At 71.4% G+C, this 111,776-nt stretch carries 104 protein-coding genes, 5 tRNA genes, 1 other RNA gene, 1 pseudogene and 1 riboswitch (1 of these 112 running past the window's edge); of the genes and pseudogenes, 76 read left to right on the top strand and 35 right to left on the bottom strand.

Annotated features, from left to right (window positions below; genetic code table 11):
• The 3 genes from ACGWYL_RS00555 to ACGWYL_RS00545 all read left to right on the top strand — a co-directional run.
• Positions 1–1,273, top strand: the 3' portion of a protein-coding gene (locus ACGWYL_RS00555) for a class I adenylate-forming enzyme family protein (RefSeq protein WP_395486143.1). Its footprint begins 335 nt before the window's first position; only the last 1,273 of its 1,608 coding nucleotides appear in the window; the start codon falls outside the window, past its left edge; the stop codon is at positions 1,271–1,273.
• A 113-nt stretch (positions 1,274–1,386) separates the two neighbouring features.
• Positions 1,387–1,458: transfer RNA gene (locus ACGWYL_RS00550), tRNA-Gln, on the top strand.
• 42 nt (positions 1,459–1,500) lie between these two features.
• Positions 1,501–1,576 (top strand) — tRNA-Glu (locus ACGWYL_RS00545).
• A 133-nt stretch (positions 1,577–1,709) separates the two neighbouring features.
• On the opposite strand, the gene ACGWYL_RS00540 is transcribed toward ACGWYL_RS00545, so the two are convergent.
• Positions 1,710–2,231 carry a MarR family winged helix-turn-helix transcriptional regulator gene (locus ACGWYL_RS00540; RefSeq protein WP_269302922.1) on the bottom strand — a complete coding sequence of 174 codons (522 nt, stop codon included), beginning with the start codon at positions 2,229–2,231 and terminating at the stop codon, positions 1,710–1,712.
• An 84-nt stretch (positions 2,232–2,315) separates the two neighbouring features.
• On the opposite strand from ACGWYL_RS00540, the gene ACGWYL_RS00535 reads away from it, so the two are divergent.
• Entirely contained in the window at positions 2,316–2,954 is a 639-nt protein-coding gene (locus ACGWYL_RS00535; RefSeq protein ID WP_395486142.1) for an FMN-dependent NADH-azoreductase, read from the top strand.
• Positions 2,955–3,016: 62 nt separating this feature from the next.
• Here the strand turns inward: ACGWYL_RS00535 and ACGWYL_RS00530 are convergent, their stop codons facing one another.
• The 3 genes from ACGWYL_RS00530 to ACGWYL_RS00520 form a co-directional block, all read right to left on the bottom strand.
• Complete coding sequence (locus ACGWYL_RS00530; protein WP_395486141.1) at positions 3,017–5,722, bottom strand: Ig-like domain-containing protein; 2,706 nt, start codon at positions 5,720–5,722, stop codon at positions 3,017–3,019.
• A gap of 125 nt (positions 5,723–5,847) precedes the next feature.
• Entirely contained in the window at positions 5,848–7,068 is a 1,221-nt protein-coding gene (locus ACGWYL_RS00525; protein WP_269302919.1) for a fibronectin type III domain-containing protein, read from the bottom strand.
• A gap of 30 nt (positions 7,069–7,098) precedes the next feature.
• Positions 7,099–8,556 (bottom strand): dicarboxylate/amino acid:cation symporter, encoded by a 1,458-nt coding sequence (locus ACGWYL_RS00520; protein WP_395486140.1) that lies wholly within the window; start codon positions 8,554–8,556, stop codon positions 7,099–7,101.
• A gap of 159 nt (positions 8,557–8,715) precedes the next feature.
• Positions 8,716–8,840: riboswitch (SAM riboswitch) on the top strand.
• A 16-nt stretch (positions 8,841–8,856) separates the two neighbouring features.
• On the opposite strand from ACGWYL_RS00520, the gene ACGWYL_RS00515 reads away from it, so the two are divergent.
• On the top strand, positions 8,857–10,206 hold the full coding sequence (locus tag ACGWYL_RS00515) for an aminotransferase class V-fold PLP-dependent enzyme (RefSeq protein ID WP_395486139.1): 1,350 nt from the start codon (positions 8,857–8,859) through the stop codon (positions 10,204–10,206).
• A gap of 21 nt (positions 10,207–10,227) precedes the next feature.
• On the opposite strand, the gene ACGWYL_RS00510 is transcribed toward ACGWYL_RS00515, so the two are convergent.
• From ACGWYL_RS00510 to ACGWYL_RS00500, 3 genes are all read right to left on the bottom strand, one after another.
• Positions 10,228–10,935 (bottom strand): HNH endonuclease family protein, encoded by a 708-nt coding sequence (locus ACGWYL_RS00510; protein WP_179423834.1) that lies wholly within the window; start codon positions 10,933–10,935, stop codon positions 10,228–10,230.
• Between the two features lie 120 nt (positions 10,936–11,055).
• Positions 11,056–11,544, bottom strand: a complete 489-nt coding sequence (locus ACGWYL_RS00505; protein WP_395486138.1) for a GNAT family N-acetyltransferase — start codon at positions 11,542–11,544, stop codon at positions 11,056–11,058.
• 42 nt (positions 11,545–11,586) lie between these two features.
• Positions 11,587–12,495 (bottom strand): LysR family transcriptional regulator, encoded by a 909-nt coding sequence (locus ACGWYL_RS00500; protein ID WP_179423837.1) that lies wholly within the window; start codon positions 12,493–12,495, stop codon positions 11,587–11,589.
• Positions 12,496–12,641: 146 nt separating this feature from the next.
• Here ACGWYL_RS00500 and ACGWYL_RS00495 point away from each other — a divergent pair, with 146 nt between their 5' ends.
• The 6 genes from ACGWYL_RS00495 (at position 12,642) to ACGWYL_RS00470 (ending at position 17,814) form a co-directional block, all read left to right on the top strand.
• Positions 12,642–13,673, top strand: a complete 1,032-nt coding sequence (locus ACGWYL_RS00495; protein ID WP_395486137.1) for an ABC transporter substrate-binding protein — start codon at positions 12,642–12,644, stop codon at positions 13,671–13,673.
• Positions 13,674–13,683: 10 nt separating this feature from the next.
• Complete coding sequence (locus ACGWYL_RS00490) at positions 13,684–14,496, top strand: ABC transporter ATP-binding protein (RefSeq protein WP_395486136.1); 813 nt, start codon at positions 13,684–13,686, stop codon at positions 14,494–14,496.
• On the top strand, positions 14,489–15,331 hold the full coding sequence (locus ACGWYL_RS00485; protein WP_395486135.1) for an ABC transporter permease: 843 nt from the start codon (positions 14,489–14,491) through the stop codon (positions 15,329–15,331). Before ACGWYL_RS00490 ends, ACGWYL_RS00485 begins: the two co-directional genes overlap by 8 nt.
• A 26-nt stretch (positions 15,332–15,357) precedes the next feature.
• The gene (locus ACGWYL_RS00480) at positions 15,358–16,710 is read left to right on the top strand and encodes an LLM class flavin-dependent oxidoreductase (protein WP_395486134.1); all 1,353 of its coding nucleotides are present in this window, start codon (positions 15,358–15,360) and stop codon (positions 16,708–16,710) included.
• Positions 16,711–16,774: 64 nt separating this feature from the next.
• Positions 16,775–17,311 (top strand): NADPH-dependent FMN reductase, encoded by a 537-nt coding sequence (locus tag ACGWYL_RS00475; protein ID WP_395486133.1) that lies wholly within the window; start codon positions 16,775–16,777, stop codon positions 17,309–17,311.
• Positions 17,308–17,814 (top strand): flavin reductase family protein, encoded by a 507-nt coding sequence (locus ACGWYL_RS00470; RefSeq protein ID WP_179423849.1) that lies wholly within the window; start codon positions 17,308–17,310, stop codon positions 17,812–17,814. Before ACGWYL_RS00475 ends, ACGWYL_RS00470 begins: the two co-directional genes overlap by 4 nt.
• 1 nt (position 17,815) lies before the next feature.
• Here ACGWYL_RS00470 and ACGWYL_RS00465 read toward each other — a convergent pair whose 3' ends face one another.
• From ACGWYL_RS00465 to ACGWYL_RS00455, 3 genes are all read right to left on the bottom strand, one after another.
• On the bottom strand, positions 17,816–18,733 hold the full coding sequence (locus ACGWYL_RS00465; protein WP_395486132.1) for a DMT family transporter: 918 nt from the start codon (positions 18,731–18,733) through the stop codon (positions 17,816–17,818).
• Between the two features lie 166 nt (positions 18,734–18,899).
• Positions 18,900–19,505, bottom strand: a complete 606-nt coding sequence (locus ACGWYL_RS00460) for an MBL fold metallo-hydrolase (RefSeq protein WP_179423853.1) — start codon at positions 19,503–19,505, stop codon at positions 18,900–18,902.
• Positions 19,505–20,605, bottom strand: a complete 1,101-nt coding sequence (locus ACGWYL_RS00455; protein ID WP_395486131.1) for an S-(hydroxymethyl)mycothiol dehydrogenase — start codon at positions 20,603–20,605, stop codon at positions 19,505–19,507. Before ACGWYL_RS00455 ends, ACGWYL_RS00460 begins: the two co-directional genes overlap by 1 nt.
• 160 nt (positions 20,606–20,765) lie before the next feature.
• On the opposite strand from ACGWYL_RS00455, the gene ACGWYL_RS00450 reads away from it, so the two are divergent.
• From ACGWYL_RS00450 to ACGWYL_RS00440, 3 genes are all read left to right on the top strand, one after another.
• Positions 20,766–21,923 (top strand): HNH endonuclease, encoded by a 1,158-nt coding sequence (locus tag ACGWYL_RS00450; RefSeq protein WP_395486130.1) that lies wholly within the window; start codon positions 20,766–20,768, stop codon positions 21,921–21,923.
• A gap of 62 nt (positions 21,924–21,985) precedes the next feature.
• Entirely contained in the window at positions 21,986–23,410 is a 1,425-nt protein-coding gene (locus tag ACGWYL_RS00445) for an AlkA N-terminal domain-containing protein (protein ID WP_179423859.1), read from the top strand.
• Positions 23,407–23,868: a methylated-DNA--[protein]-cysteine S-methyltransferase gene (locus tag ACGWYL_RS00440; protein WP_395486129.1), complete on the top strand. Its 462-nt coding sequence runs from the start codon at positions 23,407–23,409 to the stop codon at positions 23,866–23,868. The genes ACGWYL_RS00445 and ACGWYL_RS00440 overlap by 4 nt, the downstream gene beginning before the upstream one ends.
• 23 nt (positions 23,869–23,891) lie before the next feature.
• On the opposite strand, the gene ACGWYL_RS00435 is transcribed toward ACGWYL_RS00440, so the two are convergent.
• The gene (locus ACGWYL_RS00435) at positions 23,892–24,602 is read right to left on the bottom strand and encodes an IclR family transcriptional regulator (RefSeq protein ID WP_078698542.1); all 711 of its coding nucleotides are present in this window, start codon (positions 24,600–24,602) and stop codon (positions 23,892–23,894) included.
• 56 nt (positions 24,603–24,658) lie between these two features.
• Between ACGWYL_RS00435 and leuC the strand changes: the two genes are divergently transcribed.
• Genes leuC through ACGWYL_RS00415 form a run of 4 tightly spaced genes read left to right on the top strand, consistent with a single transcriptional unit; the run spans position 24,659 to position 28,445 of the window.
• A complete protein-coding gene (gene leuC, locus ACGWYL_RS00430; protein WP_179423863.1) occupies positions 24,659–26,056 on the top strand; it encodes a 3-isopropylmalate dehydratase large subunit in 1,398 nt (465 codons plus the stop codon).
• An 11-nt stretch (positions 26,057–26,067) separates the two neighbouring features.
• Entirely contained in the window at positions 26,068–26,667 is a 600-nt protein-coding gene (leuD, locus tag ACGWYL_RS00425; protein ID WP_179423865.1) for a 3-isopropylmalate dehydratase small subunit, read from the top strand.
• Positions 26,668–26,709: 42 nt separating this feature from the next.
• The gene (locus ACGWYL_RS00420; RefSeq protein WP_395486128.1) at positions 26,710–27,444 is read left to right on the top strand and encodes a lysophospholipid acyltransferase family protein; all 735 of its coding nucleotides are present in this window, start codon (positions 26,710–26,712) and stop codon (positions 27,442–27,444) included.
• The gene (locus ACGWYL_RS00415; protein WP_179423869.1) at positions 27,444–28,445 is read left to right on the top strand and encodes an NAD(P)H-dependent glycerol-3-phosphate dehydrogenase; all 1,002 of its coding nucleotides are present in this window, start codon (positions 27,444–27,446) and stop codon (positions 28,443–28,445) included. Before ACGWYL_RS00420 ends, ACGWYL_RS00415 begins: the two co-directional genes overlap by 1 nt.
• 6 nt (positions 28,446–28,451) lie before the next feature.
• Here ACGWYL_RS00415 and ACGWYL_RS00410 read toward each other — a convergent pair whose 3' ends face one another.
• A complete protein-coding gene (locus ACGWYL_RS00410) occupies positions 28,452–29,480 on the bottom strand; it encodes a PLP-dependent aspartate aminotransferase family protein (protein ID WP_179423871.1) in 1,029 nt (342 codons plus the stop codon).
• 34 nt (positions 29,481–29,514) lie between these two features.
• On the opposite strand from ACGWYL_RS00410, the gene ACGWYL_RS00405 reads away from it, so the two are divergent.
• Positions 29,515–30,567 carry a D-alanine--D-alanine ligase family protein gene (locus tag ACGWYL_RS00405; RefSeq protein WP_179423872.1) on the top strand — a complete coding sequence of 351 codons (1,053 nt, stop codon included), beginning with the start codon at positions 29,515–29,517 and terminating at the stop codon, positions 30,565–30,567.
• A 52-nt stretch (positions 30,568–30,619) separates the two neighbouring features.
• On the opposite strand, the gene ACGWYL_RS00400 is transcribed toward ACGWYL_RS00405, so the two are convergent.
• Both ACGWYL_RS00400 and ACGWYL_RS00395 read right to left on the bottom strand, forming a co-directional pair.
• Positions 30,620–31,501 (bottom strand): DUF559 domain-containing protein, encoded by an 882-nt coding sequence (locus tag ACGWYL_RS00400; protein WP_395486127.1) that lies wholly within the window; start codon positions 31,499–31,501, stop codon positions 30,620–30,622.
• Between the two features lie 140 nt (positions 31,502–31,641).
• Positions 31,642–31,878: an Lrp/AsnC ligand binding domain-containing protein gene (locus ACGWYL_RS00395; protein ID WP_179423876.1), complete on the bottom strand. Its 237-nt coding sequence runs from the start codon at positions 31,876–31,878 to the stop codon at positions 31,642–31,644.
• An 80-nt stretch (positions 31,879–31,958) separates the two neighbouring features.
• Here ACGWYL_RS00395 and ACGWYL_RS00390 point away from each other — a divergent pair, with 80 nt between their 5' ends.
• Positions 31,959–32,903: a thiamine-phosphate kinase gene (locus tag ACGWYL_RS00390; RefSeq protein WP_179423877.1), complete on the top strand. Its 945-nt coding sequence runs from the start codon at positions 31,959–31,961 to the stop codon at positions 32,901–32,903.
• 87 nt (positions 32,904–32,990) lie between these two features.
• On the opposite strand, the gene ACGWYL_RS00385 is transcribed toward ACGWYL_RS00390, so the two are convergent.
• Both ACGWYL_RS00385 and rpmB read right to left on the bottom strand, forming a co-directional pair.
• Positions 32,991–34,400, bottom strand: coding sequence for an amidase (locus ACGWYL_RS00385; protein WP_395486126.1), 1,410 nt, complete (start codon positions 34,398–34,400; stop codon positions 32,991–32,993).
• Between the two features lie 61 nt (positions 34,401–34,461).
• Positions 34,462–34,647, bottom strand: a complete 186-nt coding sequence (rpmB, locus tag ACGWYL_RS00380) for a 50S ribosomal protein L28 (RefSeq protein WP_078701430.1) — start codon at positions 34,645–34,647, stop codon at positions 34,462–34,464.
• A gap of 109 nt (positions 34,648–34,756) precedes the next feature.
• Here rpmB and ACGWYL_RS00375 point away from each other — a divergent pair, with 109 nt between their 5' ends.
• Genes ACGWYL_RS00375 through coaD form a run of 4 tightly spaced genes read left to right on the top strand, consistent with a single transcriptional unit; the run spans position 34,757 to position 39,620 of the window.
• A complete protein-coding gene (locus tag ACGWYL_RS00375; protein WP_395486125.1) occupies positions 34,757–36,352 on the top strand; it encodes a DAK2 domain-containing protein in 1,596 nt (531 codons plus the stop codon).
• Positions 36,349–38,526: an ATP-dependent DNA helicase RecG gene (locus tag ACGWYL_RS00370; RefSeq protein ID WP_395486124.1), complete on the top strand. Its 2,178-nt coding sequence runs from the start codon at positions 36,349–36,351 to the stop codon at positions 38,524–38,526. Before ACGWYL_RS00375 ends, ACGWYL_RS00370 begins: the two co-directional genes overlap by 4 nt.
• Positions 38,447–39,142 carry a 16S rRNA (guanine(966)-N(2))-methyltransferase RsmD gene (rsmD, locus tag ACGWYL_RS00365; RefSeq protein ID WP_317628208.1) on the top strand — a complete coding sequence of 232 codons (696 nt, stop codon included), beginning with the start codon at positions 38,447–38,449 and terminating at the stop codon, positions 39,140–39,142. Before ACGWYL_RS00370 ends, rsmD begins: the two co-directional genes overlap by 80 nt.
• Before the next feature lies 1 nt (position 39,143).
• Positions 39,144–39,620 (top strand): pantetheine-phosphate adenylyltransferase, encoded by a 477-nt coding sequence (coaD, locus tag ACGWYL_RS00360; protein WP_179423886.1) that lies wholly within the window; start codon positions 39,144–39,146, stop codon positions 39,618–39,620.
• 4 nt (positions 39,621–39,624) lie between these two features.
• Here the strand turns inward: coaD and dinB are convergent, their stop codons facing one another.
• A complete protein-coding gene (dinB, locus tag ACGWYL_RS00355; protein WP_395486123.1) occupies positions 39,625–40,806 on the bottom strand; it encodes a DNA polymerase IV in 1,182 nt (393 codons plus the stop codon).
• A 315-nt stretch (positions 40,807–41,121) separates the two neighbouring features.
• On the opposite strand from dinB, the gene ACGWYL_RS00350 reads away from it, so the two are divergent.
• The 5 genes from ACGWYL_RS00350 to ACGWYL_RS00330 are packed head-to-tail and all read left to right on the top strand — an operon-like array spanning position 41,122 to position 44,475.
• Positions 41,122–41,475, top strand: a complete 354-nt coding sequence (locus ACGWYL_RS00350) for a YceD family protein (RefSeq protein ID WP_395486122.1) — start codon at positions 41,122–41,124, stop codon at positions 41,473–41,475.
• A 2-nt stretch (positions 41,476–41,477) separates the two neighbouring features.
• A complete protein-coding gene (gene rpmF / locus ACGWYL_RS00345; RefSeq protein WP_179423890.1) occupies positions 41,478–41,663 on the top strand; it encodes a 50S ribosomal protein L32 in 186 nt (61 codons plus the stop codon).
• Between the two features lie 10 nt (positions 41,664–41,673).
• The gene (rnc, locus tag ACGWYL_RS00340; protein ID WP_269302871.1) at positions 41,674–42,402 is read left to right on the top strand and encodes a ribonuclease III; all 729 of its coding nucleotides are present in this window, start codon (positions 41,674–41,676) and stop codon (positions 42,400–42,402) included.
• A complete protein-coding gene (gene mutM / locus ACGWYL_RS00335) occupies positions 42,386–43,231 on the top strand; it encodes a bifunctional DNA-formamidopyrimidine glycosylase/DNA-(apurinic or apyrimidinic site) lyase (protein WP_395486121.1) in 846 nt (281 codons plus the stop codon). The genes rnc and mutM overlap by 17 nt, the downstream gene beginning before the upstream one ends.
• A gap of 35 nt (positions 43,232–43,266) precedes the next feature.
• Positions 43,267–44,475, top strand: a complete 1,209-nt coding sequence (locus ACGWYL_RS00330; protein ID WP_395486120.1) for a deoxyguanosinetriphosphate triphosphohydrolase — start codon at positions 43,267–43,269, stop codon at positions 44,473–44,475.
• On the opposite strand, the gene ACGWYL_RS00325 is transcribed toward ACGWYL_RS00330, so the two are convergent.
• A complete protein-coding gene (locus tag ACGWYL_RS00325; RefSeq protein ID WP_395486119.1) occupies positions 44,472–45,470 on the bottom strand; it encodes an IS481 family transposase in 999 nt (332 codons plus the stop codon). The genes ACGWYL_RS00330 and ACGWYL_RS00325 overlap by 4 nt on opposite strands.
• A 147-nt stretch (positions 45,471–45,617) precedes the next feature.
• Between ACGWYL_RS00325 and dnaG the strand changes: the two genes are divergently transcribed.
• From dnaG to ACGWYL_RS00305, 4 genes are all read left to right on the top strand, one after another.
• On the top strand, positions 45,618–47,495 hold the full coding sequence (gene dnaG, locus ACGWYL_RS00320) for a DNA primase (RefSeq protein ID WP_179423896.1): 1,878 nt from the start codon (positions 45,618–45,620) through the stop codon (positions 47,493–47,495).
• Positions 47,496–47,591: 96 nt separating this feature from the next.
• Positions 47,592–48,194, top strand: a complete 603-nt coding sequence (locus tag ACGWYL_RS00315) for a sigma factor-like helix-turn-helix DNA-binding protein (protein ID WP_395487227.1) — start codon at positions 47,592–47,594, stop codon at positions 48,192–48,194.
• Positions 48,157–48,229 (top strand) — tRNA-Asn (locus ACGWYL_RS00310). The genes ACGWYL_RS00315 and ACGWYL_RS00310 overlap by 38 nt, the downstream gene beginning before the upstream one ends.
• Positions 48,230–48,319: 90 nt before the next feature.
• A tRNA-Met gene (locus ACGWYL_RS00305) sits at positions 48,320–48,396 on the top strand.
• 20 nt (positions 48,397–48,416) lie between these two features.
• On the opposite strand, the gene ACGWYL_RS00300 is transcribed toward ACGWYL_RS00305, so the two are convergent.
• Positions 48,417–50,825: a LuxR C-terminal-related transcriptional regulator gene (locus ACGWYL_RS00300; RefSeq protein ID WP_395486118.1), complete on the bottom strand. Its 2,409-nt coding sequence runs from the start codon at positions 50,823–50,825 to the stop codon at positions 48,417–48,419.
• A 314-nt stretch (positions 50,826–51,139) separates the two neighbouring features.
• Here ACGWYL_RS00300 and ACGWYL_RS00295 point away from each other — a divergent pair, with 314 nt between their 5' ends.
• The 5 genes from ACGWYL_RS00295 (at position 51,140) to ACGWYL_RS00275 (ending at position 56,428) form a co-directional block, all read left to right on the top strand.
• A complete protein-coding gene (locus ACGWYL_RS00295; protein WP_395486117.1) occupies positions 51,140–53,488 on the top strand; it encodes a choice-of-anchor G family protein in 2,349 nt (782 codons plus the stop codon).
• A gap of 89 nt (positions 53,489–53,577) precedes the next feature.
• On the top strand, positions 53,578–54,348 hold the full coding sequence (locus tag ACGWYL_RS00290) for a DUF5819 family protein (protein WP_179423902.1): 771 nt from the start codon (positions 53,578–53,580) through the stop codon (positions 54,346–54,348).
• Positions 54,345–55,328 (top strand): HTTM domain-containing protein, encoded by a 984-nt coding sequence (locus ACGWYL_RS00285; protein ID WP_395486116.1) that lies wholly within the window; start codon positions 54,345–54,347, stop codon positions 55,326–55,328. Before ACGWYL_RS00290 ends, ACGWYL_RS00285 begins: the two co-directional genes overlap by 4 nt.
• 22 nt (positions 55,329–55,350) lie before the next feature.
• Positions 55,351–55,797, top strand: coding sequence for an HAD family acid phosphatase (locus ACGWYL_RS00280; RefSeq protein ID WP_395486115.1), 447 nt, complete (start codon positions 55,351–55,353; stop codon positions 55,795–55,797).
• Between the two features lie 139 nt (positions 55,798–55,936).
• Positions 55,937–56,428 (top strand): DUF3145 domain-containing protein, encoded by a 492-nt coding sequence (locus tag ACGWYL_RS00275; protein ID WP_395487226.1) that lies wholly within the window; start codon positions 55,937–55,939, stop codon positions 56,426–56,428.
• A 19-nt stretch (positions 56,429–56,447) separates the two neighbouring features.
• Here the strand turns inward: ACGWYL_RS00275 and ACGWYL_RS00270 are convergent, their stop codons facing one another.
• Positions 56,448–56,960, bottom strand: a complete 513-nt coding sequence (locus ACGWYL_RS00270; protein WP_395486114.1) for a hypothetical protein — start codon at positions 56,958–56,960, stop codon at positions 56,448–56,450.
• A gap of 60 nt (positions 56,961–57,020) precedes the next feature.
• Between ACGWYL_RS00270 and ACGWYL_RS00265 the strand changes: the two genes are divergently transcribed.
• On the top strand, positions 57,021–57,995 hold the full coding sequence (locus ACGWYL_RS00265; protein ID WP_179423910.1) for an alpha/beta fold hydrolase: 975 nt from the start codon (positions 57,021–57,023) through the stop codon (positions 57,993–57,995).
• Here the strand turns inward: ACGWYL_RS00265 and ACGWYL_RS00260 are convergent.
• Positions 57,929–59,017, bottom strand: a complete 1,089-nt coding sequence (locus tag ACGWYL_RS00260) for a phosphatase PAP2 family protein (RefSeq protein WP_223302965.1) — start codon at positions 59,015–59,017, stop codon at positions 57,929–57,931. The two genes, ACGWYL_RS00265 and ACGWYL_RS00260, sit on opposite strands and share 67 nt — an antisense overlap.
• A gap of 57 nt (positions 59,018–59,074) precedes the next feature.
• A complete protein-coding gene (gene aceE, locus ACGWYL_RS00255; protein WP_179423912.1) occupies positions 59,075–61,834 on the bottom strand; it encodes a pyruvate dehydrogenase (acetyl-transferring), homodimeric type in 2,760 nt (919 codons plus the stop codon).
• Between the two features lie 117 nt (positions 61,835–61,951).
• Between aceE and ACGWYL_RS00250 the strand changes: the two genes are divergently transcribed.
• The 6 genes from ACGWYL_RS00250 (at position 61,952) to ACGWYL_RS00225 (ending at position 64,809) form a co-directional block, all read left to right on the top strand.
• Complete coding sequence (locus ACGWYL_RS00250) at positions 61,952–62,338, top strand: DUF3052 domain-containing protein (protein ID WP_179423914.1); 387 nt, start codon at positions 61,952–61,954, stop codon at positions 62,336–62,338.
• A gap of 2 nt (positions 62,339–62,340) precedes the next feature.
• Positions 62,341–62,799, top strand: a complete 459-nt coding sequence (locus ACGWYL_RS00245) for a peroxiredoxin (protein ID WP_269302850.1) — start codon at positions 62,341–62,343, stop codon at positions 62,797–62,799.
• Between the two features lie 179 nt (positions 62,800–62,978).
• Positions 62,979–63,052, top strand: a tRNA-Val gene (locus tag ACGWYL_RS00240).
• 64 nt (positions 63,053–63,116) lie between these two features.
• Entirely contained in the window at positions 63,117–63,542 is a 426-nt protein-coding gene (locus ACGWYL_RS00235; RefSeq protein ID WP_269302848.1) for a DUF6153 family protein, read from the top strand.
• A 95-nt stretch (positions 63,543–63,637) separates the two neighbouring features.
• Entirely contained in the window at positions 63,638–64,234 is a 597-nt protein-coding gene (locus tag ACGWYL_RS00230; RefSeq protein ID WP_179423919.1) for a DUF305 domain-containing protein, read from the top strand.
• Complete coding sequence (locus ACGWYL_RS00225; RefSeq protein WP_395486113.1) at positions 64,231–64,809, top strand: CueP family metal-binding protein; 579 nt, start codon at positions 64,231–64,233, stop codon at positions 64,807–64,809. The genes ACGWYL_RS00230 and ACGWYL_RS00225 overlap by 4 nt, the downstream gene beginning before the upstream one ends.
• Before the next feature lie 48 nt (positions 64,810–64,857).
• Here the strand turns inward: ACGWYL_RS00225 and ACGWYL_RS00220 are convergent, their stop codons facing one another.
• Entirely contained in the window at positions 64,858–65,535 is a 678-nt protein-coding gene (locus ACGWYL_RS00220; protein WP_395487225.1) for a HEAT repeat domain-containing protein, read from the bottom strand.
• Positions 65,536–65,613: 78 nt separating this feature from the next.
• Here ACGWYL_RS00220 and ACGWYL_RS00215 point away from each other — a divergent pair, with 78 nt between their 5' ends.
• From ACGWYL_RS00215 to ACGWYL_RS00190, 6 genes are read left to right on the top strand one after another with little or no spacing between them, the layout of a single operon-like run.
• On the top strand, positions 65,614–65,943 hold the full coding sequence (locus ACGWYL_RS00215) for a TfoX/Sxy family protein (protein ID WP_395486112.1): 330 nt from the start codon (positions 65,614–65,616) through the stop codon (positions 65,941–65,943).
• 47 nt (positions 65,944–65,990) lie between these two features.
• Positions 65,991–68,096, top strand: coding sequence for a DEAD/DEAH box helicase (locus ACGWYL_RS00210; RefSeq protein ID WP_395486111.1), 2,106 nt, complete (start codon positions 65,991–65,993; stop codon positions 68,094–68,096).
• Between the two features lies 1 nt (position 68,097).
• On the top strand, positions 68,098–68,952 hold the full coding sequence (locus tag ACGWYL_RS00205; protein WP_395486110.1) for a M23 family metallopeptidase: 855 nt from the start codon (positions 68,098–68,100) through the stop codon (positions 68,950–68,952).
• 25 nt (positions 68,953–68,977) lie between these two features.
• The gene (locus ACGWYL_RS00200) at positions 68,978–70,102 is read left to right on the top strand and encodes a Nif3-like dinuclear metal center hexameric protein (protein ID WP_395486109.1); all 1,125 of its coding nucleotides are present in this window, start codon (positions 68,978–68,980) and stop codon (positions 70,100–70,102) included.
• 10 nt (positions 70,103–70,112) lie between these two features.
• Positions 70,113–70,856, top strand: coding sequence for a zinc ribbon domain-containing protein (locus ACGWYL_RS00195; RefSeq protein ID WP_179423933.1), 744 nt, complete (start codon positions 70,113–70,115; stop codon positions 70,854–70,856).
• On the top strand, positions 70,856–72,031 hold the full coding sequence (locus ACGWYL_RS00190) for a bifunctional RNase H/acid phosphatase (protein ID WP_395486108.1): 1,176 nt from the start codon (positions 70,856–70,858) through the stop codon (positions 72,029–72,031). Before ACGWYL_RS00195 ends, ACGWYL_RS00190 begins: the two co-directional genes overlap by 1 nt.
• A gap of 24 nt (positions 72,032–72,055) precedes the next feature.
• Here ACGWYL_RS00190 and ACGWYL_RS00185 read toward each other — a convergent pair whose 3' ends face one another.
• Both ACGWYL_RS00185 and ACGWYL_RS00180 read right to left on the bottom strand, forming a co-directional pair.
• Positions 72,056–72,799, bottom strand: a complete 744-nt coding sequence (locus ACGWYL_RS00185) for a YaaA family protein (protein WP_395486107.1) — start codon at positions 72,797–72,799, stop codon at positions 72,056–72,058.
• 18 nt (positions 72,800–72,817) lie between these two features.
• Entirely contained in the window at positions 72,818–73,399 is a 582-nt protein-coding gene (locus tag ACGWYL_RS00180; RefSeq protein WP_395486106.1) for a TMEM165/GDT1 family protein, read from the bottom strand.
• Positions 73,400–73,634: 235 nt separating this feature from the next.
• Between ACGWYL_RS00180 and rnpB the strand changes: the two genes are divergently transcribed.
• From rnpB to ACGWYL_RS00155, 5 genes are all read left to right on the top strand, one after another.
• Positions 73,635–74,019, top strand: an RNA gene (gene rnpB, locus ACGWYL_RS00175) — RNase P RNA component class A.
• A gap of 99 nt (positions 74,020–74,118) precedes the next feature.
• Entirely contained in the window at positions 74,119–74,790 is a 672-nt protein-coding gene (locus ACGWYL_RS00170; RefSeq protein WP_179423940.1) for a CDP-alcohol phosphatidyltransferase family protein, read from the top strand.
• 117 nt (positions 74,791–74,907) lie between these two features.
• Complete coding sequence (locus ACGWYL_RS00165; RefSeq protein ID WP_179423942.1) at positions 74,908–75,102, top strand: hypothetical protein; 195 nt, start codon at positions 74,908–74,910, stop codon at positions 75,100–75,102.
• Positions 75,099–76,598: a hypothetical protein gene (locus tag ACGWYL_RS00160; protein WP_395486105.1), complete on the top strand. Its 1,500-nt coding sequence runs from the start codon at positions 75,099–75,101 to the stop codon at positions 76,596–76,598. Before ACGWYL_RS00165 ends, ACGWYL_RS00160 begins: the two co-directional genes overlap by 4 nt.
• Before the next feature lie 55 nt (positions 76,599–76,653).
• Positions 76,654–77,493 carry an aldo/keto reductase gene (locus tag ACGWYL_RS00155; RefSeq protein WP_395486104.1) on the top strand — a complete coding sequence of 280 codons (840 nt, stop codon included), beginning with the start codon at positions 76,654–76,656 and terminating at the stop codon, positions 77,491–77,493.
• Between the two features lie 103 nt (positions 77,494–77,596).
• Here ACGWYL_RS00155 and panB read toward each other — a convergent pair whose 3' ends face one another.
• Positions 77,597–78,448, bottom strand: a complete 852-nt coding sequence (gene panB, locus ACGWYL_RS00150) for a 3-methyl-2-oxobutanoate hydroxymethyltransferase (RefSeq protein WP_179423947.1) — start codon at positions 78,446–78,448, stop codon at positions 77,597–77,599.
• Between the two features lie 82 nt (positions 78,449–78,530).
• Here panB and ACGWYL_RS00145 point away from each other — a divergent pair, with 82 nt between their 5' ends.
• A complete protein-coding gene (locus ACGWYL_RS00145) occupies positions 78,531–80,222 on the top strand; it encodes a hypothetical protein (protein WP_395486103.1) in 1,692 nt (563 codons plus the stop codon).
• Between the two features lie 4 nt (positions 80,223–80,226).
• On the opposite strand, the gene ACGWYL_RS00140 is transcribed toward ACGWYL_RS00145, so the two are convergent.
• A complete protein-coding gene (locus ACGWYL_RS00140; RefSeq protein WP_179423951.1) occupies positions 80,227–81,978 on the bottom strand; it encodes an NAD+ synthase in 1,752 nt (583 codons plus the stop codon).
• Positions 81,979–82,066: 88 nt separating this feature from the next.
• Between ACGWYL_RS00140 and ACGWYL_RS00135 the strand changes: the two genes are divergently transcribed.
• Genes ACGWYL_RS00135 through ACGWYL_RS00125 form a run of 3 tightly spaced genes read left to right on the top strand, consistent with a single transcriptional unit; the run spans position 82,067 to position 87,251 of the window.
• Complete coding sequence (locus ACGWYL_RS00135) at positions 82,067–83,404, top strand: glutamine synthetase family protein (RefSeq protein ID WP_179423953.1); 1,338 nt, start codon at positions 82,067–82,069, stop codon at positions 83,402–83,404.
• A 4-nt stretch (positions 83,405–83,408) separates the two neighbouring features.
• Positions 83,409–86,300: a bifunctional [glutamine synthetase] adenylyltransferase/[glutamine synthetase]-adenylyl-L-tyrosine phosphorylase gene (locus ACGWYL_RS00130; protein ID WP_395486102.1), complete on the top strand. Its 2,892-nt coding sequence runs from the start codon at positions 83,409–83,411 to the stop codon at positions 86,298–86,300.
• 54 nt (positions 86,301–86,354) lie between these two features.
• The gene (locus ACGWYL_RS00125; protein ID WP_395486101.1) at positions 86,355–87,251 is read left to right on the top strand and encodes a DUF3152 domain-containing protein; all 897 of its coding nucleotides are present in this window, start codon (positions 86,355–86,357) and stop codon (positions 87,249–87,251) included.
• 32 nt (positions 87,252–87,283) lie between these two features.
• On the opposite strand, the gene ACGWYL_RS00120 is transcribed toward ACGWYL_RS00125, so the two are convergent.
• A complete protein-coding gene (locus ACGWYL_RS00120) occupies positions 87,284–87,832 on the bottom strand; it encodes a hypothetical protein (protein WP_395486100.1) in 549 nt (182 codons plus the stop codon).
• Positions 87,833–87,835: 3 nt separating this feature from the next.
• On the opposite strand from ACGWYL_RS00120, the gene ACGWYL_RS00115 reads away from it, so the two are divergent.
• Positions 87,836–88,831 (top strand): glycine zipper domain-containing protein, encoded by a 996-nt coding sequence (locus ACGWYL_RS00115; RefSeq protein WP_395487224.1) that lies wholly within the window; start codon positions 87,836–87,838, stop codon positions 88,829–88,831.
• Here the strand turns inward: ACGWYL_RS00115 and ACGWYL_RS00110 are convergent.
• The 3 genes and pseudogenes from ACGWYL_RS00110 to ACGWYL_RS00100 all read right to left on the bottom strand — a co-directional run.
• Positions 88,774–89,367, bottom strand: a pseudogene (locus tag ACGWYL_RS00110) (DUF6801 domain-containing protein); the annotation flags it as partial. The gene ACGWYL_RS00115 and the pseudogene ACGWYL_RS00110 overlap by 58 nt on opposite strands.
• A gap of 274 nt (positions 89,368–89,641) precedes the next feature.
• Positions 89,642–90,919, bottom strand: coding sequence for an acyl-CoA desaturase (locus tag ACGWYL_RS00105; protein WP_179423963.1), 1,278 nt, complete (start codon positions 90,917–90,919; stop codon positions 89,642–89,644).
• An 11-nt stretch (positions 90,920–90,930) separates the two neighbouring features.
• A complete protein-coding gene (locus ACGWYL_RS00100) occupies positions 90,931–92,022 on the bottom strand; it encodes a ferredoxin reductase (RefSeq protein ID WP_395486099.1) in 1,092 nt (363 codons plus the stop codon).
• Positions 92,023–92,237: 215 nt separating this feature from the next.
• Between ACGWYL_RS00100 and ACGWYL_RS00095 the strand changes: the two genes are divergently transcribed.
• From ACGWYL_RS00095 to ACGWYL_RS00085, 3 genes are read left to right on the top strand one after another with little or no spacing between them, the layout of a single operon-like run.
• The gene (locus ACGWYL_RS00095) at positions 92,238–92,864 is read left to right on the top strand and encodes a TetR family transcriptional regulator (protein ID WP_179423965.1); all 627 of its coding nucleotides are present in this window, start codon (positions 92,238–92,240) and stop codon (positions 92,862–92,864) included.
• Positions 92,865–92,904: 40 nt separating this feature from the next.
• Positions 92,905–93,636: a GTP pyrophosphokinase family protein gene (locus ACGWYL_RS00090; RefSeq protein ID WP_395486098.1), complete on the top strand. Its 732-nt coding sequence runs from the start codon at positions 92,905–92,907 to the stop codon at positions 93,634–93,636.
• 50 nt (positions 93,637–93,686) lie between these two features.
• The gene (locus ACGWYL_RS00085; RefSeq protein ID WP_395486097.1) at positions 93,687–95,480 is read left to right on the top strand and encodes an acyl-CoA dehydrogenase; all 1,794 of its coding nucleotides are present in this window, start codon (positions 93,687–93,689) and stop codon (positions 95,478–95,480) included.
• A 44-nt stretch (positions 95,481–95,524) separates the two neighbouring features.
• Here the strand turns inward: ACGWYL_RS00085 and ACGWYL_RS00080 are convergent, their stop codons facing one another.
• From ACGWYL_RS00080 to ACGWYL_RS00070, 3 genes are read right to left on the bottom strand one after another with little or no spacing between them, the layout of a single operon-like run.
• Positions 95,525–95,935: a carboxymuconolactone decarboxylase family protein gene (locus tag ACGWYL_RS00080; protein ID WP_395486096.1), complete on the bottom strand. Its 411-nt coding sequence runs from the start codon at positions 95,933–95,935 to the stop codon at positions 95,525–95,527.
• Positions 95,932–96,918 carry an Ldh family oxidoreductase gene (locus tag ACGWYL_RS00075; RefSeq protein WP_269302811.1) on the bottom strand — a complete coding sequence of 329 codons (987 nt, stop codon included), beginning with the start codon at positions 96,916–96,918 and terminating at the stop codon, positions 95,932–95,934. The genes ACGWYL_RS00080 and ACGWYL_RS00075 overlap by 4 nt, the downstream gene beginning before the upstream one ends.
• Complete coding sequence (locus ACGWYL_RS00070) at positions 96,915–98,684, bottom strand: FAD-dependent oxidoreductase (protein ID WP_395486095.1); 1,770 nt, start codon at positions 98,682–98,684, stop codon at positions 96,915–96,917. The genes ACGWYL_RS00075 and ACGWYL_RS00070 overlap by 4 nt, the downstream gene beginning before the upstream one ends.
• Before the next feature lie 167 nt (positions 98,685–98,851).
• On the opposite strand from ACGWYL_RS00070, the gene ACGWYL_RS00065 reads away from it, so the two are divergent.
• Positions 98,852–99,469: a TetR/AcrR family transcriptional regulator gene (locus tag ACGWYL_RS00065; RefSeq protein ID WP_179423977.1), complete on the top strand. Its 618-nt coding sequence runs from the start codon at positions 98,852–98,854 to the stop codon at positions 99,467–99,469.
• A gap of 2 nt (positions 99,470–99,471) precedes the next feature.
• Here ACGWYL_RS00065 and ACGWYL_RS00060 read toward each other — a convergent pair whose 3' ends face one another.
• On the bottom strand, positions 99,472–100,434 hold the full coding sequence (locus ACGWYL_RS00060; RefSeq protein ID WP_395486094.1) for a phosphotriesterase: 963 nt from the start codon (positions 100,432–100,434) through the stop codon (positions 99,472–99,474).
• A gap of 119 nt (positions 100,435–100,553) precedes the next feature.
• Between ACGWYL_RS00060 and ACGWYL_RS00055 the strand changes: the two genes are divergently transcribed.
• From ACGWYL_RS00055 to ACGWYL_RS00005, 11 genes are all read left to right on the top strand, one after another.
• On the top strand, positions 100,554–102,707 hold the full coding sequence (locus ACGWYL_RS00055; protein WP_395486093.1) for an acetate--CoA ligase family protein: 2,154 nt from the start codon (positions 100,554–100,556) through the stop codon (positions 102,705–102,707).
• A complete protein-coding gene (locus ACGWYL_RS00050) occupies positions 102,704–103,465 on the top strand; it encodes an enoyl-CoA hydratase/isomerase family protein (RefSeq protein ID WP_179423983.1) in 762 nt (253 codons plus the stop codon). The genes ACGWYL_RS00055 and ACGWYL_RS00050 overlap by 4 nt, the downstream gene beginning before the upstream one ends.
• Positions 103,465–104,616 (top strand): acyl-CoA dehydrogenase family protein, encoded by a 1,152-nt coding sequence (locus ACGWYL_RS00045; protein WP_395486092.1) that lies wholly within the window; start codon positions 103,465–103,467, stop codon positions 104,614–104,616. The genes ACGWYL_RS00050 and ACGWYL_RS00045 overlap by 1 nt, the downstream gene beginning before the upstream one ends.
• Positions 104,613–105,692: an acyl-CoA dehydrogenase family protein gene (locus tag ACGWYL_RS00040; protein WP_179423985.1), complete on the top strand. Its 1,080-nt coding sequence runs from the start codon at positions 104,613–104,615 to the stop codon at positions 105,690–105,692. The genes ACGWYL_RS00045 and ACGWYL_RS00040 overlap by 4 nt, the downstream gene beginning before the upstream one ends.
• Positions 105,686–106,474, top strand: coding sequence for an enoyl-CoA hydratase/isomerase family protein (locus tag ACGWYL_RS00035; protein ID WP_269302802.1), 789 nt, complete (start codon positions 105,686–105,688; stop codon positions 106,472–106,474). Before ACGWYL_RS00040 ends, ACGWYL_RS00035 begins: the two co-directional genes overlap by 7 nt.
• Before the next feature lie 62 nt (positions 106,475–106,536).
• The gene (locus ACGWYL_RS00030) at positions 106,537–107,832 is read left to right on the top strand and encodes an ABC transporter substrate-binding protein (protein ID WP_179423987.1); all 1,296 of its coding nucleotides are present in this window, start codon (positions 106,537–106,539) and stop codon (positions 107,830–107,832) included.
• A gap of 24 nt (positions 107,833–107,856) precedes the next feature.
• A complete protein-coding gene (locus ACGWYL_RS00025) occupies positions 107,857–108,600 on the top strand; it encodes an ABC transporter ATP-binding protein (RefSeq protein ID WP_179423989.1) in 744 nt (247 codons plus the stop codon).
• Complete coding sequence (locus ACGWYL_RS00020; protein ID WP_179423991.1) at positions 108,600–109,475, top strand: branched-chain amino acid ABC transporter permease; 876 nt, start codon at positions 108,600–108,602, stop codon at positions 109,473–109,475. Before ACGWYL_RS00025 ends, ACGWYL_RS00020 begins: the two co-directional genes overlap by 1 nt.
• Complete coding sequence (locus tag ACGWYL_RS00015; RefSeq protein ID WP_395486091.1) at positions 109,472–110,557, top strand: branched-chain amino acid ABC transporter permease; 1,086 nt, start codon at positions 109,472–109,474, stop codon at positions 110,555–110,557. The genes ACGWYL_RS00020 and ACGWYL_RS00015 overlap by 4 nt, the downstream gene beginning before the upstream one ends.
• Positions 110,550–111,266 (top strand): ABC transporter ATP-binding protein, encoded by a 717-nt coding sequence (locus tag ACGWYL_RS00010; protein ID WP_395486090.1) that lies wholly within the window; start codon positions 110,550–110,552, stop codon positions 111,264–111,266. Before ACGWYL_RS00015 ends, ACGWYL_RS00010 begins: the two co-directional genes overlap by 8 nt.
• Before the next feature lie 270 nt (positions 111,267–111,536).
• Positions 111,537–111,776: hypothetical protein (locus ACGWYL_RS00005; protein WP_395486089.1), on the top strand; the 240-nt coding region annotated here is incomplete at its 3' end.

The following is a 111,776-nucleotide window of genomic DNA, read 5'->3' as shown; positions in this document are numbered from 1 at the left end:
CGAGCTCAGTCACCTGCTGGACGAGTGCGACGCCGACGCCGTCGTGATCCTCGACGAGCTGCTCCAGGTGCACGGCTCGCGCGTGTCCCGCCTGCGCGACCGACCGGTCGTCGTCACGGCCCGGACCGACTTCGACGGCTCCCCGGCTCAGGTCGGTGGCGACGCCACCTCGCTGGCGCGGATCGTGGCGACCCCCGTCGACCCGGTCGCGACCGAGCTCGACCCGGCGTGGCCGGCGGTGTTCGTGCCGACCTCGGGAACCACCGGGATGTCGAAGTTCACGGTGAACACGCACGCCAACGTGGAGTTCGACGCCTCGGTCTACCGGCAGTGGGCCCGGCTGCGCGACGGCGCGGTCGTGCTGGGGCTGAGCCCGATCTTCCACGTGACGGGCCTCATCGGGCATGTCGCGGTGACCCTGCGCATCGGTGCCACGCTCGTGCTGACGCACCGGGTGCGCCCCGACGTGGTGCTCGACGCGATCCGCCGTCACCGTCCCGAGTTCACGATCGCCGTCATCACCGCCTACATCGGGCTGGCGGAGCTGCCCGACGTGACGCCCGACGACTTCGCGAGCTTCCGTGAGCTCTGGTCCGGCGGCGCGCCGGTGGAGCCCGACGTGGCCGCGCGCCTGGGGGAGCGCTTCGGCCGGCCGATCCACAATGTCTACGGCCTCACCGAGGCGACCTCGGCGGTGGCAGCGGTCCCGCGAGGTCTGCGCACGCCCGTGGACGAGGACACCCGGACTTTGTCGATCGGCGTCCCGGTCTTCGGGACCACGGTCCGCATCGTCGGCGAGGACGGTGCCGACCTGGCGCCCGGCGAGGTCGGCGAGATCGTCGTCTCCGGGCCGCAGGTGGCGGCGGGCTACCTGAACAAGCCGATGTCGACCGCCGAGGTCTTCGGCGGGGGTCGGCTGCGCACCGGCGACGTCGGCTTCATGGACGCCGACGGCTGGTTCTACGTGATCGACCGCAGCAAGGACATGATCAGCGCGAGCGGCTTCAAGGTCTGGCCGCGCGAGATCGAGGCCGCGCTCATGACGCACCCGCACGTCCGCGAGGCGGCCGTGGTCGCCATCCCCGACCAGTACCGCGGCCAGTCGCCGAAGGCGTACGTCGTCCTCGAGCCCGACGCGTCGGTGTCGGAGTACGAGCTGATCGAGTTCAGCCGCTCGATCCTCGCGCCCACGAAGTACCCCCGCGAGGTGGAGTTCGTGGCCGAGCTCCCGCGCACCGCCACGGGCAAGATCCGGCGCTCCGCGCTGGGGTGAAGCGCGCATCACACGACACGCGAGCATCCCCGGTTTGGGCGCACGCGAGGGTGTCCGGTAAAGTCATCTCTTGGTTCGGAGCGCTGCCGCGAGGCAGGGATCCGATACCCCCATGGGGTATGGTGTAATTGGCAACACAGCGGTTTCTGGTACCGCCATTCTAGGTTCGAGTCCTAGTACCCCAGCGAGGACCTACTGGAGAGCATCTGGTAGCGTTTCTCACTGCTGGCCCCGTTGTGTAGCGGCCTAGCACGTCGCCCTCTCAAGGCGGTAGCGCGGGTTCGAATCCCGTCGGGGCTACCAGCAGAAAGGCCCCCGATCCTCGGATCGGGGGCCTTCTCCATTTCTGGGTGGAATGCGCCGCAGGTGGGACGGATCCTCCGACCTTCGGGTCGTCCCAGGGGCGCCTTGGTACCAAGATGCGTGTGCCGGAGGCTCAGCAGGCCGGGCCCTCGGTGCAGGTCTCGGCGCCCTCGCCCGCGACGGCCGCGATCGCGCGGGCGGCGTCGCCCAGGGCCGCGAGCTGCTCGTCGGTCAGCACGTCGATGACGAGCCGGCGCACCTCGCGCACGTGACCGGGTGCGATCGCCTCGATCTTGGCCAGGCCGGTCTCGGTGAGCCGTGCCTGCATCCGGCGGCCGCCGGGCTCGGCGGCGGGGCACCGCTCGACCCAGCCGGCCTTCTCCAGGCGCGTGAGGGCGTGGGAGAGCCGCGACAGCGAGCCGCGCGCCTCCTCGGCCAGGACGGAGAGTCCGATGGTGTGCCCGGGGGACTGCGACAGCGCCGCGAGCACCTGGTACTCGTACGCGTTCACGCCCGCGTCGCGCTTGAGCTGGGCGTCGATGGCACTCGGCAGCGTCGACAGGAGGCCGAAGAGGGCGCGCCACTGCTCCTGCTGCTCGGTCGTCAGCCAGCGCACGGATGCCGTCGTGTCGGAGGGGGCAGTGTCGGAGGTCACGCAGAACAGGATACCCCCTGGGCTTGAACGTTCAAGCAGGTTGGACGTAGGGTCGACTTGAACATTCAACTCAAGGAGACCCGCATGACCCTGCTTCGTGTCGACGCCAGCATCCAGGGCCCGGTGTCCGCCAGCAGCGCGCTGGCCGATCTCGTCCTCGACGAGTTCACCGCCGCCCGGCCCGAGGTCCCGGTCGTGCGCCGTCACCTCGGCCAGCATCCTCTCGGAGCCGAGGTGTGGAGCGGTGCCATCGCCGGCAGCTACACGCCCGAGGAGGACCGCAACGCCGCCCAGCGCGAGGCGATCGCCCTCGCCGAGCAGGTCGCCGACGAGCTGCAGCAGGCCTCGCTCGCCGTCCTCGCGATGCCGCTCTACAACTTCGGCATCTCCCAGCACGCCAAGACGTGGATCGACGTCGCCCTGGCCGGCGCCCCGCAGGGCACGCGCCTGCTCGAGGGCACCCCGACCGTCCTGGTGACCACCCGCGGTGGCGCCTACGGCCCCGGCACCCCGCGCGAGGGCTGGGACCACAACACCGACTTCCTGCGCCGGATCCTGGTGGACATCTGGGGTGCCGACCTGACCGTCGTGGAGCGAGAGTTCACCCTCGTCGGCGTGAACCCGGCCCTCGACGAGTTCACCGAGATGGCCTCGATCATGCGCAAGACGGCCGAGGAGGCCGCCACGTCCGCGGGCGCCGACCTCGCGGCCCGCGCCGCCTGAGTCCCCCAGACGCGAAGGGGCCCCGACCGTCACCGGTCGGGGCCCTCGCTCGTGTGGGACGGTCAGCCCTTCACCTTGATCTTCGTGCTGGCGGTCTTGCCGGCGTAGGCCGTGTTGCCCAGGTACGACACCTTGGCGCTCCACGTGCCCTTCGTCAGCCTCGGGAGCTTGACCGTGGCCTTGCCCGAGCGGACGGTGCCGACGACGGTCTTCGTGCTCGAGCCGCGCTTGAGCACGATCCGGACCTTGCCCGACGCCTTGGCCAGGCCGCTCGGCGTCGTGACGGTCACCGTGGCGACGGTGGCCTTCTTGGCGCGAACAGTCTTGCGGGGCTTCAGCGAGACGCCTCGCACGGCCGCCTTGGCCACCGTCACGCGCGCCGTGGTGCTGGCCGCCCGGACGTTGGCGTTGCCGCCGTAGACGATCGTCAGCGCGTAGGCCTTCGGCGTCAGGGTGCGCGGCAGCGAGACGTCGGCGCGACCCGCGGCGTCGAGGCGACCGACGTACGACGTCCCGCCGGTGGTCACCGTGACGGTGCCGGTGGGCGTGACGCCCGCGGGACCGGTGACGGTGGTCCGGACGACCGCAGCCGTGCCGTACCGGGTCGCGGCGACCGTGGCCTTCAGCGTGGCGTTCGCCTTCGCCACGACCAGTTCGGTCGCCTCCGAGTCGGACGCGCCGTACTTGTCGTCACCGGTGTACCGCGCGACGAGCGAGTGGCGACCCGCCGGCGTGGTGGCCGGCACCGTGAAGGTGGCCGTGCCGTCCTCGATCGCGGCCGTGAGCGGCTCGCCGGGCAGGCCGGTGAGTCGCACCGAGCCGGTGGCGCCCTCGGTGACCGTGGCGGTCACCGAGCCGCCGGCGCCGTGGGTCACCGACGCCGGAACGCTGAGCGTCGTGGTGGACGGATCGCCCGCGACCGCGAACGAGACGGACGCCTGCGAGGGCTCGATCACGTCGCCTCGACCGAGGTAGCGGACCGTCAGGTCGGTCTCGCCGGCCGGCTGGGCCGGGAGCACGATCGAGGCGGTGCCGTTGCGCTTCAGACGCGCCTGGCCGACCTTCTGGCCACCGTCGAAGACAGCGACGAAGCCGGACGGCTTGCCGGTGTCGGAGACGAGCGGCGTGTTGGCGTTGGCCGAGTTCAGCGAGATGAACGGCGCGTAGCCGGCCGCGGCGACCGAGACGTCGAGCGTGGGCGTGCCGCCGACGGAGACCGGGCCGACCTCGGCCACGGTGGTGGTGCTGGCGTGCGCCTGCTTCGCGAACCCGCGGAAGACCGTGTGGATCTCGTCGATGGCCTCCTTGGCGAACGCGCGCTGGCTCTGCAGGGAGTTCGCGCCCGTCTCGCTGGTGGGGTTCAGCGCGCCCCGGAGGGTCGGGTCGCCCTTCTCCAGATCACGGCCGGCGACGTACCACCACTCGGTCATGTGCTCGGTGTGTCCGCCGTCGTCGTTGCGACGGATCGCCTGGTCGACGACCGGAGCCGGGTTGCCGAGCGCGTCGACGTGGTCCTTGTTGTACGTCAGCACGTGACCGACCTGGATCTTGCGCGCCTGGCGCAGCTCCTTGGTCGTGTCGCCGCCGGGGTAGTACGAGACGGCGTTGACGCTGCCGCCGCCGAGGTCGGCGACGTCCTGCGCCGTGCGGTACTGCGTGGACGCGTTCGGCAGGTACGTGTTCACGAGGTCGCCGTACAGGTGCGACGGACGCGACGCCTTCAGGGTGCCGTCCTCGGTCGTCGCGGCCGCGTTGTCGCGGATGTGGCCGAGGTCGGAGCCGCCGTTGCCGGTGGAGAACAGCGAGAAGTCGAAGTTGTAGACCGTCTTCACGCCGTACTGCTGGGCGTCCGCGTTCACGTCCTTGATGATCGCGCGCGTGTTGTGGCACCACGTGCCGCCGAACAGCAGCGGGATGTCGCCGGGCTTGCCGAGCAGGTGGATGAGCTCGGGGTAGGTGAGCGTCTGGATCCGGAAGCCGTCCGTGCCGTCGGCGTCGGTCAGGATCTGGCCGCCGTGCGTCTCCGCTGCGGGGTACGACGCGCTGTGGCGGCGGTTGACCTCGTCCTTCTGGAACTGGAAGTTCGTGTTGGTGGCGTAGCTGGAGACGCTGCCGAGCACGTCCTCGACCTGGTCCTCGTACGCCGCGACCTCGGTCGGGGTGTCGAGGTCGGCTGCGGTCTTGGCGCCGCCCAGCGCGGCGACGATGCGGTCCTCGACACCGCCGTCGACGCGGTCCTTGTTGTAGACGAACAGGTACGGGTCGATGGCCGCGTTCTTCGTGAACGAGGTCTGCGCGTCCTTGTTCAGGTAGTCGGTGATCAGCCGGTTGCCCACGTTGCCGTAGAACGTGCGGCCGGCCTCGTTGAGGCCGGAGCGGCTGAGGTCCCAGACGTTCAGGGTGTCGCCATCGAGCTTGGGCGTGAAGTTGTAGACCTTCGAGATGCCCTGGGCCTTCGCCACGCGGTTGACGTGCGCGATCGTGGCCTGGCTCGACGGGTCGGACGGGTCGCCGATGAAGAAGGCGATATTGCCGGTCTGGTTCTTCAGCAGGTACTCGAAGCGCTCGATCGTCACGGTCTCGAAGACGCTGTTCGCGCCGAGGTCGTCGTACACGTCGTCGAAGTAGTCCACGGTGACGCCGAGGGAGGGGACGGGCGCCGCGGCGTGCGCGGTGGTCGTCGCCAGGCCCAGCAGCGAGGCCGTCAGGGCCCCGACCGCGGCGGCCGCGAGTCCGCGCCGCACGGGGCGCCGGAGGGAGGTGGTCATGGTGGTGTCGCTTTCTCCTGCCACACTGGGCAGGCCGGTTCAGGGGAGTGTTCTCGTGGGTCGGTGGGCTGGATCGCCGGGCGTGTGCATGTCGGGCGATCCAGCCGTCCTGCACATCGCCGTGGTCAGGCGATCACCTCCGCCAGTCGCGTGCGCGCCGCACGACGGCGGCCGGTCAGCACGTGCCACGTGAGCGACGCGACGCCGGCCAGCGCGAGGACGACCAGGATGGCCAGGCCCGTGTGCGGCGGGACGGTCTCGGCGACCTCGGTCACCGCGGCGGCCGCGGCCACCTCGGCACCGCCGACCTCGACCGGCGTGCTGGAGATCTCGGTGCCGTCGAAGAGGACGACCAGCGAGTGCTCGCCGGCCTCGACCGTCTCGGGGATCGTGACCGCGGTCGTGAACCCGCCGTTGGCGTCGGTGGCGACCGTGCCCAGGACCACCGGGGTGGAGTGCAGCTCGAGGGTGAGCTCGGGGACGTCGGCGGCGAAGCCGGTGCCGGTCACGGTGACCGCGGCGCCGGGCTCGAGGTCACCGGTGACGGCGACCGTGCCGACGACCTCGGTGACCGGCTTGCCGACCGTGGCGATCTCCGACGGCGGGGAGGACGGCGACTCGCCGGCCTCGTTCACGGCGCGCACCGCGGCGCGGTAGGTGCCGTCGGGCAGGTCGGAGAACGTGTGGGTCGTGGTCGCGGCGTCGAGCTGCACCGGGTCGGCGCCGCTGAAGCGCAGGACGTAGCCCGTGACGCTCTCGAGCTCGGCGTCGGGGCCGGCCTGCCACGTGACCGTGACGTCCTTGCCGTCGACCGTCAGGACCGGCGCGGCGGGCGCGGACGGCGCGCCCTCGGCGACGACCTCGTTCTCGTCGACACCCAGGCTGTCGGTGGTCGTGGTCGGCGCACCCGTGTCGACCGACTTCTTCGTCGTCGGCTTGGTCGTCGGCTTCGCGGTGGGCTTGGCGACGGGCTTGGCGGTCGGCTTCGTCGTGGGCTTGGCGGTCGGCTTCGGAGTCGGCTCGGCCTTGATCTCGTCGGCGTACTTCACGTCGTTCGGGTTGCCCTGCCAGATGCCCGTCTTCCGGCTGGGCAGGACGTACTTGCCGTCGTCGTCCTGGTAGCAGCCGCTGATCGGCGTGCACCACTGGTCGGCGGGCAGGGCATCGAGGGCGCGACCCATGTCGTCGTTGAGGCACGGCTGGTCGTCACCGCCGTCGACCCAGGTGATGCTCGCGGCCTTCGCGGGCACGAGCAGGCCCTGTCCGGAGAGCAGGATGGTCGTCGCGAGCGCGAACGCCAGGAGCAGGTGCAGCGGCCGGGGCAGGCGCAGGGACTTCGAGGTCACGAGGACTCCTTCGGTGGGGGGGGTGCGGGGTCAGCGGGTGGAGCCGAGCGGACGGCGCTCGGTGGGACGGTCGTCGATCGAGCAGGCGCCGACGGGGACGCCACGGGCCACGGGGATCTCGCCGACCGCGGCCTCGAGGCGCTCCTTGGCCGAGGCCTCGTGCGGGACGACGGCCTCCTTGCGGCCGGCGAACACGTCGTCGTCGAGACGTCCGACGCGGCGAGCCACCACGGTGGCCGCGACCGCGGCGGCGGTGACGTTGGTCATCGTGCGCGCCATGTCGACGATCGCGCTGATCGGCAGCGTGAGGATGACGACCTCGAGCGGCAGGCCGGCCGCGGTGAGCACGGTGGTGGCCACGATCGTGGCGGTGCCGGGGACGCCGGCGGTGCCGATCGACACCAGGAGGCACAGCACGACGAGCAGCGCGTAGTCCGCCAGCCCGTAGGACAGTCCGAGGCCGTTGATGGCGTAGACCGCGAGCATGATCGGCCAGATGCCGGCGCAGCCCGGCATGCCGATCGTGGTGCCGAGCGGCGCGGTGAAGCCGGCGACGTCGGACGGGACGCCCACGCGCTGGGTCAGCACCGTGGTGGTGACGGGCAGGGTGCCGGCGCTGCTCTGCGTCGTGAACGCGGTGCTCTGTGCCGGAAAGATCTTGCGGAAGAACGCGAGCGGGCTCACGTGGGCGGCGCTGCGCAGGATCACCGCGTTCACGACGAACGTGTGCACGAAGCAGGCGACGTAGCCGACCACCAGCAGGCCCAGCAGCGAGAGCAGCTGGTCGCGGCGGCCGACCGCGGAGGAGGCAGCGCCCGCCGTCAGCACCAGGACCGCGTAGGGGGTCAGGGCGATGACGTAGCCGACGGCCTTGTAGATGATGAGGCGGCCGGCCTCGACGAGGTTCAGGAACGGCGCGACCGTCTTCGGCGACCGCTCCGCGACGACCGCGGTGGCCACCGCGACGAGCAGCGTGAAGACGATGATCGGGATGATGTTGTTCTCCGAGACGTCCTTGACGATGTTCGTCGGGAAGAACCCGATGAAGACCTCGGCGAACGGCTTCTGGATCTCGTCGAGCGAGCGGGTGTCGACGCCGGCGGTCTCGAGGTCGGCGTTCTTGCCGATCCCCAGCTCGAGGGTGAGCCCGAGCGTCAGCAGGATGGCGATGAGGTTCATGCCGAGCAGCCACGCCGTGGACGAGAGGCCGATCGTGCGGAGCTTCGCGGTGGAGCCGAGCGACGTCACGCTGGACAGGATGGACACGATCACCAGCGGCGCGACGATCGCCAGCAGCAGGTTGATGTAGATCCGCCCGAGCGGTGCGAGGTAGTCGACGTGGTCGCGGAAGACGACGCCGACGGCGGCGCCGACGACCAGCGCCCCGATCGTCAGCACGGCGAAGTTCGCGCCGATGCGGCCCAGGACCCACACGCCCGCGAACAGGCCGAAGGTCACGGCCAGGGCCACCAGGTTCCACGTGTCCACGCGGCTCCTCCTCGAGATCGGCGCGGGTCGGATCCCGGGCGCTGATGGTGATCCTGTCGGTCGGTGAGCGCGTCGAATGACGATCTCAATTATTGGGACGACGTCCGCATGATGAGATTTGTCGTGGTAGTCCGAGCCGACTGGCAGGCTCTCGCCCACGGTCACGAGTGCCAGCCGCGTCCTCGACGCACAGCCCCGGCTTGCTGGTCGGCAACCCTCCGTCGCGGCGGGGTGCTCCGGGTGAGGACCGGGCCTCGGCCGACCGGCCGGGGCAAGCGCGAGTCACCCCGGAGGTCCTCCATGTCGTCTGTCCTGTCCCACGCCGACTGCCCGCTGCTGCCCCTCGTGGGCGCCGACGTCACCGTGCCCCTCGTCGACGGCCGGTCGGTGCGTCACGTCAATCTCGACGGCGCGGCCAGCGCGCCCGCGCTGGCCTCCGTCGCCGAGCGCGTGAACGCCGTGCTGCCCTGGTACGCCAGCGTCCACCGCGGCGCCGGCTACGCCTCGCAGGTGTCGACCGCGCTGTACGAGCAGGCGCGCGAGGCCGTCGGCTCGTTCGTCGGCGCGCGGTCCGCCGACGTCACGATCTTCACGCGCAACACCACCGATGCCACCAACCTGCTGGCGGGCGCGGTGCCCGGGCGGGTGCTGGTGCTCGACGTGGAGCACCACGCGAACCTGCTGCCGTGGCGGCGCACCCTCGGCGGCTGCGAGGTGCTCGGGGTCCAGGCCACCGTCGGTGCCACCCTGAAGGCGCTCGCCTCGGTGCTGTCGCGTCGCCAGATCAGCCTGCTGTCGGTCACGGGCGCCTCGAACGTCACGGGGGAGTCACTGCCGATCGACGCGGTCGTCGACCTCGCCCACCGGTACGGCGCGCGGGTCTTCGTCGACGGCGCGCAGCTGCTGGCCCACCGGTCGCTCTCGCTGGCCGAGTCGGGTGTCGACTACGTCGCCTTCTCCGGCCACAAGGTGCATGCCCCGTTCGGCGCGGGTGCGCTCGTGGGTCGTCGCGACTGGCTCGAGGGCATCGAGCCGTACCTCGCCGGTGGCGGCGCCGTGCGGCGGATCACCGACGAGGACGTCGAGTGGACCGACGGCCCCGCGCGCCACGAGGCGGGCACGCCGAACCTCGTCGGCGCGGTCGCGCTGGCCGCGGCCGCGGAGGCGCTGTCGTCGCTCGAGTCCGACGCGGTGGCCGCGCACGAGGCCGCGCTGCGGTCGCGGCTGGTCGACGGACTGCGGGAGCTGCCCGGCGTGGACGTCGCGCGCATCTGGTCGGACTCGGCCGAGCCGATCGGCGTGGTCACGTTCCGCCTCGAGGGAGTCGATCCGGGTCTGCTGGCGGCGTTCCTGGCGGCCGAGCACGGTGTGTCGGTGCGCGACGGTCGCTTCTGCGCGCACCCGCTGCTCGACCGCCTCGGCTGGGGCGACGGCGCGGTCCGGGCGAGCATCGGGGTGGGCAGCCGCGCCGAGGACGTCGAGCGCCTCCTGTCCGGCGTGCGCGCCTGGGTGGCGGGGGAGCGCGCGGCCGAGTACCGCCGCGAAGCCGGGGTGTGGGTCGTCGTGGACGACCCCCGCCCGACTCCGGCGTCCCTCGACATCGACCGCCTCGTCGCCACCGCGGCGGCCTGCGCGCCGGTCACCGTCTGACCGCCGCGCCGGCGGAGGGCGTCAGGCGGGCGACGGCGTGGGGCAGGTGTCCAGCATTGAGGCCAGGGCGCGGGCCTCGCTCGTGTCGACGGCGAGGTCCCAGCGCTGCTTCACGTCGATCCAGCGGGTGGCGTAGGCGCACTGGAAGGCGGCCTTCGGTCGCCAACCGGCGGGGTCCTGCGAGCCCTTCGAGGCGTTCGTCGGGCCGTCCGCCGCCACGAGCGACGGCAGGTCGTTCGCGAACCGTGAGCGTCGCTCGGCACTCCACGCGTGCGCGCCCGAGACCCAGGCCTCGGCGAGCGGGACGACGTGGTCGATCTGGATCGCCTGGGCCTGACGCTGGTCCTTGAGGTCGTCGAACTCCAGGCGCGTGCCGTGGTACGGGTCCGTCCACGTCCCCGCGATCACGTCGTGCGGGCACGAGCGCTGCACCTGGACGACGACGGTGCCCGGCACCGCGTCGCGCAGCAGCACGTCGTCGCGCTGGTTGCAGCCGTTACGGTCGACGTCCCGCCACGCCGGACCGAAGGCCTCGCGGTCGTAGGCAGGCACGCGCGGGCGGCGGTCGACGGTGCGCAGGGCGTCGAGCGCCGAGCGCGCCTCGGCCGGCTCGAGGGTGGGCGCCGGCGCGACCGCGGCGTCGTCGCCCGCGGACTCGACGAGGTCGAGCAGCTCGCACCCCGCGAGCGGGACGAGGAGCAGCGAGAGCAGCACGGACCGGAGACGCACGGGGCCACTGTGGCACGTGGGTCCGACAGCGAAGCCGTCCGGCGCGCGCGTCCGGTGGGGACTGATCTTTCGACGTTGCGGTCGCCCCGACGACGTCTCGGTACCGAGATCCGTCCCCCGTCAGGGCGCGTCGAACTCCAAGGGCCGCTTGAACCCCTCGTGGCTCGCCGTGTAGCCGAGGGACTCGTAGAAGCGGTGGGCGTCGGTGCGCCGCTTGTCCGAGGTCAGCTGCGCGAGGGTGGCTCCGCGGGCCTCGCCCCACGCGTGGGCCCAGCCGATCAGGGCGCGTCCGAGTCCCGAGCCGCGGGTCGACGACGCCACGCGGACCGCCTCGATCAGCAGCCGCTTCGCCCCGCCGCGCGACAGTCCGGGGAGCAGGGTCAGCTGCATCGTCGCGACGAGCGCGCCGTCGTCGTCGCGGACCACCACCAGGAGGTGGGCGTCGTCGCGATCGACCTCGCGGAACGCCTCGACGTAGGGCGCGAGATCCACCGACTCGCGGCCCGCGCCGATCTCGTCGTCGGTCAGCAGCGCGACGATGCCGGGCACGTCCGGCTCGGCGGCGCGCTCGAGCGCGAAGGTGCGGCCGTCCAGCGTGAGGGTGTCCATGCCGCCAGTCTCACAGCCCGCGGACGACGGGAGCGCTCGGCGTCAGGCCGGCTCGCTGACGTACCGCGTCGCGTGGTGCACGAGGAGGTCGTGGAGGTCCTGCGCCGCCTTCGTCGGCCGGGCGCCGCGGCGGCGCAGCAGGGCCATCCGGATCACGGTGCCCTCGTCCTCGATGGGGCGGAACGCGAGCCGCGTGCTCGCCTCGCGCAGGTCGAAGGACGTGAAGTCGGGCATGAGCGAGACGCCGATCCCCGAGGAGACCATCTGCTGGCACACATCGGCGCTGTCGGCGGTGTGCCACTTCAACGGCGGCGAGTCGCCGAAGACGCGGTGCGCCACGCGGTGCATCAGGTAGCCGGGGCGGGCGCCGACGAAGACCTCCTGGCGCAGGTCGTCGACGGTGACGGTGGCGCGCTCCGCGAGCGGGTGGTCGGCGGGCAGCACCGCCACCGGCCGGCCGTGGAACAGCTCGGTCGCGACGAGGTCGGGGTGCACGTCGTCGCCGGGCAGCAGCGTCACGAGGCCGAGATCGAGCGAGCCGTCGCGCAGGCCGTCGCGGACCTCGCCGTGACGCAGCTGGCGCAGGTCGACCGAGGTGTGCTCGTGGTCGAGCTCGTGCCCTCGCAGCGCCGGCAGGACGAGCGCGGTGACGCCGAAGTAGACACTGCCGACGCGCGTGGGCCGGTGGAACTGCGACTCGCCGCGAGCGGCCGCGCGCAGCCGGTCGACGGCGTCGAGGACCTCGAGGATCCGCGGCAGCAGCTCCCGTCCCGTGCCGTTGATGCGGGTGCCCGAGCGGTGCCGGTCGACGAGCGTCACGCCGAGCTCGCGCTCGAGCTTGGTGACCGCCTCGCTGAGCGCCGGCAGCGACACGTGCAGGTGCTCCCCGGCGCGACGCAGCGAGCCCTGCTCGCTCACCGCCCTGACGTATTCGAGCTGCTCCAGTCGCATGCTCACCTCCCCGTTGACGGGCGACGCTACGTGATCGGCGACGCCTGTCGGGTGATCTCCCGCGTCGTGAGATGGGGCCGGACCCGGTGCCGGCGTTCGTAGCGTCGTCGACACGCAACAGCGCCCCTCACGAGAAGAAGGCACTCATGACTCACGTCCGTTCCCACCGGTTCCTCCGCACCCTGGTCGTCGCCGCGGCCGCCGCGCTCGCCGCGACGAGCCTGACCGCCTGTGGCAGCGCCGGCGCGGACTCGGGGAAGGAGGAGACCACGATCCGCTACCAGAGCTACGCGGGTGCGGTCGACGCGTTCCTGCTCGCCGACGCGCTCGGCGAGTTCGAGGGCCTGACGCTCAAGCGGGTCGGCGACGTCACGGGCGGCCCGCAGGCCCTCCAGGCGCTCGTCTCGAACCAGACCGACATCGGCGGCTCCGCCTTCTACGGCGCGATCGCCCAGCTCGTGGCCACGGGCGCGCCGATCAAGGCGGTCATCCCGTTCTACGGCTCGAACGAGACCACGAACTCGCAGCTCGTCGTCCTCGACGAGTCGCCGATCCAGGACGCGAAGGACCTCGTCGGCAAGAAGATCGCCGTCAACACGCTCGGCGCGAACGCCGAGGCCGTGCTGGACACGTGGTTCGACCAGGAGGGCCTCAGCCAAGCCGAGCAGGACAAGGTCACGCTCGTCCCGCTGCCGCCGCTCAACATCCCCGAGGCCCTCGGCAGCGGCAAGATCGACGCCGCCGTCGTCAGCTTCCTGGGCAAGCGCCAGACCGAGGCGCAGTACGAGATCCGCACGCTGCACCGCGACATCGACGTCGTCGGTGCCCCGTACGCCGGCGGCGGGCTGACGCTGCGCAACGAGTTCATCGAGAAGAACCCGAACACCTCACGCCAGCTCGTCGAGGGCGTCGCCGCGGCGATCGAGTTCATCGAGACCCACGACAAGCAGGAGGTCTTCGACGTCTACTTCCCGTACCTGGAGAAGGAGGGCTACGGCGACTACATCGAGCCGATCAAGACCAACTTCCCCGGCACGCTCGGCATCGACGCCAAGCCCGTCATCCACGACGAGGACATCTCCCGCTGGGTCGACTGGCTCGACAGCCGCGGCGACATCGACGCCAAGAAGCTGAAGATCTCCGACGTCTACACCAACGAGCTCAACCCGAACGCCTGAGGAGGCAGCCATGAGTTCACGCATCGAGCTGAGGAACGTCGGCCAGACCTTCTGGGTCCGCGGCGACGAGGACAGGAAACCGCGCGAGTTCGTCGCGCTCGACGGGCTCGACCTGGACATCCGGGCGGGGGAGTTCCTGACCCTCGTCGGCCCCTCGGGCTGCGGCAAGTCCACCGTGCTCGACCTGATCTCGGGACTCGCGACACCGACGTCCGGCACCGTCACGGTCGACGGCACGCCGATCACGGGCCCCGGCCTCGACCGCAGCGTCGTCTTCCAGCAGTACACCCTGCTGCCGTGGCGCTCGGCCGCGGCGAACATCGAGTTCGCCCTCGAGGCCAAGGGCGGACTGTCGAAGGCCGAGCGGGCCGCGACCGCCCGCGAGTACCTCGACCTGGTCGGCCTGGGCGAGTTCGCGAACCGCTACCCGCACGAGCTCTCGGGCGGTATGAAGCAGCGCGTGGCCATCGCGCGCAGCCTCTCGTACCAGCCGCAGGTCCTGCTGATGGACGAGCCGTTCGGCGCGCTCGACGCCCAGACCCGCGAGCGCCTCCAGGAGGAGCTCGTCCGGATCTGGGAGCACACCGGCACGACGGTCGTGTTCATCACGCACGACATCGAGGAGGCCGTGTTCCTGGGCCAGCGCGTCGCCGTCATGAGCGGTCGCCCCGGGCGGATCAAGGAGATCGTCACGATCGACCTCGACCGGTCGGGCGCCCACGACGAGGACGTCCGCGCGACGCCCGCGTTCACCGAGCACCGGCACCACATCTGGTCGCTGTTGCGCGAGAAGACCGCCGCGAAGGAGCTGGCCCATGTCTGACCTGCTGACCGAGCGGACCGCCGCGCGGCCCAACCCCCGCCAGGAGGAGGCCGCCAAGGCCCGTGCCGCCTCGCCCGGCCGCGACCGTGCGGTGGCCGTCGCTCGGGGCGCCGCCGGCCTCGTCGCCCTCGCCCTGGTGTGGGAGCTCGCTCCGCGCATCGGGCTGGTGGACGCGTACTCGATCCCGCCGCTGCACGTCGTGCTGCAGGAGTGGTGGTCGATGGTGCTCGACGGCGAGCTGTGGCGCCACGTCTCGGCGAGCCTGCAGCGCTCGGTGATCGGCTTCGCCCTGGCGATCGTCATCGCGATCCCGCTGGGGGCCGCGATCGCCTGGTACCGCCCCGTGCGCGAGTTCTTCACCCCGTCGCTCGAGCTGTTCCGCAACACCGCGGCGCTGGCGATCCTGCCCGTGTTCATCCTGCTGCTCGGGCTGGGGGAGACCTCGAAGATCGCGATCGTCCTCTACGCCTGCTTCTTCCCGATCCTGCTGTCGACGATCGCGGGCGTGTCCAGCGTGGACCCGCAGCTGCTCCGGTCGGCGCGGGTGCTCGGGCTCTCGCCCGTCGCCACGTTCCGCAAGGTGGCCTTCCCGGCGGCCGTGCTCACGATCTTCACCGGCATCCGCATCTCGGGCGCCGCCGCGATCCTGGTGCTCATCGCCGCCGAGATGATCGGCGCGGACGCCGGCCTGGGCTTCCTCATCAACTACGCGCAGTTCAACTTCCTCATCCCGAAGATGTACGCCGCGATCCTCACCACCTCCCTCATCGGCGTGGCCGTGAACTACGGACTCGTCGCCCTCGAGCGCCGCTTCTCGCGGTGGCGCGCCCTCTGACCCCTCCTCCCGGAAGAGAGATCCCCATGACTCGTCAGCTCAGCCTCAACGCCTTCCTGCACGACACCGGCCACCACGAGGCCTCGTGGCGGCACCCCGACTCGGCCGTCGACCGCATCCACGACATCGACTTCGACACCACCAACGCGCAGATCGCGGAGGAGGCGAAGTTCGACGCGATCTTCTTCGCCGACGCCCCGGGCCTGTGGGCGGCCACCCCGTTCCGGCCCGCCGGGCACCTCGAGCCGATCACGCGGCTCGCGGCGATCGCGGCGCGGACCGAGCGGATCGGCCTGATCGCCACCGCGTCGACCACGTTCTACGACCCGTACAACCTCGCGCGGCTGTTCTCCTCGCTCGACACGATCTCGCGCGGCCGCGCCGGCTGGAACATCGTGACCACCCAGTCCGAGGCGGTCGCGCGGAACTTCAGCCTGTCCGCGCTGCCCAGCGCGTCCGAGCGCTACATCCGGGCGCAGGAGTTCATCGACGTCGTCACGAAGCTCTGGGACAGCTGGGAGGACGACGCCGTCCTGGCCGACCGCGAGTCGGGACGCTTCTTCGACCCCGAGAAGGTCCACTCGATCCACCATGTCGGCAACCACTTCCAGGTGGAGGGGCCCCTGTCCCAGCCGCGCTCGCCGCAGGGTCGTCCGGTCTACGTGCAGGCCGGATCGTCGAACGACGGTCGCGCCTTCGCCGGCCGCAACGCCGAGGCGATCTTCACCGCCCACCAGACGCTCGGCGACGCGCAGGCGTTCTACGCCGACATCAAGTCGCGCGCGGCGGCGTTCGGCCGCTCGCCCGACGACGTGAAGATCCTGCCCGGCCTCAGCCCCTTCGTGGCCGACACGCAGGCCGAGGCCGAGGAGCTCCAGCGGTACGTGAACTCGCTGACCGTGCCCGCCTACGGCATCGCGCAGCTGGAGGGACTGGCCGGCGTCTCGCTGGCACACCTCGAGCTCGACGAGCCCGTGCCGCTCGACGTCTTCGGCCAGGCCGGCGACGTCCTCGACAACAACCGCAGCCGCCTGCAGGTGATCGCCAACATCGTCGAGCGCGACCGCCTGACGCTGCGCGAGCTGCTGCACCGGCTGGCCGGCGCGCGCGGCCACCACGTCGTCGCCGGCACGCCCACCCAGGTGGCGGACATCATCACCGAGTGGTTCCAGAACGGCGCCGCCGACGGCTTCAACGTCATGCCGCCGCTGTACCCGCAGCTGCTGCAGGAGTTCACGCAGAAGGTCGTCCCGATCCTCCAGGATCGCGGCCTCTTCCGCACCGAGTACACCGGATCCACGCTGCGCGACCACTTCGGGCTGTCCCGTCCGAACTCGCTGTACGGCGCGGAGGCGCAGCAGGAGGCTCACGTTGTCTGAGAACGACAGAGTGTCTGAGAACGACAGAGTGTCTGAGGACAGCAGAGTGTCTGAGGACAGCAGAGTGTCTGAGAACAGCAGAGCGTCTGAGTACGGAGACGCCGTCCGCACGGCCGTGGTCGTGGGCAACCCGAAGGCTGCCTCGCGCACGCTCTCGGCCGCCACGCACGTGGCGCGCGAGCTCACGGGCGGCGAGCCCGACCTCGTGGTCGACCTCGCCACCCTCGGCCCGGCCGTCCTCGACGGGGGCTCCGCCGAGGTGACCGAGCTCGTCGCGCAGGTCGGTGGGGCCGACCTCGTGGTCGTGGCCTCGCCGACCTACAAGGGGACCTACACGGGACTGCTCAAGGTGTTCCTCGACCGGTTCGCCGGCGGCACGGGACTGCGCGGGCTGGCGGTGCCGCTGCTGCTCGGCGCCGGCCCGGGCCACGCGCTCGCGCCCGAGCTCACGCTGCGGCCGGTCCTCACCGAGCTCGGCGCCACGGTCCCGGGCCGGGGCCTGTTCGTCCTGGACTCCCAGTACGGCGACCCCGGCGCGTACGAGCCGTGGCTCGAGGCCACCCGGCCCGTCGTGCGGGGCCTCCTGCAGGCGGTCGCATGACCGCGTTCTTCCCCACGAACCAGGACCTCGACGCGGGGCGCCTGCGGTCGGCGTTCGGGAACTTCCCCACGGGCGTGGTGGCGGTGGCCGCCGAGGTCGACGGCGAGCCCGTCGGCCTCGCGGCCAGCAGCTTCACCAGCGTGAGCCTCGACCCGCCACTCGTCTCCATCAACCTGGCCGCCACGTCGAAGACCTGGCCCGACCTGCGCCGGGCCGAGCGGCTCGGCGTCACGGTGCTGGCCAGCCATCACGGACCCCTGTGCCGGCAGCTCGCGGGCCCGGTGGAGCAGCGCTTCGAGGGGATCGAGTACAGCGTCAGCCCCGAGGGGGCGATCTTCGTCGACGACGGCATGGCCACGTTCGACACGACGATCCACCGGGAGGTGGAGGCCGGTGACCACGTCCTCGTGCTGCTCGAGCTGCACGCGGTCGACCACCGCGTCGACGGGGGACCGCTGCTGTTCCACCGCAGCGCCTTCGGCCGGCTGGCCGTCGCGGAGTAGGTCAGGCCGCGACCGGCTGGTCCTCCTCGGGGCGCAGCGCGACCACGGCGCACAGGATGAGCACCGCCCCGACGAGGCCGGCCGGTCCGAGCCGCTCTCCCAGCACCACCGCGGCGAGCGCGGCGGCCGAGATCGGCTCGACGAGGGTGGCCACCGTGGCGGCCGAGCCCGACGTGGTGCGCAGGCCCGCGTAGAGCAGGCCGTAGGACAGCGCCATCGTGGCGATGCCGAGGTAGGCCAGCAGCGCCAGCGACCCGGGGGAGGTGCCGGCCACCGGCTCGCCCGAGGCGACGGCCAGCACGAGGAACGGTGCCAGCAGCACCGCACCCGCACCGGTGGCGCACGTGGTGAGGGCGACGGGCTCGAGACGCGGCGCCAGCACGTGGCCCAGCACCGTGGTGGCGGCGTAGGTGGCGCCCGCGGCGACGGCGAGCACGAGCCCCAGCACGGGACGGTCGGCGGGGGCGGCGGTCCCGTGCCCGGCGGTCGCGCTGATCAGCACGAGACCGGTCAGCGCGGCCGCGAGGACCGCGACGTCGCGCACGCCGGGTCGGGTCCTCGCGCGCAGGTGCTCCCACGTCGCGGCGAGGACGGGAGCCAGTCCGAGGGAGACCACGGTCGCCACGCTGACGCCGACCATGAGCACCGAGACGAAGTAGAGGCCTTGGTAGATCGCGGTGCCGCAGCCGATGACGATCGCGGTCACGGGGTGCTCACGCAGGACGGTGCGCACCGACCCGAGGCGCCTCGTCAGCACCACGAACGCGACCAGCGCGACCGCCGCGATGAGCATGCGCCACGCGCTGACGGTCATCGCACCGACGCCGTCGCGCTCGTGCAGGACGGTGACGACGAGGCCGCCCGTGCCCCACAGCACGCCCGCCGCGCAGACCTGCAGCAGTCCGAGGCGCGCGTTCACGCGCCCAGACTAGGGTCCGCCCCCTCTGGGTCACGCTGGTGGGCGGTGAGAGGTCAACCCTTCCGCGCACCCTCCGGTCAGCCGTCAACCGAAAGAGGGCCTCGTTCGGTTGACGGCTGACCGCGGCCGGGCGGGAAGGGTTGAGGGCTCACCGCCCTCTCGAGACCTACGTCCGGTCGCGCTCCGCGCCGATGGTGGTGTCCTGGCCGTGGCCGGTGTGCACGACGGTCTCGGGCGGCAGCGTGAACAGCCTCTCGGTGATCGAGGCGCGGATGACGTCGACGTCGCTGTACGAGCGACCCGTCGCGCCCGGCCCACCGTGGAACAGGGTGTCGCCGGTGAAGACGCAGCCCAGCTCCTCCGCCAGCAGGCACGTCGCGCCCGGCGCGTGGCCCGGCGTGTGGATCGCGCGCAGCGTGGTGCCGGCGACCGTGATCTCCGTGCCGTCGACGAGGTCCTCGTCCCAGGTGGCGTCGGGGTGCGTGAGCTCCCACAGCGGGCGGTCCTCCGGGTTCAACCAGATCGGCGCACCGGTGCGCTCGCGCAGCTCGGGCGCGATGCGGCAGTGGTCGTCGTGCGCGTGCGTCAGCACGATCGCCGTGAGGGTGCGACGGCCGATCAGGTGCAGGATCGCGTCGACGTCGTGCGGCGCGTCGATCAGGACGCACTCGCTGTCGTCGCCCACGATCCACACGTTGTTGTCGACGTCGAACGTCTCGCCGTCCAGGCTGAAGGTGCCCGAGACGACGCCGTAGTCGAGGCGCGCGCCCATCAGAGCACCACCACCGAGCGCAGGACGTCGCCGTGGTGCATCTTCTCGAACGCGGCCTCCACGTCCTCGATGCCGATCTCCTCGGTGACGAACGCGTCGAGGTCGAGGCGACCCTGGCGGTACAGGTCGATGAGCATCGGGAAGTCGCGGCTGGGCAGGCAGTCGCCGTACCAGCTGGACTTGAGTGCGCCGCCGCGTCCGAAGACGTCGATCAGGGGCAGCTCGGGAACGGTCATGTCGGGCGTCGGGACGCCGACGAGGACCACGGTGCCGGCGAGGTCACGGGCGTAGAAGGCCTGCTTCCAGGTCTCGGGGCGACCGACGGCCTCGATCACGACGTCCGCGCCCTCGGCGCCTTCGTAGGTCTCGGCGCAGATGCGCTTGATCTCCTCGACCGGGTCCACCCTCGACGAGTCGACGGTGTGGGTGGCGCCCATCTTGGTGGCCGCCTCGAGCTTCGCCGGGTCGATGTCCACGGCGATGATCGGGCTGGCTCCGGCCAGGGCCGCACCCGCGACCGCGGCGACGCCGACGCCGCCACAGCCGATGACGGCGGCGGAGCGTCCGCGGGTGAGGGCGCCGGTGTTGATGGCCGCCCCGATGCCGGCCATGACGCCGCAGCCCAGCAGGCCGGCCGCGGCGGGCCGGGCCTCGGGGTCGACCTTGGTGCACTGACCGGCGGCGACGAGGGTCTTCTCGATGAACGCGCCGATGCCCAGGGCGGGGGAGAGCTCGGTGCCGTCCTCGAGCGTCATCCTCTGCTTGGCGTTGTGCGTGGCGAAGCAGTACTGGAGGTCGCCGCGCTTGCACGCGCGACACTGGCCGCAGACCGCGCGCCAGTTGAGGACCACGAAGTCTCCGGGCGCGACCTCGGTGACGCCCTCGCCGACCGACTCCACGACGCCGGCTGCTTCGTGGCCCAGCAGGAACGGGAACTCGTCGTTGATGCCGCCCTGACGGTAGTGCAGGTCGGTGTGGCAGACGCCGCACGCCTGGATCGTCACCACGGCCTCGCCCGGGCCCGGATCGGGGACGTTGATGGTGACCAGTTCGACCGGCGCGTCCTTCGCGCGGGCGATGACGCCCTTGACCTGCTGCACGGCTGTCTCCTTGCTTCGGGGGTTCACCAGCGAGCCTGCCAGAGTGGCTCGTGAGGCGCGAACGGCCGGTGTGCGCTCAGCGCAGGCGGGCGATGTCCGCGTATTGAGACGGCAGGAGAAAGAACGCACGAATCGAACATATGAGCGATAGGATCGACGCATGCAGTCGGGGGACGCGGAGCTGGTCGAGGTCATGCGCCGCTGCGCGTCCGCGCTCCAGTCGGTGACGTGCTCCGTGTCCGACGAGGCTCGCGCGCTGGCGGCCCTGCGTGACGCCGCCGAGGCGGCCCTCGCCGAGCGGCTCGAGGAGATCGACCGGACGAAGGCCTTCGTCGCCGAGGACGCCTCCAGCACCACCACCTGGGCGCGCCGCGAGCTGCGCCAGGACGCCCGCCGCACGCGCCAGCTGATCCGCGCCGGCGTCACGATGCGCGAGCTGCCGGCGGTGGGCGAGGCCGCCCGCGCCGGGCGGGTCTCGTCCGAGCACGTCGCGCGGTTCTCCTTCGCGCTGGCCCACGTCGACGAGGCCGAGGTCCGCCGTGTCGAGGCGCACCTCGTCGCCGTGGCCGAGCTCCACCCGCCGTCGCGAGTGAAGTCGCTCGTCGACCGACTGCGCTCGGTCGTGCACCCCGAGGAGCTGGACGAGGCCTGGATCGCCGGCGCCGACAAGGCGCACCTCAGCCTGAACCCGCTGCCCGACGGCTGGCACGTCACGGGGTTCCTGCCCATCGAGGTCGGCGCGAAGCTGCAGGCCGTGCTCGACGCCGTCGCGGTGCCGCGCGAGGCCGGCGACCGGCGCACGGCGTCGCAGCGGCGCATCGACGGACTCGATCTGGTGCTCACCCGGGTGCTGGCCGAGGGTCTGCCCACCGACGGCACCGTCCGTCCGCAGGTGCACGTCGTGGTCGACGCCGGCACGCTCCAGCGTGCCCTCGCGCCGGACACCGCCAGCGCGTTCGAGCCGGTCGAGCCCGCGGTCCTGCAGGGCTTCGGCCGTGTGGGCCCGAACCTGCTGGCCCACCTCACGTGCGGGGCGGATCTGGTGCCGGTCCTCGTCGACCGGATCGAGGCCAACCGCACGGTCCTCGACGTCGGTCGCCGTCATCGCGACGCCACGCCGAAGCAGCGCCACGCGGTCTGGTTCCAGCAGGCCGGTCGCTGCGCCACCGAGCACTGCCGGAACACCGTCGACCACGTCCACCACCGACGGCGATGGTCCGACGGTGGCCCGACCGACCTCGCGAACCTCGTCGGACTCTGCAGTGCCTGCCACCGTCATGAGCACCGGCACGACGTCGCTCTCGCCCGCGCGGGCTGAGGGCCGACGGTCGTGTCCGATTCCCGCGAGAACTGTCATGCCGGGTGGGTCAGGATGGAGCCATGGAACCGAGCGACTGCTACCGCGCCGTGAGCGCGCGCGACGCCCGGTTCGACGGCGTCTTCTTCACGGCCGTGCGCACCACGGGCATCTACTGCCGACCCTCGTGCCCGGCCGTCACGCCCCGGCAGGCGAACGTCACGTTCTACCCGTCGGCGGCGGCCGCCGAGCGCTCGGGCTACCGCGCCTGCCGTCGCTGCCGGCCCGACAGCACGCCCGGCTCGCCCGAGTGGAACGTCCGGGCCGACGTCGTGGCGCGGGCCGTCCGGATGATCGGCGACGGCGTCGTCGAGCGCGAGGGCGTCAGCGGCCTGGCCGACCGGCTCGGCTACAGCGAGCGCCAGGTCAACCGGCTCGTCACCACCGAGCTCGGCGCCGGACCTCAGGCGATCGCCCGCAGCAACCGGGCACGCACGGCGCGGATCCTGCTCGAGACCACGACGATGCGCGCCGCCGACGTGGCGTTCGCGGCGGGCTACGGCTCGGTGCGGCAGTTCAACGACTCCATCCGCGAGTCGTTCGACCTCACCCCGCGCGAGCTGCGCGCGCGGTCGCGCCGCTCCAGCCATCCCGGCGCGGGCCGGATCCAGCTGGAGCTGGCGTTGCGGCCGCCGTTCCAGGGAGCCGCGCTCCTCGACTGGTTCGCGCCCCGCGCCATCGAGGGCGTCGAGCGGGTCGACGGTCGTACGTACGCCCGCGTCCTGAACCTCCCGCACGGCGTCGGCGCGGTCGAGCTCACCCTGCACGACGAACGCGTCTCGGCCGAGCTCGAGCTGACCGACCTGCGCGACCTCGCCCCGGCGGTGCAGCGGTGCCGTCGGCTGCTCGACCTCGACGCCGATCCCGCCGCGATCGACGAGGCCCTGTCGGCCGACCCGCTGCTCGCGCGTCTCGTGCAGGAGGCGCCCGGCATGAGACTGCCCGGCCAGGTCGACGGCTTCGAGATGGTGATGCGCGCGATCGTCGGCCAGCAGGTCTCGGTGGCGGGCGCGCGCACGATCCTGGGTCGGGTCGCGCGCTCGCGCGGGACCGAGGTCGACCTCGAGCTCGCCCACCGCCACGGCCTCACCCACGCGTTCGCCACGGCCGAGTCCGTCGCCGAGGCGGCGCCCGAGGAGTTCGCGATGCCGCGTGGCCGTGCCGCCGCGATCCTCGCCGTCGCCCACGCGGTGGCCTCGGGCGACCTCGACCTGCACCCCGGAGCCGACCGCGCGGCCGCGCGCGAGCGGCTGCTCGCGGTCCGGGGGATCGGCCCGTGGACCGCCGACTACGTCAGGATGAGGGCGCTCGGGGACCCCGACGTCCTGCTCGACACCGACCTCGTGCTGCGCCGCGTCCTCGCCCGCGAGGGACTGGACCGGACGCGCACCGAACGGTGGCGACCCTGGCGGTCGTACGCCTCACTGCACCTGTGGAGGGTCGCATGAAGACACGCTGGATGGACTCGCCCATCGGGGGCCTGCGGCTGCACGTCGACGCCGGGCTGCTCACCGCGATCGACTTCGGGGCCGAGCCGCGCGGCGAGCGCGTCGACGACGCCCTGCTCGACGCCGCCGAGCACCAGCTGGAGGAGTACTTCGCCGGCGACCGCCGCGAGTTCGACCTCCCGGTGGCTGCGGACGGCACCGAGTTCCAGAAGAAGGTCTGGGCCTACCTGCGCACGATCCCGTACGGCGAGACCGTCACGTACGGACAGGTCGCGACCGACCTGGGCTACCAGCCCGGCATCTCCCGCGCGGTGGGCGCGGCGAACGGGGCCAACCCGATCCCGATCGTCGTGCCGTGCCACCGCGTCATCGGGGCGAACGGCAAGCTCACCGGCTACGCCGGCGGGCTCGACCGCAAGACCACGTTGCTCGAGCTGGAGCGACCTGGCCTCTTCTGAAGGAGTGGAGCGGCGCCGAGACGTCAGCGGCGCAGGTTCTGCGACAGCCGCTCGGCGGCCGCCACCACGGCGGGCGCGTGCATGCGGCCGGGCTGGCGGGTGAGCCGCTCCAGCGGACCGGAGACCGACACGGCCGCGACGACCTTGCCGCTGGGGGACCGGACCGGCGCCGAGACCGAGCCCACGCCGGGCTCGCGCTCGCCCACGCTCTGCGCCCAGCCGCGCTTGCGCACGGCCGACAGCTCGGCGGCGGAGAACGTGGCCTTCATGAGGCCCTTGTTCATGCGCTCGGGGTCCTCCCACGCGAGCAGCACCTGGGCGGCCGAGCCGCCGGACATCGTCAGCTGGCTGCCGACGGGGATCGAGTCGCGCAGGCCGGTGGGCCGGTCGGCCGCGGAGACGCACACGCGGTGGTCGCCCTGGCGGCGGAACAGCTGGGCCGACTCGCCCGTGATGTCGCGCAGGCGGGCCAGCACGGGGCCGGCGGCGGCGAGCAGGCGGTCCTCGCCGGCAGCGGCGGCCAGCTCGGACAGGCGCGGGCCTAGGATGAACCGACCCTGCATGTCGCGCGCGACGAGCCGGTGGTGCTCCAGGGCGACCGCGAGGCGGTGAGCCGTGGGCCGCGCCAGTCCGGTGGCCGTGACCAGCCCGGCCAGCGTCGCGGGCCCCGGCTCCAGGGCGGCCAGCACGAGGGCGGCTTTGTCGAGAACGCCGACTCCGCTAGAGTTGTCCATGTCTTGATACTGCCGTATCGCATTGTGAGACGCAACCCCCGAAGTGAGAGTGAATCATGGGCAAGACGCTCGCCGAGAAGATCTGGGACGACCACGTCGTCCGTTCCGCGCCGGGTGAACCGGACCTGCTGTTCATCGACCTGCACCTCCTCCACGAGGTCACGAGCCCGCAGGCGTTCGACGGACTCCGCCTCTCCGGACGCGCCGTGCGTCGCCCCGACCTCACCCTCGCCACCGAGGACCACAACATTCCGACGACCGACCTCGACAAGCCGATCGCCGACCCCGTGTCGCGCACGCAGGTCGAGACGCTGCGCCGCAACGCGCAGGAGTTCGGCGTGCGCCTGCACCCGATGGGCGACATCGAGCAGGGCATCGTCCACGTCGTCGGCCCGCAGCTCGGCCTGACGCAGCCCGGCATGACGATCGTGTGCGGCGACTCGCACACCTCCACGCACGGCGCGTTCGGCTCGATCGCCTTCGGCATCGGCACCAGCGAGGTCGAGCACGTGCTCGCCACCCAGTCGCTGTCGCAGGCCAAGCCCAAGATGATGGCCGTCGAGGTCGTCGGCGACCTGCCCGCCGGCTCCACCGCCAAGGACCTGATCCTCGCGCTCATCACGCAGGAGACCACCGGCGGCGGCCAGGGCTACATCGTCGAGTACCGCGGCGAGGCGATCCGTGCGCTCTCGATGGAGGAGCGCATGACGATCTGCAACATGAGCATCGAGTGGGGCGCGAAGGCCGGCCTCATCGCGCCCGACCAGACCACCTTCGACTACATCGAGGGCCGCCCGCACGCGCCGCAGGGCGCCGACTGGGACGCCGCCGTCGACTACTGGAAGAGCCTGGTCACCGACGAGGACGCCACGTTCGACAAGGTCGTCACGATCGACGCCTCGAAGGTCACCCCGTGGGTCACGTGGGGCACCAACCCGGGCCAGGGCGTGGCGCTGTCCGGCGTCGTCCCGACCCCCGCCGACTTCGCCGACGCCGACGAGCGCGAGGCCGCTCAGAACGCCCTGCGCTACATGGGCCTCGAGGCCGGCACGCCGATGCGCGACATCGCGGTCGACACCGTCTTCGTCGGCTCCTGCACGAACGGCCGCATCAGCGACCTGCGTCGCGCCGCCGACCTCATCAAGGGCAGGAAGGTCGCCGAGGGCACCCGCATGCTCGTCGTCCCCGGCTCGGTGCGCGTGCGCCTGCAGGCCGAGGAGGAGGGCCTCGACGTCGTCTTCAAGGAGGCCGGCGCCGAGTGGCGCGGCGCGGGCTGCTCGATGTGCCTGGGCATGAACCCCGACCAGCTCACGCCGGGCGAGCGCAGCGCCTCGACCTCCAACCGCAACTTCGAGGGCCGTCAGGGCAAGGGTGGCCGCACGCACCTGGTCTCGCCCGACGTCGCCGTCGCCACCGCCGTCACCGGCCACCTGGCCTCGCCGGCCGACCTCTGAGGACGATCACCATGGACAAGTTCATCTCCCACACCGGCGTCGGCGCCCCGCTGCGCCGCAGCAACGTCGACACCGACCAGATCATCCCGGCGGTCTACCTCAAGCGCGTCACCCGCACGGGCTTCGAGGACGGCCTCTTCGCCGCCTGGCGCAACGACCCGGAGTTCGTCCTGAACCAGCCGGCGTACACGAACGCCACGGTGCTCGTGGCGGGCCCCGACTTCGGCACCGGCTCGTCGCGCGAGCACGCCGTCTGGGCGCTGCAGAACTACGGCTTCAAGGTCATCATCAGCCCCCGCTTCGGCGACATCTTCCGCGGCAACTCCGGCAAGGCCGGCCTCCTCGCGGCGCAGGTCGACGACAAGGTCGTCACGGCGCTGTGGGAGTACCTCGAGGCCAACCCGGGCGCGCAGATCAGCGTCGACCTCGAGTCGCGCACGGTCTCGGCCGGCGAGGGCGTCGACCGCATCGAGGACTCGTTCACGATCGACGACTACACCCGCTGGCGCCTGCTGGAGGGCCTCGACGACATCGGCATCACGCTCGGCCACGCCGACGACATCGCCGCGTACGAGTCCCGTCGTCCGAGCTTCAAGCCCGCGACGCTCTGACGGTTCACTGGCACGGCCTCCGGGTCGTACTAGGGTCATCCCATGTCCCGCACCCGTCCGCTGCCCACCGTGCTGCGGATCGTGGTCGTGGTGCTGCGGCCGATCTTCATGGCGGTCACCAAGCGTGACTGGAAGGGTGCGGAGCACCTGCCGCGCTCCGGCGGTTTCGTCGTCGCCGTGAACCATCTGTCGTACACCGATCCGTTCCTGTTCGGGCACTGGCTCGTCGACCACGACATCCCGCCGCGGTTCCTCGTGAAGGACCCGCTGTTCGCGGTGCCGGTGATCGGGTGGCTGCTGCGGAAGGCGGGGCAGATCCCGGTCTACCGCGGCACGGGCGCGGCCGCGGAGTCGCTGCGCGCGGCCATCCAGACGGTCGAGTCCGGATCCGTCGTGGCGATCTACCCCGAGGGCACGATGACCCGCGACCCCGGCGGCTGGCCGATGTCCGGCCGCGACGGCGCCGTCCGCACGGCGCACGCGGGCGGCGTCCCGCTCGTCCCGGTGGCCCAGTGGGGACCGCAGGAGATCATGTGGCCCTACCGCCGCGAGCTCCGCCTCTTCCCGCGCAAGACCGTCCACGTGCGGGTCGGCGCGCCGATCGACCTCTCGGGGCTCGGCGAGCACCCCACGCAGGAGCAGATCCACGCCGCCACCGAGCGGCTCATGGACGAGATCACCGCGCTGCAGGCGCAGATCAGGGGCGAGTCGCCCACGTCCCCGCGGATCGACGTCCGCTCGCTGAAGAAGCCCAAGACCCGATACGAGGAGAGCTGATGGTCACTGCAGCAGTCATGGGAGCCGGGTCCTGGGGCACCGCCTTCTCGATCGTGCTCGCCGACGCGGGCCACGACGTCCACCTGTGGGGGCGGCGCGAGGAGACGTGCGAGAACATCAACGAGCGGCACGAGAACACCGAGTACCTGCCGGGCCAGGAGCTGCCGGGCACGATCCGCGCCACCACCGACCCCGCCGAGGCGCTCGCCGACGCCGCGATCGTCGTGCTGGCCGTGCCGTCCCAGACGCTGCGCCCCAACCTCGAGTCGTGGGGACACCTCATCGAGCCGTCCGCCGTGATGGTGAGCCTCATGAAGGGCGTCGAGCTCGGCTCCCACATGCGCATGAGCGAGGTCATCGCCGAGGTCACGGGCGCCGGTCCCGAGCGGATCGCCGTCATCACGGGACCCAACCTCGCGAAGGAGATCGCCCGGCGCGAGCCCGCCGCCGCGGTGGTGGCGTGCGCCGACGAGTCGGTGGCCCTCCAGCTGCAGAAGTACCTGCACACCACGGCCTTCCGGCCCTACACGAACACCGACGTCGTCGGCTGCGAGCTCGGCGGCACGGTGAAGAACATCATCGGCCTCGCCGTCGGCGTGTGCGACGGCCTCGGCTTCGGCGACAACACCAAGGCGTCGGTCATCACCCGCGGCCTGGCCGAGACGGCCCGCCTCGGCATGGCGATGGGCGCCGACCCGATGACGTTCATGGGCCTGGCCGGCCTCGGCGACCTCGTGGCCACGTGCTCCTCGCCGCTCTCGCGCAACCGCACGTTCGGCGAGAAGCTGGGCCGCGGCATGACGGTCGACGAGATCACCTCGCAGACCCGCCAGGTCGCCGAGGGCGTGAAGTCCTGCGTGTCCGTCGCCGAGCTGTCGGAGATGCACGGCGTCGAGATGCCGATCGTCGAGCACGTCCGCGCGCTCGTCGACGGTCACATGACGCCCACCGAGCTCGTCAACGCGCTGATCAGCCGCTCGGCCAAGCCCGAGACCCGCTGACGGGCGTCAGCCCAGGGCGGCCTCGATGTCGGCCCACAGGTCCTCGACGGCCTCGATGCCGACGCTGAGCCGGATCAGTCCCGCGGGGATCGTCTCGGGCTCGGCGGGGAAGCGGCGACGGCGCTCCCACGTCGACTCCACGCCGCCGAGGCTGGTCGCGTGCGTGATGACGCGGCTGGACTCCGTCGCCCGCTGCGCGTGGTCGGCGTCGTCGACGACGAAGCAGACCATCGAGCCGAACCCGGGGTAGCGGACCTCGGCCACGGCCGGGTGCGCCTTCAGCCGGTCCGCGAGCACGGCGGCGCTGGCCTCGGCGCGGTCGAGTCGCACGGCCAGCGTGCGCACGCCGCGCACGGCCAGGAAGCACTCGAGCGCGCCCGGGATCGCGCCGTGCAGCGACCGGTGGTCGTGAAGGCGCTCGTACAGCGTGTCGTCGCCGGTCGCAAGGACGCCGAGGACGAGGTCGCTGTGGCCGCCGAGCAGCTTCGAGGCGGAGTGGGTCACGATGTCGGCGCCGTAGGACAGTGGACGGTCGCGCAGCGGCGTGCGGAAGGTGTTGTCCACCGCGACGAGCGCGCCCGCCTCCTTCGCAGCCGCCACCAGGGCGGGCAGGTCGCCGACCTCCATCGCGGGATTGGTGGGCGACTCCAGCCAGACCAGGTCCGCTCCGGTGAACGCGTCGATGCTGCCGGCGGTGTCGGACGGGTCGATGAGGCGCACCTCGTACGGCCCGCTCTGCACGAGGCTCGTCGTGCCGTTGTAGCCGTGGCGGGGGAGCACCACGACCGCGCCGGGCTCCAGCAGGCCGAGCGTGGCCGCCGCGGTCGCGATGCCGGAGGCGAAGGCCAGCGCGCGGCCACCCTCGAGCTCGCCGACGACGCTCTCGAACGACTCGTACGCCGGGTTGGCGTGCCGCCCGTACTCGAACGCGCCGCCCGCGTGGAACGAGCTCGCGAGGGTGATGGGGGCGTTGAGCGGCGCGCCGGGCTCGTGAGCCGGGCGACCTGCGATGACGGTCACGGTGTCGGGCTGCATGGTTCCAGTGTCACAGGCGGGTAGAGTCGAGCCGATGCGCACCACGATCGCCGTCGTCTTCGGAGGCCAGTCCAGTGAGCACGGCGTCTCGTGCCTGACCGCGCGCGAGGTCCTCGCCGTGATCGATCGCGACCGCTACGACGTCGTCCCCGTCGGCATCACGCCCGACGGCCGGTGGGTCGAGGAGACCGCCGTGTGGGACGACCTCGAGCCCGGGGCGCTGCCGTCGGTCCGCGACGGTTTCCCGCCGTTCTCGTGGGACCGCATCCGCGACCTCGACGTCGTCTTCCCGCTGCTCCACGGCCCGTGGGGCGAGGACGGCACGGTCCAGGGCCTGTTCGAGCTCGCCGGCGTCCGCTACGTCGGCGCGGGCGTGCTGGCCAGCTCGGTCGGCATGGACAAGCCGTTCACCAAGACCGTCTTCTCGGCCGCCGGACTGCCGCAGCTGCCCTACGTGACGATCCAGCCGTGGGAGTGGGACGCCAAGCGCGACCGCGCCGAGGCGCGCATCCACGCGCTCGGGCTGCCGGTCTTCGTCAAGCCCGCGCGCGCCGGCTCCAGCTCGGGCGTCACGCCCGTCCACGACTGGGACCAGCTCGAGGACGCCGTGCTCACCGCGCGGAAGTTCGACCCCAAGGTCATCGTCGAGTCCGCCGCGCACGGCAAGCGCGAGGTCGAGTGCGCGGTCATCCAGGACGAGCGCGGCATGCCGATCGCCAGCGAGGTCGGCGAGATCGTCGTGGCCGAGGACACCGACCACGAGTACTACGACTTCGAGGCCAAGTACCTCGACGGCACGAGCACCAACGTGGTGCCGGCCGACCTGTCCGAGACGATGCGCCAGCGCATCCGCGAGTACGCCCTCCAGGCGTTCGACGCGATCGGCTGCGAAGGCCTCGCCCGCGTGGACTTCTTCCTCACCGACAGCGTCGGCGGGGGACTCGTCATCAACGAGATCAACACGATGCCGGGGTTCACCCCGTTCTCGATGTTCCCCAAGCTCTGGGCCGCCTCCGGCGTGGACTACCCCGAGCTGGTCGAGCGCCTCATCCAGCTGGCGCTCCAGCGCCCCACCGGCCTCCGTTGATCCCGAGATCCGCTCCATTTTCCACTTCTGAACCCGGCTGAGACGTAGAAGATCAAGCACATCTCGCCCGTTGGAGGGCGTCGACGACTCGACGGAAGACCATCGTCGGGTTCGCGAGGTCGGCGACGGTGACCACGACGACCCGCCAGCCCTCGGCTTCCAGCAGCTCACGCCGACGCAGGTCGTGCTGACGCTGCCGCGCGTCGCGCTCGTGCTGCCAGCCGTCGTACCCGACGACGACCCGCTCCCGGCGGTAGACGAGATCGCCATAGGCGAGGAATCCGCCGTGGGCGTCGGCGATGAGGCCGTTGAGCTCCGGCTCCGGGAGACCTCCGAGGACCAGGAGGAGCCTCACGCGCGTCTCCTGTGGTGAGGCCGAACCTTCGCGGACCCACTCCATCGCCCGTCGCGCCCGCTGCACGCCGTCGAAGTGCACGGCATGGACGAAGCCGAGGAGGTCGAGGCGCTCGACGATCCCCTTCGCGATCATCCAGTCGCCGACGACGACCAGCTCCTGCCAGGACAGCACCGTCCCACAGTCGACGGAGGTGCGAGCAGCGCCGACCAGGCGGAGTCCGTCGACCTCCTCGAGGAACAGCGAGCCCTGGAAGCGGTGGACACGGTAGCCGTCGGCGGTCCGATCGATCCGGCGCCGGGTGGCCAGGTGCACGGGGGAGGCGGACCGTAGGTCGAGGCCGCCCCACGCGAGGTTGCTCGTGTGACTCAGACCCGCACCGTCACCGAGCCAGGCCAAGCCCGCCCGCGCCTCCAGCTCGAAGGAGGACTCCGTGGTGGCGTAGCGGTACCAGCCGGGGGCAACGCTGACGCAGCGTGGGCCGGCGAGGACGCGGTCGGTCAGTCCGGCAGCGAGCGCCTCGCGTCGACTGAAGACGGTCTGGTGGAACTGCTCGGGAAGAGGGGAGAGCCGTGGCATGCCCGACAGGCTGCCGGGAGCGGCGGGCCTCGGCGCAGCTCATCCACAGCACCCCGCACGCGCACAAGATTTGCTCCTTTTTCGACGTTTCAGACCCTCTGAAACGTCGAAAAAGGAGCAAATCTCGGGAGGGGCGGAGGTCAGATCCGGACGACGGGGCAGGTCAGCGTGCGGGTGATGCCGGGGACGCGCTGGATCTGCGAGACGACGAGGGATCCGAGCTCGTCGACCGAGGGACCCTCGGCGCGGACGATGACGTCGTAGGGACCCGTGACGTCCTCGGACAGCTCGACCCCCTGGATCTGGGCGATCGCGGCGGCGACGTCGGCAGCCTTGCCGACCTCGGTCTGGACGAGGATGTAGGCGTGAACGGCCATCGGGGACGTCCTTTCTTCCGGGCCATGACACGCTACCGCAGTCCCCGGGGTCGGGCGCATGCGGCTGAGACAATGACGTCGTGAGCGAGCAGACGATTGCGGAACTGGGCGAGTTCGCCCTGATCGACCTCGTCCGGGGCCGCCTGGGCACGAGCGACTACGTGCTGGTCGGGCCAGGCGACGACGCGGCCCACATCGCCACCGCCGACGGCACCTACGTGACCGCGACCGACATCCTCGTCGAGGGACGTCACTTCCGACGCGACTGGTCCACCGCGGCCGACATCGGTCGCAAGGCGGTCGCCGCGAACCTCTCCGACATCAACGCCATGGGCGGGGTGGCCACGGCGCTCGTCGTCGCGTTCGCCGCGCCTGGCGACACCCCGGTCAAGTGGGTCGCCGACCTCATCGGCGGCATGGTCGAGGAGTGCGACAAGGTCGGCGCCAAGATCGTCGGCGGCGACATGTCCGCGGCCGACCAGATCGTCATCTCGATCACCGCGCTGGGCGACGCCGAGCGTCCGGTCACCCGCTCGGGCGCGCAGGTGGGCGACCAGGTCGCGTACGCGGGCACCCTGGGCCTCGCGTCGGCGGGCTACGGCGCCCTGAGCCGCGGGTTCCGCTCGCCCAAGGCCGCCGTCGACGAGCACCGTGCCCCGCACCCGCCGTACGCCGCCGGACCGGCCGCCGCGGCGGGTGGAGCCACGTCGATGATCGACATCAGCGACGGCCTGCTGGCCGACCTCGGCCACGTCGCCCGCGCGAGCAAGGTCGCCATCGATCTCGACCCCGCGTCGTTCCCCATCCTCGACGCCGTGCAGACGGTCGCCGGCGCGCTCGGCGGCGTCGACCCGCTGCGGTTCGTGCTGGCCGGCGGCGACGACTACGCGCTGGCCGCCACGTTCCCCACGAGCGCGAGCCTGCCCGAGGGCTGGACCCGCATCGGCGTCGTCAAGGCGGGGGAGGGCGTCACCGTGGCCGGCGCGCCCTACGAGGGCGGCACCGGCCACAAGCACTGGAACTGACGGCTTCGCCGTCGGGGCACTGGAACTGACGGCCTCGCCGTCGGGGCACTGGAACTGACGGCGTCGCCGTCGGGGCCCTGGAGCCGATCAGTCCTGGATCCGCGCGAAGGGCGCGGCGGCCTCGAGCTCGAAGGCCAGCTCCAGCAGCGTGCGCTCGTCGCCGTGGTCGGCCGAGAAGTGCAGGCCGAGCGGCAGGTCGGTCGAGGTGCGTCCCAGCGGCAGGCTGATCGCCGGACCGCCCGAGGCGTTGTTGAGCGGCGTGTAGGCCACGTACGTGCGCAGCCGCTCGAACGCCACGTCGAACTCGACCCCCGGATCCAGCCAGCCCAGCTCGGGCGTCGTGTGCCCCAGGACGGGACTCAGCACGACATCCCGGTCGGCGAAGATCTCCCCGTACGTGCGCGCGGACCGCTTGAGGGCGACGATCGCGCCGGGAGTGCGCCAGAAGGTGCGCAGGAACGCCCGGGCCAGGCCGTGGGTGAACGGGTCGACCCGGCTGCGGTCGAAGTCGCGGGACAGGACGAAGCGGCCGGCGTAGTCGAGCGAGAACGCCAGGGTGCGCCAGTACTGCACGAAGTGGCGCTCGAACGCGGCGTCGACCGGGATCGGCATCTCGACGACCTCGTGGCCCAGTGACGCGACGAGGTCGGCCACGCGCCGCAGCTCCCGCAGGCTGTCCGCGTCCAGCGGCGCCCCGCCGAGCGTCTCGGTGACGAGCCCGACGCGAAGGCGGCGCGCCGCGGGTCCCTCCACGAGACCCACCTTGGGCAGCCGGGGGACCGGGCGGTGGCGCTCGGCGGCGGCGAGGAACACGGCGGTGTCGCGCACGCTGCGGGTCAGCACGCCGTTGGCGACGATGTCGAGCGGCGCGTCGGCCATCTCCTTGGCCGGGGCGAGCCGGTGGCGCGTGGTCTTCAGTCCGACCAGGCCGCAGGCCGCCGCGGGAATCCGGATCGAGCCGCCTCCGTCGTTGCCGTGCGCGATCGGCACGACGCCGGCGGCGACCAGCGCGGCCGAGCCGCCCGAGGAGGCCCCGGAGGAGTAGGCGGGGTTCCACGGGTTGCGCGTGGGCTCGCGGTCGACGAACTCCGTGGAGGCGGTGAGGCCGAAGGCCGGCAGGGTGGTCGCCCCGAGGACGTTGACGCCGGTGGAGAGGAACTGCTCGGTGAAGGGCTCGTGCCGCTCGGCGGGCTCGGGCGGGACGGCCGCGGAGCCCTGCTGCGTGGGCAGGCCCTTGACGTCGGTGTTGTTCTTGATCAGCGAGGGGACGCCGGCGAACGGCGCGCCGTCCGGCGAGGTCTCTTCGGCGCGGACGATCGCACGGGCCCGGTCGTCGTGGCTGATCCCCTGGAGCGTCGGGTTGACGCGGTCGAGGCGAGCCAGGGCGGCCTCGAGCACCTCGGAGCGGCTGGCCTCCCCGGAGGCGATCAGCGCGGCGACGCCCACCGCGTCGTGATCGGCCAGGACGTCATCGGTGAAGGCGTGGATGCGGGTCACCCCGCGAGAATAGACAACGGCGGCCCGAGGGCCGCCGTTGTCTATGAAAGATCTGAACGTCTCAGCGCGAGACCTTGCCGGCCTTCAGGCAACCGGTGCAGACGTTGAGCCGCTTCGGGGTGCCCTCGACGACGGCGCGGACGCGCTGGATGTTCGGATCGAAACGACGCTTGGTGCGTCGGTGCGAGTGGGACACGTTGTGGCCGAAGCCCGGTCCCTTGCCGCACACATCGCAGACGGCTGCCACGGCGACCACTCCTGAACTCGTTCGGGGGAAAAATACAACCTCTCGAGCATACCTGACGCGACACGGCCAGCGCGAATCGAGTCCGACCACGGCCCGATAGTCTCGACCCATGGCCCTGCGGATCAGCACCGAGCGCTTCGACGCGTGGGCCCGTCTGTGCACCCGGCTGCTGGCGGAGTCGCGCGACGAGATCGACGCGCTGAACGTCTTCCCGGTGCCCGACAGCGACACCGGCACGAACGCCTACTTCACCTTCGTGGCGGGCGTCGAGGCGATCGACGCGCTCCCGGCCGACACCTCGCCCCTCGACCTCATGCGCACGTTCGCCGAGGGCCTGCTGATGGGCGCCCGGGGCAACTGCGGCACGATCCTGGCCGAGCTCGTGCGCGGCTCGCTGCGCGTCCTGCGAGGCTGCGTCGACGGGCTCAGCGCCGACGACGTCGCCGGAGCGCTGGAGGCCGCGTCCGCCGCCGCCTACGCCGCCGTCGGCCGGCCGCAGGAAGGCACGATCCTCACCGTCGCGGCTGCCGCGGCGAGGGCCGCCCGCGAGGCCGCCACCGACGACGACGACCCGAAGCGCGTCTTCGACGTGGCGTCCGGCGCCGCCCGCGAGGCGCTCGCGCTGACGCCCACGCAGTTCGAGCGGCTGGCGCGGGCCGGGGTGGTCGACGCCGGCGGCCGCGCGCTCGTGGTCGTCCTCGACTCCGTCGCCTTCGCGCTCACCGGCCGCACGCCCACCCCGCGACCCGCCACCGTGCCCGTCCCGATCGTCGAGCCCGGCGCCGACCTGGGGGAGGACGGTCCGTCGTACGAGGTCATGTACCTGCTGCGCACCGCCGACGACCGCATCCCCGAGCTGCGCACCGCGCTCGAGCCGCTGGGCGACTCGCTCGTCGTCGTGGGCGGCGAGGGGCTGTGGAACGTGCACGTCCACGTCGACGACGTCGGCGCGGCGATCGAGGCCGGCATCGCGGCCGGGTCCCCGTTCCGGATCTCGGTCACGCACTTCGCCGAGCAGATCGCGCGTCCGGCCCGGCCCGCCGGCGGCCGCCTCATCCTCAGCGCCGTCACGGGTCCCGGCCTCGCCGAGCTCACCCACCGCGCGGGCGGCACGGCGCTGCACTTCGCGCCCGACCGGTCGCTCACGGTGGCCGAGGTCGCCGCCGCGATCGACGGCAGCGGCGCCGACGAGGTAATCCTGCTGCCCAACCGCGCCGGCCACATCGCGATGTTCGAGGCCGCCGCCGCGAAGGCCCGCGACGCCGGTGCCCGCGTGGCGGTGCTGCCCACCACGGTGCAGGTCCAGGCCCTCACCGCGCTCGCGGTGCACGACCCCGGACGGCCGTTCGACGTCGTGGTCGTCGCGATGTCCAACGCGGCAGGCGCCACGCGGCACGGCGCGGTCACGATCGCGGCCGAGGACGGTATCACGATGGCCGGGCCCTGCAGCGCCGGCGACGTGCTCGGCGTCGTGAACGGCGACTTCGCGATCGTCGGCTCCTCGCAGGTCGACGTCGCCTTCGACGTGCTCCAGCGGCTCGACCTCGCCACCGCGGAGATGGTCACGCTCGTCACGGGCCGCGACTGCGACGCCGCCACGAGCGAGAAGATCGCGGCGCGCGTGCAGCAGGAGGCGCCGCACGTCGACGTCGAGACGATCGAGGGCGACCAGGACACCTACCCGCTCTTCCTGGCGGTGGAATGACCGCGATCGACTTCGACACCCGCCTGTCCAAGGTCGTGGGGGACTCGGCCAAGAAGCTCGAGAAGGCGTTCGGGCACCGCACCGTCGGCGACCTGCTGCGGCACTTCCCGCGCCGCTACATCGACCTCGAGCACCCCGACTCGTTCGAGGACCTCGAGGAGGGCCACGTCGTGGCGTTCGTCGCCACGGTCCTCGACGTCAAGAAGCTCCCCTTCCGCAACAACCCGCGCAAGTTCCGCGTGGTCGTGACGCTGTCGGACGGTCGCGCCACGATGGAGGCCGTCTTCTTCAACCAGTACGCCGTCTCCAAGACGCCCGTCGGCAGCCAGCAGCTGCTGTCGGGCGAGGTCTCGGTCTACCAGGGGCGCCTCCAGCTGGCCTCGCCCCACATGCGCGAGCTGCCCGAGGGCAAGACGCTCGCCGACCTCGGTCGTGGCGGCGGTGCGATGCCGATCTATCCGGCGGGCGGGGGCCTCACCACGTGGGACGTCGAGCGCGCCGTCACGGTGGCGCTCGACGTCGTCGACGTGTTCCCCGAGCCCATCCCGGCCGCGGTCCGGTCCGAGCGCGGCCTGCTCGACGCGCCCACGGCCTACGAGTACATCCACCGTCCGCGGAAGCGCTCGGACTGGGTGTTCGCCCAGACCCGGCTGCGCTTCGAGGAGGCGTTCGAGGTGCAGGCGGTCTTCGCCAGGCGCCGCTCCGACTCCGCGCAGCGGCGCTCGCTCGCGCGGCCGGGGCGCGGCGACGGCATTCGCGTGGCGTTCGAGCAGCGGCTCCCGTTCCAGCTCACCGCGGGTCAGGCGCAGGTGGCCGCCGAGATCGACCAGGACCTCGCCGCCACCCATCCCATGCACCGGCTGCTGCAGGGCGAGGTCGGCTCGGGCAAGACCATCGTCGCGCTGCTGGCGATGCTGCAGGTCGTCGACTCCGGCGGCCAGGCGGCACTGTTGGCACCCACTGAGGTGCTCGCGACCCAGCACCACCGCAGCATGGAGCGGATGCTCGGCGACCTGGCGAAGGGCGGGATGCTCGGCGGCGCCGACGAGGCCACCCGGATCCGGCTGCTCACCGGCTCGATGGGCGCGAAGGCCCGCCAGCAGGCGCTGCTCGACATCGTCTCGGGCGAGGCCGGCATCGTGGTCGGCACGCACGCGCTGCTGGAGCAGACCGTGCAGTTCGCCGACCTCGGCCTCGTCGTCATCGACGAGCAGCACCGGTTCGGCGTCGAGCAGCGGTCGGCCCTGTCCGACCGCGCGGCGGCCGCGGACGGCGTCAGCCCGCACGTGCTCGTCATGACCGCCACCCCGATCCCGCGCACCATCGCGATGACCGTCTTCGGCGACCTCGAGGTCTCCACGCTCCGCGAGCTGCCCGCCGGGCGCCAGCCCATCCAGTCCAACGTCGTGCCCGTCGCCGAGCAGCCGGGGTGGCTCGAGCGGGCGTGGCAGCGCGTGCACGAGGAGGTCGGGCGCGGCCGTCAGGCCTACGTGGTCGTCTCGCGCATCGGCGAGGCCACGGCCGACGACGACGTCGAGCCGCCGCCCGACGACGACGCCGAGGAGAAGCGCCCCACGGTCGGTCTCGTCGAGCTGGCCGAGGCGTTGGAGCAGGGGCCCCTGGCGGGCCTGCGGCTCGGGAGGCTCCACGGCCGCATGCCGCCCGACGAGAAGGACGCCGTGATGTCCGCCTTCGCGGCCGGCGACGTCGACGTGCTGGTCGCGACGACCGTGGTCGAGGTGGGCGTCGACGTCCCCAACGCCACGATGATGATCGTCATGGACGCCGACCGCTTCGGCGTCTCGCAGCTGCACCAGCTGCGCGGGCGCGTGGGCCGTGGGTCCGAGCCCGGCCTGTGCCTGCTCGTCACGGGGTCGCCGGCCGGCACGTCGGCCCGCGAGCGCCTCGCCGCCGTGGCCGCCAGCACCGACGGCTTCGAGCTGTCGCGACTCGACGTCGAGCTGCGCCGCGAGGGTGACGTCCTGGGCGCGCGCCAGTCGGGCGTCCGCTCCAGCCTCAAGCTGCTGTCGGTCGTGCGCGACGAGCAGATCATCGCCGACGCGCGCGACGCCGCCGTGGCCGCGCTGGACTCGGGTGACGTCCCGCCCGACCTCGAGGCGTCGATCCGCCGCCTCGAGGAGTCCGAGCGCGCTGAGTACCTGGAGCGTGCATGAGCGAGCGCCAGCGAGCGAGCATGCGGCTGTCGATGCCGTCGCCGTCGTACCGTGCGTCCTTCACGGCGGTGACGGCATGACGAGGATCATCGCCGGCCGCTGGGGCGGCAGGCGGCTGGCGACGCCGCCCGGCGACGGCACCCGTCCCACCTCCGACCGGGTGCGCGAGTCGATGTTCGCCTCGCTCAACTCGCTGCTCGGCGGCTTCGACGGGGTGCGGGTCCTCGACCTCTTCGCCGGCTCGGGCGCCCTGGGGCTCGAGGCCGTGTCGCGCGGCGCCCAGCACGCCGACCTCGTCGAGTCGAACGACCGCGCGGCCCGCACGATCCAGCGCAACGTCGCCGACCTGAAGGCGCCCGCCCGCGTGCACAAGGTCACCGCCCAGCGGTTCGTGGCCGCGCCGGGAGGTCCGTGGCACCTCGTGTTCCTCGATCCTCCCTACGCCGTCACGACCGACGAGGTGGCCTCGATCGTCGCCGCGCTGCGGCCGTCCCTGGCCGAGGACGCCGTCGTCGTGGTCGAGCGTTCCAGCCGCGATCCGTTCGCCTGGCCCGAGGGGTTCGACGCGCTGCGGGACAAGGCGTACGGCGAGACGCGGCTTTGGTACGGTCACTGACATGACGCGCGTGGTGTGCCCCGGTTCCTTCGATCCCGTCACGAACGGCCACCTCGACATCATCGAGCGCGCCTCGTTCCTGTTCGACGAGGTCGTCGTCGTGGTCCTGGTCAACGAGAGCAAGGCCGGGCTGTTCCCGATCGAGCGCCGCATCGAGCTGATCGCCGAGGCGACCGCCGAGATGGAGAACGTCACCCTCGACTCGTACGCGGGCCTGCTGGTCGACTACTGCGCCCAGAACGACGTCCAGGCGATCGTCAAGGGCCTGCGCGCGGTGTCGGACTTCGACTACGAGCTGCAGATGGCCCAGATGAACGGCAACCTCACGGGCATCGACACGGTCTTCATCCCCACGTCGCCCGACTACACGTTCATCGCCTCGAGCCTGGTCAAGGAGGTCGCGCGCCACGGCGGCGACGTCAACGGCCTCGTGCCCAAGCACGTGATGAACGCGCTCGACGAGGCCTTCGGTCACTGACCCGTCACTGCACGGGCGAGCGCGGCTCCCAGCGCCGTCCGAGGTGACTCCCGCGGCGGACCGCCTGGTTCCCGAAGCGCGCCGCGACCCGGTCGAGCGTCTGGTCGAGCGCCGGGTCGGCCTCGCCGTCGAGCGGCAGCACCAGCTGCGCGCCGTGGTCGTCGAGCCCCGACAGGGCGACGCCCACCAGCGTGATGCCGTCGCGGTCGATCTCGTCGCGGCGCGACGCGAGCAGGGCGCGGGCGACCTCGGAGATCACCGAGGTGCTCTCGGTGGGGCGGGGGAGCGTGCGCGAGGAGGTCGAGCGGCGGAAGTCGCCGAACCGCAGCCGCACCGTGACGGTCGCGGCCGTGCGCCCGGCCCGGCGCATCCGTCGGCCCACCTTGTCGCACAGCGCGAGCAGCGCGAGGTCGGCGGCCTCGAAGCGGGCCCGCCCCAGCGCGTGCTGCGCGCCGATGGACCGGCGCGACGGCGCGGACTCGACCTTGCGCGCGTCGCGACCGTGGGCGAGGGCGTGCAGGTGGTGGCCGGCCGCGCGCCCCACGATCGCCGAGAGCTCTGCGGGGGAGAGCCGCGCGACGTCGGCCACGGTGCGCAGGCGGGCGGCGCGCAGCTTCTCGGCCGTGACGTCGCCCACGCCCCACAGCCGCTCGACGGGCAGCGCGTGGAGGAACTGGAGCTCGCCGTCGAGGGGGACCACGAGCAGGCCGTCGGGCTTGGCGAGCGTGCTGGCGACCTTGGCGAGGTACGGCGTGCGGGCGAGGCCGACCGAGATCGGCAGGCCGGTCTCGGCCTGCACGCGGCGCCGCAGCTCGCGCGCGATCGGCAGGGCCGGACCGCGCAGGCGCCGCAGGCCCGACACGTCGAGGAACGCCTCGTCGATCGACAGCGCCCGGACCAGGGGAGTGGTGTCGCGGAAGATCTCGAAGACGGCCTTGCTGGCCGCGACGTAGGCCTCGAAGCGCGGCGGCACGACGATCGCGTCGGGGCACAGGCGCAGCGCCTGGCGCCCACCCATCGCGGTGCGGACGCCACGGGCGCGGGCCTCGTAGGAGCCCGACAGGACCACCCCGCCACCGACGATGACCGGCCGCCCCCGCAGCGCGGGGTCGTCGCGCTGCTCGACCGAGGCGTAGAACGCATCGAGGTCGGCGTGCAGGATGGACCCGAACGGGTCCGGTTCCACCGTCTCCACCCTCCGACCTTCGCACCGAGGGCTGACGGAAACCGACGCCCCCACCGACCGCGATTCGCGTCCGCGAGGCGCGGCGGGGTAGGATCGACGCTGGCCCGTTTGCGGGCCGTGATCTTCTGGTGCACTCGATGAGGGGCTGTTGTGACTTCGGGACCGTTCGTGTTCGACACCTTGGTGTTGGGACGTCGACCCGGGACCGAGAAGTCGTACGACCTCGTCCTCGATGCACCTGCTGATCTCGGCCTGGACGTCTTCGGTGTTCCTGAGGGATCGCCCATCGAGCTCGAGCTTCGGCTCGAGGCTGTGATGGACGGTGTCCTCGCCACCGGGACGGCCTCGGCCCATGCTGTCGGAGAGTGTGTGCGCTGCCTGATCGGCGTCGAGAGCGATCTCGAGGTCGACTTCCAGGAGCTCTACCTCTACGACGACGCGGGCGAGGACGAGCTGGAGCTCGAGGACGACCTGCTCGACCTCGAGCCCGTCCTGCGGGACGCGGTGGTGCTCGCACTGCCGCACAACCCGTTGTGTGATCCGGAGTGTCCGGGACTGTGCCCCGAGTGCGGGGTGCGACTCGCGGACGATCCCGATCACACACACGGTGAGGCGATCGACCCGAGATGGTCGGCGCTGACCCAACTGACCGAACGACCTGAGGAGTAACCGTGGCCGTCCCGAAGCGGAAGATGTCGCGCAGCAACACCCGGCACCGCCGTTCTGCCTGGAAGACGACGGCTGTCGCCACCGTCGACTGCGCCAACCCCGCCTGCAACGCGAAGGTGATGTCGCACCGCGCCTGCGCCGAGTGCGGCCAGTACGGCGCGCGCGGCGAGCGTCGTCAGGTCCTCTGACCTGCACGACGTGCCCGAGCTCGCGGCACTGAGTGAGACGCTCGGGGTCCCTGATCTGGACCCCGAGCTCCTCACGCATGCCCTGACGCACCGGTCGTTCTCCTACGAGAACGGCCAGATCCCGAACAACGAGCGCCTGGAGTTCCTGGGCGACTCGGTGCTCGGGCTCGTGGTCACCGAGACGCTGTTCCGGGGCCACCCCGACCTCCCCGAGGGTCAGCTGGCGAAGCTGCGTGCAGCGGTCGTCAGCGCCAAGGCGCTCGCGGAGGTCGCTCGCACGCTCGGACTCGGCGACCACCTCCGACTCGGGCGCGGCGAGGAGGCCTCCGGCGGTCGGAACAAGCCCTCGATCCTGTCCGATGCCATGGAGGCCGTGCTCGGCGCGATCTTCGTCGAGTTCGGCATCGAGCGCGCAGCCGACGTCATCCACTCGATCTTCGACCCGGTCATCGCCGACGCCGCCCAGATGGGCGCAGGCCTGGACTGGAAGACGTCGCTGCAGGAGATCTCCGCCCTGCACGGACTCGGCGTCCCCGTCTACGTCCTCGAGGGCACCGGCCCCGACCACGACAAGACCTTCACCGCCTCGGTCGTGCTGAACGACCAGCGCTTCGACGGCGGCACCGGCCGCTCCAAGAAGGATGCCGAGCAGATGGTCGCCGAGATCGCCTGGCGCTCCATCAGCGCACGCGCGGCGGCCGCCGACGGCGCGAACGCCCACGGTGCCCGAACTTCCTGAGGTCGAGGTCGTCCGGCTCGGCCTGGACGACCACGTCGTCGGTCGCACCCTCACCGCGGTGGAGGTGCTCGACGCCCGCTCCGTCCGCCGCCACGGCCCCGGACCCTCCGACTTCGTCGCCCGCCTGACCGGTCGCCACGTCACGGCCGCCCACCGCCGCGGCAAGTACCTCTGGATGTCGCTCGACGACGGCTCCAGCGTCCTAATCCATCTCGGCATGAGCGGCCAAGCCTTGATCTGCGACCCCGACGCCCCGCCACCGCGTCACCTGCGGATCACGTTCGACCTCGACGACAGCCGCCAGCTGCGGTTCGCCGACCAGCGGATCTTCGGCGGCATGGCGGTCAGCGAGACCGACCCGCCCACCGAGATCGCGCACATCGCGCTCGACCCGCTCGACCCCGACTTCGACGACGCCGCGTTCGTGGCGCGCCTGCGCCGCCGCCAGACCGGCGTCAAGCGCGCGCTCCTCGACCAGGGTCTCGTCTCGGGCGTGGGGAACATCTACGCCGACGAGGCGCTGTGGCGCAGCCGCCTGCACTACGCCCGCAACACGAAGGGCCTGCGCATCGCGGAGGTCACCGACCTGATCGGGCACGTCCGCGACGTCATGGCCGAGGCCCTCGAGCAGGGCGGCACCTCGTTCGACGCGCTCTACGTCAACGTCAACGGGCAGAGCGGCTACTTCGACCGGTCGCTGCACGCGTACGGGCAGGAAGGCCGCCCGTGCGACCGCTGTGGGTCGATCATCGTGCGCGAGCCGTTCATGAACCGGTCGTCCTACCGGTGCCCCACCTGTCAGCCTCGCCCGCGCAACGGTCGCTGGTGAGCGCGGCGGGCCGCTCGCCTCGCTAGGGTGACGGCGTGGACCGGTACGGGAGCGAGGCGCGCGAGCGCTACGTCGCCGAGCCGCCCAAGCGCTCGGGACGCACGTCCTTCGAGCGCGACCGTGCCCGGATCCTGCACTCGTCGGCGCTGCGCCGGCTGGCCGGCAAGACCCAGGTCATGGGCGCCGGCACCGACGACTTCGTCCGTAACCGGCTGACGCACTCGCTCGAGGTCGCCCAGGTCGCCCGCGAGCTCGGGAAGAGCCTGGGCTGCGACCCCGAGATCGTCGACTCCGCCGCCCTCTCGCACGACCTCGGTCACCCTCCGTTCGGCCACAACGGCGAGATGGCGCTGAACGAGGTCGCCGGGTCGATCGGCGGGTTCGAGGGCAACGCCCAGACGCTGCGGATCCTTTCGCGGCTCGAGGCCAAGACGGTCGACGCGCACGGCCGCAGCGTGGGCCTCAACCTGACGCGCGCGACCCTGGCCTCCTGCGTGAAGTACCCGTGGCGTCGCGGCGAGCGCGACACCCCCAAGTTCGGCGTCTACGAGGACGACCTGCCGGTGTTCGAGTGGCTCGACACGCAGGGCCGGCTCACGATCGAGGCGCAGGTCATGGACCTCTCCGACGACATCGCGTACAGCGTGCACGACGTCGAGGACGGCGTGTTCGGCGGCTGGTTCAGCCTCGTCGGCGACCTCGACACGCCGGGCTCGTGGCAGGTGGCGCGCGACTGGTACGACGCCTCGGCCACCGACGACCGCCTCGACGCGGCGCTCACGCGGCTGCAGGACCTGCCCGAGTGGCCCACCGCCCCGTTCGCCGCCGACCGTCCGGCCCGCGCCGTGCTCAAGAGCCTCACCAGCGCCCTCATCGGCCGGTTCGCGGGGGCGTCCTACGCGGCCACCGTGGAGCGCTGGGGGACCGACCCGCTCGTCCGCTACGGGGGCGACGTCGAGGTCCCGCGGGACACGCTCGACGAGATCAACGTGCTCAAGTCCCTCGCCGCCCACCACGTGATGCGCGCCGATCCGCGCGTCCGCGATCTCGCCCAGCAGCGCGACCTCCTCCACGGGATCGTGGCCCACCTGCGGCTGAAGGGCGAGGGCGAGCTGGAGCCCGAGTTCGCCGCCGACTTCCGCGCGGCGAGCGACGACGCGCAGCGGCTGCGCGTCATCGTCGACCAGGTCGCGAGCCTCACCGACGCCTCGGCGGTCGCGTGGGGCCGTCGCCTCCTCGGCTAGCTGTGATGTCCAGGCAGGTTGTTCTCGATCCTGCTGATGGGCGGTAGCGCTCCGAGTGCGGAGTGGGGCCTGTGGTGATTGTAGAAGTGCAGCCAGCCAGGTAGGGCGGCTCGGCGTTCTGCCTCTGATCTGTAGAACCGTGCGTAGGCCCAGCCATCGGCGAGGGTGCGGTGGAATCGTTCGATCTTCCCGTTGGTCTGCGGTCGGTAGGGGCGGCTGCGTTTGTGGGTGATCTCGAGGGCTTGGCAGGCGTCGCGCCAGGCGTGTGACCGGTAGCAGCTGCCGTTGTCGGACAGGACGCGTTCGACGGTGACGCCGCGGTCGGCGAACCATTTCACGGCTCGCTGCAGGACGCCGATGGCGCTGGCTGCGGTCTCATCGGGACAGAACTCGGCGTAGGCGACGCGGGAGTGATCATCGATCACCGTGTGCAGGAATGCCGTGCCGATGTTCGGGTGGCCCTTCGGTGTCCGGCCGGTCCGCAGCGCCGTTTGAGCCTTGTTGCGATAGCCGTGCTGCTTTCCGACGTAGCGCCAGCCGCCGCCGTCGGGGATGTTGCCGAACTTCGTGACGTCGACGTGGATCAACGAACCCGGCCGCGGATGCTCGTAACGCCTGATCGGCTCCCCGGTGACCCGATCGATGTGACCGAGCCGATTCAACCGGCAGCGCACCAGCACCGCGTGGACAGTCGATGGGGCGAGCCCAAGCCGCCCACCGATCTGCACCGGCCCCAACCGATGACGCCACCGCAGGGTCACGATCCGACGTGTCACGGCCGCTGACGTGCGGTGCGGACATGACCTCGGACGGCTCGACCGGTCGACCATCCCGGCCGGCCCCTCAGCACGGAGCCGGCCCGCCCATTTGCGGGCGGTCACGGTCGAGACCATGAACATCCTGGCCGCCTCCGACGGCTTCCAGCCGTCCTCGACGATCAGACGAGCCAGACGAAGACGTGCTCGTGGCGTGAGCGCAGCGTTAGCGTGGACCATGAAGGCCTCCTCGGTGCGAAACGGAACCTAGACAGCTCCACTCTCACCCGGAGGCCTTCACCTATCCAGAGAAACAACGTCCCTGGACATCACAGCTAGCCGCGACGACCCACCACGAGGGGTGGCGTCGCCGCGTAGGATCACGCCATGGCGCGGATCAAGGACGAGGACATCCAACTCGTCCGCGAGCGCATCCGGATCGACGAGGTCGTCGAGCAGTACGTCACCCTCAAGAACGCCGGCGGCGGCGCCCGCAAGGGACTGTGCCCGTTCCACGACGAGAAGTCGCCCTCCTTCAACGTGCGCCCCGCGCAGGGGTTCTACCACTGCTTCGGCTGCGGAGCGGGTGGCGACGCGATCAAGTTCCTCATGGAGATCGAGGGGCTCGCGTTCGCCGAGGCCGTCGAGCGGCTCGCCGACAAGTACGGCATCCAGCTGCGCTACGAGGAGACCGGCGCGCCCACGGGCCCGCGCCGCGACCCCGGCCAGCGCCAGCGTCTCCTGCTCGCCCACAAGGCCGCCGCCTCGTTCTACGCCGAGCAGCTGATGTCGTCGCCCGAGGCCGTGCCGGGCCGTCGCCTGGTCACCGACCGCGGCTTCGACCAGGCCGCGGCCGAGCTCTTCGGCATGGGGTGGGCGCCCAAGTCGGGCGAGGCCCTCGTGGCGCACCTGCGCGGTAAGGGCTTCACCGAGGAGGAGCTCATCGTCGGCGGCCTGGCCCGCCGGTCCGCACGCGGCCTGTTCGACGCGTTCCAGGGCCGCCTGCTGTGGCCGATCAAGGAGATCTCGGGCGAGGTCATCGGCTTCGGCGGGCGCCGGATGTTCGACGACGACTTCATGAAGGGCAAGTACGTCAACACGTCCGAGACGCCGATCTACAAGAAGGCCCAGGTCCTCTACGGCATCGACCTCGCGCGCGACCCGATCCGCAAGCAGAGCCAGGCGGTGGTCGTCGAGGGCTACACCGACGTCATGGCGTGCCACCAGGCCGGCGTGCTGACGGCGGTGGCCACGTGCGGCACCGCCTTCGGCGAGGGGCACGCGCGCGTCATGCGGCGCCTCATGCTCGACCACGACGCCTTCCGCGGCGAGGTCATCTTCACCTTCGACGGCGACGAGGCAGGCCAGAAGGCTGCGGTGAAGGCGTTCGAGGGCGATGACGAATTCAGTGGACAGACCTACGTCGCGGTCGAGAAGAGAGGCATGGACCCGTGCGACCTGCGCCTGAACGATGGCGACGAGGCCGTCCGCGAGCTGATTTCGTCCCGCGTCCCCCTCTATCGGTTCATCCTGGACAACACGCTTGAGAAGTATGACCTCGATCGCGCTGATCAGCGCATTGATGCCGTCCGTGAAGCTCTTGGTCTCACGGCCGCCGTTCGGGACGATTCGAAGGTGGCGTCGTTCCTGAGAGAGATCGCGGCTCGCGTCGGCATCGACCCGACCGTGGTGTACGCCGAGCGGAAGAAGCTGAGCCAGCAGCCGACGCCAGCCCGGCGGGTGTCCCGGCCGACTCAATCCGACCAGCAGCGCCCCGAGCCCACGGTGTTCGCCAGCTTCGGCGCGCCCCAGTTCGCCGACGAGCGCGAGGCCCTCAAGGCGCTCGCGCAGTACCCGCACGTGGCCCGGCCCGTCGCGGCCGACCTGACCGACGACGACTTCGTGCACCCCGTGGCGCGCGAGATCTGGCGGCACATGGTGGCGCGCGGCCTGCCTGAGCAGTCGGACGCGGGCTGGCTGCCCGCCGTCGCCGACTCGCTGCCCGGGGACGACCTGCGTCGCGTGCTCGGTGTCGCCGCGGTCGAGCCGCTGCACGCGTCCGAGCAGGGTGCCGTCGCGGTCGTGCCGGCCGTGCTCGTGCGGCTCCAGGAGCTGTCGCTGGCGCGTCAGATCACCGACGTGAAGTCGCGTCTGCAGCGCACGGAGCCCACGGCTCCGGAGTACCAGGAGGTCTTCGGTCGCCTCGTGGAGCTGGAGCAGCGTCGCCGCGGCCTGCGCGAGCGCGCGCTCGGCGCGGCTCTCTGAGTCCCGGGCCGGGGGAGTGCTGTGCACGACCGCTGGGTGCCGTCCACAGCCTGACGCGAGTCCCTGTCGCGGCCTCGGCCCGCACGCGAGGTTGGGGTGGTGTCGCCCTTCGTCATCCACGCCCTCGCCCAGGTCCCGATCCCCGCGGACGCCGAACGGATCCTCGCGCGCGCCGCGGTCGCCGGCGACCGTGAGGCACGCGAGGAGCTCATCTGCGCCGGACTGCGCAACGTCGCCCTGCACGCGCTGCGGCTCGGTCACCGCGGCGAGCGCCTCGACGAGGCCGTCGCGGCCGGGGCCGAGGGCCTGATCCTCGCCGTCGACCGGTTCGATCCCGAGCGGGGGACCCGCCTGTCGACGTTCGCCTGGCAGTGGATCGCCCGAGCGATGACCCCGCCCCGAGAGGCCCCCGTCGTCGAGCTCGCCGAGGCGCCCGTGTCCGGCGACGACCTCCTCGTCGGTCTGCCTGAGCACCTCGCCGCGGTGGTCGGACTGCGGTACGGCCTGCTGTGCGAGGACGGCGTCGGGATGACGATCGACGAGGTCGCCGAGCACCTCGGGCTCACCCGCTGGCAGGTGCGCGATCGGGAGGGGAGGGCCCTTTCGCATCTTCGGAGTCGACTTGCTAGAGTTGGTCGCCGTGCTCCTCTTGAGGAGCCGATCCCCCGTAGCTCAATTGGCAGAGCATTCGACTGTTAATCGAAGGGTTATTGGTTCGAGTCCAATCGGGGGAGCGGGACAGGCCCGGTTCTCACTGCGATCGCAGTGAGGACCGGGCCTTCTTCATGCTCCGACGAGCCGGACTTGTAGGGTCGTGCGCGACGGGGGAGGTAGCTCAGCCGGTCAGAGCAGAGGACTCATAATCCTTGGGTCGTGGGTTCGAGCCCCACCCTCCCCACCAGGTGGCGTCGCCGCTGCGGGTCAGTCGTCCTCGTCGGGCGGCAGCAGGCGCGCGAGGTCCTCGCGACTGCCCGCGCCGAGCTTGGCGCGAGCCTGTGCAAGGTGCGACTCCACGGTGCGCACACCGCACTCGAGCACCTCGGCGATGTCGCGGTTGCGCAGGCCGCGGGCGGCCAGCCGGGCGGCCTCGAGCTCGCGTGGGGTCAGCGTCTCCGGCAGGTCCGAGACGGCGGAGTCCGCCGAGAGCCACGGCGCGTTCCGGTGGATCTCGTCGCGGACGGACGCGAGCTCGGCGTCGCAGGCCTGCGCCTTGCCCACGGCGCGCCGACCCACGTAGATCCGACGAGCGTCGCCGAACGCGTAGGCGCTCGGAAGCCACATGTCGTACTCCCGGAAGATCCCCGCGATCCGCGTGAGCTGGGCGGGGTTGCGCTCGTGCGTGGCGTCGAGGTGGGCGCGCGCCAGGCGGATGAGCGGCAGTGCGCCGGCCTTCGGTTCCAGTCCCGTGCGCAGTGCCTGGAGGGGACCGTGCAGGCCGGCGAAGTACAGCAGGATCCGGTACGGGTACTCCGAGGACAGCCGCTCGAGGTCGTCGGGCTCGCGCGTGGGGTCCGACACCGCGTCCAGCGCCGCGCCGACCCGCTCGACGTAGTGACGCAGGCGCGCGGGGACGAGCCGCGGGACCGAGCCCGCGAACAGCTGCCACTCGCGCAGTCCCCGGCCCATCTCGCCGAACGTCGCGGCCGTGCTGGACGCGACGACGTGGCGCAGCCACCGCTCGTGGTGGTCTCGGTCGGGGAGCCGGGCGGCCAGCTCCAGGAGTGGCTCTCGGCGCGCCGAGGCCTCGCCGATCAGCAGCAGCACGAGTGCCTGGGCGACGAGGATCGTGCCCGTGACGTCGCTCAGGACCGGCGAGGTCGGCATCGTCGCCGCGGGCAGCGGATTCGGCGCGTGCAGCGTCGAGGTGTGAGGCGGCACGAGCCCCGCCCAGACGGCATCGAGGTCCACCAGGAGGGCGGCCAGCGCGGCGACACCCGGGTCGGGATGCTGGGCCGCGACGGCCCGCACGAGGGGCGTGGCGTCGCCCAGCGGCTCGGTCCGACTCCACCACTGCAGGACGAGCTCGGTCGCGGCATCCTGGTCGCGGACGTCGTCCGTGCCACCGGGCATCGGTGCCTCGGCGGTCTCGGCGAGCAGGACGCTGCGGGCGAAACGGGTGGCGAGACGGACGTCCGGGTCGTCGTCCGTGATGGCGTCGACCACACGGACGGCCTCGTTCGCGTTGCCGAGCGCGGCGAGGGCGCGCGCTCTCGCCAGCGGCGGCAGCTCGAGCCGGTGCGCCGCCAGCCTCAGCACGGCCGCGCGCACCTGGGCTGCCTCGCCGAAGGTGGTCAGCCGGGTGACGGCACGGACGACGAGTCGACGAAGAGCCTCGGAGAGGTCCGCGTCGAGTACCTCGTCCGGCGCAAGCGCGCGGACGCAGTAGAGGGTGTCGCGCTCGGACAGGGGGACGCCGACGAGCTCCTGCCCCAGCAGGCCCGTCGCGATCTCGCGCCGGCACCGCTCCACCTGGTCGAACGAGGACCGCTGGCGCAGTGCGATGGCGACGAAGGCGGGGACCTCCAGCTGCTGGGACCCTCCGGTCGGCACGAGGACCCCGGCGACGGTGAGGGTCTCGACGATCGCCGGGTCGACGAGCGCGCCGAGGCCGAGCTCGTCGAGCGGCTCGATGCCCGACAGCGCCACGGCGGCGGCGGCGCACTCGGGGGAGACCGTCGCGAGCGAGGCGCGCAGGCTCTGCAGGGCCGGGAGCGGGGCGTCACCGGGAGCGAGCAGCGGGTTGATGGAGGGAAAGGGGTCGGCCTGGATCTGCTCCGCCCGCGCGAGGCTCAGCAGGTCCATCGCCCAGGCCCGACGGCCGAGGGCGAGGGTGGTGATGGCGCGCAGCGTGTGCGAGTCGAGCGGCTCCTCGCCGGCGTGGGCGTGCAGGAAGCGCGCCATGGTCTCGTCGTCGAGGGGAGTCAGGTGCGTGCGGTGGACCGTGGTGGCGTCGTGACCCAGCGGGTGCGATCCGTACACGGTGCGCAGGGCGCGGGTGGAGTACGCGCGGGGATGCCGTCCGGTCTCGAACATCGCGACGACGCGGCCGCCGTGCTCGGTGTGGGCCGACAGTCGGCTCAGCAGGTCCTCCGGTGCGCTCTCGAGGTCGTCGACGAGCAGGACGGCCGTGGCGTCGTCCGCCTCGTCGTGGTCGGGCGCCCAGGCATCCGCCCGCAGCGCGTGGGCCGCGACGCCCGCGGCGTCGAGCCGGTCCTGCACGGTCCGCAGCAGGCTGGACTTGCCGGTGCCGCTGGGTCCCGTGACGAGGGCGCTGGAGCCTGCACGCACACCGTCGACGATCGAGAGAGCGAGGTCCCGCAGGTCCTCCACACCGTCCGTTTTCGCTGTCATCACGCCGTTTCCGCTGTCCCCGAGAGAGTCCGAGAGGCCTCGGACCCCGATGCCGAATCCTAGATTCGCGGCGCGGATCGCCCGTGCTACGGAGCTCGACCACGCCACGTCTCTGCGTACGTACCCATCAAACCTCAGTAGTAACGCACGTCACACCCGGTACTACGCAGCTGCGTGGCTCCCCACCGGAACTGGTCCTAACGTCCAAGAAATCGGGGGAGGTGGAAGGCGCCTCCACGCATCACCGGCCCGCACGGAGCCTCCGTGCGGCGACGCAGCGAATCGAGGGAACCTTGAACGAACACAGCCGAAGGTCTCGCGGCCTTCTGACCCGTGCCCGCGCCGTCGCGATCGGCACGGCGGCCGCCGTGGTCATCGCGCCCACGGCACTCCTCAGCTCGGCCCTGGCCGACGACGTCGTCGTGGCCGGCGACGCGGCAGCCCATGGCCACGGCCTCTTCGTGGAGGGTCTCGGCCTCGACGTCGCTGGGGCTGCGCGCTCGATCGCGAGCAGCGCCACCGCCCCGGGGCCCACCACCGACGACCTCGACGCCACGGTGCTCGAGGGCCTCGTCGACGTGAACCTCGGCACCGTGAGCCTGCCGCTCATCACGCCGACCGAGGGCGGGGACGGCCTGCTCTACCTCGGCGACCTCGGCACGATCTCGAGCCGGTCGGCGGCACCCAGCCCGACCGAGGCCGTCGCCTCCTCGGGCCTCATCAACGAGGACGGCTCGCTGAACGTGGACACCGCGGCCGGCGGCGACTTCGAGCCGGCCCAGCTGGACGTCACGCGACTGCTGGGCCAGGTCATCGGGGCGGAAGCCGTCGAGGAGCTCGTCAGCGGCGCCTCCCTCGAGATCGGCGCCCTCGGCGCCCGCGCCGCGAAGGACGGCCCGACCGTGACGAGCGAGTACGCCGTCTCGGACCTCGAGCTCAACGTGGACAGCCCGCTCGTCGCGGCGCTGACCACCGACGTGGACACCGCGGTGGGCGCGACGCTGCAGCCGCTCGTGGACCTGCTCGGCACCGGAGGAGCGGTCGAGACTGCCGTCGGCGACGTCGTGGAGACCATCGACGCCCTGCCGCTCGTCTCCGCCGAGCTCGACGCGGTCTCGATCGACACGCAGTCCGTGGTCGACTCCGTGCGCACCGAGCTGCTGAGCGAGCCGCTGTCCAACGCGGAGGGCTCCGTCTCGGTCAACCTGGCCGACGGCACCATCACGGTGGACCTCGCGCAGCTCGTCCTCGACGCCGCCGGCGTCGAGGACCTCAACGAGCTGCCCGCGAACACCGAGGTCCTCAGCGGTCCGGTCGTGAACGCGGTGCTCGACGGTGTCACCGACGCCCTCGTGGGCCCCGGTGCGGACTCGCTCGTCTCCAAGGTCGTCGACGTGGTGACGGACGGCGTCTACGACGCCGAGCTCGACGTCGCCATCGATGTCACGGCGCCGCTGGGCGTCACCGCGCCCGTCTCGATCAACGGCACCCTCGGTGGGTTCCTCGGTGAGGCCGGCGCCGCCGAGCCGACGGTCGACGTCAGCGGCCTCGAGCTCTTGGGCATCGACCTCGGTGGGATCCTGACGCCGGTCACCACCGCGCTGACCGGACTGGTCGGCGACCTCGGTGCCCCGCTGGAGCCGGCCGTCGACGAGGTCCTCGCCGACGTCCAGCCGACCGTGACCACGGCGCTCGAGCCGCTCGTCACCGAGCTGCTCGACGACGCGCTCGAGCCGCTGCTGGAGCAGGTCGTCGACGCGCGGATCAATGCGCAGCCGACGGCCGCGCCGTTCAGCGGCACCGGCGACCTCGGTGCCGGCAGCTTCACGGTCCGCGCCCTGTCGATCAGCGTGCTCCCGGAGATCGCCGACGTGGACATCGAGCTCGGCTCGGCCTCCGTGCGGGCGCTCGACGAGGTCGACGCCGATGCCGATGCGGACGCGGTCGATGCCGTGGACGCGGACGCGGTGGACGCGGACGCGGTGGATGCGGACGCGACGGACGCCACCGACGCGACGGATGCGACCGACGCGACGGATGCCACGGACGCGACGGATGCCACGGACGCGACCGACGCGGTCGATGCGGACGCGACGGATGCCACGGACGCCACCGATGCGACGGATGCGACGGATGCGACCGACGCCACTGACGCGACCGACGCGACCGACGCGACCGACGCGACGGATGCGACCGATGCGACGGATGCGACCGACGCCACTGACGCGACCGACGCGACCGACGCGACCGACGCGACGGATGCGACCGATGCGACGGATGCAACTGACGCCGGGGCGACGGACGCGACCGACGCCGGCGCGACGGACGCGACCGACGCCGGCGCGACGGACGCGACCGATGCCGGGGCCGACGCCGACGTGAGCGCCGACGCGGATGCCACGGACGCCGACGCGACGGACGCCGGAGCAGACGCGGACGACGCCCTGGGCGCCGACGCGCTCGAGAACGACGTCGACAGCACCGACGCGCTCGACGGCGCAGGCGGCAACGGCGTCGACGGCACGGGCACCCTGGCGGCCACGGGCAGTACTTCCTCGCTGCTCTCCGTGGCAGGCGCGATCATCCTCGTCGCGCTGGGTGTCACCGCGATGGTGCTGTCGCGCCGACGCGGAAAGGCCTGATCGGCCACCCGTGGTGACGGGTCGGGAGCGTTTCCCAGGCGCTCCCGGCCCGTCCACTCACCCCGCACACCCCGCCTCCAGGAGCCCTCGTGAAGTCAGCCAAGGCAGCCGACCCGGTCCGGCGGACCGGGATCGTGGCGCTGATCATCGCTGCGGTGGTCATGCTGACGACCGCCCTGGTCGTGGCACCCGAGGGCACGCCCCTGCGCGAGCAGGTGCGGTCCCTCGTCCTGCCGTACTTCGGCCAGAACTGGCGCGTGTTCGCGCCGGACATCCTCAAGACCAACCGCACCCTCGAGATCCGCGCCCAGTGGCGCGACGACTCCGGGGACCTCGTGCGCTCGGACTGGGTGTCCGTCACCGACATCGAGCTGCGGGCCGTAAGGGGCCACGTGGTGCCGTCGCGCATCGCGAAGAGCAGCTGGAACGCCTCCAGCACGTATCTGCAGCGCTACCAGGCCCTGGACGAGGTCCAGCGCGAGACCGCCCGGGACTCCTTCGTCGAGGGCGACGGGGCCGGGTCCCGCGCCGTGCCCGACGCTGAGCTCATCGATCGGCTCGGGGCAGGCGACCCGGACGTCATCCGCTTCCTGCGGATGGACTACATGATGATGCGGAACGCCACGATGTACGCCACGGCGGGATTCGGGCGGCCCATCGAGCACGTCCAGTGGCGCGTGGTGCGACAGCGTCCGAACGACTTCGCCAACCGGTTCGTGGAGCGGCAGCAGTTCCGCACCGCGACCACCACGTTCGGCTGGCGCCGGGCGAACGTGAGCGTCGAGCCCCGCGTCGTCGAGGCGTACCGCGACCTGATTCGGCGGCACGGTGCCGGCTGGGTCTTCCAGGAGGCCGCATGACGACCCTGCAGTCCCGCGTCGACGGCCTGCTGACCTGGCTGACCTCGGCCCAGCACCACCTGCGGAGCTTCGCGCTCCTGCGGATCCTGCTCGGCGTCGCGATCCTGCTGACTCTCGTGCCCAGCGCCCGGGATCGCGAGCTGCTGTGGGGCGACGCCTCCTTCTGGGTGGACCCCGAGGCCAGACGGCGGGGCTTCGCCACGTTCGACGTCCTGGTGCCGAAGGACTCGCCGTTGCTGTTCGAGGTCGCCTTCTTCGGCCTCGTCGTCCTGGCGGTGCTCTTCACGATCGGCCTGCGGACGCGGATCGTCCTCCCGGTCATGCTGGTGCTGCTGGTGTCGCTGCAGGCGAACAACCCCTACGTGCTCAACGGCGGGGACACGCTCATCCGGCTCGCCCTGCTGTTCATGCTGTTCGCGAATCTCGACGCCCACCTCTCGGTCGACGCGCTGCTGCGGCGTGGCCGCGCGCGGCGACGCCGGGTGCCGGCCCACGTCGCGAACGCCGCCCACAACGTCGGCCTCGTGCTCTGCTGGTTCCAGATTCTCGTCGTGTACGTCGTGTCGGGCTTCTGGAAGCTGTCGGGAGGGGAGTGGCTCGACGGGACGGCCCTCTTCTACGCCCTGCGCCTGGACGCCTTCGCCGTGCAGCCGATCGCGAACGAGCTGCTGTGGCAGTCGTCCCTGGCGATCGGGCTGGCCACGTTCGTGGCACTGTGGGCGCAGACGCTGTTCCCGCTCGCCGTCCTGTGGCGGCCGACCCGCATCGTCGTGCTCGTCACGCTGGTCCTGATGCACCTCGGCGTCGCCACGCTGATGGGGCTGTGGCCCTTCTCGTTGGCGATGATCGGGCTGGACCTGCTCTTCGTCCGCGATTCGACCTGGGTCGACCTCCGCGCCCGTGCCCGCCGCCTGCGGCAGGGCGACCGGCGACCGACGGAGAATCCGGGGCGACCCCGTGCGGCGGCTCCGGTGCGCTGACCGCCGCTGACAGGATGGCCCCATGACCCGTGAGGCCGCTCTGTTCGATCTCGACGGCACGCTGTGCGACACCTCGCAGATCGAGCACCTCGTGACCGGGCCCGACGCCGACTACCGCGCCTTCCACGCGGCGTCGGCCGACGCGCCCACCCGCGCCGACGTGCACGCCGCGCTGGACGAGGCGCGGGGCAGAGGTCTGGCGATCGTCCTGTGGACGGGCCGGGAGTTCCTGTGGCGTGACCTGACGCTCGACTGGCTCGACCGGCACGGCATCGCCCAGGACGGCCTCTACATGCGCCTGGCCGCCGACTACCGGCCCGCCGCCGTGGTCAAGACCGAGCTGCTACGAGACATCTCCTCGGACGGGCTGACCGTGGTGGAGGCGTGGGAGGACGACCGTGAGATCGTCGACCTGCTGCGCTCCGCGGGAGTCCCCGACGTCCGACAGGTCGCGGGTGGGGCGTCGTGAGGCGCTCGTCGGGGCAACGCTTGTCGGAAGTGCTCGGGATGGGTCACAATGGGGACAGGTATCACCCGAGATCGCTGGGGAAGGCGCACCTAGGGAGGTACCGATGAACACGGTGAATACGGTCCGGACCGGCACCCCGATGACGCGGGGTGTCCTTTTCGTGCACTCTTCACCCTCGGCTCTGTGCGCCCACATCGAGTGGGCAGCGGCCGGCGTGCTGGGCGGCAAGGTCGACCTCGCATGGACCCCGCAGCCCGCCGAGCCGGGCACCTACCGCGCCGAGCTGTCGTGGCAGGCCCCGTCGGGCACCGCCGCGGCGCTCACGTCCGTGCTGCGCGGCTGGGACCTGCTCCGCTTCGAGATCACCGAGGAGCCCACCGCCACCAGCGAGGGCGCCCGCTACTCCTTCACGCCCAGCCTGGGCATCTTCCACGCCATGACCGGCCTGCACGGCGACGTGCTCATCCCCGAGGACCGCATCAAGGCGTTCCGCGTCAAGGCCGCCCAGGGCGACATCACGATGGACGAGGCCCTCGACGGCCTGCTGGGCGTCAAGTGGGACGCCGAGCTCGAGCCCTTCCGTCAGGCGGGCGAGGGCGCTCCCGTGCGCTGGCTGCACCAGGTGATCTGACCCGGTGATCTGACCCGGCTCAGCCGATCGTGACGGTGATGTCGGGCGTGGAGTCGCCCGACGCCTTGTCGGTGACGCGGAACTTCCGCTCGCCGGTGCGCGACGTGTAGATCTTCGTCTCGAAGCGACCGCCGTCGGTGGCCGCGACGGTGACGGGGAAGTCGTCCCACGGCCCGTCGCCGTCCTTGACCTGGATCTGCAGCTGCGCGCCCTTGTCGGCCGACGGCAGCACGCCGACGATGTCGAAGCGCTCGCCGGGGGCGGCGCGGTTGCCCGGGACGGGCGTCAGCTTGGGCTGGGGGCCCTTGTCCTCGGGCTCGGGCTCGGGCGTCGGGGTGGGGGTCGGCGTCGGCGCCGTGGTGGGCGCGGTCGTGGGAGCCGCGAGCGGCGGCAGGTCGGCCGAGGTGACGCCCGTGGCGGTCAGCGCGCCGGCGGAGAACAGTCCGATCCCGACGCCCAGCGCCACGCCGATGAGCGCGAGCCAGCCGAAGGCGCGCGCGGCCGGATGGCGCAGGTCAGGTCGAGACGTCACAGCCGGAAGTCTACGGGGCTTCTCCGAGAATCCCGCGACGACCTGACCTACGATGAGCGAATGGTGCGGCCCCCCGAGCGCGGAGCGGTGGACGACGTCGACTACGTCGTGGTCCACGGCTACCGCCGCGCGTATCGGATGCGCGGATCGGGCCCGCCGCTGCTGCTCCTGCACGGGATGGCCTGCGACTCCAGCACCTGGTTCCCGGTGATGGACCTGCTCGCCGAGCACTTCACCGTCATCGCGCCCGACCTCCTCGGCCACGGCGAGTCCGACAAGCCCAACGCCGACTACTCGCTCGGCGGCTTCGCCAACGGCATGCGCGACCTGCTGACGATCCTGGGCATCGACAAGGTCACGGTCGCCGGTCACAGCTTCGGCGGCGGCGTCGCGATGCAGTTCGCCTACCAGTTCCCCGAACGCACCGAACGGGTCGTCCTGGTCTCCAGCGGGGGACTGGGCCCCGAGGTCACGCCGCTGATCCGCGCCCTCACGCTGCCGGGCGTCGGGCTGGGCATGCGCCTGGCCACGCTCAAGCCGTGGCGCGGGGTCGCCAGCGGCGCCCTGCGAGCGCTCTCACGCGTCCCGGCGGCGCGCGACCTCGACGAGGTGGCCGCGATCTACGAGCGGCTCGCCGACCCCGCCACGACCCTGGCGATCCGCCGTCTCACCCGCACCGTGCTCGACATGAACGGCCAGTTCGTCACGATGGCCGACCGCGCCTACCTGACCCGGCTGATGCCGCTGCTGGTGGTCTGGGGACGCGACGACCGCGTCATCCCCGTGGCCCACGCCCAGCGGCTGCCGCTGCTGGAGAACTCCCACGTGCACGTCTTCGAGGACTCCGGGCACTTCCCGCACAAGGACCACCCCGAGGAGTTCGCCCGGCTCGTGGTCGACTTTTGCCGGATCCAGGCGCCGGCGCAGTACCACCGGGGAAAGTGGCGCGCGCTGCTGCGCCGCGGCGATCAGGCCGGGTTGGCCAGCGTGTCGCTGTCGGACGCCGGGTCGGAGTCGCCCTCCGCCGTCAGCTGAAGCTTGTGGTGCCTCTGGTGCCAGAACCCGTTGCCGGTGGCCCAGCCGCCCAGCGCCACCGCGAGCCAGCCGATGAAGGCGCCGGCGATGTCGTCGGCGATGAAGTGCCAGCCGAAGTAGATCGTCGCGATGACGGTGAGGACGAAGTAGACCCAGGCGGTGATCTGCAGGTAGCGCGGCTGGTCGGTGCGCTGGAAGAACAGGACCGCGGTGAAGGTCACCGAGACGTGCAGCGAGGCGAACGCGGCGATGCCCCAGATCGGCGCGCCGGTGGGGTCTTCGTAGTTCTGTGCCGCATTGATGAACAGCGACTCCTGCAGCTGGGTGACGCCCGTGGTGGGCAGGTCGTCGAACAGGGTCGCGTTCGAGTACGTCGGGCCCAGCGAGGGGAAGATGTAGTAGCTGGCGGTGCCGAGCACCCAGTTCAGCGAGAGCGCCGTGGCGTACCAGGCACCGAGCGTGTAGTCGCGGTTCAGCACGAGGAACGCGGCCAGCGTGATCGGGATCAGCATGAGGTAGCTGACGTAGACCGTGGCCAGCACCTGTGCCGAGATGCCCGTGCCCAGCAGGCTGTGCATGACGTCGGCGGGGTGGTTGCCGAACATCAGCCAGTAGTCCCAGCGCGACAGCATCGTGTCGAAGTTGACGCCCTCGCGCAGGACGGGCAGGAAGCCCTTGATGTTCCGGTAGGCGACGTAGCAGATGTAGAACGTCAGCAGGCCGGTCGCGATGTGCGCGACGCGGCCCCAGGTCCACTCGTCGCGCACGATCTCGCGGGCGCCACGGAAGGCGTGACGCCACCCGGCGCGACGGATCGCGGCCGGCACGACGCCCAGGGCGAAGAACGCCAGGCCCATGACGGGCAGGCGGACGTACGCCGGACCGAGGAAGCCCTCGGGATCCTTCAGCGCGATGCCCAGCTGGGCCGACAGCACGAGCGCGGTGATGCCGATTCCGGCCGCGAGAGCGACCCCGAAGGTGTACGGCCACGCGCGCAGCACGTCCCACCATCGTCTGAGCATGCGCACCAGTCTACGGCGCCCTCACTGAGAGCACCCTGAGGCGTCCTGCCGAACGGGTCAGGCGTCGGCGCCCTCCTGCTTCACGCCTGCAACGGCGGTGGGATCGTCGATCCGCAGCGAGTCGAACGCCTCCTGCGCGACCTTCGCGTCGATCCGACCCTCGCGTCCGAGCGACGCCAGCACCGCCACCACGATCGACTCGGCGTCGATCTGGAAGTAGCGGCGGGCACCCGCGCGGGTGTCGGCGAAGCCGAAGCCGTCGGCGCCCAGCGAGGTCCACGTGCCGGGCACCCAGCGCGAGATCTGGTCGGGAACGGCGCGCATGTAGTCGCTGACGGCGATCGTGGGGCCGCCCTCGCCGAGCTTCGTCGTGATCCACGGCGTCCGGGGCTCCTCGGCGAGGTGGTTGAAGTTCCACCGCTCCGCGGCCTCGGCCTCGCGGGCCAGCTCGTTCCAGGACGTGACCGACCAGACCTCGGCGGCGACGCCGTACTCCTCGGCCAGCGTGGCCTGGGCCTGCAGCGCCCACGGCACCGAGACGCCCGAGGCGAGGATGCGCGCGGGGGCGTCGCCCTCGATCGGCGACGCGGCGTAGCGGTGGGCGCCCTTGAGGATGCCCTCCACGTCGACGCCCTCGGGCTCGGCCGGCTGGTTGATCGGCTCGTTGTAGACCGTCAGGTAGTAGATGACGTCCTCGCCGAAGCTGCTGCCGCCGTGGTCGGAGTCGCCGTACATCCGGCGCAGGCCGTCGCGCATGATGTGCGCGATCTCGAACGCGTACGCGGGGTCGTAGTGGACGACCGCCGGGTTGGTACGCGCGATGAGCGGCGAGTGGCCGTCGGCGTGCTGCAGGCCCTCGCCGGTGAGCGTCGTGCGACCCGCCGTGGCGCCCACGAGGAAGCCGCGCGAGAGCTGGTCGGCCATCGCCCAGAACGAGTCACCCGTGCGCTGGAAGCCGAACATCGAGTAGAAGAGGTAGACCGGGATCATCGGCTCGCCGTGCGTCGCGTACGCGCTGCCGGCCGCGATCGCCGAAGCGGCCGCGCCGGCCTCGCTGATGCCCTCGTGCAGGAGCTGGCCCTGCTCGCTCTCCTTGTACGCCAGCAGCAGCTTGCGGTCGACAGACTCGTAGGTCTGGCCGTGCGGGCTGTAGATCTTCGCCGACGGGAACATCGAGTCCATGCCGAACGTGCGGTACTCGTCCGGCGCGATGGGGACGATCCGCTGGCCGATCTGCTTGTCCTTCATGAACTCGCGCAGCAGCCGCACGAACGCCATCGTCGTGGCGATCTGCTGCTTGCCCGAGCCCTTGCGCAGGTCGGCGTACGCGCCCTCCTCGGGCAGCGTGAGCGGCTTGGCCCGCACGATGCGCGACGGCAGCGAGCCGCCGAGCTCGCGTCGGCGCTCGAGCATGTACCGGATGTCCTCGTGGTCGGCGCCCGGGTGGTAGTACGGGGCGCCGTCGGGGGAGTCGATCTGCTCGTCGGTGATCGGGATCCGCAGCCGGTCGCGGAAGGTCTTCAGGTCGTCGTTCGTCAGCTTCTTCATCTGGTGCGTCGCGTTGCGCGCCATGAACGACTCGAGCAGCCAGCCCTTGATGGTGTGGGCCAGGATCACGGTCGGCTGGCCCTTGTGCTTGCGAGCCGACTCGAACGCGGCGTAGACCTTGCGGTAGTCGTGACCGCCGCGCGGGAGCTTCTCGATGTCCTCGTCCGAGAGGTGCTCCACGATCTTGGCCAGCTCCGGGTCGGGACCGAAGAAGTGCTCGCGGTTGTACGCTCCCGTCTCGATCGAGAGGGTCTGGAACTCGCCGTCGGGCACGCGGTTCATCTGGTTGACGAGCGCGCCCGTGGTGTCGCGGGCGAGCAGGTCGTCCCACTCGCGTCCCCACACGACCTTGATGACGTTCCAGCCGGCGCCCAGGAAGAAGGACTCGAGCTCCTGGATGACCTTGCCGTTGCCGCGGACCGGGCCGTCGAGCTGCTGCAGGTTGCAGTTGACGACGAACGTGAGGTTGTCGAGCTGCTCGCGGGCGGCCAGGCCGATCGCGCCGAGGGACTCGGGCTCGCCCATCTCGCCGTCGCCCAGGAACGTCCAGACGTGCTGCTCGCTGGTGTCCTTGATGCCGCGGTTCTCCAGGTAGCGGTTGAAGCGCGCCTGGTAGATCGAGTTGATCGCCGCGAGGCCCATCGAGACCGTGGGGAACTCCCAGTAGTCGCTCATGAGGCGCGGGTGCGGGTAGGACGGGAGGCCCTTGCCCTCGCCCTGGGACTTCTCCTGGCGGAAGTTGTTCAGCGCCGACTCGTCGAAGCGGCCCTCGAGGAAGGACCGGGCGTAGATGCCGGGCGCGGCGTGGCCCTGGTAGTAGATCTGGTCGCCGCCGCCGGGGTGCTCCTTGCCGCGGAAGAAGTGGTTGAAGCCGACCTCGTAGAGGCTGGCCGCCGACTGGTAGGTGGCGATGTGGCCGCCCACGCCGAGGCCGGGGCGGTTCGCCCGCGACACCATGACCGCGGCGTTCCAGCGGATGTACGAGCGGATGCGTCGCTCGATGTCCTCGTCGCCGGGGAACTCCGGCTCGCGCTCGGGCGGGATGGTGTTGATGAAGTCGGTGCTGCGCAGCGCCGGCATGCCGACGGCCCGCTCACGGGACCTCTCGAGCATGCGCAGCATGACGTAGCGGGCGCGGTCGCGTCCTCGCTCGTCGACCATCTGGTCGAGCGAGCGGAGCCAGTCCTGCGTCTCGTCGGGGTCCACGTCGGGCAGCTGTGTGGGCATGCCGCCGTGGATGATGGGGCGGTCGGGGCCGGATGAGGCCATGGTGCACTCCCTGGGGTGTCGGGATGGACCCTTCCATCAAACCACCCGGAGTTCGCTAGTGTGAGTCCGGCAAGGAACCGATACGCCCTACTGGACAGTAGGGAAGAAGGAGGTGCGGTGGACGCGGGGAAGCTGGGCTTCGAACCTGACTCCGTCATCCAGGAGCTCGGCTGGGACGAGGACACCGACGCGGAGTTCCGCTCCGCCATCGAGTCCCACACGGGCAGCGAGCTGGTGGACGGCGACATCGGCGAGGTCGTCGATGGCGTGATCCTGTGGTGGCGCGAGGAGGACGGCGATCTGACCGACGCCCTCGTCGACGCGACGCAGGATGTGGCCGAAGGCGGATTCGTCTGGCTCCTGACCCCCAAGGTCGGTCACGAGGGACACGTCTCGGGCGCCGACATCGGTGAGGCCGCCCCCATCGCGGGCCTGTCGATCACCACGACGTCCGCCGTCGGCCCGAACTGGGTCGCCACCAAGCTCTCCACGCACAAGAGGTGACCGTGAGCATCGAGATCGGGTCGCCCGCACCGGACTTCACCCTCAAGAACCAGCACGGCGAGGATGTCACGCTGTCGAGCCTGCGTGGCCGCAACGTGGTCGTGCTGTTCTACCCCTTCGCGTTCAGCGGGATCTGCACCGGCGAGCTGTGCGAGATCCGCGACAACCTCGCGATCTTCAACGACGTCGACGCCGAGGTCCTGGCGATCTCGTGCGACCACATGTTCAGCCTGCGCGCCTACGCCGAGCAGGACGGGTACGAGTTCAGCCTGTTGAGCGACTTCTGGCCGCACGGCGCCGTCTCGAAGGCCTACGGCATCTTCCAGGAGAAGGCCGGTGCCGCTGCCCGAGGCACCTACGTGATCGATCGCGAGGGGATCGTGCGCTGGAAGGTGGAGAACGGAATCGGCGAGGCTCGTGATCTCTCTGCTTACCGTGAGGCACTTGCGTCACTGGGGTAATCCCACAGCAAATTTTCAGACCACAACGCGTGGAAATCACTCACGCCGGCCATGCCGATCTGGTTTGATGGAACTACCGCGCCGCCGGGGACCCGAGACTCTGGCGCCGCGGCTTTTCTGTGCCGGGGCGGGACGCGAGTCGCTTGCGTTACCGTTCTCCTGCACGTCCTCGTGCCGAGGGGCGAATAGCTCAGCTGGTCAGAGCATCCGGTTTACACCCGGAAGGTCGGGGGTTCGAGCCCCTCTTCGCCCACCGCACCCCGTCGCCGGACCGCTCGGCCCCGGTCGTGACCGACGTGCCGACCTACACTGGCCGCATGTCCGTGGAGGCGGTGAGGAGCCGGGGTCGCATCCGGTTCGTGTTGCTGGGTGGACTGCTCGTCGCGGGTGTGATCGTCGGCCTGCTGGGCATGCACACGCTCAACCTCCACGGGACCCCCGCCGCGCAGGCTCCCGCCGTCGCGCACGCCGCGCACGACGTGGGGGAGCACCTCGCGGCCGACGCCGTCGTGCCGGCCGCCGAGAGCCCGACGAGCTGCGTCGAGTGCGCCGTCGGCGGCCACCTGGGCATGGCCATGGCCTGTGTCCTGGCGCTCCTGCTCGTCCTGCTGGTCCTCGCGCTCCCGCGGCTGCTCCCGTCGTGGCTCCATCGCCCGTGGACCGTGCCCGCGCGGCTCGACATCGCGCTGCCCGTCCTGTCCCGAGCACCCTCGCTCCACGCCCTCTGCATCAGCCGAACGTGATGGGTCGGGCCCCTGATGACACCCGTCACGGGGCCTCCTGCCCGAGCCGCGCCGACGACGGCGCGTGCCGACACCCTCACGAACACGGAGAAGACATGAGACGACGTACTGCCGCGCCCGCGGCACTGGCCCTCCTCGCGGCGCTGACCCTCGGCGGCTGCTCGGACGATGCACGCGAGCCCGGAGCCGACCACCGCGGTCACGGCTCCGCGGACGCGCAGACCGAGAGAGCGGACGCCAACGAGGCGGACGTGATGTTCGCGACGATGATGATCCCGCACCACGAGCAGGCGATCGAGATGAGCGACCTGATCCTCGCCAAGGACGGGATCGACCCGCGGGTCCGCGCGCTGGCCGAGGAGATCAAGCAGGCCCAGGCCCCCGAGATCGAGCAGCTGCGCGGTTGGCTCGCGGACTGGGACGCCCCCACGGCCGACGCGTCGCACGGCGGTGGCCACGGCGCCGGGATGATGGACGAGCAGGACATGGCCGCGCTCGAGGACGCCGAGGGCGACCGCGCGTCGCGACTGTTCCTCGAGCAGATGATCGAGCATCACGAGGGCGCGATCGACATGGCGCGCAGCGAGGTCGCCGACGGGCGTCACCCGGACGCCGTGGGCCTGGCGGGCTCGATCGTCGCCACCCAGCTGCTGGAGATCGAGCGGATGAACGACCTCCTGGAGCAGTCGTGACCGCGCGGCGGCGAGGCGTCCTCGTCCTGCTGGTCGCGTGCCTCCTCGCGATCGCCGCGTGCTCGGGCGGCGGCGACGAGAAGGCCGACGGCGCCGAGGAGGCGTTCCTGGCCCGGTACGACCTGGACGGGCTCTCGACGCGCGAGATCATCGACCGCCTCGACGCGATGCCTGTCCAGGATCGTCCGGAAGGGCTCGCGGCCTCGGTGCGTCCCGACGTCCTCGTGCTCGGCGACGGGCGGCGGGAGGTGGAGCTGCCGATGCCGCGGGACGAGGTCTACGTGTCGGTCGCGCCCTACCGCCGGGACACACACGAGTGTCACTTCCACAGCCTCACCACGTGCGTGGGCGAGCTCGCGAACACCCCGCTGCGCGTCGAGCTCACGGCGACGGACGGCGAGGTCGTGCTCAGCGAGACGCGGTCGACGTTCGACAACGGCTTCGTCGGTCTGTGGGTGCCGCGGGGGATCCGCGGGACGCTCACGGTGGAGCACGAGGGCAGCCGGGGGACCGTGCCGGTGTCGACGCAGGGCGACCAGGACGCCACCTGTGTCACGACGCTCCGGCTGACCTGAGGTGCAGTCGCGGGGCGCCCGGGCATCGGGCGCTCCGCGACTGCGGGCCTACAGGAGCGTCGACAGCCGCTTCTTGCGGCGGTTCTCCCGGACGATCCACGCGACGTCCGGCAGCTCGGTGTCGAGGGCGAGGAACGCGCCGAGACCCACACCGGGATCGGCCGCCACCGCCACGCTCCAGCCGTAGCCCAGCGCCTGGCGCAGGGTCCGGGCGTCGGGCCGGCGGGCCGCCTCTGCCGGGAGTGCCGCGAGGTGACGGGTCGCCCGCGCGCAGACGTCGACGGCGGCGGCAGCGGTCTCGCTCGTGCGCAGCAGGCGGGGCTCGCAGATCGCGGCGACGGCGGCGCGCTGGACGAGCGGACTCGGGTCGTCGACCCAGCGAGACGCGATCGAGCGCCACGCGCCCGGGTCGGTGTCGCCGAGCAGCTGGAGGCCGATCGCCACGCCCTCCCGCACGCGCCAGCGCTCGTCGTCGGCGAGCGCGCGGGCGGTGGCCTCGACCGAGGGGTCGGACGACCGGCGCCCGGTGGCGGCGGCCGCGCACATGGCCGGGTACTCGCGCCCGTCGGCGAGCAGCGCCTCGACGGCGGCGGGGTCGGCTCGCTCGGCCACGACCCCCACGAGGGAGAGGTTCGCGCGGGGACCGGGCAGCCCCGATCGCGCCTCCACGTACTCCGGCCACTGCGTCGGATCGAGGCCGTCGAGGTCCTCACGCCACTGGCTCATGTCGGTCACGGCCCGACCGTAGCCGCCCACGGGGTCGCGGGGATTCCCGTCCGTGCCTCCTCGTGGGAGGGTCGGGCCATGACCGAGTCGCCTCAGGACGCGCTGGCGAGCCGGGTACGCGACCAGTTCTCGGGACGGGTCACGCGTGAGGTCACGATGTTCGGCGGACTGTCGTTCATGGTGGACGAGGCGCTCACGGTGGCCGCACGTCGCGACGGGAGCCTGCTGGTGCGGGTCGACCCGGCGACGCGGGCGGAGGCGCTCGCCCGGCCCGGCGCGGAGCCGGCCGCGATGCGGAACGGGCGGGTGATGGGCGACGGGTGGCTCTCGGTCCGGTCCGAGGGGCTCGCGACCGACGACCAGCTGCGGTCCTGGCTGGACGTCGCGCTGGCCGCCGCGGGCCGCTGATGCAGCGGTCCGGAGGCGTTGTCGGCGGAGCCTGACACGATCGGTGCATGACGTCGATCGCCACGACCACGGCCGATGAGGCCCTCGAACGACTGCGCGCCCTCACCGGGCGCCCCGACGCGACCTTCCACGAGGGCCAGCTCGAGGCGATCGCCGCGCTGGTCGACCAGCAGCGTCGCGCGCTCGTCGTCCAGCGCACGGGCTGGGGCAAGTCGGCGGTCTACTTCGTGGCCACGGCGCTGCTGCGCGCGCGAGGCGCCGGGCCCACGGTGCTGGTGTCGCCGCTGCTGGCGCTGATGCGCGACCAGGTCGCCGCGGCCGAGCGTGCGGGCGTCCGCGCCGCGGCCATCAACTCGGCCACCGTCGAGGAGTGGGACGACATCGAGTCGCGCCTGGCGAACGACACGATCGACGTGCTGCTCGTCTCGCCCGAGCGGCTGAACAACCCCACCTTCCGCGAGCAGCAGCTGCCGCGGCTGCTCGACCGGATGGGCCTGCTCGTGGTCGACGAGGCGCACTGCATCTCCGACTGGGGCCATGACTTCCGGCCCGACTACCGTCGGTTGGCCCACGTGATCGAGTCCCTCGGCTCGCACGTGCCGGTGCTGGCCACCACGGCCACGGCGAACGCGCGGGTCGTGGCCGACGTCGCCGAGCAGCTGGGCGGCGACGTGCTCACGCTGCGCGGCTCCCTCGCGCGCGACTCGCTGCGGCTCGGCTCGCTCACCCTGCCCACCGCCAAGCAGCGGCTCGGCTGGCTCGTGGCGCACCTGGGCGACCTCACCGGCAGCGGGATCATCTATGCGCTCACGGTCTCCGCGGCCGAGGACACCGCGCGGCTCCTGCGCGAGGCCGGCTACGAGGTGCGCGCCTACACCGGTCGCACCGATCCGTCCGAGCGCGAGGAGCTCGAGCAGGCGCTCAAGGACAACCGCGTGAAGGCGCTCGTGGCCACCAGCGCGCTCGGGATGGGCTTCGACAAGCCCGACCTCGGCTTCGTCGTCCACCTCGGCGCCCCGTCGTCGCCCGTGGCGTACTACCAGCAGGTCGGCCGCGCCGGCCGCGCCACCGACCGCGCCGACGTGCTGCTGCTCCCGGGCACCGAGGACCGCGAGATCTGGCGCTACTTCGCCACGGCCTCGATGCCCGACCCCGAGCGGGCCGAGCGCGTCATCGGCCAGCTCGGGTCCGAGCCGATCTCCACGCCCGCGCTGGAGGCCCTCGTCGACGTCAAGCGCACCCAGCTCGAGCTGCTGCTGAAGGTGCTCGACGTGGACGGCGCCGTGCGCAAGGTGCGCGGTGGCTGGATCGCCACCGGACAGCCCTGGACCTACGATGCCGAGCGCTACCAGCGGATCGCCGTGGCCCGCGAGCACGAGCAGCAGGCGATGCTCACGTACGAGCGCGGCGAGACGTGCCGGATGGAGCTGCTCCAGCGCGACCTCGACGACCCGTCCGCGACCCGGTGCGGCCGGTGCGACGTGTGCACCGGCTCTTGGTACCCGACGGACGTCCCCGAGGCCACCGTCGGGCGAGCCACCGAGGCGCTCGACCGGGTCGGCGTCCCGATCGAGCCACGGGGCCAGTGGCCCACCGGGGCCGACCGCCGCGGCGTCGACGTCAAGGGCCGGATCGCGGTCGACGAGCGCGCCGAGACGGGTCGCGTCATCGCGCGACTCACCGACCTCGGCTGGGGTGGTGCGCTGCGCGAGCTGTTCGCCGCGGGCGCGCCCGACCAGCCGATCCCCGAGGCGCTCGTCGGCGCCGCCGTCCGCGCGTTGCGCGACTGGCCGTGGGAGCAGCGACCCGTCGCCGTCGTCGCGATGCCGTCCGTCACGCGTCCGACCCTCGTGTCGTCCGCGGCCGAGACGATCTCGCGGCTCGGGCGGATGCCGCTGCTGGGCACGCTCGACCTCGACCCCCACGTCCCGCGTGCGGAGACCGGTGGCAACAGCGCCTTCCGGCTGGCGTCGGTGTGGGGACGGTTCGCGGTCGGCGCCGACCTGGCCGCGCGCCTGCGCGGGGTGGACGGACCGGTCCTGCTCGTCGACGACCTCGTCGACAGCCGGTGGACGGTGACGGTCGCGGCACGTGAGCTGAGGCGGGCCGGCGCGCCCGCGGTGCTGCCCTTCGCGCTGGCGACGGTGGCCTGACATGGGCGAGACCGGAGCGTGGCGTCGCGTCGTCAGCAGTCTGTTCCCGCTCTGGGCCTGGCTGTTCCTGCTGGGCATCGCGGCGGGTCTGCTGCTCGACGTCCCCATCGGGCTGTCGAGCCTGGTCGTGCTCGTGTCGTTCGCGCTGTGCCTCGTGCGGCCACCGAAGCAGGACCACCGTGAGCCCCTGCAGGTGGCCAGTCCCGTCCGCGGCACATGGACCGTGGTGCACAGTCCGGCGTCGTCGGTGCCCAGTCACGGGGTCCGGGGCTACGGCCAGTCCCATGCCGTCGACCTGATCCATCCGCGCCCCGAGGGGACGAAGGCCGAGTACCCCGTGTTCGGAGGCTTCGAGAGGCCCGAGGAGTTCAGCTCGTTCGGCGAGCCGATCCACGCCGTCGCCGACGGCACCGTGGTGAGGGTCGTCGACGGCCGCCGCGACCACCTGTCGCGCACCTCGTGGCTCGCCTTCGCGTACATGATGGTGATCGACGGCCTGCGCGACCTCGGCGGACCCGGCGCGGTGATCGGCAACCGCGTGGTCGTCGACCACGGCGACGGGACCTACGCCCTCTACGCGCACGTGAGGCGGGGCACCGCGACGGTGCGCGTCGGCGACCGGGTCGCCGCGGGCGACGTGCTGGGACAGGTGGGCAACTCGGGCAACACGTCCGAGCCCCACCTGCACTTCCAGCTGATGGACCGCGCGCAGCCGCTGCGGGCGGCCGGACTCCCGATGAGGTTCGGCGACATCGCCCAGACGCCCGGCGCGGTCGACCGCGGGTGGACCACGAAGGAGCCCGAGACCGAGATCGAGCCGGGCATGCCGGCGAACTTCCAGGTCTTCCAGGCCTGACGGACGGCCGTGACAGACTCGCCCCATGCCATCGCTGCGTGACGTCATCGCCGTCCTGGACGGCCTCTACGACCCCCGGTGGGCCGACGACTGGGACGCCGTGGGCACGGTCGTGGGAGACCCCGACGCAGAGGTCTCCTCGATCCTGTTCGCCGTCGACCCGGTCCAGGCCGTCGTCGACGAGGCGGTCGAGCGGGGCGCCCAGCTCGTCGTCACGCACCATCCGCTGTACCTCAAGGGCGTCACGTCGGTGGCCGCGACCACGCCGAAGGGGCGGGTCGTGCACACGCTCATCGCGAACGGGATCGCGCTGCACACGTGCCACACGAACGCCGACTGCGCGCCGCGCGGCGTCAGCGAGTCGATGGCCCTCGCACTCGGCCTCACCGACGTGCGGCCGCTCGAGACCGACGCGGAGCCGCCACTCGACAAGTGGGTCGTCTACGTGCCGCGTGACGATGCCGATCGCGTCGTCGGCGCGATGCACGACGCGGGCGCGGGTCGTCTCGGCGACTACGACCGGGCGCAGTTCCAGAGCCCCGGCCGCGGCTCGTTCCGCCCCCTCGACGGCGCCGACCCGGCCATCGGGTCGGTGGGGGAGGTCGAGTGGGTCGAGGAGACCCGCGTCGAGGTCGTCGCCGACCGTGGGATCCGCGAGGCGGTGCGCGCCGCGATGATCGACGCCCACCCGTACGAGGAGACGGCCTACGACCTCTGGCCGCTCGCCGCGCGACCGAGCGAGCGCGGCTCGGGTCGCATCGGTCGCCTGCCGCAGCCGATGACGCTGGGCGAGTTCGCGGAGCACGTCCGGACCAGCCTCCCGGCGCACGCGGGCGCCACGCGCATCGCCGGCGACCTCGACCGGCGCGTCGAGACCGTGGCCCTGTGCGGCGGCTCGGGCGACTTCCTGCTGGGCGCGGCGCAGGCCGCCGGAGCCGACGTCTACGTCACGTCCGACCTGCGCCACCACCCCGTCAGCGAGCACCTCGAGCGCCCCGGTGCGTGTGCCGTCGTCGACGTGCCGCACTGGGCCGCCGAGTGGACCTGGCTGCCGACCGTGGCGGCGGCCGTCCGCGAGGAGTTGGGCGATACGGTGAAGACCCACGTCTCCACGATCGGCACCGATCCCTGGAGCCGGACATTGTCATGAGGAGTCGCACGTGAAGGCTGAACCGGTCGCCCAGCAGGCGTTGCTGGACCTGCAGGAGAAGGACTCGGCGCTCGCGCAGCTGACCCACCGCCGCAACACCCTGCCCGAGCACGCCGAGATCGCCGCGTCCGACGCGCGCCTGCGCGAGATCGAGTCCCGCCGGGTGGCCGCGCAGACCCGCGTGTCCGACCTCGAGCGGGCGCAGGCGAAGGCCGACGTCGAGGTGGAGCAGGTCAAGGCGCGGCGCACGCGCGACGAGGACCGCATGGCCTCCGGCGCCATCACCAACCCGAAGGACCTGTCCAGCCTGCAGAGCGAGCTCGAGGCCCTGGCCCGCCGGATCTCCACGCTGGAGGACGAGGAGCTCGAGGTCATGGAGCAGCTCGAGGCCGCGCAGGCCGAGCTGGATGAGGCCGTCGCCGCGCTCGACGCCGAGACCGCCGCGCGCGACGCGCTCGTCGCCGCACGCGACGAGAAGATCGCCGCGCTCGATGCAGAGGCGTCGGAGGCGTCCGCGGCCCGCGAGTCGATCCGGCCGAACGTGCCCGAGGACCTCTTCGCGCTCTACCAGAAGGTCGCCGCGAACCACGGTGGCCTCGGCGCCGCCGCGCTGCGCGCACGTCGCTGCCAGGGCTGCCACCTGGAGATCAACGGCGCCGACCTGCGCGAGCTGGCCGCCGAGCCCGAGGACACCGTGCTGCGCTGCCCCGAGTGCAGCCGCATCCTCGTCCGCAGCTCCGAGTCCGGCGTCTGATGGGCTGGGTCGCCGAGGCCGACGGAGGATCGCGCGGCAATCCGGGGCCGGCCGCCTACGGGTCGGCGCTGCTGCGCGACGGCGTGCTCGTCGCCGACCGCGGCGAGACGATCGGCATCGCGACGAACAACGTCGCGGAGTACCGCGGCCTGATCGGCGCCCTCGAGCTCGCGCGTGAGCACGCCGCCGGCGAGCCGCTCGAGGTCCGCATGGACTCCAAGCTCGTCATCGAGCAGATGGCGGGGCGCTGGAAGATCAAGCACCCCGACATGAAGCCGCTGGCGATGCAGGCGCAGACGATCGTCCGCGACCTCGGCCCGGTCACGTGGACCTGGGTGCCGCGCGCGAAGAACGCCCGTGCGGACAGCCTCGCCAATGCCGCGCTCGACGCCGAGAAGGCGGGCCGCCCGGGCCGCGTCTCCACCCTCGAGTCCCGCGAGCCGGTGCAGCTGGCCGACGAGCCGCCCGAGGCCCCCGCGCTGTTCACCGAGCCGCGTGAGGCGGACGCGCCGCTGGACGCGAAGGGCAGGAATCCGCTGCTGGGCTGGCGCGGCTCGATGCACGGCGACCCGACCACGTTCATCCTGCTGCGTCACGGCGTCACCGCCCACACGCAGCGCAAGCTCTTCAGCGGCACCGGCGGGGAGGACCCGCCGCTGGTCGACGAGGGCGTCGAGCAGGCCCGCCGGGCCGCCGCGTGGATCGCCGAGCGCGGGGGAGCGGACGCCATCGTGGCCTCGCCGCTGCAGCGCACGCGCCAGACCGCCGCGCAGGTGGCCGAGCGTCTCGGGCTGCCGGTCGCCATCGAGGAGGGCTTCGCCGAGGCCGGCTTCGGCGAGTGGGACGGCTTCTCGTTCGGCGACATCATGAAGCGCTGGCCCGCCGAGCTGGAGAAGTGGCTGTCGTCCACCGCCGTCCCGCCGCCGGGCGGCGAGTCCTTCGACGAGGTCGCCACGCGCGTCGAGGCGGCCCGCGACCGGATCCTGCACCAGTACGCGGGTCAGTCGGTCGTCGTGGCCAGCCACGTCACGCCCATCAAGCTGATGGTGCGTCTCGCGCTGGGCTCGGACATGGGCGTCATCCATCGGATGGAGCTCGCGCCCGCCTCGATCACCACCATCTCCTGGTGGCCCGACGGCACCCCGAGCCTGCGCAACTTCTCCGTCACTCCCTGACCCTGCGCATCTCGCGCGGCCGAGTCAGCGCAGGATGACGTCGAGGCGCGCGGGGCCCGAGGTCTCGACGGTCCAGCCGAGGTCGCGCAGGGCGTCACCGAACGTCTCGGCGTCCTTGGCCTCGACGGCCTCGGCGAGCACCCGGCGGACGATCCGGCCCTTGGTGGCCTTGTTGCTGTGGCTGACGATCGAGCGCTTCCCGTTCGCCTCCGTCAGCACGCGCAGCGTGACCGAGCCCGTCGGAGCCTGCCCGAGCGCCACGTAGGTGCCTGAGCGGAGGTCGAGCACGAGCTCGCCCTCGGCCAGCTCGACCAGCGCCTTCGGCACGACGGGCTTCCAGCGGCTGGCGACGGTGCCGAGCCGGGGGAGCGAGACCGAGCCACTCATCCGGTAGGCGGGGATCTCGTCGTGCGGGCGCAGCAGCCCGAACAGCGCCGAGGCGATCGCCAGGCTGGTCCGCCCGCGCTCCTGGGCGGCCTCGTCGAGCGTGGTCCAGCCGAGCTCGGAGTACAGCACGCCGGTGTAGACGTCGATCGCGGGCGCGGTGGGCTCCTCGCGCAGCCGCGCGTTGCGGGCGATGTCGTCGGCCTGCTTCGGCCCGAGCTCGAGGATCTCGGCGGCCCGCTTCGTGGAGCTGAGCCGCACGAGGGCGTTGATCAGCTGCTCGCGGGTGCGGTTCAGCCGCGGCGACGAGAGGGTCTCGAGATCGAGCGGGGAGCCGGACTCGGGACGGGTCTTGCCCTCCGAGGGCGGCAGCACGATCAGCACGTGGCGACCCTATCGACCTCACACATGCGAGACGCCCTCGAGGATCAGCACGACGGCGAACACGAAGAACGCGATCGCGGCGGCGTACTTGATCGTCCTCTCCGGCAGGCGCTTGCCGAGCAGGAAGCCCACCCAGATGGCCAGCGCATCGGCCGCGACCATGCCAACCGTGCTGCCGATCCACGTGCCGAACCAGTTCTCCTGCACCGCCAGCGTGATGGTCGCGAGCATCGTCTTGTCGCCGAGCTCGGCGAGGAAGAACGCCGTGCCGACGGCCAGGATGGAGAAGCCGGTGCTCCTCTGGGCCTTCTCGGCCTCCTCCTCGGTGAGCTCGTCACCGCGCAGGGTCCACAGGCCGAACGCGATGAAGGCGACACCGGCCGCGATGGAGATCCACGCCTGGTAGTCCTCGAAGGCGGCGCCGATGAAGTAGCCGATCGCGACCGACGCGAGGTGGACGATCGCGGTGGCGATCGTGATGCCGATCAGCACGTCGCGGGCGCGGTACCGCGTGGCGAACGTCATCGCCATCAACTGGCTCTTGTCGCCGAGCTCGGCGACGAAGATCACCACGGTGCTCAGCAGCAGGGATTCCCACATGAAAAATGCTCCTCGTCCTGCCCGGACGAGGAGCGTGTGCGTACCGACGAGCCTCGACCGGGCTCGTGTACACGAATCCGGTCGAAAGTCTCGTCCGCCAGTTGCCTGGCCCGCTGCACCGGAGGCGAGGCCTCAGTGTGTCGACGCAGCGATTGGGGACTACTCCCTTTCGATGTCGCCAGCCTACCGGGCGGGTCATGGCGCGGGCCCGGCGGGCATAGGATGGACGCGCGAATGAGTCGGCCGGGCGGCCGCGGCATCCCTCGAGGGTGTCGAGGAAAGTCCGGACTCCACAGAGCGACGGTGGTGGCCAACAGCCACCCACGGCGACGTGCGGGACAGTGCCACAGAGAACAGACCGCCAGCGGCCACCCTCGGGTGGTGCGGGTAAGGGTGAAACGGTGAGGTAAGAGCTCACCAGCACGGCGGGTGACCGTCGTGGCTCGGTAAACCCCACCGGGAGCAAGACCAAGTAGGCCCCGTCCGCGGGGCCGTGCCGCAGGGCTGCTCGTCCTCAGCGGCAGGTAGGTCGCACCGAGGTGTCCAGCAATGGGCATCCCAGATGGATGGCCGCCCCTGCTCCGGCAGGACAGAATCCGGCTTACAGGCCGACTCATTCGCGCCCCCGGGGCGACCCGGGAGCGGTGGGGCTCGCGGAGGCCGTTCGGTCGACGTGCTCCCGACCGGCACACGCCAGTGGTTGCGCGTAGGTTGGCCACGTGAGCAAGGCGGTGTCGCCCACCCACCACCTGCCGGGCCCAGGTCCCTTTCTGACGATCCCCAACGCGATCACGGTGCTCCGCGCTCTGGGTGCCGCGGTCCTGGCGGTCACCGCGCTCGTCGCCTCGGATCCCGTCCCGTGGCTGATCGCCGGATACCTCACGTACTGGCTCGGTGACAGCCTCGATGGGCTCGCTGCGCGCGTGCTGGGGCAGGAGACGAGGGCCGGCGCGGTGTTCGACATCTGCAGTGATCGCCTGAGCACCGCGATCCTGGCGGCGGGACTCGTGATGCACGAGCCGGACCTGGCTCTCCCCATCGGGATGTTCCTCGTCAACTTCATGGTGATCGACCAGCTCCTCTCGCTCTCGTTCCTGCTGTGGCCGATCGTGAGTCCCAACTACTTCAGCCAGGTCGATCCCACCGTGTTCCGCTACAACTGGTCGCATCCGGCCAAGGCGCTGAACAATGCCGGGATCATCGTCGCCGTCCTCATCGGCAGCATGCCCGTGGCCCTGGTGATCGTCACGGCCCAGCTGGCCGTCAAGATCGCCAGCGCCGTCCGAGTGGCACGTCTGGCCTCTGAGAGAGCGCCCGGGCCGATACGGGCCTACGGTGAGGTGGGTGCAGACGTGCTCCCCGATTCCGGCCACCCACCGGGTCGTGCGTGAGGCGCCTCGGGTCGGTGTAGGCCCGGGGCTTCCCTCGGAGTCACGTCCATCCGTGTCGCGGTGCCTCCGGAATCGCGCCCCCGGGCGTCCGGTCCCCGCATCGGGCACGATGAGCCCATGGCGTACTTCTACTGCTTGAAGCACAACTCCGTCGAGGGCGAGGAGGGCTGCCGGGCGTCCGACCGCCTGGGACCCTACGAGACCGAGGCCGAGGCCGCACGTGCCCTCGAGACCGCGCACGAGAAGTCTAAGGCGTGGGACGAGGACCCGAACTGGAACGACGACGCCCCGCCCGCCGGCTCGCCTGAGTGACGCGGTCCGACCGGCCCCCGCGCGGCGGGTGGCCGATCGCGTGGGCGGCACTCGTCCTCCCGCTGCTGGTGTGGGCCGTCGTCCTCCTGGCCGGGGGATGGGTCCCGCACGGTGACACGGCGGTCGAGGCGGTGCGCGCGCACGACGTCCTCGGAGCGCACACGCCCCTGCTGGGGATGCCCTCGACGAGCGGCGCCACGGTCATGGGCGTGCACGCGCACCATCCCGGTCCGCTGCAGTTCCAGCTGCTGGCGCCGCTGTACGCGCTGAGCGGCTTCGCGCCGTGGGCGCTCGTCGTCGGCTCGCTCCTGATCCTCGCGGCCCTCGTCGCCGTCTCGCTCGCCGCCGCCGATCGGGCTGCGGGCGCGCGGGGACGGCAGACGATGACCGTCGTGAACGGCGTCCTGGTGCTGGGCGTCGGCAGCTCCCTGGTGACCCCGTGGAACCCGTGGGTGGCGATGTTCGCCCTGGCGGCCGCCACCGCGTCGGCCTGGGCGGTCCTGGCCGGACACGGCCGGTGGTGGCCGGGGTTCGTCGTCACCGTCTCGCTCGCGGCGCAGTCGCACCTGGCGGTCGCCCCGATGGCCGTCTCGCTCGGCGTGGTCACCTTGGTCGCCTCGGTGCTCCTGGGGCGCCGCGGCCGCCTCGACCTGCCGCGCCGCTCACTCGTGGTGTCGGTGGCCCTGGGGATGGCCTGCTGGGCGGCGCCGCTGGTGGAGGTCGCCCGGAACGAGCCCGACAACCTCGGCCTGCTGTGGACCGTCGCGCGGTCCGGGGACGGCGGACTGCTCGCCACCCTCGTGCTGCTCGTCGGCGTCGTCGCCGTCGTGTGGTGGACCGGCCGCCGGGGGCGCGGCCTGACCTCGGGCCGCCCGTTCGCGATCGTGCCGCTGACCCTTATCGGCACGCTCGTCCTGCTGGCGGCCGGCACCCGCGCGGGGGAGGGCCGGGACTGGTACATCGTCTACGGGGCCGCGGTCCCCCTGACCCTCGTGGCCTGGACCGTCGTCGGCCGGGTCCGGCGGTCGCGCCACCGCCGCACGCTGGGCCGGGTCGCCGTCGCGGTGGCCGTGGCGGCCTTCCTCTTCCTCCCACGTCCGCTGTCGGACGCCGCGCGCCTGGACAGCGCGCGCGCCGCGCCCGTCGTCGACCGGGCGCGCGAGCTGGTCGCCGGTGCCGACGGACCGATCGCGATCGAGACGGTCGGCGGTCTCGCGTGGGTCAGCATCGGCCCGGCGGTCTACGCGGCGCTGCTGGCCGACGGTCACGAGGTGTACTTCGACGCGCGCGTGGACGGGATGCGCGAGGACGACTTCCGGCACCCGCGAAACCTCGACGAGCCACACCGCACGCTGGTCGTGCACAGCCATCCCGGCCGTCCCGAGCCGCCGCCGGAGGGCGCCGTGGTCGACCGGGTCGAGCTGGCCCGGGACGCCGGCGCCACCCAGGTCGCCGGGGACGAGCGGTACGTCGACCTCGTGCTGGTGCAGCCGTAGGCCGGCGCCGCTTGCGCGTGTGCGGCGCTCGGGTGCAGCCCGTAGCGTCGGAGGCATGACCGTTCCCACCCTCACCCTGAACAACGGCGTCCAGATCCCGCAGTTCGGCTACGGCACGTGGCAGGTGCCGCCGGAGACCGCGCAGGACCGGGTCGCCGAGGCCCTCGAGCTCGGCTACCGCCACATCGACACGGCCCAGATGTACGGCAACGAGGCCGGCGTCGGCGCCGCGATCTCCGCCTCCGGACTGCCGCGCGACGAGGTCTTCGTCACCACCAAGCTCAACAACAACCGCCACGACCCCGCCGTGGTCGCCTCGTCGCTCGACGAGTCGCTGGAGAAGCTCCAGCTCGACCGCGTGGATCTCTTTCTCATCCACTGGCCGCTGCCGACGACCGACATCGACTTCGTCGACACGTGGCGCGCGATGGAGGAGGTCTACTCCGCGGGCAAGGCTCGTGCGATCGGCGTCTCCAACTTCCAGCCCTCGCACCTGCGTCGCGTGGTGCAGGAGGCGACCGTGGTCCCGGCCGTGAACCAGGTCGAGATCCACCCGTACTTCACCCAGGACGAGTTGCGCGCGGTCGACTCCGAGCTCGGCATCGCGACCGAGGCCTGGTCGCCGCTCGCGCAGGGCCAGGTGTTCGACGACCCGGCGCTCCAGGCGATCGCGAGCAGCACGGGCCGCAGCGTCTCGCAGGTCGTGCTGCGCTGGCACCTGCAGCGCGGGGACATCGTGTTCCCGAAGGCCTCGTCGGTGGAGCGCCTGAAGCAGAACTTCGACCTGTTCGACTTCGAGCTCTCCGACGCCGACATGAGTGCCGTCTCGGCCCTCGACGCCGGCCGCCGCATCGGGCCCGACCCGGACACCATGGCCTGGATCCCGGAGGGCTGATCGAAGTCTCCCCGGTCAACAGGGGCAACCGTCACGATGCGGGGGAAACGTCCCCCGCATCGTGACGGGAAACCCCGCTCGGTCGGCCGAGCGGGCCCCGTGGTCAGCTCTCGAAGGAGTGCTCGGCTGCGGGGAACGAGCCGTCGGCGACCTCGTTCTGGAACTGCTCGACGGCGCCTGAGATCACGCTGCGCAGGTCGGCGTACTTCTTGACGAAGCGCGGGGCGCGGCCGGCGCGCAGGCCGAGCATGTCCTGCCAGACCAGCACCTGCGCGTCGCAGCCGGCGCCGGCGCCGATGCCCACGGTGGGGATGCGCAGGGTCGAGGTGATCTCGGTCGCGACCGGCTCGGGCACCATCTCCATCACCACGGCGAACGCGCCAGCGTCCTGCACGGCGAGTGCGTCATCAATCAGCCGCTGGCGGGCGTCACCGCGACCCTGCACGCGGTAGCCGCCGAGGCTGTGCTCGGACTGGGGCGTGAAGCCGATGTGCGCCATGACGGGGATGCCGCCCTCGGTCAGCTTGCGGATCTGGGGCGCCATCTCGGCGCCGCCCTCGAGCTTGACCGCGTGCGCGAGCCCCTCCTTCATGAACCGCACACCCGTGTCGTAGGCCTGCTCCGGGTCGCGCTGGTACGAGCCGAAGGGCAGATCGGCGACGACGAGCGTGCGCTGCACCGAACGCGTCACGGCCTTCACCAGGACCAGCAGCTCGTCCACCGTGACGGGCAGCGAGGACTCGTAGCCGAAGACGTTGTTCGCGGCCGAGTCGCCGACGAGCAGCACGGGGATCCCGGCCTCGTCGAAGAGCTGGGCGGTGTACTGGTCGTAGCTGGTGAGCATCGCCCACCGATGACCCTCGGACTTCCACTTCGCGAGGTGGTGCGTGCGGACCTTGCGCACGTCGGGCGAGGCGGTGGGACGGGAACCGTACGGTGCGGGCTCTTCAGTCATGCCCACACGGTAGCCCCCGGCGAACGGTGCCCGGCGACCGTAGACTGCCCGGGACCTCGAACCCGCCCCGCCCAGGAGCTCCGTGTCGACCTCCTCCGCCTCGATCCCCACCCGGATCGGACGACGACTCGCCCTGCGCGAGCACGCCTGGTTCTGGATCGCGCTCGGACTGCTGATGGTGCCGATCGTCGTCTGGTTCGTCTCACGCCTGACCGAGGGCTGGCTGCCCCAGGGCGACGACGCGATGATCGCGATCCGCGCCCACGACGCCTGGACCGGTCACTGGCCGCTGGTGGGCATGCGCTCGACGAGCGACCAGACCGTGGAAGGCGTGTTCGCCTACCACCCGGGTCCCCTCGAGTTCTACGTGATCGGGCTGCCGTACCTGCTCTCGGGCTGGCGGGTGTGGGGCCTGCTCCTGGGCTGCGCGCTGGTGCTCGCCGCGTTCGTGGCCGTGTCGCTGTGGTCGGGCTACCGCGCCGCGGGACGTCCGGGTCTGCTGGTCATGGTCGGCGCCACGGTCACCCTCTACGGACTGTTCGGCTCGGTGCTCGTGCTGCCCTGGAACCCGTGGCCCACGGTCTTCGGCCTGCTCGCGAGCCTCGCCGTCGCCTGGCGGATGCTGCTCGGACACCGGGGGCTGTGGCCGCTATTGATGGTCTGCGTCAGCTGGACCGGGCAGGCACACCTGGGCGTCACGCCGATCGTCGGCCTGCTGGGCGCCTGGATGCTCGCCCTGACGATCCGCCGCTGGTGGCGGGGCTTCCGCAGTGCACCGGGCGAGGTCGCCCGGACCCTGCTGGTCACGTTCGTGTGCTGGCTGGGACCGCTGGTCGAGGTGCTGACGTACTCGCCGAACAACATCGGCGAGATCGCCGCACTCACGACGGCCGCGAAGACCGAGGACACGCCCACGGGCGACGCCTGGGTCCACCTGACCCACATGGTCTTCCCGTGGATCCGCCTGTGGCGCGACACCGGCGACGTCACCTACCCGGGCGCTGCGCTGATCGGGCTCGGGATCGTCGCCGTGGTCTGGCGTCGGCGGGATCGGCGCCGGCGCCGGCTCGACCGTGACGTCGACGTGGCGACCAGCGCGGTCGTCATCGGGCTCTTCGCGGTGGCGGCGACGTTCTGGGCGGGCACGCGCACCGGCGGCGACCTGCGGATCGTCTACCTCGACTTCACGATGGCGGGACCCGTCTTCTTCACGTTCGCGGTGGCGCTCTGGGCGTACCACCGCGCCCGCGCGTCACTGCGAAGCCAGGGCACGACCGACGACCGGATCCGCACCCTCACCACCGCGGCCGCGGCCGGCGTGCTCGCGCTGCCGGTGCTCGGCACCACCGCGGGCTCCTCGTCGGTGCGCACGTTCGTCGAGGCGGGCAACGAGGTCAACGCGGAGCAGGCCCGCCTCGTGCTCGACGAGCTCGTGCCGGTGCTGGGGGAGCCGCCGTACGCCGACCTGCCGGTCGAGGTCGAGGGCGTCGGCCTCACCGCATGGGGGAGCGTGGGACCCGCGGTCTCGCACCGCCTCGTCGTCGCCGGTCGCGACGTCTTCTACGAGTCGTGGTGGCCGAAGTCCGCCGACGACGACCACCGGCGCCCTCGCGACATCGACGGCGAGCGCGTGGTGGTGCGCCTCGAGGAGCGGCCGGGAACCGCGTCGTGGGAGGAGCCGGAGGAGCCCGTGGACGAGACCCTCACCTACCCGCTGCTGACCGACGAGGACGGCGGCGAGATCCGCGTCCTGCTGTCGGTCCGCGCGGAGTGAGGCCTCAAAGGCTCTCGCGCCAGCGGCTGGTGATCGGCACGCGCCGGTCGCGACCGAAGTTGCGCTTGCTGATCTTCGGGCCCGGCGGGTACTGGCGACGCTTGTACTCGGCACGGTCGACCAGCGTGATGACCTTCTCGACGATCGCGGGGTCGAAGCCCTCGGCCACCACGTCGGCCGAGCCGAGGTCGCGCTCGACGTAGGCATCGAGGATGCCGTCGAGCACGGGGTAGGGCGGCAGGCTGTCCGAGTCGCGCTGGCCCGGGCGCAGCTCGGCCGAGGGCTCCTTGGAGATCGTGTTCGGCGGGATCGGGGGCGTCTGGCCCTGGGACTCGGCCCAGGCGTTGCGCCACTTCGCCAGCTCCCAGACGACGGTCTTGGGCACGTCCTTGATCGGCGCGTAGCCGCCCACGGCGTCGCCGTAGATCGTGGAGTAGCCGGTGGCCAGCTCGGACTTGTTGCCGCACGCCAGGACCAGGTGGTTCTCCTGGTTCGACAGGCCCATCCAGATCACCGCGCGGATGCGGGCCTGGAGGTTCTCCTCGGCGATCCCGTCGAGGCTGAGCGCGTCCTGGTAGGCGTCGAAGATCGGCGCGATCGCGATCGTGCGCAGGTCGAGGCCGGTGCGCTCGGCCTGGTCGGCGGCGTCGGAGCGCGAGTGCTCGGTGGACCACTCGCTGGGGTTGGAGACGCCGAAGACCCGCTCGGGTCCGAGAGCGTCGCACGCGATCGCGGCGACGAGCGTGGAGTCGATGCCGCCGGACATGCCGAGCAGCACCGACGTGAAGCCGTTCTTCTCGACGTAGTCGCGCAGGCCCAGGACGATCGCCTGCCAACGCTCGCCGAGGTCGTCCCATCGCTCGGCGACGCTGCCGCTCACGGGCTCGTAGGCGGGCAGAGGCTCGCTGCTGATGACGGTGCGCTCGACCAGCAGGCCCTCGAACCGGGTGCCGGGCTCGGGCATGGCGGCGGTGGCGGCCTGCAGGTCGAGGTCGGCGATCAGCAGCTCGCTCTCGAACTGCCTCGCACGGGCGACGACCTCGCCGCGGGAGTCGACCACGAGCGAGTCGCCGTCGAAGACCAGCTCGTCCTGGCCGCCGACGAGGTTGGCGTAGGCCAGGGCGCACTCGCCCTCGCGGGCGCGGCGGGCACACAGGTCGAGCCGCTCGTCGTCCTTCGCGGCCTCGTACGGCGAGCCGTTCAGCACGACCAGCAGGCCGGCCTCGGCGTGCTTGGCCGCCTGGGACGGTCCGTCCTGCCAGATGTCCTCGCAGATCGCGATGGCGATGTCGACGCCGTGCACCTGGATGATCTGAGTGCGGTCGCCGGCCACGAAGTGGCGGAACTCGTCGAACACGCCGTAGTTGGGCAGGTGGTGCTTGTCGTAGCGGGTCACGACCTCGCCGCCGGTGAGGACCGAGGCGGAGTTGACCGGAGCGTTCTTCGGCACGCCCAGCCGATCCTCCACGTGGGTCGCGCGGTCGAGGTGGCCGACGATGACGACGAGGTCGCCCAGGCCCTCCTGTGCGAGGCGCTCGGCCAGCGTGGCGACGGCAGCCTGCGAGCGCTCGATGAACGACTTGCGGTAGGCGAGGTCCTCGATCGGGTAGCCGGTCAGCACCATCTCGGGGGTGACCAGCACGTGCGCCCCGGCGGCGTGCGCGTCGCGCGCGTGCTGCAGGACGAGCTCGAGGTTGCCGTCGACGTCTCCGACGACGGCGTTGACCTGGGCGAGGGCGAGACGAAGGTGGGGCACGACTCCCAGCCTAGGGCGTCCGACGGACATGAGCCGGGTGACGGAAACCGCGACACGGACCGCGCGACGGCGGCCCTACACTGACCGCATGGGTAAGCAGGAGGACTTCGTCCTACGCGCGATCGAGGAGCGGGACGTCCGCTTCGTCCGGCTCTGGTTCACCGACGTGCTCGGCTCGTTGAAGTCGGTGGCGATCGCCCCGACCGAGCTCGAGGGCGCGTTCGAGGAGGGCATCGGCTTCGACGGCTCGGCCATCGAGGGCTTCGCCCGCGTGCACGAGGCCGACATGCTGGCCAAGCCGGACCCGTCGACGTTCCAGATCCTGCCGTGGCGCGGCGAGACGCCCGCGACGGCGCGCATGTTCTGCGACATCGCGATGCCCGACGGCAGCCCCTCGTACGCCGACCCGCGCTACGTGCTCAAGCGGGCGCTGGCGAAGGCGGCCGACTCGGGCTTCACCTTCTACACGCACCCCGAGATCGAGTTCTTCGTCTTCAAGAGCAAGCCCGAGCCCGGCACGCGCCCCGTCGCGGTCGACGACAGCGGCTACTTCGACCACACGGCCCAGGGCGCCAGCCAGGACTTCCGCCGCGAGGTCATCACGATGCTCGAGGCGATGGGCATCTCGGTCGAGTTCAGCCACCACGAGGGCGGCCCGGGCCAGCAGGAGATCGACCTGCGCTACGCCGACGCGCTGTCGATGGCCGACAACATCATGACCTTCCGCACGATCGTCCGCGAGGTCGCGCTGAGCCAGGGCAAGTGGGCGTCCTTCATGCCCAAGCCGTTCACCGACCACCCGGGCTCGGGCATGCACACGCACGTGTCGCTGTTCGAGGGTGACGAGAACGTCTTCTACGAGGCGGGCGCCGAGTACCAGCTGAGCAAGACCGGCCGCGCGTTCATCGCCGGCATCCTCGAGCACACGCCCGAGATCACCGCCGTGACCAACCAGTGGGTGAACTCCTACAAGCGCCTCGCGTGGGGCGGCGAGGCCCCGAACTATGTCTGCTGGGGCCACAACAACCGCTCGGCCCTGGTGCGGGTGCCGATGTACAAGCCGCACAAGTCGGGCTCGGCCCGCGTCGAGCTGCGCGCCCCCGACTCGGCCTGCAACCCCTACCTGGCCTACGCGCTCATCCTCGCCGCCGGCCTCAAGGGCATCGAGAACGGCTACGAGCTGCCGCCCGAGGCCGAGGACGACGTCTGGTCGCTCAGCGAGAACGAGCGGCGTGCGATGGGCATCGCCCCGCTCCCGCGCAACCTCGACGAGGCGATCCGCACCATGGAGACCAGCGAGCTCGTCGCCGAGACGCTGGGCGAGCACGTCTTCGACTTCTTCCTGCGCAACAAGCGCGCGGAGTGGCAGGACTACCGCTCGCAGGTGACCCAGTTCGAGATCGACCGGCTGATGCCGGTCCTGTGAGCGCGTGACCCGCACCCGCTTCTCCGACCCCGAGACCGCCGCCGCGAACCTGGCGCGGCTCGGCGAGATCTCGTCCGACTTCGTCGACCAGATCGTGGCGGTGGCCGACCCCGACGGCGCGCTCGCGTCGCTCGTGGCGATCGCCGAGACCGACGAGGGTCCCGCGCTCGTCGCCGCGATGGAGGAGGACGCCGTCCTGCGCCAGCGCACCCTGATCGTGCTGGGCACCAGCCGGGCGATCGGCGAGTTCTGGCGTCGGCACCCCGCATACGTGCGCGACCTCGTGGGGGAGCGGCTGCTCGAGCGGCCCGCCACCGAGCAGGAGTACCGCGACTGGCTGGCCCACGTGGACGACCCCGACGCGCTGCGCGTGGGCTACCACCGCGAGCTCGCCGCGATCGCCGCGCGCGACCTCAACGCCCACACCACGTTCGCGCAGTCGTCGGCCGAGCTCTCCGACCTCGCGGTCGCCACGCTCGGCGCCGCCCTGCGGATCGCGGCGGACGAGGAGGACGACTCGGATCTCGTGCGCCTCGCCGTCATCGCGATGGGCAAGACGGGCGGCCACGAGCTCAACTACGTGAGCGATGTCGACGTCATCTACGTCCACGAGCCCGTCGCGGGCGCCGACGAGCAGCGGGCCGCGGCCGCCGCCACCCGCATGGCCGCCGCGATCATCCGGATCTGCGGCGACCACACGGCCGAGGGCACGATCTGGGAGGTCGACCCCAACCTGCGCCCCGAGGGCAAGCAGGGGCCGCTCACCCGCACGCTGGCCAGCCACGTGGCCTACTACGACCGCTGGGCGGTCACGTGGGAGTTCCAGGCGCTGCTGAAGGCGCGCTACGCCGCGGGCGACCGCGAGCTCGCCGACGCCTACCTCGAGGCGCTGCGGCCGCTGGTCTGGAAAGCCGCCGAGCGCGAGGACTTCGTGCCCGAGGTCCGCCGCATGCGCCGCCGCGTCATCGAGAACATCCCGGCCGCCCACCGCGACCGTCAGCTCAAGCTCGGCAGCGGCGGCCTGCGCGACGTCGAGTTCGCGGTCCAGCTGCTCCAGCTCGTCCACGGGCGCGTCGACGAGAACATCCGCAGCTCCAACACGCTCGAGGCGCTGCACGCGCTCACCGACCGCGGCTACGTCGGGCGGCGCGACGGCTCGGCGCTGGAGGAGGCCTACGAGTTCCTCCGCGCGCTCGAGCACCGCATGCAGCTGTTCCGGCTCCGTCGCACCCACCTGGTGCCCGAGGACCTCGACGACCTGCGGCGCATCGGCCGGAGCATGGGCTTCACCACGAACCCCGCCGACAACCTGGTCAAGGAGTGGCAGGCGCACCGGCGCATCGTCAGCCGCCTGCACGAGAAGATCTTCTACCGCCCCCTGCTCGAGGCGGTCGCGTCACTGCCCGAGGACCGGCTGAGGCTCAGCACGCAGGCGGCCGAGGACCGGCTCGCCGCGCTCGGCTACAGCGACCCCAAGGGCGCGATGGCGCACATCAGCGCGCTCACGTCGGGCGTCACGCGCCGGGCCGTGATCCACCGGTCGCTGCTGCCGGCGATGCTGTCGTGGTTCGCCGAGTCGCCGCAGCCCGACGCCGCGCTGCTGGCGTTCCGGCAGATCTCCGAGGAGCTCGGCGACTCGCCCTGGTATCTGCGCAAGCTGCGCGACGAGGGCACCGGCGCGCAGCAGTTCGCGCACATGCTGGCCTCCAGCACGTACGTCACCGACCTCATCCGCCGCGCACCCGACGCCGTGGCGCTGCTCGGTGACGACGCGGCGCTCGTGCCGCGCGACCTCGACCGCCTCGACACCGAGATGACGTTGGCGGCGAAGCGCCACCAGATCCCCGAGGGCGCCGTGCGCGCCGTCCGGCGGATCCGGCGTCGCGAGCTGTCGCGCGTGGCGATGTCCGACGTGCTGGGCCGTCTCGACGTCACCGAGGTGGGCGAGGCGCTGACGGCGATCAACACCGCCACGATCTCGGCCACGCTCGCCACGGCCGAGGCCGCCTGGACCCTCGAGCACGACCGGCCGCTGCCCACCCGCAACGCGATCGTCCTGATGGGACGCCTGGGCGGCCACGAGGCCGGCTACGGCTCCGACGCCGACGTGATGTTCGTGCACGACCCCGTCGAGGGCGCCGACGTCGACGAGGCCAAGGCGTGCGCGCTGTGGATCGCCCAGCTGATCCGGCAGATGCTCGGCGCCGCGGGCGCCGACCCCGCCCTCGAGATCGACGCCGGCCTGCGCCCCGAGGGCAAGAACGGCCCGCTCGTGCGTACCTTCGAGGCCTACGCGGCGTACTACGCGAAGTGGTCGGACACGTGGGAGGCCCAGGCGCTGCTGCGGGCCGAGGCGGCCGTGGGCGACCCCGGCCTGCGCGAGCGCTTCACGGCCCTCATCGACCCGCTGCGCTATCCCGAGGGCGGCCTCTCGGCCTCGCAGGAGCGCGACATCCGCCGGATCAAGGCGCGCGTCGACTCCGAGCGGCTCCCGCGCGGGGCGAACCCGAACACGCACCTCAAGCTCGGTCGTGGCGGCCTGGCCGACGTCGAGTGGACGATCCAGCTGCTCCAGATGCAGCACGCGCACCGCGTTCCGGCGCTGCGAACCACCCGCACGATCGAGGCGCTCGAGGCGGCCGCGGCCGCCGAGATCCTCTCGGCCGACGACGCCCAGGCGCTGATCGACTCGTGGCGGCTCGTCACCCGCATCCGCAACGGCGTGGTGCTGTGGCGTGCGAAGCCCGCCGAGTCGATGGTCGAGACCGCCGCCGACCGCACCGGGCTCGCCCACATCCTCGGCATCGGGCAGGACCACACCGAGGAGATGGTCAACGACTACATGCGGATCACCCGCCGGGCCCGCCAGGTCGTGGAACGCGTCTTCTACGAGTGACGGCCGCCGCGTCTCGATGCGGGGGAGCGCGTGACCGCGGGTTAGCCTGATCGCATGCTCGCGCGACTGCTGCTTCCCCTCGTCCTGGCCGTGGGCCTGCTCTCGGCGGCGCCCGCCCAGGCGGCCGGCCCCACGCCCGTGACCCCCGCGGCCGTCGCGCCCACCTCGGAGCCGGCGCCGCAGCGGATCGTGGTGCTCGAGAGCCCGAAGGTGAAGGGCACCCACCGGTTCGGCAAGACGCTCACGCGGTCGGTCGGCCGCTACTCGGTCGGCGGGCTCAAGATCCGCACGCAGTGGCTGCGCAACGGCAAGCCCATCAAGGGCGCCAACCGCTGGAAGTACCAGCTCAAGGTGCAGGACGTCGGCAGCACCCTGCGGGTGCGGGTCACCGTGAGCCGCCCCGGCTACACGACCGTCTCGAGGCGCTCGCCGTGGCGCAAGGTCAAGCACGTCCGCGACGTGCGACGCACCGTGAAGTACTCGATCGTCACGAACGGCAAGATGAGCACGAGTGTGAAGACCTTCAAGCGCCAGGTCGCCGAGATCCTCGACGACCCGCGCGGCTGGCGGGCCGCCGGCATCCGGTTCAAGCGCGTGAAGTCCGGCGGCTCCATGACGATCGTGCTGGCCCAGGCGTCGCGCGTGCCCACCTACTCGAGCGCGTGCTCGTCCACGTGGAGCTGCCGCGTCGGCCGCCACGTCATCATCAACCAGGAGCGCTGGAAGCACGCGTCGCCGGCGTGGAACGCCGCCAAGGGCACCACGCTGCTGGGCTACCGCCACATGGTGGTCAACCACGAGACCGGGCACTGGCTCGGCTGGCACCACAAGTCGTGCGGCGGCAAGGGCCAGAAGGCGCCCGTCATGATGCAGCAGTCGAAGGGACGGGGCGGCTGCACGTTCAACCCGTGGCCGAAGCCCTCGGAGCGCAACGTGCCCCGGTACCGCTGAGGCACCGGGGCACGCAGGACGCGTCGGTCGGGTCAGCTCATGATCGATGCACAGGTCTCGTCGTCCTCGAAGGCCTTCTTGAGTCCCTCGTCGCTCGCGCTCAGCTCGGCCAGGGGACCTGCGTAGCTCGACGACTCCGCCAGTGACTCGCTGACCTGCAGCAGCGTGGCCTCCATCTGGTCGGCGTCGGCGGAGCTGGCGGACTTGAGGTTCTTGATGACGCCCTGGAGCGTCTTCGCGCCGGAGGCGAGGGACTCCTTCGCCTGGTCGAACGAGGCGGGATCGACCTCGGGCGGAGCGCCCGCGTCGTCGAGCACGGTGGCCTGGGCCTCGAGCCGGTCGCGCAGCGTGCGCAGGAAGCCCACGATCGCCGCCTGTGACTCGGCGGGCGTGCCGCTGGTCGAAGGGGGCTCCACCGGCGCGGTGGTGGGCTCGAGCGCCTTGCACAGCGACTGGACCCACTGCTGCTGAGGCGTCGCGGGCTTCGCCTTCGCCTCGGGCTCGTCGGCGGAGCCGGTGCACCCGCCGAGCACGAGTCCCATCGCCGCCCCGGCGAGGGCCACTCGGATCGTCCTGTTCATGTCATGCCTTCCACGTCGGAACGAGGGAGGGCCCCACCGCGGCTGCGGCAGGACCCTCCCCGGGGTTCAGCTGGTGATGATCACGCTGCTCACGGGGCGAGCGTCGCGGTCAGCTTGTTGCCCGGACCCGAGGCGAAGATCGACAGGACGTCGTTCAGCAGGCCACAGCCCTGCAGCTTCGCGATCGAGTACGTGCTGGAGACCGAGCCGCCCTGGAGCGGATCGAAGCGGCCGTTGGACGCCAGCGTGATGTCGGACGGCTTGGACGTCTGGCACTTGCTGCCACCGCCCAGCTTCAGGCCGAACGACTTGATCGACGCGATCTGGATGTTGACCTTCGAGTTGGCGGTCAGCTGGCCGTTGGCCAGGTTGATGCCACCGGTGGTCTTGCCCACCGAGGTGAAGGCCAGGTCAGCGTCGACGGGCAGGAAGCCCAGCGCCTTCAGCTTCGCCTGGGTCTTGTCCAGCGTCAGGTCGGCGACGAACTGGCCCGTGGCGAGGTTGAAGTCGGCCGCGATCTTGCCGTTGAGCGGCGCCGTGCCGTTGCCGGCCTTGATGGTGGTGCTGCCCTTCAGCTTGAACGGCACCTTGATGACCGGGTCGCTCGTCGGCTGCGTCGTCGGCTGGGTGGTCGGCTCCGTCGTGGGCTCCGTGGTCGGCTGGGTGGTCGGCTCCGTCGTGGGCTCCGTGGTCGGCTCCGTGGTCGGCTCCGTGGTCGGCTCCGTCGTGGGCTCCGTGGTCGGCTCCGTGGTCGGCTCCGTCGTGGGCTCCGTGGTCGGCTCCGTCGTGGGCTCCGTCGTGGGCTCGGTGGTCGGCTCCGTCGTGGGCTCGGTGGTCGGCTCGGTGGTCGGCTCGGTGGTCGGCTCCGTGGTGGGCTCCGTCGTGGGCTCGGTGGTCGGCTCCGTCGTGGGCTCGGTCACACCGATCGAGCCCAGCGCCAGGTCGGCGGGGCCGGTGCAGGAGAGGGTGGACGGGATCGTGGAGTTGTCCGCCTTGTAGATGGTTGCGGCGATGTTGAACGTCGCGGGCATGCCCACGACCACCGAGTCGACCGCGTAGTCCGGGGTCGTGATCGGCGGCACGGTGCCGGTGGCGGGGATCAGCCACGGCTCGTTGGCGGTCTGGGGGATCGGCGTCCGCGGCGAGCCCAGGTTCGGGATCGCGACCGTGGTGGTCTGTCCACCCGTGGTCAGGGTGACGGCCGAGTCGGTCGACGAACCCGCAGCCTCGCGGCCACCGAGCAGCAGCGCCGTGGACTGGCGCAGGAGCTCGGGCATGGTGAGGGTGATGTTGACCGGCGTCTCGGGGATCACCTGGCCGGGGGTCACCGTGTCGGGCACGACGGTCGAGGCGCGGACGCCGATGTCCTGGATGCCCAGGTTGAGGCCGCCGGCGACCACCTCACACTTGTAGAGGAAGTTCTTCTCCAACGTCACGTCCGCAGCGCTGGCGCTGGCGGCTCCGATCACACTGATGGCCCCGGCGCTCAGGGCTGCAGCTGCCCCTGTCGCCAGGACCTTTCCGGTCTTCGTCATCTTCTTCACAAGGGTGTCCTTCTATGGGAGTTGAGCCGACCCGTCGAGAACGCGAGAGGTGCCCTCGGGAGAGACGGCTGTGACAGACACCACACAACCTAGAGCCACGAAAACGAAAGTGCAACTAGTGGTTACAAAGTCAGTGATCACTTTCTTCCCACCCGTCACGCGCCGCGGAAGCATGCGGGAATGCCAGCGAAAAGATGCACCACCGAAAACACGAAGCGCCCCGAATCCAGGGATTCGGGGCGCCTCGGAGGGCGAGGTGTGAGGATCAGGCAGCCTGTGCGGCCTGCTTCGCCTCGCGCTTGGCGCGACGCAGGGCCTTGGACTCCGGCGAGTTGCCGACCCTGTAGGGGTCCGACGGCTTGCGGCTGTACTGCGCGAGCTGACGCGCCACGCTCAGCAGCTGCTTGGGCAGCGGGCCGGTGTTGTAGCGCAGGCCGTACTTCTCCACGAGGCGCTTCACGTCGACGCTGACCTCGGCGTAGCGGCGCGCGGGGATGTCGGGGAACAGGTGGTGCTCGATCTGGTGCGAGAGGTTGCCCGACATGAGGTGCAGGAGCTTCGAGCCCGAGATGTTGGCCGAGCCCAGGAGCTGGCGCAGGTACCACTGGCCGCGGCTCTCGTTCTGCGCGTCCTCCTCCATGAAGGTCTCGGCGCCCGCGGGGAAGTGGCCGCAGAAGATGATGAGGAACGTCCAGATGTTGCGGACGATGTTCGCGACCACGTTGGCGCCCAGCACCCACAGGGGAGCGGACCAGCCCATGATGGGCACGAGCGGCAGGGCCAGGGCCGGGTAGATCACGTAGTCCTTGAAGACCTGGCGGCGCGTCTTCTTCAGCGCGCGCGCCTTGTGCTCCTTGAACTCCTCCTTGCTCATGCGGCCGTTGATGTAGTCCGAGACCTCCAGGCCGTGGTACATCACGCCCCACTCGAAGAAGATCATCAGCATGAACGCCGCCGGCAGGTTGAAGCGGTGGCTGGGGTACCACGGCTGGTCCTCGTCGATGCGCAGCAGCCCGTAGCCGATGTCGCGGTCCATGCCGTGGATGTTCGTGTACGTGTGGTGGATGTAGTTGTGCCCGTGCTTCCAGTCATGGGCCGGGGCGACGTTGTCCCACTCGTAGCGCTTGCCGTCGATCATCGGGTCGTTCATCCAGTCGTACTGACCGTGCATGATGTTGTGCCCGATCTCCATGTTCTCGATGATCTTCGAGATGGAGAGGCAGATGACGCCGGCGATGAAGGCGGGCGGGAAGATCGGCAGGAAGATGCCGATGCGGCCCAGCACCTCGAACCACTTCTGGGCGCGCAGGACGCGTCGGATGTAGTCGGCGTCCTTCTGGCCCAGGTCGTCGAGCACGCGCTTGCGCACGGCGTCGAGCTCGTCACCGAACTCCTCGAGCTGCTCGTACGTCATGAACTCGAGACCGATCGTGGACCGGCGGTTCGGGTCGTAGGCGTCGACCAGCGGCACCGGGGCCTGGTTGTGGTCGCTGGCGCTCAGCGGCTCGATCGGGGCGGGCTTGGACCGTCGCAAGAGGGACATGTTCTCTCCGTTCAGAGGTCGACCGCGACATCGCCCACGGGGACGTTGACGCAGACCTTGATGGTTTCGTCGGTGTCGGCACAGACCTCACCGCTGATGACGTGGCGCACCGCGCCGTGGAGCTTCTTGACCGCACACGTGTTGCACACGCCCATGCGGCATCCGTAGGCCGGCTTGAGGCCGGCGGCCTCGGCCTGCTCGAGGATCGTGGCGCCCGAGTTGGGCGCGTCGACGCCGCTGGCGTCGAAGGAGACGCTGCCGGTGGCGTCCTCGGCGTCGAGGTCCACCGACGGGACCTTGAAGTACTCGGCCGTGAGCTGGTCGCTCGCGCCGAGCTCGTCGTAGAGCTCGGTGACCGTGGCGATGAGGCCGGCCGGTCCGCAGACCCAGGTGGGGGTCGTGGTCGGCTCGAGGTCCAGACGCTTGAGGTGCTCCAGCGTGATGCGACCGGTGAGCTCGGCGTCGGGCTCGGGGTCGCGCGTGTAGACGCGGACCATGTCGACGAAGGGCAGCTGGGCGAGGGCGTCGAGCTCGATCGAGAACATCTCGTCCTCGCGCGAGCGCGCGTAGTGCAGGAAGGTGACGCGGCCCTGGTGGCCGCGGTCGGCGAGGGTGCGCAGCATGCTCATGACGGGCGTGATGCCGGAGCCACCGCTGATCAGCAGCACGTGGTCGGGCACCTGCTGCGGCAGCACGAACTCGCCGGACGCGGGGGAGAGGTAGACGACGGTGCCCGGCTCGAGGCTCCCGGCATGCAGGAACTGCGACACGTAGCCGTCCGGGTGGGCCTTCACCGAGACGCTGAAGAGGCCGTCCTTGCGCTCCGCGGAGCTGGAGACGCTGAAGACGCGCACGCGGCGGGTGCCCTCGACCTCGACGCCGAACTCGACGTGCTGGCCCGGGACGAAGCCCGACCAGGAGCCGTTGGGGCGCATGACGACGGTGCTGGCGGCGCCGGTCTCGCGGATGACGTCCACGACCCGACCGCGCACGGCCTTCACCGTGAGCATGGGGTGCACCAGCGTCAGGTAGTCGTCCGGATGGTGCGGAGACGTCACCTTGGCGACGACCGATGAGGCCAGGGCCTTGCGGATCAGTCCCATGGGACTCCTGTCGGGTGCGGGGTTGTCATCAATCAGTGAACATCTGTTCACCAAAGCATCTCAGGTAGGGGCCCCGTGGGTCAACACGACGTGCCGTGTCGTGGAACACGTGTTCACCGAGTCCTCGCGCGGGCGACAGCACCGCGGGCGACGGTGAGCCCGCCCGGGGATCCACCGTCTGGCTGCCCCGCGCGTCGTCCCCCTAGGCTGGGGCCGTGTCCGAGGCCGTCAGTGCGCGTCAGCTGCAGAAGGAGCGCACGCGTGGTGCGCTGCTCGACGCCGCGCTCGAGCTGAGCAGCGAGCAGGGCTTCGCCCAGACCAGCCTGCGCCAGGTCGCGAAGCGCGCCGGCGTCGTGCCCGCGGCCTTCTACCGGCACTTCGCCTCGATGGACGAGCTGGGCCTCGCGCTGGTGGAGCGGTGCTTCGGCACGCTGCGCACCATGATCCGCGACGCCTCGCGCGACCCCGAGGTGTTCCTGCAGATCATCGACGCCGCGGCCGAGATCCTCGTCGACGCCGTCAAGGAGAACAAGGCCGACTTCGCCTTCGTCGCCCGCGAGCGCGTCGGCGGGTCCGAGGTCGTGCGGCGCGCCATCGGCCACGAGCTCGACCTCTTCGTCTCCGAGCTCGCCGTGGTCCTGGCCCGGCTCCCCAACATCGAGAACTGGAGCGCCGACGACGTCCAGATGGTCTCGCGCCTCTTCGTCCGCAACATGGTGGCCAACGCCGAGGAGGTCGTCGAGATGCCCGAGGGACGCCCCGATCTCGAGGCCAGGATCCGCGAGGGCGCGCGACGCCAGATGCGCCTGATCGTGCTCGGGTTCAAGGACTGGCGCAGCTGACCGGCGAGCCGCGCTTTCGTCGACCGGGCACGATGGGCGCATGAGCGTGAGCGGATCAGCGGCCGGAGAGACCGAGACCGGGACGGAGGAGGACCTCGACATCGGGGTCCTGCGCCAGCTGGCCGGAGCCCCGCACGGACCCGTCGAGTTCCGGCGCCGCCTGCGCGAGACGCAGCAGCAGATGTCCTCCTTCCTCATGGAGTACAAGTTCGCGCTCGACGAGGTCGAGACGAAGATCTCGATCCTGCGCGAGGAGTTCGAGCTCGCCCACGAGTACAGCCCGATCGAGCACGTGAAGTCGCGGCTCAAGACCCTCGAGAGCCTCGTGGCGAAGGTCGACCGCGTCGGCTGCCCGCGTGACCTCGGCGCGATCCGCGAGCAGATCCGCGACATCGCCGGCATCCGCGTCTCGTGCGTGTTCGTCGAGGACACCTACCGGTTCGCGCGGATGCTCACCCAGCAGCAGGACCTCACGGTGCTGGAGACGAAGGACTACATCGCGAACCCGAAGCCGAACGGCTATCGGAGTCTGCACCTCATCATCGAGCTGCCCGTGTTCCTGTCCGACCGCACGGTCCACGTGCCCGTCGAGGTGCAGATTCGCACCATCGCGATGGACTTCTGGGCCAGCGTCGAGCACCAGATCTACTACAAGTACGGCACGCACGTCCCCGAGCACCTGCACGACAAGCTGACCGAGGTGGCGAGCACCGCGGCGGACCTCGATGCGCAGATGGGTCTGCTCCGCGAGGAGATCCGCTCGCTCGGCTGAGCCGTTCTCGGCTATCGTGTGACTAAGCAAGCGCTTAGTCAGGAGTTCCCATGTCCGTGGTGCTGTCCCGTCGGGACGTCGATTTCCTTCTGTTCGACTGGCTCAAGGCCGCCGAGCTGACCGAGCGGGAGCGGTACGCCGAGCACTCGCGCGAGACGTTCGACGCGGTCCTCGACCTGTCCGAGACGATCGCCACCGAGCGGTTCGCCCCCATCAACCGTCTGCTCGACGCCAACGAGCCGGTCGTGGGGGAGGACGGCAAGGTCGTCCTGCCCGCCGAGCTGAGTGAGGCGCTCGCCGTCTACCGCGACTCGGGAATGCCCGCGGGCGTCTTCGACGCCGACCTGGGCGGCATGCAGCTGCCCTTCACGGTCAGCCAGGGTGCGTTCGCGTTCTTCCAGGCCGCCAGCGCCGCCGCGGCGTCGTACCCGTTCCTGTCCACCGGCAACGCCAACCTGCTCGTCGAGCACGGTACGCCCGAGCAGGTGCAGACGTACGCGGTGCCGGTGATCGAGGGCCGCTGGTACGGCACGATGTGTCTCTCCGAGCCCCAGGCCGGCTCGTCGCTCGGCGACATCACGACGCGCGCCGTGCGGCAGGAGGACGGCACCTACCGCCTGTTCGGCACGAAGATGTGGATCTCCGGCGGCGACCACGAGCTGACCGAGAACATCGTCCACCTCGTCCTGGCGAAGGTCGAGGGCGCGCCTCCGGGCGTGAAGGGCATCAGCCTGTTCATCGTGCCGAAGCACCTCGTGAACGAGGACGGCTCGATCGGCGAGCGCAACGACGTCGCTCTCGTCGGCCTCAACCACAAGATGGGCTGGCGCGGCACCACGAACACGCTGCTGAACTTCGGCGAGGGTCTCGCCACCCCCGGCGGCGCGGCCGGTGCCGTCGGCCACCTCGTGGGCGACGAGGGCCAGGGCCTCGCGCAGATGTTCCACATGATGAACGAGGCGCGGATCTCGGTGGGCATGGGCGCCGTGGCACTCGGCTACACGGGCTACCTGCACGCGCTCGACTACGCGAAGACCCGCACGCAGGGCCGGATCCCCGGCGCGAAGGACCCGTCGGCGCCGATGGTGCCGCTCACCGCGCACGCCGACGTCCGCCGGATGCTGCTGGCACAGAAGTCCTACGTCGAGGGCGGCCTCGGGCTGCTGCTCTACTGCGCGCGGCTCATCGACGAGCAGGCCACCGGTGCCGACGAGGCCGCGCGGACCCGCGCGCACGACCTCCTCGAGGTCCTCACGCCGATCGCCAAGTCGTGGCCCTCGCAGTGGTGCCTGGCGGCCAACGACCTGGCGATCCAGGTGCACGGCGGCTACGGCTACACCCGCGACTACGCCGTGGAGCAGTTCTACCGGGACAACCGGCTGAACCCGATCCACGAGGGCACGCACGGCATCCAGAGCCTCGACCTTCTCGGCCGCAAGGTCATCGCCGGCGGGGGCGCCTGGCTGGCGACCCTCGTCGAGACCATCAAGGCCACGGTGGCGCGTGCCGCCGCCGCGGACGAGACCGCCGACTACGCGAAGCAGCTCGATGCCCGCGTCGACCGCCTCGTCGAGGTCACGAGCCAGCTGTGGGCCGGTGGCGACCCGGCCGTCGCCCTGGCGAACTCCGCGGTCTACCTCGAGGCCGCCGGCCACGTGGTCGTCGCCTGGGTGTGGCTCGAGCAGCTGCTCGCGGTGGGGGAGCGCCACGACGCGTTCTTCGAGGGCAAGCGCGCCGCGACGCGCTACTTCTTCGCCTTCGAGCTGCCGAAGGTCGACCCCCAGCTCGACCTCCTGGCCTCGCTCGACCGGACCGTCCTGGACCTCGATCCGGCCTCGCTGTGATCCTGCCCGCGGGGTCGTCGTGAAGGGGGACGACGACCCCGCGGTCAGGCGGTGGCCGCCTCCCTCGCGAGGGCGGCCTTGACCCGGCGCATGCCCGTCAGGCCGACGGGGGCGCCGCAGTAGGCGCCGCAGTGGATGACGACCTCGGTGATCTCCTCGGGCGTCAGTCCGTTGCGCAGGCCCCCGAGCACGTGGGCCTCGAGCTCGTCCCCGTGGCCCCCGGCCACGAGGAGGGCGATCGTGACGAGGCTCCGGGACCGCCGGTCGAGCGCCTCGCGGTTCCACAGCGTGCCCCACACCTGCCCCGTGAGCAGGTGCTGCTGGTCGTCGCCGGGCTCCGCTGGTCGCTCCAGCGTGCGGGCCACGTAGGCCTCGCCCAGGACGGAGCGCCGGGTGGCCAGGCCCTGGCGGACCGCCGGGTCGTCGGAGGACTCGAGGTCGGACAGGACGCTCATGCGGGGGACTCCACGAAGTCGCGCAGCAGCTTCACGATCTCGTCGGAGACCTCGATCTCGCCGGCGGCGAAGGTGGCGTCGCGGGTCGCGACCGAGCGGTCGAAGGGCATGCGCACGGGGGAGTCCGGGTCGGCCGGACGCGTGGACCGCACCCAGTCGCCGTACTCGCCGGCGCGCTGGGGGAAGTCCGACGAGAACGCGTTCGGGTCCATCACGACCATGAAGAAGCCCATGTCGGTGAGCCAGGGTGGATCGGTCTCGGCACCGGACATCATGCCGAGCAGCTGCGCGCTGATCGCCAGGCCCGAGCCCTTGTGGCCGCCCCACGGGGCGATCGCGCCGCCGTCGAGCGCGGCAGCCGCGTCGGTGGTGGGGGAGCCGTCGGGCGCGAAGGCGAGGCCGGGAGCGAGCTCCTGGCCGGTCTTGATGGCGAACGACAGGTCGGCGAGCATCGCCGCCGACGTGCCGATGTCCCAGATGATCGGCTGGCCGGGCGTCGGGAAGCCCCACGCCACGGGGTTGGTGCCGAACCGTCCCTCGGTGCCGCCGTGCGGCGCGACCGTGGGACCTCCGCTGCTGGCGACGAAGCCGACGAGGCCGGCGGCGGTCACCATCTCGAGGTAGTACGTGAACATGCCGGTGCACCACGTGTTGCGCGCGGTGCCGGCGACGACCGGCACGTGCCGGGCCTTCTCGATGAGGGTCTCGGTCAGCTGCTTGGCCACGATGTAGCCGAGCTGGTCGCCGCCGTCGAGCGCGATGCTGGACGCGGTCTCCTGCTCGACGACGACCGGGCCGAACGGCTCGGACCTGCCGAGCCGCTCGACGAGGGTCGCGGCGCGGGGGAGCCCGCCGACGTCGAAGCCGCGGACGGTGCAGTCGATGAGGTGGTCGGCGATGATCGTCTGCTGGGCGTCGTCGTAGCCGAACCGGGCCATCGCCTGTCGGACGAGGTCGTGGGCCTCGGTGATCTGGAGCTTCATGCGGTCCTCCTCGCCGGAGCGATCTTCTCGAGCTCGGCCTTGATCTGGACGGCCAGGTACTTGGAGTTGGCGCGGCACGCGGCCAGGCTGCCGGCGTGGAACCACAGACCGGGCTGGGCCGTGCGGCGCCACATGTTGCGCATCTCGCCGTCGTCGTCGACGCCCCAGATCGGGCCCACGGCGTCGGCGACCTCGTCGCCGAAGTAGCGGCGGACGTCCTCCTGCTGGTTGCCGTAGCCGGTCGCCATCACCACGAGGTCGAGCGGCAGGACCGAGCCGTCGCGCAGGCGCACGCCGTCGGCGGTGAAGCGCTCGATCTGGTCGTGCTGGATGAGGCCCACCTCGCCGTCGGCGATCAGGTCCGAGCAGCCGACGTTGATGTAGTAGCCACCACCACGGCGGTTGTACTTCAGGTGGAAGCCGGTGTGGTCCTCGCCGATGTCGGTCCGGAAGCCGACGGCGTGCAGTCGCTCGAGCAGCTCGGCGTCGTCCTTCAGCATCTGCTGGGCGAGCAGCTGGTTCGCCTTGATGAGCGTGGGGAACGAGTTGCCCGCCGCGATCAGGTCGGCGTCGTCGAGCGGCAGGCCCTGGGAGAAGAGCGCGTACACCGAGATGCCGCTCGGCTCCAGGCTCACCACAGTGGTCGAGCTGCGCTGGACGATGGAGACCTCCGAGCCGAGGGCGTGGAGGTCCTGGGCCACGTCGTGGCCGCTGGTGCCCGTGCCGATCACGAGGGCCCTGCGGCCTCGGAACTCGGCGCCGGAGGAGTAGCGGCTCGAGTGCATGACCTCGCCGGCGAACTCGTCGAGCCCCGGGAGCTTCGGCATGCTCGGGATGCCGCTGACGCTGCCGGTGGCCATGACGACGTGACGCGGCTGCATCGTCACCGTGGTGCCCTCGCGGTCCAGCTCGACCGTCCAGTGGTCCGCGGACTCGTCGTAGCGGCCCGAGACCAGGCGGGTGCTGGTCCACGTGTTCAGCTCCATCGCCTCGGCGTAGAACTCGAACCAGTCGGCGAGCTTGTCCTTCGGGATGTAGGTCGGCCAGGTGTCGGGGAACTCGAGGTAGGGCAGGCTCGCGACCCACGCCTCGTTGTGCAGCGTGAGGGAGTGGTAGCGCTTGCGCCACACGTCGCCGACGCGCTCGTGGGCGTCGATGACCAGGGCGTCGACGCCGATGGTGCGCAGGCGCGCCGCGATCGTCAGGCCGGCCTGTCCGCCGCCGACGACCAGGACCTCGGGGTCACGGTCGGCGTAGGCGCGCTCGGCCTCGCGCAGGTCCTTCCAGTTCTGACCACCGAAGGTGCGCGAGTAGGCGGTGCCGTGGGGACGGCGGGCGCCGCGTCGCTCCTCGAAGCCCTCGAGCTCCTGCAGCGTCGTGAGCAGCGTCTTGGCGAGCATGCGGCCGTCGGGCTCCTCGCGCAGCCGCACGATGCCCGTGCCGTGGCCGACCGAGGTCTCGAACGTGTGGAAGCCCTCGACGACCTCCTCGCCGGCGCGCCGCACCCGGGACGTCGGCGTCCGCGTCAGGTCCGGGAGCACCTGGCTGGCGCGCGTCTCGGCGTTCGTCTCGAGCAGCCGGTCGGCGATGGCCTCCGGGCCGACCGCGGTGCTGAAGTCCCACGTGAACGCGACGATGTCGCGCCAGTCGGCGTCCTCGGTGAACAGGGACGCGAGCGCCTGCCTGTCCTCGCGCTCGAGCGCCGACGCGAACGCGGCGAGCCAGGCGTCCAGTGCGGACTGCTCCGGGGTGGGGTGGTGGGACATGCGGCCTCCGTTGCTGCGAGGGGTGTGCCGTGCTCTGTGGTGCAGGTCACTGTAAGTTGAACCTGGCGCCACTGTCAACTATCATCGGTTCCCATCGCGGTCCCGCGTACGGGCTCGCGCGTCGTGCACAATGCGCAGTGGCGAGACGTTGGAGACGAGGGGCGGACGTGGCACCGGTACATGACAAGCAGCTGACCGAGCGGGGGCGCAGGACGCGCGACAACCTGCTCCATGCGGCCTCGGTCGTCTTCGCACGCCAGGGCTTCCTGGACACGAAGATCACCGACATCACCACCGAGGCCGGCACGGCCAACGGCAGCTTCTACAACTACTTCGACTCCAAGGAGGACATCTTCCGCGCCGCGATCGCGCAGGTGAACGGACGGATGTTCGAGGTGGCGGCGTCGCGCCTGCCCGAGGGAGCCTCGCCCTACGAGCGCATCGAGGCGGCGACCCGCCGGTACGTCGAGGGCTACAAGGCCGACGCGGGGATGATCATGATCCTCGAGCAGGTCGCCACCTTCAGTCCGGAGTTCAAGGCCATGCGCCGCGAGACGCGCACGATGTTCCGGGCGCGCACCGAGCGTGGCATCCGCCGCTGGCAGGAGGCGGGCGTCATCGATCCCGCGCTCCCTGCCCAGGTCGCGGCCGACGCGCTGACCTCGATGGTGAGCAACTTCTGCTACATGTGGCTCGTCTTCGACGAGGACTACGACACCGAGACCGTGGTCACGACCCTCAGCCGGATGTGGGCGCAGGCGCTGGGGCTCCCCGTCCCGGACTGACGTCATCCCAGGATGGCGGCCGGGTTGGCCACCAGCATCTGCTCGATCTGCGCGTCGGTCACGCCGCGGTCCCGCAGTGCCGGCAGGACGTCCGCGTGGACGTGCTCGTAGTGCCAGTTCGGCATCAGCTTCTCCTTGGCATCCAGGTCGAAATTGTGCGTGTAGCTCGAGGCGTCGTGGGCCAGGACCAGCTGCCCCGCGTAGCCCTTCTCGCACAGGGTCGCCACGGTCGCGACGCGGTCCTCGAAGGAGAGCATGAGGTCCAGGCCGAACCGGTCCATGCCGAGGTAGACCCCGTGGTCGAGCAGTCGCTCGAGGTAGTCCAGGTCGGTCGTGTCGCCCGAGTGACCGATCACGACGCGTGACAGGTCGACGCCCTCCTCGACGAAGACGGCGAGCTGGTCGGCGCCGCGCTCGGTGGGGGCGTGCGTGTGCGTGGAGATCGGCGCGCTGTTCTCCCGGTGGGCGTGGGCGGCCGCCCGCAGGATGCGCTCGACGCCGGGCGTGATGCCCTGGGCGTCGGTGGCGCACTTGATGATGCTGGCCGTGATCCCGGTGTCGGCGATGCCGTCGGTGAGGTCCTTGACGAAGAACTCCGTCAGCAGCTCGGGGCCGTCGATCAGCAGCCCCGGTCCGCGGAACTTGAAGAACATCGGCACGTCGTCGTACGCGTACAGGCCCGTGGCCACGACGATGTTCATCCGCACCTGCTCGGCGACCCGCTGCACGCGCGGGAGGTCGCGTCCCAGGCCCACCACGGTGAGGTCGACGATCGTCCGCACGCCGCGGTCGCACGCCGACTCGAGCTTGGCGATCGCGTCCGCCACGCGGACCTCCTCGTCCCAGCGGCCGGGGTAGTTCCGCTCGATCTCCGCGTTCAGCACGAAGACGTGCTCGTGCATGAGCGTGTGTCCGAGCTCGGTCACGGGGACGTGTCGGCCGGCTGCGGTGGCGATGGTCTTCATGGGGTCCTTTTCCGTGGGGCGGTAGTTGACAGTGGCGCCAGATTCATGTTTGGTGTGTGACAGCCAACACAGTGGAGCGTCCGGTTGTCAAGGGCCCCACCCGCACAGGAAGCAGGATCGTGGCCCTCGAATCACCATCTCCCCACGCCGCACCGGAGTCCCTCGACCCGGGCATCGACGCGCTCTTCAACGCCCGTCGCATCGCGATCGTCGGCGCGTCCGGCCGCGAGGGGAATCCGTTCGCCCGCCCCCTGCAGTACCTGACCGAGTTCGGCTTCGACGGCGACGTCTACCCGGTCAACCCCGGCTACGAGACCCTGCGCGGCCTCCCGTGCTTCCCGGACCTCGCGAGCCTGCCCGCGCCGGTCGACCTCGCGCTGCTGATGGTGCCCGGACGGGCGGCCGTCGAGCTCATGCCCCAGGTCGCCGCCGCCGGCGCCCGGGCCGCGGTCGTGTTCGCGTCCGGCTTCTCCGAGACCGGCGACGAGGGCGTCCGCCTCCAGGCCGGGCTGACCGCCGCCGCGCGGGAGCACGGCGTCCGCGTCATCGGACCCAACTGTCAAGGCGTGCTGTCCACGACGCACCGCCTCTACGGCACCTTCACCGCCGCGCTCGAGCTCGGTCCGGTGCGCACCGGCGGCCTCGCGTACGTCGGCCAGAGCGGCGCCGTCGGCGGCTCCATCCTCAGCATGGCGCGCGAGCAGGGCATCGGGATCTCCAGCTGGGTAAGCACCGGCAACCAGGCCGACCTGACCACCGTCGAGGTGGCGCGGCACCTCGTCGAGCTCCCCGAGACGGAGGTGCTCGCGCTCTACCTCGAGAGCGCCGTGGGGGAGAGCGAGTTCCGCGACCTGGCCGCCCGCGCCCAGGAGCTCGACACGTCGCTGATCGTGCTGCGGTCGGCCACGAGCGCCGCCGGCGCGAAGGCGGCGGCCTCCCACACCGGCGCGATCGTCGGCGACGACGGTGCCTACCGGGTCGCCGCACGCGAGCACGGCGTGGTCGAGGCCTCCGACATCGACGACCTCGTCCGTCTCGCGCACGCCCACCTCGCCCTGCCCCGCAGCGCCGGGCCGTCGACCGTGATCGTCACGACCTCGGGCGGCGCCGGGAGCCTGGCCGCCGACAAGGCCCACGAGCTCGGCCTGACGATCGAGGACCTGCGCCCCGAGACGCAGGAGCGACTCGCCACCCTCGTGCCCGACTTCGGCGCGATCGACAACCCGGTGGACGTGACGGCGCAGATCTTCCGATCCAGCGAGATCGACGACTTCGTCGAGGTCTGCCGGATCGGCTGCGCCGCACAGGAGGTCGACGCGATCGTCATCGCGCTCACCCTCGTCACGGGCGAGCTGGCCGCCTCGATGGCCACGGCACTCGCCGAGCTGATCCCGCAGGTGAGCAAGCCCGTCGCCCTGGTCTGGGCCGCGGCCCGCGAGCAGACCGTCAAGGGTCGCGAGATCCTCCGCGAGGCGGGCGTCCCCGTCTTCGACTCGTCCGAGCAGGCGATGCGTGCCATCGCGTCGCTGCGCCGCGTGCCGGCGCCGGTCCGGCCCGGCGGACGGCCCTCGGGCTTCGACGAGACCGTCGTCCGCCGCCTCCTCGACGACCTCACGGGCACCGTGACCGAGTCCCAGGCGCAGGAGATCCTGGCCGCCGCCGGCATCGCGACGCCCGATGCGCGGCTCGTCACGGACGTCGCGATGGCCGAGTCGCTCTCGCTCGGGACAGACCGCGCCTACGTCGTGAAGATCCAGGCCGCGGGGATCGCCCACAAGACCGAGCGCGGCGGCGTCCGTCTGGGACTCGACGCGACCGAGGTCGCCGGCGTCGCCCGCACGATGCTCGAGGACTTCGCCGCCGACGATCCGCAGGGCGTCCTGGTGCAGGAGATGGTGCCGGCCGGCGTCGAGCTGATCGTCGGCGTCACCCGCACCGACGGCGGCCTGCCGCTCGTGACGGTCGGCCTCGGCGGCACCGCGACCGAGCTCTACGCCGACACCGCGACGACCTTCGCGCCCGTGGACGCCACGCGGGCCCGCGCGCTCCTGCTCGACCTCAAGGCCGCCCCGCTGCTCACGGGCTTCCGCGGCTCGCCGGCGCTCGACGTGGACGCCGTGGCCGACCTCGTCGCCCGGGTGAGCCACGTCGCCGACATCGCGGGCCCGGCCCTGCGCGAGCTCGAGGTGAACCCCGTGCGGGTCCTCGACCGCGCGGAGCGCCCGGTGCTCGCCCTCGATTTCCTGATGACCCTCGAAAGGGAGACAGCATGACCGGACGTATCGGCCTGGACCGCGTGGGCGCGGTCGCGGTGATCACCGTCGACAACACCCGCATCAAGAACGCGCTCACCCAGCAGATGGCGCGCGACCTCGGTGCCGTGTGCGAGGAGATCGACGCCGACGCGTCGATCGGCTGCACCGTGATCCAGGGCGCGGGTGGCACGTTCTGCTCCGGGGCCGACACGTCGACCTGGGCCGAGACCTACGGCGACGACCCGCTCAGCGACGAGGCCTACGCCGACACCGACGAGATGTACGGCTCGTTCGTCCGCTTCGGCGAGCTCAAGGCGCCGACGATCGCCGCCGTCCGCGGTGCCGCCGTGGGCGCGGGCCTCAACCTCGCGCTGGCGGCCGACCTCCGGGTCGCCGCCGATGACGCCCGCCTGCTGGCCGGCTTCCTCGCGGCGGGCATCCACCCCGGCGGAGGATTCTTCACCCTCGTGCGTCGCCTCGCCGGTCGTGAGGCCGCCGCGACGCTCGGCCTCTTCAGCCAGGAGGTCTCGGGCCGCGAGGCCAAGGGCTTCGGGCTCGTCGGCGTCTGCGTCCCCGACGAGGACACCGAGAAGACCGCGCTGGAGATCGCGCAGCACGTGGCTCGCGACCCTCTCGTCGCTCGGCGGGCGAAGCGCAGCTTCAACCTCGAGACGCAGTCCACCCCGCTGCCGTGGGCGGCCGCGCTCGAGGTCGAGCGAGGCGTCCAGCTGTGGACCCAGGCGCGCCGCCTGCGCCACCAGCGGGAGCAGGCGTGATGCGCTTCGCGGCCGAGCCGCTGACCGAGGACGAGCTGCGCCTGCGCGACGAGGTGCGCGAGTTCATGGCGCAGGAGCGCGCGAACGGGCTCGGCGTCGGGCTGGGCATCAACGCCGAGGCCGACATGGAGTTCAGCCGCCGCGTCGCCGCGAGGGGCTGGGTCGGCATGACCATCCCGAAGGAGCACGGCGGACCCGGCCGCACGGCGGTCGAGCGCTTCGTCGTCGTCGAGGAGATGCTCGCGGCCGGCGCCCCGATCAGCGCCCATTGGGTCGGCGACCGTCAGACCGCCCAGATGTTCGTCCGCTTCGGCAGCGAGCAGCACCAGCGCGAGTTCCTGCCTCGGATCGTCGCGGGTGACGTGTGGTTCTGCCTTGGCATGAGCGAGCCGGACAGCGGCTCGGACCTCGCGTCCGTCCGCACCCGGGCGACGCGGACGGAGGGCGGCTGGCTGCTCAACGGCCAGAAGGTGTGGACCTCCGGGGCCCAGTACGCCGACTACGTCGTGACGCTGTGCCGGACCTCGCCCGCCGAGGGCCGCAAGCACGTCGGTCTCAGCCAGCTCCTCGTCGACCTGCGCGCCGACGGCGTGACCGTGTCGCCGATCCGGCTGCTGAACGGCTTCCACCACTTCAACGAGGTGCACTTCAACGACGTCTTCGTGCCCGACTCGATGGTGCTGGGCCAGGAGGGCGACGGCTGGCACCAGGTGACGTCCGAGCTGGCCCACGAGCGCTCCGGCCCCGACCGGTTCCTCTCCGTGATGCCGGTGCTCGCGCGGCTCTACGAGGAGCTCCGTCACCGCGACCTCCCGGACGACGTCCTCACGTCGCTCGGCCGCACGTTCTCCACGTACATGACGCTGCGCTCGATGTCGCTGTCCATCGCCCGGGCGCTCGACCGGGGCGAGACCCCGGCCGTCGAGGCCGCGCTGGTCAAGGACCTCGGCACGCAGTTCGAGCAGGAGGCGATCGAGCAGCTGCGCACCCTCGTCGGTGGCGAGCTGGACCCGACCGCGCCGGGACTCGAGGGGCTGCTGGCCGACGCGGTCATCACGGCGCCCACGTTCACGCTCCGCGGCGGGACGAACGAGGTCCTGCGGACCGTCGTATGGAAGTCCCTGCAGCGCTCGAGGAGGGAATCGGCATGAGCGACCTCTCCCGGGAGCTGTTCACGGCCCTGAACGACATCGTCACGGCCCGCGCCGCGCGCGACGGCCACGAGGCCATCGCGACGTGGAGCCCTGACCTGTGGTCGACGCTCGACGACCAGGGCTACACGTCCATCGACCCGGACGAGCCGGAGGTCGGCCTGGCCGAGTTCTGCGCCGTCGCCACCGCCGTCGGGACGCACGCCCTGGGCCTCCCGCTCGTCGAGGCGGGCCTCGCGGCCTGGCTCGCGTCCGCCGCGGACCTGAAGCTGCCCGCCGGACTCGTCGTGCCGGCGGTCTCCACGGGCGACGTCCTCACCGTCGTGGAGCAGGACGACGACGGCCTCGTCGTCGAGGGCACCCTGCGGCGCGTGCCGTGGGCCCGCCACGCCGAGCTCGTCCTGGCGTTCGTCGAGACGGAGTCCGGACGCCGCCTGGTGGCGCTCGAGCCGCTCGACGTGACGGAGGGCGCGAACCTGGCCGGGGAGCCCCGCGACACCGTCACGGTCGAGCGTCAGCGGGTCGGCGCGGCCCAGGTCGGCTCGACCGAGGGCGTCGACCTGCGTGAGGCACGGGCGCGGGGCGCCCTGCTTCGGGCCGCGGCGGCCGCGGGGGCCATGGACACGATCGCGGAGCTGGTCGTCGAGTACGCCGGCCAGCGCCACCAGTTCGGCCAGCCCATCGGCGCCTTCCAGGCCATCCAGCAGCACGTGGTCACGGTTGCGCAGGCGGCCGCGGCGACGCGCGCCGCGGTGGAGTCCACCGTGGCGGCCGCGCCCGACCACCGCGTGCTGGCGGCCGCGTCCGCGAAGGTCACGCTCGGGATCCAGGCGGGTCGCCTCGCCCGGTCGGCGCACCAGGTCTTCGGCGCGATCGGCGCCACCGAGGAGCACCGCCTGCACCTGCTCACGCGGCGGCTCTGGAGCTGGCAGGACGAGTACGGCACGCAGCACGAGTGGTCGCACTTCCTCGGCGAGCGACTCGTGTTCCCCGAGGCGCCCGGCCTGTGGGAGGTCCTCACGCCTCCGCACCCGGCCGTGACGGCGCGCGGCGTGGGGGAGTCGGCACCGTGGTGACCATCGACCAGGAGCTGCTCGTCGAGCGGCGCGGCGGGGTCGCGGAGGTGCGGCTCAACCGCCCCGAGCGCCTCAATGCGCTCAGCTCCGCGGTGCAGCAGCGACTCGTGGAGGTGTTCGCCGAGCTCGACCGCGACGACTCGGTCCGCGCGGTGACCCTCGGGTCCACGAGCCGCAAGGCGTTCTCCGTCGGCGCCGACCTCAAGGAGATGGCGGCGGGCGACGACGCCGGTGCGCGTCCGTACGAGCCGATGCACGGCACCACCCGCAACGTCTACGAGACCGTGCTCGAGTGCCGCAAGCCCACGATCGCCGTCCTCGACGGCTGGGTGGTCGGCGGCGGGATGGAGCTGGCGATGGCGTGCGACATCCGCATCGCCTCGCACGACGCCCGCTTCCTGCTGCCGGAGGCCAAGGTCGGGCTGGGCGCGAACTTCGGCAGCCAGATGCTGCCGCGACTGGTCGCCGCGACGCACGCGTTCGAGATCCTCTACGGCGCCGAGCCGTTCGACGCCGAGCACGCGGAGCGCATCGGCTTCGTGTCGCGCGCCGTCCAGGCGGACGAGCTCGAGGAGGACGCGCGGCGCACGGCCGACCTCATCGCCTCGCGTGCGCCCGTCACCATCCGTCGCTACAAGGCGATGGTCAACCTCGGCTCCTCGCTGCCGATCGCGGCCGCGCTGCGACTCGACCCGGGCCCGAGCCCGTACTTCAGCCAGGACCGCGCGGAGGGCGCTCGTGCCTTCCGCGAGAAGAGAGAACCGATCTGGAGTGGCCGATGAAGCGGCCGGCACCGGAGCGTCACGGGCACACCAGCCCACCACCCCCCGAAAGGAAGATGACCATGAAGTCGACACGACGAGGCCGAGGCAACTCGGCGCTGCGGGCGGCCATCGCGCTCCCGCTGGCCGGCACCCTGCTCCTCTCGGCATGCGCCGGTGGAGACGACGAGGGTGGCGACGACGCCCCGATCAAGGTGGGCGTGGTGGCGGCCCTGACCGGCATCGCCGCCCCGTACGGCGTGCAGAGCCTGAACTCCTTCAAGCTCGCCGTCGAGGACCTCAACGAGGCCGGTGGCATCGACGGTCGCGACATCGAGGTCGTGGCCCTGGACAACCGCTCCAAGCCCGAGGAGGTGCCCGCCCTGATGCGGCGTCTCGTCGGCGAGGACGTCAACGTGATCCTCGGCGCCTCGTCCACGCCGCTGACCGTGACGGGCGCCCAGGCGGCCGACCAGCTCAAGGTCCCGCTGCTGGTCCCGATGGAGGCCGGCGACGTCATCATCGGCGAGGGCCGCTCGCACGTCTTCAAGCTGGCCCCGTCGGTCCTGGCCGACCAGGGCTGGTCCGCGCAGGGCGTCCGTGCCGTGATGAAGGGCTCGGAGGAGGCCGGCGACCCGATCAGGACCGCGTACATGATCAACGCCAGCACCGGCGCGTTCCCCGAGGCCGGGAAGGCCTGGGCGGGCACCCTGGAGAAGGAGTTCCCCGACGTCGAGCTGATCGACACGCTCACCTTCGACGAGGCCTCCACGAGCGACTTCGGCCCGCTCGTGGCGAAGGCGAAGGCGGCGAACCCCGACCTGCTGATCTTCGGCGGCAACCCGCAGAGCGCCTTCCAGTTCTACCCGGCGCTGCAGGACTCGGGCTGGCAGCCCAAGGCCACGCTGGGCTCGCTGGGCGGCAACACCAACTCCCAGTTCATCTCCTCGGTGGGCGCCGAGGCGGCCGACGGCGACGTCGCGGGCAACTACTGGACCGCCGAGCTCAAGCCGGGCGACGACGCCAAGCAGACGCCGCAGGGCTTCGTCGACGACTACAAGGAGGCGTACGACGGCCAGGTGCCCGACGGCGTCGGCGCGTACTACTACTCCGCGGGAGCCGTGGTCGCCGAGGCGCTGCGCAACGCCGACGACGTCGACGACCGCGAGTCGATCACCAAGGCGCTGCGCGAGGTCGACATCGCGGGCATCAACGGCGACGACAACGGCCTGTACATCGTCAGCCACGGCGTCGACTTCGACGAGCAGGGCTTCAACGCCGCCGCGGTCGGTCTCGTGACGCAGATCCAGGACGGCAAGTACGTGCCCGTCTTCCCGGACGACGTCGCCAACGCCACGATCGTCTACCCCAAGCGCTGAGGCGCGAGGAACGAGGAAATCGCCATGGACACCGCATTGCTCGTCGAGCAGTTCAGTGTGTGGCGGGGACGCTCGGAGATCGTCAGGTCCGTCGACCTGACGATCCCGGGCGGGACCCTGGTCGCACTGGTCGGCTCCAACGGTGCCGGAAAGACCACCTTCATCGAAGGCGTGCTGGGCATCCTGACCACCAAGGCCGGACGGTTCGAGCTGTTCGGCGAGGACGTCCGTGGCCGCAAGCCCTGGGACCTCGTCAACGACGGTCTCGTCGTGGTGCCGCAGGAGCGCCGGCTCTTCCCGATGATGACCGTCGAGGAGAACCTCGACATCGTCGGCTCGAAGGGCGACAAGGGCAGGGGAGCGCGGTTCACGCGTGACGAGCTCTACGACCTCTTCCCGCGCCTGCAGGAGCGGTCGTCGAACTTCGCCGGCACGCTCAGCGGCGGTGAGCGCAGCATGCTCGCGATCGCCCGCGGCCTGGCGCTGCAGCCGCGACTGCTCATCCTCGACGAGCCCTCGCTCGGACTCGCGCCGGTCGTCATCGACTCGATCATGGCCACGATCCGCGAGATCTCGCAGACGGGGCTGTCCATCCTGCTCGTCGAGCAGAACGTGCACCAGGCGCTCGCGATGGCGTCGTGGGCGCACGTGCTCGACGCGGGCGCGGTGATCGCCTCCGACACGAGCGACCATCTCCGCGACTCGCCGCTGCTGGAGTCGGGCTACCTCGGCGTGGTCCCCGCGGCCGACGAGAAAGGAACCGTCTGATGCAGACACTGACCCAGATCCTCATGACGGGGGTCCTCCAGGGACTGATCTACGCGCTGATCGGCCTGGGGCTGTACCTGATCTTCAGCGTGATGCGCGTCGTGAACTTCGCGCACGGCTTCTTCGTGCTGCTCGGCATGTACGGGCTGCTGTGGGTGGGGCCGACGTCCCTGCCGGGCTTCCTCGCGGCGACCGTCGTCGTGGTGGCCGTCGCGGGCGCGTTCGGCTACGTGGTCGAGCGGGTCCTCATCGAGTCCACGCTGCACAAGCCCGGTCACGCCCAGCTGGTCATCACGATCAGCCTCGGCCTGGCGATGCAGTACTTCTTCCAGATCATGTTCCCCGAGCCGTACCAGAAGATCGCCAACCCGTGGCCGTTCGACGCCATCCAGGTGCTCGGCGTGACGGTCGGCTCCGGTCGGCTCGCGGCCGGCGTCATCAGCCTGCTGCTCGCGCTCGGCGTGTCCTTCCTCGTCTACAAGACGCGGTTCGGCAGCCTCATGCGGGCGTGCTCGCAGTCACTCGAGGGCGCGGTGCACGTGGGCATCAACTACACGCGCGTCTACCGCGCCACGTTCGCGCTGGGCGCGGCGATCGCCGCGATCGCGGGTGCCCTGCTCATCCCGTTCCAGCCGGTCTCGCCGCATCTCGGGCTCGAGCTGACGATCAAGGCGTTCATCGTCGTGGTGGTCGGCGGCAGCGAGTCCATGTGGGGCGTGCTCTCCGCGGGCATCCTGCTCGGCATCGCCGAGGCGGCCGGCAGCATCCTGGTCTCCGGCTCGCTGGCGACGTCGGCCATCTATCTCCTCTTCCTGGCGGTCATCCTCGTGCGGCCGCAAGGACTCGTCATGCGTCGGAAGGTGTCCTCCTCATGAGCGTCCCCGAGCTCCTCGCGCGCTTCGACACGCCCGTCAAGCGGATCAATGCCGTCATCGCGACGGTGGCGATCGTCGGCGCCGTCCTCTACCCGTTCGTCGTCGAGTCGCCGCTGGTCAGTGTCGGCTTCGTCGCCCTGATCTTCGCGATGCGCAACTTCACCTGGAACATCGCCGGGGGCCTGACCGGCCTGCTCTCGCTCGCGCACGTCGCCGGCTTCGGCATCGGCGCGTTCGCGGTGGCGATCCTGACGTGGACGCACGGCTGGAACGTCTGGCTCGCGATCCTCGCGGGCATGGCGGTCTCGGCCGCGGTCGGCGTCGGCGTCAGCCTGATCATGAGCCGCTTCGGCGTCAACGCGTTCTTCTTCGCGCTCGGCACCATGGCGCTGTCGCTCGCGATCGCGGGCATCGCGGCCTCGTGGTCGGTGACGGGCGGCAACGACGGACTGCAGAACCTGTCCGCCGACGAGGGACTGCTGCATCTGCAGTGGTTCACCAACCCCGTGCCGCTCTACTTCGTGGCCCTGGTCCTGCTCGCGCTGATGGTCATCGGGACCGCGTGGATGGTGAAGCGGACCCGCTTCGGCCGGTCGCTCGCCTTCATCCGTGAGGACCCGCAGATGGCCGCGAGCATGGGCATCGACGTGGTGCGCAACCAGGCCGGCGCGATGGGGCTCAGCATGGGTCTGACCGCGGTGAGCGGCTCGCTCATGGCCCAGTACACGAACTTCGTCAGCTACGACTCGGTCTTCTCGATGGAGATCGGCATCGCGATGATGGTCGGCGCGATCATCGGCGGCTCGGCCACCCTGGCCGGCCCGATCGTGGCGGGCATCGGGATCGCCGCCCTGGAGGAGGCGCTGCGCTCGTTCGACGTGTCCAGCTCGAACGTCTCCAGCTTCACGCAGATCCTCTACGCGGTGATCGTGATCGTCCTGGTGCGCTACGGCACCGACGGGATCGTCCCGATGTGGAACGCCCTGCTCGAGCGACTCTTCGGCGACGGGCGCGACCCGGACCCCGAGGACCTCGAGGACGAACGACGCGACGAGGCTTCGAAGGAGGTCGCTCATGCTTGAGGTCAGGGGAGTGGCGAAGAAGTTCGGCGGACTGCGCGTCCTGACGGACGTCTCGTTCGAGGCGGAGAGCGGCCAGGTCACGGCGCTCATCGGGCCGAACGGCGCCGGCAAGTCCACGCTCGTCAACCTGGTGTCGGGATACCTGACGCCGAACGCCGGCTCGATCACGCTCGACGGCAAGGACATCACCGGGATGGCTCCGGCGAGGGTCTTCGGCGAGGGAGTGGCCCGCACCTTCCAGGTGTCGGGCAACGTCGCCGAGCTGAACGTCTTCGAGTGCGTGGCGATGTCGGCCTACCGCACCGCGTCGTCCTACCGCGGGGCGAACGAGATCGCCGAGGAGGAGCTCAAGCGCTTCGACCTGTGGCAGTACCGCTCCCGTGCGCTGGGCGACATCCCCACGGCCATGGTGCGAATCGTCGACTGCGCCCGAGGGATGGCCGCGCGACCGAAGATCCTGCTCCTCGACGAGGTCATGGCCGGTCTGACGCCGGCCGAGGTCGACATCGTGATCGAGCAGGTCCGCGCCTGTCGCGACGCCGGAGTGGCGATCGTGATGATCGAGCACGTCCTCCAGGCGGTCAACGCGCTCGCCGACCGCGTGGTCGTCCTCAACCAGGGGACGATCGTCGCCACCGGATCCATGGCAGAGGTCTCGCAGAACGACGAGGTCAAGGAGGCCTACCTGGGCTCCACAGCGGTGAAATGACACCCGTGTCGTCGGCATCGCGGGGCCTTCGGGCCCTCGATGCCGACGACAGTCGTTTTTGCCTGCAATTCCAGGTGTGACGAAGGACGCGTAGGGGGCGGTTTGCCAAGGTTGGAGACGTGTGTGTAATGTTCTTCTTGTTGCTCCGCACGGCGGGGGAACGGGAAGCGCAGACCGAAGCGGTTAACGCCAGGAGCCCTTGAGGGGGAGCCGGAAACTGGCCGCGGGAAAACGTTGCGCTGGCATCGTGACCGAGCTGGGTTTGACCTGGTGGAAAACGGCGATGTAATGTGGATGAGCCCCTGTGGTTGTGCCGGTGACGGTGTGGTTGTGGGTGTGCGTCTGATCCTTGAGAACTCAACAGTGTGTCAAAAGTCGACGAATTTTTTTATCAGTACCCCGGCGACTCTGAAGGATTCCGGCTTCGGTTGGTTTCGCGCAGGGTTGCAGGGACAATTCCGACAATTAATGACTGTCCAGCAGTCAGATCTTGTCAGTGTTGAACTGTCT

The organism is Aeromicrobium sp. JJY06 (assembly GCF_044069275.1).
Classification (GTDB): domain Bacteria; phylum Actinomycetota; class Actinomycetes; order Propionibacteriales; family Nocardioidaceae; genus Aeromicrobium; species Aeromicrobium tamlense.
Note: the sequence above shows the minus strand (reverse complement) of the source record. Positions and strands in the feature narration are given on the sequence as shown.

Coding starts and splice junctions, on each gene's coding strand:
- ACGWYL_RS00535 (WP_395486142.1), top strand. CDS start 2,316: ATGACCCTGCTTCGTGTCGACGCCAGCATCCAGGGCCCGGTGTCCGCC.
- ACGWYL_RS00530 (WP_395486141.1), bottom strand. CDS start 5,722: ATGACCACCTCCCTCCGGCGCCCCGTGCGGCGCGGACTCGCGGCCGCC.
- ACGWYL_RS00515 (WP_395486139.1), top strand. CDS start 8,857: ATGTCGTCTGTCCTGTCCCACGCCGACTGCCCGCTGCTGCCCCTCGTG.
- ACGWYL_RS00505 (WP_395486138.1), bottom strand. CDS start 11,544: ATGGACACCCTCACGCTGGACGGCCGCACCTTCGCGCTCGAGCGCGCC.
- ACGWYL_RS00500 (WP_179423837.1), bottom strand. CDS start 12,495: ATGCGACTGGAGCAGCTCGAATACGTCAGGGCGGTGAGCGAGCAGGGC.
- ACGWYL_RS00495 (WP_395486137.1), top strand. CDS start 12,642: ATGACTCACGTCCGTTCCCACCGGTTCCTCCGCACCCTGGTCGTCGCC.
- ACGWYL_RS00490 (WP_395486136.1), top strand. CDS start 13,684: ATGAGTTCACGCATCGAGCTGAGGAACGTCGGCCAGACCTTCTGGGTC.
- ACGWYL_RS00485 (WP_395486135.1), top strand. CDS start 14,489: ATGTCTGACCTGCTGACCGAGCGGACCGCCGCGCGGCCCAACCCCCGC.
- ACGWYL_RS00480 (WP_395486134.1), top strand. CDS start 15,358: ATGACTCGTCAGCTCAGCCTCAACGCCTTCCTGCACGACACCGGCCAC.
- ACGWYL_RS00470 (WP_179423849.1), top strand. CDS start 17,308: ATGACCGCGTTCTTCCCCACGAACCAGGACCTCGACGCGGGGCGCCTG.
- ACGWYL_RS00460 (WP_179423853.1), bottom strand. CDS start 19,505: ATGGGCGCGCGCCTCGACTACGGCGTCGTCTCGGGCACCTTCAGCCTG.
- ACGWYL_RS00450 (WP_395486130.1), top strand. CDS start 20,766: ATGCAGTCGGGGGACGCGGAGCTGGTCGAGGTCATGCGCCGCTGCGCG.
- ACGWYL_RS00445 (WP_179423859.1), top strand. CDS start 21,986: ATGGAACCGAGCGACTGCTACCGCGCCGTGAGCGCGCGCGACGCCCGG.
- ACGWYL_RS00440 (WP_395486129.1), top strand. CDS start 23,407: ATGAAGACACGCTGGATGGACTCGCCCATCGGGGGCCTGCGGCTGCAC.
- ACGWYL_RS00435 (WP_078698542.1), bottom strand. CDS start 24,602: ATGGACAACTCTAGCGGAGTCGGCGTTCTCGACAAAGCCGCCCTCGTG.
- leuC (WP_179423863.1), top strand. CDS start 24,659: ATGGGCAAGACGCTCGCCGAGAAGATCTGGGACGACCACGTCGTCCGT.
- leuD (WP_179423865.1), top strand. CDS start 26,068: ATGGACAAGTTCATCTCCCACACCGGCGTCGGCGCCCCGCTGCGCCGC.
- ACGWYL_RS00420 (WP_395486128.1), top strand. CDS start 26,710: ATGTCCCGCACCCGTCCGCTGCCCACCGTGCTGCGGATCGTGGTCGTG.
- ACGWYL_RS00415 (WP_179423869.1), top strand. CDS start 27,444: ATGGTCACTGCAGCAGTCATGGGAGCCGGGTCCTGGGGCACCGCCTTC.
- ACGWYL_RS00410 (WP_179423871.1), bottom strand. CDS start 29,480: ATGCAGCCCGACACCGTGACCGTCATCGCAGGTCGCCCGGCTCACGAG.
- ACGWYL_RS00405 (WP_179423872.1), top strand. CDS start 29,515: ATGCGCACCACGATCGCCGTCGTCTTCGGAGGCCAGTCCAGTGAGCAC.
- ACGWYL_RS00400 (WP_395486127.1), bottom strand. CDS start 31,501: ATGCCACGGCTCTCCCCTCTTCCCGAGCAGTTCCACCAGACCGTCTTC.
- ACGWYL_RS00395 (WP_179423876.1), bottom strand. CDS start 31,878: ATGGCCGTTCACGCCTACATCCTCGTCCAGACCGAGGTCGGCAAGGCT.
- ACGWYL_RS00375 (WP_395486125.1), top strand. CDS start 34,757: ATGGCCCTGCGGATCAGCACCGAGCGCTTCGACGCGTGGGCCCGTCTG.
- ACGWYL_RS00370 (WP_395486124.1), top strand. CDS start 36,349: ATGACCGCGATCGACTTCGACACCCGCCTGTCCAAGGTCGTGGGGGAC.
- coaD (WP_179423886.1), top strand. CDS start 39,144: ATGACGCGCGTGGTGTGCCCCGGTTCCTTCGATCCCGTCACGAACGGC.
- ACGWYL_RS00350 (WP_395486122.1), top strand. CDS start 41,122: ATGGACGGTGTCCTCGCCACCGGGACGGCCTCGGCCCATGCTGTCGGA.
- ACGWYL_RS00325 (WP_395486119.1), bottom strand. CDS start 45,470: ATGGTCCACGCTAACGCTGCGCTCACGCCACGAGCACGTCTTCGTCTG.
- dnaG (WP_179423896.1), top strand. CDS start 45,618: ATGGCGCGGATCAAGGACGAGGACATCCAACTCGTCCGCGAGCGCATC.
- ACGWYL_RS00285 (WP_395486116.1), top strand. CDS start 54,345: ATGACGACCCTGCAGTCCCGCGTCGACGGCCTGCTGACCTGGCTGACC.
- ACGWYL_RS00280 (WP_395486115.1), top strand. CDS start 55,351: ATGACCCGTGAGGCCGCTCTGTTCGATCTCGACGGCACGCTGTGCGAC.
- ACGWYL_RS00275 (WP_395487226.1), top strand. CDS start 55,937: ATGACGCGGGGTGTCCTTTTCGTGCACTCTTCACCCTCGGCTCTGTGC.
- ACGWYL_RS00265 (WP_179423910.1), top strand. CDS start 57,021: ATGGTGCGGCCCCCCGAGCGCGGAGCGGTGGACGACGTCGACTACGTC.
- ACGWYL_RS00260 (WP_223302965.1), bottom strand. CDS start 59,017: ATGCTCAGACGATGGTGGGACGTGCTGCGCGCGTGGCCGTACACCTTC.
- aceE (WP_179423912.1), bottom strand. CDS start 61,834: ATGGCCTCATCCGGCCCCGACCGCCCCATCATCCACGGCGGCATGCCC.
- ACGWYL_RS00235 (WP_269302848.1), top strand. CDS start 63,117: ATGTCCGTGGAGGCGGTGAGGAGCCGGGGTCGCATCCGGTTCGTGTTG.
- ACGWYL_RS00230 (WP_179423919.1), top strand. CDS start 63,638: ATGAGACGACGTACTGCCGCGCCCGCGGCACTGGCCCTCCTCGCGGCG.
- ACGWYL_RS00220 (WP_395487225.1), bottom strand. CDS start 65,535: ATGAGCCAGTGGCGTGAGGACCTCGACGGCCTCGATCCGACGCAGTGG.
- ACGWYL_RS00215 (WP_395486112.1), top strand. CDS start 65,614: ATGACCGAGTCGCCTCAGGACGCGCTGGCGAGCCGGGTACGCGACCAG.
- ACGWYL_RS00210 (WP_395486111.1), top strand. CDS start 65,991: ATGACGTCGATCGCCACGACCACGGCCGATGAGGCCCTCGAACGACTG.
- ACGWYL_RS00205 (WP_395486110.1), top strand. CDS start 68,098: ATGGGCGAGACCGGAGCGTGGCGTCGCGTCGTCAGCAGTCTGTTCCCG.
- ACGWYL_RS00200 (WP_395486109.1), top strand. CDS start 68,978: ATGCCATCGCTGCGTGACGTCATCGCCGTCCTGGACGGCCTCTACGAC.
- ACGWYL_RS00190 (WP_395486108.1), top strand. CDS start 70,856: ATGGGCTGGGTCGCCGAGGCCGACGGAGGATCGCGCGGCAATCCGGGG.
- ACGWYL_RS00180 (WP_395486106.1), bottom strand. CDS start 73,399: ATGTGGGAATCCCTGCTGCTGAGCACCGTGGTGATCTTCGTCGCCGAG.
- ACGWYL_RS00165 (WP_179423942.1), top strand. CDS start 74,908: ATGGCGTACTTCTACTGCTTGAAGCACAACTCCGTCGAGGGCGAGGAG.
- ACGWYL_RS00155 (WP_395486104.1), top strand. CDS start 76,654: ATGACCGTTCCCACCCTCACCCTGAACAACGGCGTCCAGATCCCGCAG.
- panB (WP_179423947.1), bottom strand. CDS start 78,448: ATGACTGAAGAGCCCGCACCGTACGGTTCCCGTCCCACCGCCTCGCCC.
- ACGWYL_RS00135 (WP_179423953.1), top strand. CDS start 82,067: ATGGGTAAGCAGGAGGACTTCGTCCTACGCGCGATCGAGGAGCGGGAC.
- ACGWYL_RS00125 (WP_395486101.1), top strand. CDS start 86,355: ATGCTCGCGCGACTGCTGCTTCCCCTCGTCCTGGCCGTGGGCCTGCTC.
- ACGWYL_RS00120 (WP_395486100.1), bottom strand. CDS start 87,832: ATGAACAGGACGATCCGAGTGGCCCTCGCCGGGGCGGCGATGGGACTC.
- ACGWYL_RS00115 (WP_395487224.1), top strand. CDS start 87,836: ATGCCTTCCACGTCGGAACGAGGGAGGGCCCCACCGCGGCTGCGGCAG.
- ACGWYL_RS00105 (WP_179423963.1), bottom strand. CDS start 90,919: ATGTCCCTCTTGCGACGGTCCAAGCCCGCCCCGATCGAGCCGCTGAGC.
- ACGWYL_RS00100 (WP_395486099.1), bottom strand. CDS start 92,022: ATGGGACTGATCCGCAAGGCCCTGGCCTCATCGGTCGTCGCCAAGGTG.
- ACGWYL_RS00090 (WP_395486098.1), top strand. CDS start 92,905: ATGAGCGTGAGCGGATCAGCGGCCGGAGAGACCGAGACCGGGACGGAG.
- ACGWYL_RS00085 (WP_395486097.1), top strand. CDS start 93,687: ATGTCCGTGGTGCTGTCCCGTCGGGACGTCGATTTCCTTCTGTTCGAC.
- ACGWYL_RS00080 (WP_395486096.1), bottom strand. CDS start 95,935: ATGAGCGTCCTGTCCGACCTCGAGTCCTCCGACGACCCGGCGGTCCGC.
- ACGWYL_RS00075 (WP_269302811.1), bottom strand. CDS start 96,918: ATGAAGCTCCAGATCACCGAGGCCCACGACCTCGTCCGACAGGCGATG.
- ACGWYL_RS00070 (WP_395486095.1), bottom strand. CDS start 98,684: ATGTCCCACCACCCCACCCCGGAGCAGTCCGCACTGGACGCCTGGCTC.
- ACGWYL_RS00060 (WP_395486094.1), bottom strand. CDS start 100,434: ATGAAGACCATCGCCACCGCAGCCGGCCGACACGTCCCCGTGACCGAG.
- ACGWYL_RS00050 (WP_179423983.1), top strand. CDS start 102,704: ATGACCGGACGTATCGGCCTGGACCGCGTGGGCGCGGTCGCGGTGATC.
- ACGWYL_RS00045 (WP_395486092.1), top strand. CDS start 103,465: ATGCGCTTCGCGGCCGAGCCGCTGACCGAGGACGAGCTGCGCCTGCGC.
- ACGWYL_RS00040 (WP_179423985.1), top strand. CDS start 104,613: ATGAGCGACCTCTCCCGGGAGCTGTTCACGGCCCTGAACGACATCGTC.
- ACGWYL_RS00030 (WP_179423987.1), top strand. CDS start 106,537: ATGAAGTCGACACGACGAGGCCGAGGCAACTCGGCGCTGCGGGCGGCC.
- ACGWYL_RS00025 (WP_179423989.1), top strand. CDS start 107,857: ATGGACACCGCATTGCTCGTCGAGCAGTTCAGTGTGTGGCGGGGACGC.
- ACGWYL_RS00020 (WP_179423991.1), top strand. CDS start 108,600: ATGCAGACACTGACCCAGATCCTCATGACGGGGGTCCTCCAGGGACTG.
- ACGWYL_RS00015 (WP_395486091.1), top strand. CDS start 109,472: ATGAGCGTCCCCGAGCTCCTCGCGCGCTTCGACACGCCCGTCAAGCGG.
- ACGWYL_RS00010 (WP_395486090.1), top strand. CDS start 110,550: ATGCTTGAGGTCAGGGGAGTGGCGAAGAAGTTCGGCGGACTGCGCGTC.